We start from the raw sequence: 97,979 nt of genomic DNA, 5'->3' as shown, positions 1-97,979 counted from the left end.
GCATTAAGTCTCTTGGATTCCCTACGAAAGAAAATAGTGCTTTCGGTTGTCGTTTTTGTTTGAGTGCATTAATACGCTGCTTAATACTGGTAAAGTCTGATTTTTCAGGAGTGTTAGATACGCCTGCTCTTATAGGATTTAGGTCTACATACGCCATACAAGCGATAAGTGCAGCCTCGTCTAACAAGGCTTGAGATTTGAACCTTCCTTCCCAAAAATGCCCCGTACAATCATCCTCTTCATTGGCTTTTCTTGCGATAGGCTCGTTCAATTCTTTCATAAACCAACTTAGGTCACAAAGACGATTTCGATAGGTGTTTGCGGTTTCTTCAACTAAAGCTAGAGTATGTTCAGGCAGCGCTTCCCCTTTCACAAATTGCTGGGTAAACGTCGTTCCTTTATGAAGTTTATGCCACCTTCTTAGCACTTCCATGGTGGACCAAGCGTTCACCTTTTGAAGGTTGATGTGCAGTACCAAATGCAAGTGATTACTCATTACGGCATAAGCACAGATATCAATGGAAAACACACTGGCTAGGTACAATATACGCTTCTCAACCCAAGCTCGTCTGTGTTCATAACTTACCCCAGTTAATGGGTCTTCTCCACATAGAAATGCCCGTCTCACACAACGGGAAACACAGTGGTAAAAAGGCGTGTCTTGCACACTCACCAGCTGACTTCTTGCGATCGCCATAGCTCGTTCCTCTTCCTTGAGAACATAGAACTAAAGTGTAGAACAAATTTAGGACGTCGCTCTAAATAAATATGCCTGTCTTAGTTAAGATCCTTAAAAAGCATGATAATTATTTACAAGACTCTTTTCTGAGAAAACATTACCCTTACACTTAAGTAGGAGGAAGTATGGATACAATTCATCATCGCAAAACACCTGAACCAAAAATTAATCTAATTGATGGACATTATCGAACATTCAACTTCAGCCGACACTACCACCTAGATTATCACTTTGGGTTGTTCATTGATGGCAAACAAAGCTTTAACGCTCAAGGAACGAAGCATAAAGCAGGTAAAGGTGACATAGTTATCATGCCTCCTGATGTTTTACACGATGGGCGCTCACTAGAAGAGGAAGGCTATAAAAGCTGTGTTTTCTCTGTTGAACCCAGTTGGCTGACTGAGCAAGATTTTGCGGACAAGAGTATTGGCATACACTTCACTACTGAGATAATTCATGACAAACACTTATTTAATAAGCTTTTTTACTCATATCAATTACTTAGTAAAAGTGAACTCAGTCAACTAGAAAAAGACTGTCTTCCATATGAAACCTTCGCAGCAATTATCCAGCGCTATAGTAAAAAGCCAATTTCAGATGAGTTTAAGCTTGGTGACAAGAACATACGTCAACTTAGGGAGTTTCTTATAGCCCACTTATCAGAGCCCATTACTCTTAGAGAGTTAGCCGACTTATGTGGCCTTAGTACAAGCCAATTTCAACGCCACTTTAAGAACAAAATGGGAATCACACCATATGCTTGGTTATCTCGTTTGCGTCTAGAACAATCCCTTTATTTAATAAAAGCTTGCATCCCCTGTGTAGAAGTGGCACTGCAAGTTGGCTTCTTTGACCAAGCTCATTTCAGTAAAGCATTTAAAAGAGCATTTGGTATTCCACCCTCGAAAATAAGCTAATTTGTACGTTTTTTACAAGTTTCCTTTCAACTATTTTGCGATAATACTTTGATCAAAAAGGAGGAAATTATGAATGAAATCGCAATGTTAGCGACTCTTGCTACAGTGCACTTTATTGCTCTCATTAGTCCTGGTCCTGATTTCGCATTAGTAGTGCAAAATGCCAGTCGTTATGGTCGACAAACAGGTAGCTTCGTTGCTCTTGGCCTTTCACTCGGCATCCTTACGCATGCCATATTGAGTATTGTAGGGGTAAGCTTAGTAGTACAACAAAACCCTCTCTTATTTCAGATGCTACAAATAGCAGGGGGATTATACCTACTTTATCTAGGTTTCAATGCTCTGCTTGCTACTTATAAGAATTGGAGCCAGCAACATACTTTAACGCTTCCAAGCGAAATGCTTATTAGTCATAGGCGTCAAGCTTTTTCTAAGGGGTTTATAACCAATATTTTAAACCCTAAAGCGTTGGTTTTTTTTGTAAGCTTAATGTCGAGTTTGATCCCTGTGACGACCTCTTGGGAAATCAAAGTAAGTGCTTTAATACTGATATGGGGGCTATCAATCACTTGGTTTTCTGCATTAGCTTGGCTCCTAACAAAACCGTCAAGTCAAAAAATACTAGGTAATGCTAGCCGCTATATAGATCTTATATGCGGTATGCTGTTTTGCTCTATTGGGCTTGGTATTTTATGGAAAGTCGCCTTTACTTAGATAGAATAAGGTTAACTAATAGCTAACCTTTTGACGCAAGTTTTTTATGTGACCCTTTTGTTTCTTCCGGTCTATACGCTTGCGTTGAGAGGACTTGGTAGGCTTAGTCACAATCCTCTTTTTCTGAATTTGTACAGCATCAAGAATTACGGCCTTTAAACGAAGAAGGGCATCTTCCCTATTCATTTCCTGAGTTCTGTACTGCTGAGCTTTTATAACAATATCACCTTCTTTATTGATTCTAGAATCGTTAAGCTGTAGCAATTGCTGCTTATAAAATTCCGGCAGACTAGACTTCTGGATGTTGAATCTCAGGTGAATCGCCGAAGAAACTTTATTTACATTCTGACCACCAGCTCCTTGGGCCCTGATTGCCGTAAGCTCTATCTCACTTTCTGGAATAGTTACCTTATTCGATAGTATTAACATTTCTTTTTCCGACTTTCATTCGGACTAAGTAAAGCACATTAACCATGCCTGTCCCAGCTAGGCTCCAAATTAATTATGCCTGTCCTAGTTAGATTCTATAGATTGGTTGACGATTTCATAGAATCTCGATTTCACACGACCACCTATCATATCTACTCGTCTGCTTGCAGTACGAATAAATTCGCTATCTTCAAGCACACTCGAGTCAAGTTTGTAGTTTGGTTGAATGCTCCCAAGATAAAGCATGGCGTCAAATAGTTCATGCGCTCTTGCGTCTGTTGCCTGTAGAGCCATCAGGGCCGGTTTTGCTTTCGCAAAGTAGTCTACAAAAGGATCGTCGTTTCTAAATACACCATTCTCTACACTCATAAGGCCAGGAATAGCTGCATGATTATGCCTTAACCCGGCCATGATTTTAGGTTGAATAACAGGCCAAACAGTATAGATATCATAGCCATTATGCTTCAAGCGACTAACTAGCGGCTGTTGTTCAACAGGTGAATTCCTAGAAAATCGTTCAGCGAGGTTTATGGTATGAAATGCGCCAAATATCAAAAGCGCCTTTTCGTTTTTTCTAAGGCTCCCATTAATAGTGTTAACGTAACCAGTTACCTTACTCTTCGCTAACATCTGCCATTCTTTGCTCGATTCAATTTCACGCCAATCGAAAGAGGCTTCAGCAAGCGTGACTCTGATTTTATCTGCTTTTTTTTGATGTTGATTAAAGGACCGTATTTGCTTAAAAAAATCCGAGTAAACCTTTGGAGCCCAGGCCGTAAAATACAACGCGTCTTGCCATACCTGTTTTATGTCTTGATCTGATACAGGCTTTCCTAACAGGTAATCGTCAAGCAAAGATTGGTAGCGGCTATTACCGAATTCAACAATGATGTGCTGTATTTGCTCGTGAAAGCTTTTGCGAATGACTAGCGAGGTAACAAAGCTCATAAGCTCGTCATGAAAATGCGCATCACCAATTGCGACCAACTGATGCTGGCTTGCTTTCTCTATTAACGCGTCGTACGCAGGCTCAACAGTTAAACTAAGTTCACGCATTCTTTGCTCCAAAACCTCTCCTTCAATTGCGTTCACATATGGAATGATTGAACACGTGAATAGTAAGTACAATAAACTTTGTCTGAACGAAATCATCTGGACTCAAGAAATAATGAATTTGATTCTCAAATAATATCAATTATCAATAAACTTTTCTTTTTTCTTTTATAGTTTCCATCCCACAATTTATCGTTAAAACTGTCTAAATCGGTTAAACTTCTCGTTTTGGACTAACCGTTGGAGCTTATTTGTGACCTTGTTTCGCCCTTGTATAGATTTACACCAAGGAAAAGTTAAACAAATTGTTGGTGGCAGCCTGAACGACAAAGGCGCTAAAGAAAACTTTATCAGCGAATATGATGCTACGCATTATGCGAATCTATATCGAGAACAAGAGCTAACAGGAGGCCATGTTATTGCTTTGGGTAAAGGCAATGACCAGGAAGCTCTAAATGCCTTACGAGCCTACCCAAATGGGCTACAGTTTGGCGGCGGAGTTAATGAAAGCAACGCAGAAAAATACCTCAACGCTGGCGCTTCACATGTCATTGTTACCTCCTACTTATTCCAAAATGGGGAATTTTCTTGGGATCGTCTTGATAAAATCAAGCGTGAAACAGGCATCGAGAGGCTTGTACTAGACCTAAGCTGTCGCAAAACAGAGGATGGCTGGAGCATCGCTACTGACCGCTGGCAAACAATTACCTCCACCAAGGTCAATCGAGAGAATTTAATTGAACTAGCCAACCATTGCGATGAGTTTTTAATTCATGCAGCAGATGTAGAAGGCTTACAGGCAGGGATAGATAAAGACCTTGTTAGCCTCTTAGGAGAAGCTTGCCCTATTCCGGTAACATACGCAGGCGGAGCGCGTTCAATAGAAGATTTGCGAGAAGTAAAAACCCTCTCGAATGGAAAGGTAGACCTTACCATAGGCAGTGCGCTAGACATATTTGGCGGCCAAGGCATTACACTAGAAGAATGCATAGTGTTTAATCACGTGGCGCGTTCTTAGTCTTTATTCATAGGTAAAATAATCATTATCTTATTTTACCTATGAAATTCATCGACCAAATAACGATCACCTCGACATCCGGCTAGCCATCCATCATACTTGCCATTCTTTTGAGCATACTTTTATCAGGATTTGTACATGCCTTTTCATCGCCTAGGGCTTTTATTATTTACCCTTTTTCTATCTGGTTGTAGCCTAATCACCTCTGAGCCACACACTGCCCATAAACCTAACCAAGAAGATGCTCAACCTATCGTTGCAACGGAAATCAGCAAGAACACAAACCATAATGACGCTGTCACTGAAGATACACCAAAACAACAAACCTCTATACAAGATCCAGTATTTACAGAATCGAGCCTAACCAGTTCACAAAGCGAACAACTACAGGAGCTCCGTGAAAAAGCGCAAGAGAGTCATTTCATACTTACTCAAATACTCGGAAGTGATTATGCTCAAGCTCCGCCATCAGCTTCGATTTTTATTAATCAGGACAACTTCCAAACCCAGTTAGAAGCACTACAAAATTACCAAGATAACGTCGAAGGTGATTTAAAGGCGCTTGAATTAAGAACAGAGTTACGAAAAAACAAACCTATTCTTGGTGACAAAATACAGCTTTTCATTGAAAACGCTGAGGTGGAGCATCCCGATAACCTTTTTCAAGCTCAATCAATCATTGGCCAATGGATACGGGGTGCAAGTCGTGAAATACGTTTGACCAATAACTTTTTGATTGAAGACCCCAAGTCGGAAATCATTCACATTAGTTTTAACGAAGCTTACCAAATAGTCTTAAATGGCCAAGCTGTATCAGTGGTCGACCCTAACAAAGAAGAAGGGCAGGGGCTATTTCGCATTAACACTATCGATAATATTGGACACATTAGCGGCCAATTTACTTACCGTCTTATAAATAAATAAGTGCAAGGCCATACTAATGGGATAGTATGCCCCCTTTTTCATACTATCCTAATCTTAATGAACGAGTTCATTGCTATATCCTAACAAGTTTTCTTCCTTTAAGCATGCCTGTCCTAGTTAATTATAGGCTTATAAGTATGCCTGTCTTGTTTGATGGGCTTGAGAGATGAAGTCAGACAGCCAAGTGATGACCTGTGGGGAGTCTAGTTCTAAAGAGTTAAGGGTTCTCAATCCTTGGTCAGCAACATCACTTTCAAAGCTCTCCCCTTTTAACGCATGAATCAGTTCAGCTTCATAGGCTTTGCTAAACTCAGGGTGGCCTTGTAATGTCACTATATGTTGGCCGTAGACTAATCCAGCATTTTGGCAAAAGTTGGATTGAGCAAACACTTTTGCACCTGAAGGCTTTTTGACAACCTGATATTGGTGCATAGCACAGATAGAAAACTCAGGTAGTTGCTGTGTCCATTTATCCGCAACCTTGGTTACAGCAACGGATTGGTAACGATGTACACCGACACCCCAACCGCCTATGAATTTTTCTACTTCGCCACCTAACGCATCAGCAATAATTTGATGCCCAAAGCAGATACCCACTAAAGCACGCTTATCTGCATCGACCTCTCGAATGAAATCACTCAATTTATTCATCCAAGGCGTCCGTTCATCTACATTAGAAGGAGAACCCGTAATAAGCCAAGCGTCACATTCCATTATGCTATTAGGAAAAGTGCCACTATGCACGTCGTAGATTTGAAAACTATAGGAGGCGTTTTGAGCGGCTAAAGAATCTACAAACATGCCCGCATAAGAACCATATTGAGGTAATAAAGAGTCCGGGGTAGTTCCTGCTGCTAGAATTCCAATTTTCATAAAACACCTTACTAAATAACAACTTAAAGGTTTGATCTAATAGCAGTTTATACTATTACCGACAGTTGATGGAGTAAATAACCGTCCTACAAGAAAAACGAAAGGAGGCGAATAAAGTACACCGCAAGTGTTAAAGTTCACACCTAAAAGAGAGCTCCAAAGCTTGCTTAGAGCCTCCTCACAATCAAAGTACCTCCCCTGCCTGAAATGGTTCAGAGACTATTGACCAGTACCATTCTCTAACCTTGAATATAAATGGCCCTAAAGTCATTCACATTGGTTCTAGTAGGGGCAGTAAAAACCAACCCTTCAAGCTGTTCAAAAAAGCCATAACCATTATTGTCTTCAAGGTAATCTCTAGGGTTTAAATGAAGAGCTAGGGCATTTTCATAACTACTCTCCAGCATAACCGCTCCCGCATTATCCTCAGAGCCATCAATGCCGTCTGTGTCACAAGCAATAGCAGATACTCCAGCTTGCCCCTTAAGGTCTAGCGTTAAAGCCAACAAGAACTCGGCGTTGCGTCCGCCTCTCCCTTGGCCTTTCACCGTAACGGTAGTTTCGCCGCCTGAAAGGATCACACATGGTGGACTAATAGGCTGCTGGTAATGAATAATTTGCCTTGTGATGCCTGCATGAACTTTGGCAACATCCCGTGACTCTCCTTCAAGATCCCCAAGGATAATGGGGGTCACTCCTTGAGCACGGGCATAGTCAGCAGCAGCATCTAATGACATCTGAGGAGTGCTAATAATGTTGTAATAACTCTCTTGCGGTAGGCTTGAGGGATCAACACCTTGGTAATTTTCCAGAATGTTCATTACTTCACCAGACACCTCAATGCCGTAGCGTTTTACTACATCTAGAGCGTCCTCAGAACTTGTGTTATCGATCACAGTTGGGCCTGAGGCTATCACACTTGGCTCATCACCAGGCACATCTGAAATAGCAAAACTAAAGACTGGTGCTGGCGCGCAGGCAACGGCTAATTTACCGCCTTTTATTTTCGACAATTTTTTACGAACGCAGTTTATTTCATCAATGCTGGCACCAGAGCGCAACAGCTGCTTATTGATGCTCTTCTTCTCGGTCAGGGTCACACCTTCAACAGGCAATGCTAATAGTGCTGACCCGCCTCCAGACACTAGAAAGATGAGTCGATCGCTTTCCCCCAAACTTGCCGCCATAGACAACATTCGCTGGGCAACTTCTTGACCCGCTTTGTCAGGCACAGGATGGGCTGCTTCCACTACCTCTATAAGTTTTGTCGGCTCTCCATGGTTATAAGGCGTAACGACCAAACCTTCTACCTGACCTTGAAAATACTGCTCAGCAATAAGCGCCATAGCAGCTGCAGCCTTACCTGCTCCAAGTATTAAAGTTTTACCCTCACAAGCAGGTGGTAATTCATTGAGAGCCGATAAAAGGCCATTATCAGGATGTGCTTGATTCACCGCGACACGAAATAACTCTCTTAGAAATGCTTCCTGTTTCATAGATGTACGCCCATTGAATGTATTGAAAGAAAACGCTGCCTAAAGAACGCTTAGGCAGCTCTCAACGCCTAACTACACTAACCAGTGAAGAGTAATTGCTGCGGTCCAAGAGAAGTCAGGCCCGCCACACCCCTCACCAGTGATAGGATCAAAGTACTCCCAGTAGCCTGATTGGTCAATAATGTTGCGAGATGCTTGTTTTAGCCGTTGCGCTACCTCATGGTGACCATATTGCTCAAAGCCATCTGCAATCATCCAGTTTACATGCAACCATGAAGGACCTCGCCAGTAACGCTTGGCGTCAAACTTATCCTCATCAGGAAAGGTTGAGGCTAAGCCTTTCGGTCCTTTATCTAGCCATAAACCTACTCCTTGCGCCATTACATTAGCTTGCTCTTGATTCGCGAAACCAGCGTAAAGAGACATAAAACCCGCAGAGGTTTTCACCTTTATCGTCTGCTTGGCTTTATGATCACGGTTTAAAAACAACCCCAACTTATCATCCCAAAGGGTTTTGAAAGCCTCCTCTGATTGAAGCAGTGCCTGACTCAATCCAGATACATCAACCGGATTCGAGACTACAGAGTTTAAATGAATCAGGTCTTTTGTCGCTCTATGCAGTACCGCATTCAAACTAATGTCTTGCACATGAAACGGACAATGTTCATAAATAGCCTGATAATCGAAATTATTTTCTTTATAAAAGTCCACCAAATAGACATAGCGATCATACTGTTCTTTTAGTGGTCTTTGATCGCTATCAACATGGTTCAGATCTCGGCGCTGATACGCTCTAGTCGCCTGAGGGACTCGAGCTAAAACATCGTCCCAAGCCGGGCTGTTATCCATACCGGACTCCCAAGGATGGAAGCTTGAGATCAAACCAGTCCCATGAGGGTCACGTTCTCTGTACCACCACTCATGATAACGGACAAGTTTTGGGAATAATTCATCTAATTTTTCTTGGGCAAGGAGTTTATCTTGGCTTTGTTCAAAAATCATTCTCACCATAGTAGCGAGCAATGGTGGCTGAGAAATAGAAGTACTAGGCGGGTTACCGGCCACTCCCCATTGATCAGGCCCAGGAAAGTAATCATCTGACTCTTGATGAAATACGACATGAGGCACCATGCCATTTTCCCACTGCCCTAAAAACAATGTTTCAAACTCGCGCCATGCCCGCGCTTCATTGATGTGTAGCCAACCTAAAGCTGTGATCCCTGCATCCCAATTCCACTGAAAGGGGTATAAACCTTTTGTAGGTACTGTATACCCCCCTAAATCATTTACGGTTAAGACACGCTTTGCTTCTGTAATTAATGCTTGTGTGTTATTCATAGAATAATATTTCCGTTTTCTGCGTACCAACGTGTTTTATTACTTTTAGGCTTTAAATAGAGAGTTGAGCCTTGTTCAATCTCAACTTCATTTTCAATATTAACTCTAAAGAGTTCACCATTAAGCTCTGCCGAAAGCTGTTGATGCGAACCAAGCCTTTCTCTAGTCAGGACTTGTATCGGCCAAAAACCTTCTTGATTTTCTAACGAGACCTCAAAATCTTCAGGACGAATCCCCAGTTCATAAGCTCCATTCGGTACATCGCCCGATTGAAGGCCAGGAGAAATAAAGTTCATCGGTGGGTTACCAATAAAGCTACCAACATATTTAGTCGCAGGGTTAGCGTATATTTCATCGGGGACATCATACTGGTCAATGCGTCCGGCGTTCATCACGGCAATACGATCGGCCAAACTCATAGCCTCTACTTGATCATGAGTTACATATACCGTGGTTGTTTTAGAAGCAGCCAATACTGACTTGAGTTCGGCCCGCATTTGCAAACGCAAAAGTGCATCGAGGTTTGATAGAGGTTCATCCATAAGTAACACATCAGGCTCTACTGCTAGCGCTCTCGCAACCGCCACCCGTTGACGTTGCCCACCAGAAAGTTGCCCCGAGTATCGAGTTAACAAATGGTCTATATGCATCAGCTTAGCGAATCGCTCAACATTATCCTTAATCTTTTCTTCACTAGCTTTCTTCATACGTAAACCAAATGCTATGTTTTCAAACACGGTCATATGAGGGAAAACCGCATAGTTTTGAAATACCATAGCGACATTACGCGCTTTGGGCGGCAAATGAGATACCACTCTGTCTCCAATGCGTATCTCGCCAGAGTCTTGATTCTCAAGCCCTGCAATGATCCTCAATAGGGTCGATTTTCCGCAGCCTGAAGGGCCTAACAACACCGTAAATTCTTGATCTCTTATGTCCAGAGAAACCGACTTTAGTATGTGGGCATCGCCGAATGATTTCTTCACATTTTCAATTGCAATAGTAGTCATATTTAATTCCTAGTAGTTCTTTTAATCCGTCGCTTTAAACGGTTCTAGCGGTTAGCAATTCCCCACATACTGAAGAGATACTTTCTCACTACAAATAAGAAAAGTAAGGCTGGTACAATTAAAATAAGCCCGCCGGCAAACTTCACCTCAGCCGGTGATGAAGACAAACTCTGCACGAGAAATGCCGTTAATGTTTGGTTGTTAATTGTTAGCACGGCTGCAGCAAACACTTCATTCCAAGAAATCACAAACGCAAATACAGCGGATGCGGTCAAACCAGGTAATGCCAAAGGTAGAACCACTTTCATAAAAGCCTGCCAGCGATTACAGCCTAATACCCAAGCCGCTTCTTCAAGCTCAACAGGTATCCCCATAAACAAGCTTGACGTTATTAGAACGGCGAATGGCAACGCTAAAGAGGCATGCACTAAAGACAAACCAAATAATGTGTCATCAAGTCCTACATTGATAAATATCACAGCCAAAGGTAATGCTAACAGAGGCATTGGAAAGGCCCTGGTTAGCAATATCAGCATTCTAAAAAGATCTTTCCCACGAAACTCAAATCGCGCTAATGCATAACCCGCTGGCGTACCAAGCCCAATAGAGATTACCATTGTGAACAGCGCGGCAATCAAAGAGTTAGTCAGTGCATCTAATACGCCGTAGTAGTTCATGAAGAAACTGAGGGTTTCTAAATCGAACTCAGGAATAAAAGATTTCGGCCACCCATTTACCACTTGCGCAGAGCTAAATGCACTCACGGATAAGAGGTAAATTGGGAAAGCAATCCAAGCGACAATAAAAGCAGTGCCACTGATAAATAGCCACTTCCAAACTTTTTTACGGGTATGCTCGGCCTTAATTTCTTGTTCAACTAAGGCATCTATTGACTCACTCATACCTGCGCCTCCTTAGGAACACGTAACACTTTCAAATAAAACAAAGTAAAAATGGCAGATAGCACGAGTATCACAACAGCGTAAGCTGCCGCCGCTCCTGAGTCTTGATACTCAAACGCCCAATTGAATGCTTCCCCCATTAGAACTGGCATATTGGTACCACCAAGCAACATAACAACGGCAAACACTTCAAATGCTAATAGTGTCCGTAAGATCAAAGCGGTTTGTAGACTAGGCCGAAGCAAAGGCAGAGTGACCTTCCATAAGCGCGTCCAAGCGTTGGCTCCAAAAATTTCCGCTGCTTCATAATATTCCTTTGGTATTAAACCAATACCTGACACAATTATGACTAACAAAATCGCTGTCGCACGCCATATTTCTGCAAACACAATCGCCACAAAAATAGCCACGGGATTGTTATAATTTAGCCAGCTTTCCGGGCCATCGATCACACCTATTGAGAATAAAAAGCTATTTAAAAAGCCATTTTGATCAAGCAGTGCCAACCAAATAATTCCTGCGGCCAAATCGGAAATACCTAGTGGAATAGTCCAAATATATAAGACAGTATCTCTACCCTTTTTCATTTTCGTGATCATCAGCGACATCCCAACTGCCATACACAATTGAGTAGGAACAACGACTAACGTTAGCAACAAGGTGTTCTTCAATGACGGGAGAAAGTTAAAATCATTAACGATCGTGTCAAAGTTAATTAGACTCAATTCATTATTTGTGTCAGTAAAAGCTTGCACAAAAACTTCGACAAAGGGGTAAATAAAAAACACCAACAAAAACAATATACTTGGTGCAATTAATAGATAAGGATAAGATTTTTTATTCATAAATATTCCGCGGGCCTGTTAGAGTAAACGAGTGTGATCTACTGACGCCTCAGTAGATCACGGTCTGTTCTTCTATTAGTTAACAGGACATACCCCTTCACTCGGCGCATCTGGCGCCCAACACGGTGCATCTGCTTTTTTCATAATAGAAGCCAGCTGCTTAGCTTGACGATCTAGAATCTGATCAATGTTGGCATTGCGTAATACAATTTGTTGGAACGTATCTTTGTAGACTTTACTAAAACGCCCACTTAGATCTCCTAAGCCAACAGGCAGCATGGAAGGTAAAGCATCAGCGGAACTTGCTTGGGTTGAAATCGCTTTACCAGCAATTTTGACATTGGAAGGAAGGTCATCAGGTAATGAGACCTGCGCTATAGGGTAAAAACCTGTTGCTTTTAAGGTTTTAATTTGCACCTCTGGCTCAGAGAGATACTTGATTAGCTCTGCGGATTGAGCACGGTCAGGTGTTCCTTTAGGAATCGCCAAACCAGCAATCACAGGCATAAAACCTCGACCCGCTTTCGCCGCTGGAGCAGGGAAAGCGACAAAGTCATCTGGGCGTTGATCAAAAGCGTCTTTAAGACGAGCCGTGTGATCAAATGCCACCCATACTTCCTCTGTCAGCAAAGGCTCTTGCATTAAGCTATAGGCTGTTGACCTTGGGTTAACATTTTGCCAAGTGTCTCGAAACCATTTCCACATGGCTTTTGCATCGTCACTACGAAACTCTGTCACAACAGAGTTAGTGAATGAGGGGTATAGGTAACCCTGTAAAAATCGATGAATTAGGCCCTTATCACCTGCTGGGAAGCCTAATTTAGCACTCCCGGTTTCTGCCTTTAATGTTGCAGCCCACTGGGCTAACTCATCATAGCTTAAGGCATTAATGTCAGCACCCTCTGGTAAGTAAGGCAAGGCTTTCTTATTCGCAGCCATAATGTACGTTGCTTGCATCCAAGGAATGTACTTTTGCTCACCAGTACTTAACTCTCCAAGTTGCGACATTGTTTTATTAGCAGCAATCTCAGGCACATCAGCCAGTACATCATCAATAGAATCTAGTGAATCTTTAATTTGTGGAAACTGCCCGTGTAGTGCACCTAAAACGCCTAGAGAGATCGAGTTCGCTCTGGTTTCAGCCTGAATACGGGAAAAGAATGGTCCTGCTTCTTGCGGCAGAAATTTGACTTCACCATCGAAATTTATCAATACATCATTTCTCATAGCATCCGCTTCTTTCAAAGGGTTTGCTTGAGTAGAGTAAAAAATCAAATCGCTAGCTGACGCTACGGAAGATCCTAATAGAATTGGCAAAATTAATTTTTTTATCATTTTCAGGGTCCTATTTTTTATCATTGTTATAAGGTTCAATCTTGTCCATCTAGAGAGATGAACGCTTGCTACAGCAAGTTGCTTGACACAAAGTCCAAACAACTGGTGTCTCTTTCGACCAACTTGTACTTAATAAGCTTGTGCCGCGGTACAACCACATGGCCATTCAACTCAGTTTGTAAAATACTAATAATGGACTGACTATGATCATCCATAGAGGTTTTAAGTGTGGAGATGCTTGGCTCGCCGATTTGCGACAAAGGCAAATCATCGCAACCAATTACTTGAATATCTTTGGATGGGTCTAGCCCTAACTTTTTCGCTGCCTTCACTACTTGAAATGCAATTACGTCCGAGGCACACACAAAACCAGTAGGAGGTGTGGCACTTTTCAATAAGCTAGTCGCTAGGTTAAAAGCGTCTTTTTCGACAATTTCCATAGTGTGAATATCAGAACTTAGCCCAGCTTTACTCATTGCCTCTTCATACCCTGCTACTCTTAATTTCGCGGTATAAAAACGTTCTGGCAGATTAAGCAAAGAGATTTTTTTATGACCTTTATTAATTAGGCTTTGTGTTGCCTCTCCAAACCCCGCACTGGCATCAGTATCAATCCAATTATGAGTATCCGCATCTTGCGTGCGTCCATGAGTGACAAAGGGAACACCTCTTGATTTCAGTAGCTCAACACGTGGATCAAATTTTCGAGTTCTTAACACGACAAAAGCATCTACTCGCTGGCTGTCAATGAATCGCTTATAGGTAACCAGTTCTTCTTCACCTTCAGGTGCATAGGAAATAATTAGATCAAGTGCTGGGTTATGAGCATATAAAGCTTGCCCAAAATGCATTAAGAAGTGACTTAGAAAGTGGTCGCGCATATCACCGTAAGGAACAGGTAACAGAATGCCTATCGCATTACTTTTGCCTGTAACCAAGCGACGAGCGGCTAAATTTGGAACGTATCCAAGCTCATCTGCTGCCTGTTGAATACGTTCACGGGTCTGAGGATTAACATCATTGTATCCTGCCAAGGCACGAGACACCGTGGTTACAGAGATATTTAAATGCTCAGAGATCGACTTTAAAGTGACTTTATTTTTCTTATTCATATCGGTTTTCTTTTATCCGAAACGTTTCGGATAAATATAGACCAAAACGTTTCGGATCACCAATAAAAACATATACTTTTTTGTTAATAAACAACACTGTAATGTTCTAAGGAAAAAGAGTGGGAATTAACTTATTGTTTTTATTAAAAAACAAAACACTGTCTAAACCAATTATTAAACAAAAAAAGCTCAGCGCCTTTTAAAGCGCTGAGCTTTTTCTTTCAATTTTTCGCTTCAGGTTCTACTCAAGACTCTTGAGAAGCAGCCTCTACTGTATCATCTACCGCTTTAACCAATAACAGGCCAACTGTAAGCACAATGGCACCACAAAGCAGGAAGACGCAACGCCCCCAGAATGGGTTTGGAATAATGAACATTCCCATTACCCCAACCCCAGCAACGGCAATCAAGGTACCAAGCATCTTACGCTGCTTGTTATCTAGCGCTTTTTGAACACTACCTTCTGAGACCAGCGGAGTGGCCAGGTTGTTAAAGAATAGATCAACATCTTTCTGACGCTCTGCCGTCAATGGCTTATAGAACAAGGTTGATAGCATGAAGAAACCACCCGTGAAGACAATGTGCCCTAGCAAGCCAATCGCAACCTTAATATCTGACCACTCACGTTTTGTTAGTTCCTCTAAACCTAATACGTTTTGTACAAGCTCAGGAGTAATCACGAAACCAACATAGTAAGAAACAAAGCCACCCATTACCAAGGTACCCCAACCCGCCCAGTCAGGAGTCTTCTTGATAAAGAAGCCTAAGAACGCTGGAATGGTCATTGGGAAGCCAATCAAGGCACCAACATACATCATGGTGTCAAATAAGCTTAGCCCTTTCAAAGAGTTGATAAAGAGTGCGATTAAGATAATGGCAATACCAAATATGGTCGACATTAGCTTGGATACAAACACCAACTCTTTCTCTGAAGAATCAGGGCGTACAATTGTTTGGTAGAAGTTCTTAACGAAAATACCAGAGTTTCGGTTAAGACCTGAGTCCATAGAAGACATGGTTGCTGCAAACATAGCTGCAATCAATAAACCTACCATACCGGCAGGCATGTACTGCTCTACAAAGTATAAGTAAGAGAAGTCAGCGGCTTTCTTACCAGCATCTGGATAGATAGCGGCAAGATCAACACCTTGACCCGCAACAAACCAGCTTGGCATGAACCAGATTAAAGGCCCCATAGTCATTAAGACACAAGCCAATAATGCGGCTTTTTTAGCATTTTTAGAGTCTTTTGCAGCTAAGTAGCGGTACGAATTCAGCATGTTATTGGTAATACTGAATTGCTTGAAGAAGATAAATACAGCCCAGATACCAAAAATACTCATGTAATTTAGGTTATTACCAGCTAGGAAAGTACCGCCTTCTTGAAGAGGGAAGTTATTGATAATCTCACCAACACCGCCACCTTTAACAATTGCCACGGCCGCACAGGTAATGGTAACCGCCATGATGATGACCATCTGCATAAAGTCAGATGCAATAACCGCCCATGATCCACCGGTTACCGACATAACCAATACAACCAAACCCGTAATGATGATGGTTGTTGTCATGTCTACACCAAAGATACTTGAGGCAATGATCGCCAAAGCATTCAGCCAAACCCCTGCTGAGACGATACTGTTTGGCATGCTTGACCAGGTAAACACCTGCTCATTTTTAGAACCAAAACGCATCCGGATCGCTTCAATAACGGTAATAACACGTAGCTGTCTGAATTTAGGGGCAAAATACAGGTAGTTCATAAGATAACCAAACGCATTGGCAACAAAAATTACTGCCACTGCAAAGCCATCGTTGTAAGCTTTACCTGCCGCACCCGTAAAGGTCCAAGCACTGAATTGAGTCATAAAGGCGGTCGCCCCTACCATCCACCACAACATATTACCGCCACCGCGGAAATAATCACTTGTAGTACTTGTAAAGGTACGGAACATCCAGCCAATCGTGATTAAGAATAGAAAGTATATTCCTACAATGAGAGTATCCATCGCGTTTCCTATATTATTTTTGTAATCGTTAAGTCATATCTGCAATTAAGTAATTTAATAATACAAATATAAAAATCCCATTCTACCCCCCCGGATAGAATGGGCACAGCCAATTAACCTGCCAACATCAGTTTCTGGCTGTTAATGTCTACTAGAGTAGACGATAAAGAATGAACAAAATGTCACAAGATAACGGATCGTCTAGCAAGTGTCATTTTGTAGTAAAATAATACAAATAAAAAAGGATATATTTCAAGCTTTTTTATGTTATTAATTTGTTGGCTTTCACATTAAACTGCGCCCAAATTCACTCGAGCGCAGCTACTCTTTATAAAATCGCCATCGCACCTTGCCAAGAAAACTCTCCGCGAGTCGTCTTAACCGTATGCGACTGTTTCTGATCCACATCCGTCAGATTAGAAACACCAAAACGATAGTAGTTGCCAGTAACTGTAGCTATCTCAATCACTGTGCCTTGCTCACTTTCGCCAATAACGTCAATGGTTTCAACCTTACCACGGGCGTTGTCAGACGCTTCAATAGACTCATTAAAATAGCCATGAGTTTCCAGCACTGAAGCAAAGCAATGATTAGCTCCTTTCTGGCGCAGTATGAAGGCTGGTTCTGTCCGTAAGTTGAAATCAGGGTCATTGGCACCAATACGAGTAAAAATCACTTCACTGCCCGCAGGTGCGCTGGCAACCAAACTATAGTAACTGGTATCGTGCAACCAACTTACCAAGCTGCTGCCAGTTACAGCCCCACTCGCCACCTTCCAAAGGTGTTGATAACCGTAATCTGAACCTAGCGGTTTCAATTTTTGCTCAATCTGGCAATCAAAGTCAGTGCGGATAACCTGACCAAGAAAGTGGAAAGGTAAATCGTATTGATGCTCTTGGTCACTTAAAATTCTGTAAACATCAATAACCAATGGCTTTTCAAATTCTTCTAGGTCAGCCAGCAACACACTTCGCTGCATTACGACGCCCGGATAGTAGTCCTCGATAACCGCACTGGCTCCTTGAAAGTTTGGGTTGTCTGTCTCGAAGAAGTGCTTACGACCAAACTTAGTTTCCGCTAAAGCAGTGTTAAAATCATTTTGCGTTTTACCATCCACCGTTACTGTATTATGTGCAACAGTTTGTTTGCAGTAGCTTTTGTTCTCAGGAATGTATCTCCCACCAAATTTTGGTTCGACATTGACCCAGCGCCCAAAGCCATAATCTTGTAAAACTTCGTGACCACGGTTAAAAACACTCAGATGTAAGCCGTCATAATGACCATGATCTAATGCAGAATGATATTGATGATCTGAACCATGCTGACCAAACCACAGCAATACCATGGTGTCATCATCTTGTTTGTCTCGGTGACGCAGTATACTCACACCGCCTTTTTCCCCTTTAGGGCCGTCACTCAGTAACACACTTCCCCACGAAAATGGCTTGATCTCTTGCGCACTGGATACAGCATCAGATAAAGCTGCACCTGAGCTATGAACCCAAACATTCTGCTGATGGTTTGCCATACTCACGAGTGTCTCAGTTTGCTCATAACGGGCAAAACACACACTAGTCGCGATAATAACCCCCTCATCATTAATGCTGATGGTTTTGGATGAGTCATTAAGAGCCGGCAATCGACCATCAGGGAAAGCTGTGGCCATAACAGCATAGGACGTCGTTTTAATAATAGAATTGTTGTAACGATAAATGCCTAATTCAGGCTGGCGGCGTTCAATCGATTCTGCAAAAAGGAAAATAGGTCGCAGGGAGAATCTATGGTAATAAGGCCCTTCCATGTAATAACCATCGGGTGAAAAAAGGTTATCTAATTGAGCGAGGAAGCCCCCTGATTTACTGTCTAACTTTAAGCCATATAAAGCTTTATCCACTGATGACTGATCGTTTATCGCATAGCCACATATCCCAACCGCAGCCACAGCCCACAAACCATGGTTATGAACAATGTCGAAATCATGACCATAGGTCACTACGAACATATGAATCATAGGTTTAAACAAGTCTTCTGTGATCTTATTTTTCTGCTCTTCAGATAAAGTATGGTATACACAGCTGTAGGCACAAGAAGCGTACAGCATCCACATATTTTCATTGAGTGTTTGATGAAACAACTTACCCGGCGGATTCGTATCTCGGCTGGTGTTATCTTCAAGGCTCGGATACACCTCAGCATATTTCAATAATAAGGTAACAACAAAGTCGCGATAGCTGTCTTTTTTCGTGATCAGAAAAAGCCGTGCAGCTGTATCCATGATGATGTAATTTTGCTTATGGCGGTTATGTTCATAACCACCTGCTTCACCGTGCCCAGGCACTTCAATACCAACTTGCTCAATATACTTTTCTACTTTGGCAATATCACGACTTAGCCCTTGACCTAACAAGGTGTCTTGTCCCAGTTGTGTAGCTAACTGTGCAGCCTCTTCAAAGCTTAGTAGTAATGGCTGATAACTCATAATTCGTTCCCTTGGCATTTTGCCTCATTAATCAATTTGTAAGGACCTTCCCAGCTATATTGCGTGCCATCACAAGTCAGAGTATGGCGGGTTTGAGAGTCAACATTCGGCACGTTACTTACTAACAGAGTGTAAAGAGCGTTTTGTGAGGATATTTCAATGGCTGAAGCCTCCTTGTTATACCCCAAAACACGAACACTAAGGACTTGCCCACGCGCCTGTGTAGACTCTTCAAATTCTTCGTTAAAGTAGCCGTGAGTTTCCAATACAGAAGCAAATAAGGTGGTCTGACCTTGGCTTCTTAAGCTAAACGCATTTTCTTTGCGCAGGTTAAAGCTTGGATCGTTCGCGCCAAGCTGAGTAAAGACTATTTCATCCTTATTATTAGCATTAGAATTGGAGCTGGTACCATGCCAAGTATAATAGCTGTTACCTTGTAACCAGCTGACCAAGCTACTTTCTGGTGCCTCACCCGAGGCTAATTTCCAAAGATGTTGGTAGCCTTGATCTTCTCCCCATGGGGTAAGCTCGTCTTCCGCAACATAACTAAAATTGGTACGTACAATTTGCCCTTCATATTGATGGCTATAGTCATAAGTGTGCTCTTCATCGCTGGTTAATCGAAATAAATCCACTAGCAAAGGAGCAGTAAACTCATCGCTTTTCAGCATAAAAACACTACGCTGCATAGGTACTTTATCGTAATGTTCATTAGCAAAAGCGCTCATGGCAACCAATTCAGAGCTTTCAATAAAAAAGTGAGGCGTTCCATGCACAGCGTCCGCTTTCTGCACGTCAAAACCATTTTGACTGAGCTGATCAATAGTGACTAGGTTGTGAGCAATAGTATGGCGAGCATAAGACACATTCTCGGGTAAATAGCGTCCACCAAATTTTGGCTCAACGTTAACCCAGCGGGCAAAACCGTATTCACGCAGTACTTCTTGGCCAGAGCTGAAGAAACTAATGCCTAACGTATCAAAATGGCCATGCCCCATCCCATGCTGTCCATAGGACATAAGCAGCTGACTGATGTTCCCCTTGCCATCGTCGGCACGTAGAATACCTATTGCCCCTTTATCACCATTCTCACCTTCTTTTAGTTCAACACTGGGCCAGTGAGGCGTTGAAATTTTACCAGAATGTTTGGCAACCGCGTGCTGTTTTGAGAGTGACAAGCCTGTACCATGTAGCCATACACCGCCCTGAAGTTCAGCCATGCCAATGACGTTTTCATCGCAAGCATAGTGATCACTCAAGACACTCAGAGCAACTTGTACTCCCGCATCGGTTACGCCCATGGTTCTAGAAGCGTCATTGAGTGCTGGAAAAGCCCCGTTAGGGTAAGCCGTGGTTAATAAAGCATTCACTGTGCGCCCTATGACCCCACCTTTATATTGATAGATTTCCACCTCAGGAAAGTGACGATGAATTACTTCGGCAAAAAGACAGGTCGGATAAATGGCATACCTGTGATAGTAAGGCCCTTCAAGATAGTAACCAGCAGGCGAAAACAATTTAGATAACTGGGCCAAGAAACCGCCTGAGCCGTTATTTTCTTTGCCGTACACAGACATTTTTAAATAATCCGGCTTACCTATCGCAACACCACATATACCTACGGCAGCCACCGCCCAAATACCGTGATTATGAATACGGTCGAAATCATGGCCATATTTAACGGTAAACATGTCCAGCATAGGCTCAAACAAGTTTTCTATAATATGGTTTTGCTGCTGAGCCGTCATAAGGTGAGCAACATTGGAATAAGCAAGACTACTAAACAGCAACCAACAATGCTCATTTAAAATTTGATGAAAAAGACGACCTGTTGGATTAGTGTTTTTTTGGACGTGAAAACCAAAAGAGAGATACTTATCGGCATACTCCGATAACAGTGAAACGACAAAATCTGCGTATTTTTTTTGCTCTGTCACTAAAAATAAGCAACTCGCCATATGCAGGTATTTGTAATTTTGCTTATGTCTATTGTGTTCATAACCACCCGCCTCACCGTGCCCAAGCACTTCTTGTGGTAAAGCTATAAAAGCATCTACTTCTTTTATATGCTCTGAAATAGTGTTCCCCATTAGTGTATCTGAACCGAGTTCAGCGCGAAGTTGTAGCACTTCATCCTTAGTAAACAGCATTCAAAAGCCCCTTTACTGGTTGGTATTTTTAATATTTATTAATGCTATTGTAATACAAATATTAAAAAACCAACACTACGCCCCCATTTGTTACCTTAATACGCACTATAACGAGTCATAAATGGTTTATAAAAATGAACTAGTTAAGCCAGAAATTACGTTTAGCGCCTTTTACTCACAGATAACTTACCCTAGTATCTGAGCTTTCTTAGAGGTAAAATTGAACACTTGCTCAACCTCAATCAGGTATTAACAAATGAGATCACAAACAAAGTTTGACCGAGAAGACGTCATCCAGAAAGCCACCCACTTATATTGGGAAAAAGGGTTTCATGGCACTTCCATGCGCACGCTTCAGGATGTGATTGACATGCGGCCTGGCAGTATTTATGCAGCCTTTGGTAGTAAAGAAGGGCTCTTCAAAGAGAGCTTGAATTATTACTTACAGCAGGGCATCAAGGAGTTGCATCGCAGCTTAGCCAATGCAAAATCTCCTCTGCGGGGGGTAAAACAATTTGTTCGCCAACTTGTCATTTGCGATGACGGTTCCCAGCCCAATAATATTTGTATGCTAACGAAAACCATTGGGGAGCTTACCGAAGAAAATGCAGAGCTGTTAGAGGTGGCCAAAGCCGCCTTAAAGAAAATGGAAAACGAGTTTGCCAACGCCTTAGCTAAAGCCCAGCAACAAGGTGAACTTGAGCCCTCACAAGATTGCGATGAACTAGCACGATTTCTTCAAATACAGATCGCAGGAATGCGAATGTATGCAAGGCTGAATAATGACCCTACCCCTCTCGCTAAAATGATAGAAGAGATATTCGCCCAGTTTTCCATCAGCAAACCGAGTTAAGCCCAACGGTTAAAGTGCTTAAGACATGGTTGATAGTAGAATGCTTGTTTCGCTGTTTAAAATACCGTCTACTTCACGAACTCTACGCAGCACCTGATCAAACTCTGCTAGGCTGGTCGTCTGCAATTCCGCAACTAGATCCCAAGCTCCATTAGTGGTGTGTAAGCGAACTAATTCCGAGATACCTCGCAGCTTTTTGATGACCTGAGACGTTGAATGCCCTGCGACTTCTATCATCATAATGGCTCGCACGGCTTCTTTTTCTACTTCTTGATGAACTTTAACAGTAAAGCCTGATATTGCTCCGTTAGACAACAAGCGATCTAAACGATTTTGGACAGTTGCTCGCGAGACTTTAAGTGTCTGCGATAAATAAGAAATTGAAGCCCGACCATCCTTACGAAGCTCAGAAATCAAGGCACTATCTAGTGTGTCGTAAATGTATGGCATGCATCAACCTATCGAAATGATAAAAACACCTTATCAAAGTGTATAAAATTAGATTATTTTATATAAAAAAGTGACATTTTAATCAACATTTGTCTGCAATAACATAGAGCCTTAATTTAATAGGAAGGTTACTATGTCTCATTCTAAAGTTGTTAACTCTCATCTCTATAATCAGGCACCTGAAGCGATCGTGATGGTACGCCCTCATCATTTTCAATCTAACACTCAGACTATGCAGGACAACGCCTTTCAAAAAACCTGCCTGTCTCTGGATAGTGCCCGAGACGCTTACCAAGAAGTGACCAGAGCCGTCAGTAAACTTAGACAGTCAGGTGTGCAAGTACATTTATTTGAAGACAAAAAAACCCTTACTCCAGACTCAGTATTCCCAAATAATTGGTTTAGTACTCACCATCAGGGCAGTTTGATCAGCTATCCAATGTACGCAGAAAACCGCCGTAATGAATACCGACAAGACATTATTGATTTCATCAAGAAAGAGTACAATTTCACAGACCTCGTGGACTATCGAGGCTACGCTGAACAAGGGCTGTTTTTAGAAGGAACAGGCGCCGTTGTTTTTGACCATGTTAATAGAGTTGCTTATGCCGCACGATCTAAGCGTTGTGACCAAGTATTGCTTGATAAATTATGTGCTCATATCGGCTACGATGGAGTACTTTTTGATGCTGCAGATGAGAACGGTGTCGCTGTTTATCACACCAACGTATTAATGTGCATGACTCGACATTTTGTCATGATATGCATGGACATGGTCAGTGAGGAAGACAAGCCAAAATTGCAACAGCATTTTCAACAGGCAGGTTTATCCATTATTGAACTTTCTATGGAACAGATTAGCCAATTTTGCGGTAATGCCATCGAACTAGAAGGAGATACTCTTTTATTGGCCCTATCACAAACAGCTTATGAGGCTTTAACTAGCGAGCAGAAAGGTAAAATAGAACAAACTCATGCTTTATTACCTTTAGCGGTTCCGACAATTGAGTCTGCTGGCGGGTCAGTACGTTGTATGATTGCCGGGGTTCACATTTAACGAAGAGCCATTTTCAACTGAACACTTCCTTGTGTAATTATCAGGCTAGGTTGTTTACACTAAGAGCACCCTAGCTAGGAATAAATTTCATTGATACCGAGTTCACACAGTGACGAAGGTTTTTTGAGGTTAAACCTTCCCCTTCAAACACATGTCCAAGGTGGCCATCGCATTGCGCGCATAGGATCTCAGTTCGGCAGCCATCTGCGTCGACCTCTCGTTTTACTGCTCCCGTTATTTCATCATCAAAGCTGGGCCAGCCACAATGAGACACGAACTTATGTTCTGACGTATAAAGCGGTGCCTCACACTGTCGGCAAACATACACCCCCCCTTCCATAGTATCTGTATATTCACCGCTAAACGGTGGTTCCGTTCCTTTATTGAGAATGACATGGGCTTCAAAGTCCGTCAGATCATTATAAGATTTCGTCATGTTCTTCTCTCTGCCTGTCTGAAAAAATATTCCTTAATCTACCCTGTTGTTAAGAAGGTTGACAAGTTTTTGAGTACTCTCTCTTCTAGCTTGCACAAAAAAACCGCACTTGAGCATTGTTTACAACAAACTCTCGTGCGGTTTTTATGCTGTTTGCTGAATTAGCCTTTAACAACCATCACAGGCATACTCGCTTGGCTTACTACTTTGGTCGCTATCGACCCTATCATAACGCTACCAACACGAGATTGCTTATGGCTAGCCATGACAATAGCTTCAACCTTATACTCATTGGCAACCTTTAATATGGATTCAGCAGGCTTACCTTCAACGACTTTGATCGTGCAGTTTTCAGCATCTACTGGTAAGTCTTCATTAACAAACTCAGTAAGCTTTTGATGAACAGTGCGAACCGCTTTATCAAAGCTGCCTGGTTTAAAATAGCTGCCCACAATAGGCATTTGATAGCCTGCTAAAGCCGTCAGCAAGATCAAGTTCCCACCAGGCTTTAGAACATGCAAAGCATGCTCTATTACCTTGTCGGTATAGCCTTGTTCAGCCAAGTCCACAGGAACAAGTACCGAGTTATACATGATATTGCTCCTTATACCGCCGCTCTATGAGAAGGGCTCGCCATCCGTGCCTGCTGAAGCTTACGAATCACCAGCAGTAACAAGATCGCAGGAATAAAGACAAGTTCTTTCGGTGGTCGATCCGACTCAACTTCAAGCCCTCGAATTTCCCAACCAAAGTCGATTCCCGCTTTCGCTGCTGGGCTATCGAAGTCCACATAATCCACGGTCCAGATATCATCGACTTGACTCATATTTAAACCTAGAGATTGCAATCGAGCCATACCATCACCCGCAGCATTAGTAAGCTGTAGCGGTACGGTTTTGCTGATTTCATCCCCTTCTAATGTCACACCTTCCACTTGCAACTGAATAAAGCCACCATTTTCCAGACCTTCCATTTGCTCAATCAAAGCGGAGCTAGGTAGGTGTGTTTTTGGCTCGTAGACCATGTCCCACCAAAAACCAGGACGGAATAATGAGAAGGCAATCAGCACAAGCACCATAGACTCCCAAAACTTGCTCTTCACTAGCCAGTACCCTTGAGTACCTGCCGAGAAAACAAGGATGGCAACAATCGCACTCACGACGGTCAGAACTAAGTCAAAGAATGACCCAATGCCAATCAACAATAACTGAGTATTATAGATAAACATAAATGGTAGAATGGCGGTTCGGATATCGTAAATAAAACCTTGAATACCGGTCTTAATTGGATCATCACCACTGATTGCGGCCGCGGCAAATGCCGCCAGACCAACGGGAGGCGTATCATCAGCAAGGATACCGAAGTAGAACACAAATAAGTGAACTGCAATCAAAGGGACGACCAAACCATTTTCGGCACCTAATGACACGATAACAGGCGCCATCAAAGTAGATACCACAATATAGTTGGCCGTTGTTGGTAGCCCCATCCCTAACACGATACATATAATAGCCGTGAAGATAAGGATTAGAATCAGGTTACCACCCGAGATAAACTCGACAAACTCAGTCATCATTTGACCTAAGCCTGTTAAGGTAACCGTACCAACAATAATGCCTGCTGCTGCGGTAGCAATACCTATCCCGACCATATTACGAGAGCTGGTAATCATGCCATCAACAAATTCATTCCAACAAACTTTAAATTGCGACGCCCAATTTTCCTCTTTACGGAACCAAGACTTTATAGGTCGGTGGGTCAGTACCACCGCTATTAAGAAGGCCACCGAATAAAAAGCCGATTGCTGAGGGGAATACTGTTTCACCGCTAGAGCCCATAGCAATACCACGATAGGCAATGAGAAATACAAACCAGAATATACAGTCGGTTTGGTTTCCGGCAATTTGTCTAGCGTAATACTGGATTCGTCATCGGCCAAATCAGGGTATACAGCAGAGAGCTTAACTAAGGCAAAGTAAGCCGCAATGATAGCCGCTAACATCACAATAGTAGCGGCACTACCTAGCATGGCTTCAAGCATGGTTGAACCATAGTACACCACGATACCTAACACCATTAGAATGGCGGTGATGCTCACCCAAGACAGCATACGCTGAGCAAAGGTAGGCTTATGCAAGCGCTCTATGCCCTGCATATTGAGCTTTAAGGCTTCTAGGTGAACGATGTAAACCAAGGCTATGTAAGAAATAATAGACGGTAAAATCGCATGTTTGATTACTTCAATATATGGAATCCCCACGTATTCCACCATTAAAAAAGCTGCCGCCCCCATAATGGGTGGAGTAAGCTGGCCATTAGTTGAAGCCGCTACTTCAATCGCCCCCGCTTTCGTTCCTGGGAAGCCCACTCGCTTCATCAAAGGAATAGTAAACGTACCGGTTGTCACAACATTGGCAATGGATGAGCCTGAAATGATACCACTTAACCCGGAGGCTACCACTGCGGCTTTGGCCGGACCGCCACGCATGTGCCCTAACAAGGAAAAAGACACCTTAATTAGGTAATTACCTGCGCCAGCTTTATCTAGCAATGAACCTAGCAATACAAATAGAAATACAAAAGCAGTGGATACCCCAATAGCCACCCCGAATACACCTTCTGTGGTAATCCACTGGTGAGAAGCGACTTTATTTAAACTTGCGCCTTTGTGCGAGATCACATCTGGCATGTATTGCCCAGCGAAAGTAAAAGTTAAAAACACCAAGGCAACGACCACTAATGGTGGCCCTAAAGAGCGTCTTGTTGCTTCTAATAAGGTAAGTATGCCCACTACAGCAACGGCCACATCGGCAAAAATGGGCGCTCCCATTCGGTTCGCAAGATCGGCACGGAAAACTAGTAGGTACAAACAGCAGCCAGAGGCGGCTAACGCTAATAAAATATCAATTACAGAGGCAGAGTCTTTACTTGAGCTTTTTGCGGCCGGAAATAAGAAAAAGGCTAGAAACGTCGCAAAAGCCAAGTGAATGTATTTTGCTTGGTCTTCGTTAAAAGCCGCAAAATCAAGCATAAATGGCAATGGTGATGCATACCAAAGTTGGAACGCAGCCCAGGCGATCAAAACTGTAGTAACGATGGTGGCCATTTTGCCGTGGAACTGTCGGCTGCCGGTTTCTGAGCTTAAAAACTCATCAGCAACGCTAGTCGCTTGCTCATTATTTGAGTCGGATAAATGTTTTGAAGTCATAGAAGCTATCCTAAAGCGATTCAAAAAAACACAGGGGCATTTCTGCCCCTGATATCTTGATGTAATAAACGAGGTTTATTTAATTACATCAAGCCTGCTTCTTTGTAGTACTTAACCGCACCTGGGTGCAATGGTGCACTAAGACCATCTTTTACCATTTCTTCTTTCTTCAAGTTAGCAAAAGCTGGGTGTAACTTTTTGAAAGTATCGAAGTTTTCAAACACCGCTTTAACAATGTTGTAAATCACTTCATCAGAAACATTAGTTGAGCTTACGAAAGTCGCACCTACACCAAAAGTATCAACGTCGTCAGCGGAACCTGAGTACATGCCACCAGGGATAGTAGCAGTACGGTAGAAAGAGTTATCTGCCACTAGCTTATCAACTTGCTTGCCAGATACTTCTACTAATACGCTGTCACAAGAAGTCGTTGCTTCTTTAATTGAACCACTTGGGTGACCTACAACGTAAACCATGGCGTCGATTTTGTTATCACACAATGCTTTAGACTGCTCTGACGCTTTCAATTCAGACGCCAGTTTAAAGTCATCCATCGTCCAACCGTATTCTTTCATTAGCACTTCGATTGTACCGCGCTGACCAGAACCTGGGTTACCTACGTTGACACGCTTACCTTTTAAGTCTTCAAAAGACTTGATACCAGAATCAGCGCGAGCTACTACAGTGAATGGTTCTGGGTGAACAGAAAATACCGCACGAAGATCTTTAAATGCGCCCTTGTCGCTGAACTTGCTAGTACCATTGTATGCATGATATTGCCAGTCTGACTGTGCAACACCCATTTCTAATTCGCCTTCACGAATCGTATTGATGTTGTAAATAGAACCACCCGTACTTTCTACACTACAACGAATGCCATGCTCTTTACGAGAAGCGTTCACTAGACGACAAATAGAACCACCTGTTGGGTAGTAAACACCTGTTACGCCACCGGTACCGATGGATACATATTGCTGAGCTTGTACAGGAACAGCAGTAAATAACGTGGCAATACCAGCACCTAACAATGCCGACTTAAGCTTTTTCATAGGTCATCCCCTTAGTTATAATTTGAAGCTTGTTTTGCTTACTTTTTATTACACTTTTTCGTGTTTATGCAAAGGACAAGGCTTTCCTTGCGGCCTTAACATTCATAATTGCCCTACCACTTTTCTCTAGCGCATAAGACAAATCTTTTACTTGCTCAGCATTTGACTCAGCAAGTTGTGCATTTGCTTTGTGCAGATTATTTTCAAATCCGACTCTGACATCTCCCCCGTAGGAAGCTGCTTTTAGCAAACACTCTTGTTCTTTTACTCCGAAAGCGCACACTGCCCAACGGACATCATCTAATTGATCTATATAGTCTAAAAATGGGTCTAAGTCACTCGGCTCGGAAAGTTGTTGTTTATGATAACGCCCAAGCACAAACAATAAATGATGATGAGTATCCGGTAAAACACCTCGTTCCTTAAGGTCAAGATAGTACGATAATTGTTCTGGTGAATATACAATATATTGTGAAGTTATATGTTGCAATGTAAGCCAATGAAAAAATTCGCTTGCTGCTTGTTCATGACTTTCATCTGGAATCAGCTCAACTAAAGCAAATGAAGCGGCTTCAGGTCGAACGTTCCGTATCAGCGCCATTTGCTGATCAGGCGAATACACACCTACTGCTTCCGTTGTTAATTGAACAATAACCTGATCACCCAGTGCAGATTTTACCGCTTGGTAGACCTGCAAGTTATCCTCAATCTCTAAAGAGTGGCTACCATCACCTTTACGAGCATGGAGGTGCACCATACTGGCTCCGGCTCCCACACACTGACGAACTTCGTCCACTAACTCATTGACACTAATTGGTAAATTAGGATGATCTTGTTTAGTTTTACGAGCCCCATTTGGGGCGACGATTATAATACTTTCGCCTTTTATGTCACCCATTTTATTCATTACTCCTGTCATACTAGATATTCCTTCTGACAAACAGCTTCGATGCTGGTGGCCAATGTTTCAGCTAAATACATAATTTCATCTGGCTTAATAATGAAGGGGGGAGCAAGTAATACATGATGACCTTGCTCGCCATCAATGGTGCCAGACATGGGATAACACATTAACCCTAAAGACATGGCATGAGCTTTTATTTTTGCCTCTAGTCGGCTGGCTTTTGGAAAAGGCGTATTTTTACCTCGGTCTTGCATTAGCTCTATTGCTTGAAATAAGCCGCGGCCTCGAATGTCCGCAACAAACTCGCTGCCAGACAAGCAACTAGATAAGGCTTTTTGCAACAACTGCCCCGACTCCTGAACAAGCTGCATGGTTTGGGGTTGCTGTAAAATATCCAATACTGCCACTGAGCCTGCCGCCGCGACAGCATGCCCCATGTAGGTATGACCATGCTGAAAAAAGCCAGACCCATGCTCAATAGTTTGATGAATTTGGCTGCTGGCAATCATGGCCCCGATAGGTTGATAACCTGCGCCTAAGCCTTTGGCAATGGTAACGATATCCGCCACAATACCTTCTTGTTGTTGAGCGAAAATACTTCCAGTTCGGCCCATTCCACACATCACTTCGTCTAGTATTAATAACACCCCATATTGATCACAAATTTCTCGCACGCGCTTAAAATAGCCGGCCTCAGCAGTTACTGCACCTGCCGTCGCACCGACAACAGGCTCAGCAATAAACCCAATAACGCTTTCAGGTCCCACTTTTAGCAAGCGTTGCTCAAGTTCATTGGCCATTCTTTGTCCGTATTCAAAATGGCTTTCACCTTGCTCTAAACCATGAAAGGCAAAACATGGGCTAATATGCTCCACTGGCATTAATAAAGGGTCAAATGGCGCGCGTCTTAGAGCATTGCCGCCAACGGCTAATGCGCCTAAAGTGTTGCCATGGTAGCTTTGCCGCCGTGAAATAAAGGTTTTTCGCTCTAACTCACCTCGTTCAACAAAATATTGCCGTGCTAATTTCAAAGCAGACTCAACCGCTTCTGATCCACCAGATACAAGGTATACATGGTTCAAATCACCTGGAGCTAATTCTGCAAGCTTATTCGCTAACTGCTCTGAAGCTTCTGTATGAAAAAAGCCACTGTGAGCGTAACTCAGTTGATCTATTTGCTTATGTAATGCCTGCTGAATTTGCGGATGGTTGTGTCCTAGGCAAGATACGGCAGCCCCTCCACTCGCATCCAAATAAGACTTTCCAGTTTGATCGTATATAAAACTGCCTTCACCTCTTATTGCTGTTGGCAGGTTTGCATGGCAGTGGCGTTGAAAAATATGAGTCATGTTGCACTTCGTTTATTGGTTATTAAGTAAGCTAATCTAAGACCTATTTACCTAACCAAACAAACGATATATTCTCTGACCTCATGAGAAAAAGTAATGAGACCTAAAATGTCGAGCAAGCTACCGCCTTTAAATGCAATAAAAGCATTTGAATCTGCCGCGCGCAAATTGAGTTTTTCTCAAGCAGCATTAGAATTGAATGTGACTCAAGGGGCGATTAGTAAGCAAATAAAATTATTAGAAGCGCACCTACAAACAGCTTTGTTTGATCGTAATGCCAATGGCATTAGCCTCACCCAAGCTGGAAAACAGTTTCTACCTGGTATAATGCAGGCTCTACAGACCATACAAAGCTCCAGTGCACAATTACAGCAACAACACAGCCATGCCCAGCAGTTAAAAATAAACCTGATCCCTTCTTTGGCTACACTCTGGTTTATTCCTAGGTTAAGACAGTTAGCGGAGCGTTTCCCTGAGCTAACACTACAATTGGAAGTAGGAGATGGAGCCTTTCAGTTTCATCAACAAAGTGCGGATATAGCCGTTCGATGCTTGCCTTTATCCCTTACTCATGAACACGCTGTTCTACTGTGTAAAGAGAAATTAATTCCAGTTATTCATCCTGAACTAGCTCAACAGCACCCGCTTCAAAAACCAGAAGACCTATATGAGTATCCGTTAATTACTCACACTACGCGACCACAGCTCTGGCCGCAGTTCATGAGCCATGCAGTGCAAGACCTTTCCCATAATATTCAAGCTAAAGCTCAATACAGTCATGGTTTTGAACATTTTTTCTTATCATTGGAAGCGGCCAAGAACCAGCAAGGCGTTGCTCTTGTGCCTGATATTTTCGCGCATAAGGACATACAAGAAGGAAAGCTAATATCGCCACTGTCGCTGAGAATTAACAGTGGCTATGGATATTATTTTTTAAGCCCAAACCACCACCAGCTGGCTCCTGTTGTACAAGGCTTTAAAAACTGGCTGGTAAATGAGCTTAATTAATTGTTAACTCTAGGTAAGTTTTGCCCTCAGCAATCAGTTGGTTGTGCCCAGTACAAATGTTTAGATCCAGCACCCCATTCAAACTTCCTGTCATGAAATAGTATTCTTGCTCAGTATACCCACGACGCACGCATTCCATCATGCCTTCACGTAAGAGGGCCTGTTTGGATGGATAAAAGTCCGCATCAAGTGTGCTGTAGTCAAAGCGCTCTTTATTTCCTGCTTGTAACGAAAAATGAGCGTCTTGCAGCGTTTCTTCCGCAACAACAATGCCATAGTTGTAATAAAAATCGCAGGATTGATAGTTAGCCGAATTAATTTTAGGGCGCATTACTTCAACAGCCACCCTAGGCTCTGCCAACTTAACTTGTTCTTCTATTCGTTGTTCTACATCAGGGACACGGCATAAATAGGCAATTTCGATCTCAATACCGTCAAGGGGCTGACTTGCTAGCTCTTCACCTGCCGAGCTAAACAGTTGAAAATCAAAAATAGGAGAGATAATAATGAGTCCACTATCCTCCACCACTTTCCAACCCTTAATGCTAGCACCCGCTTCCACCAGCTGACGAATTAACAAATCTTGAGCTGCACAAATTTCGTCATAGCTTTGTGCAATTGACTCAAACTGCCCATTTTCAAATGCAGCTAGATGCGCTTGATAATCCTCATATTTCATAGTAAATCCTATTTAGTAACTCGATGACCTTGAGTATTTAGCTCAATGCGATAAATAGATGTGGAAGCAGTAATATAGAGAACCTCGCCTCCAAACTTAGCTCTGTTATCACGAGCAAAAGTACAATTAGACACCACTTCAGGCACAAAAATCTTCCCGAGTAAGGTGCCATCAGGGTGGTAAATTTGAATACTGTCTGCAGACGAAGTATATAACCAACCTTGAGTGTCAAGTCGAAAGCCGTCAGCCAGTCCAGGGGAAACCTCAGCAAAGCATCGTGGGTTTTCTAGCACCTTGTCCTGCGTTACATCAAATACCATAATGTGGTGATGCCCTGTGCCGTCTTTTCTTAACGCAGCAGAAGTATCCGCAATATAAAGCAAGCTTTCGTCAGGAGAAAATGCCAACCCATTTGGTTCTTCCATCACATCGCAGACAACCTCTAATTGCTGTGAAATGGGATCAAACCGATAAACGTAGTTACCAGCTTGTTCTGATTCGGCCTGATAGCCTTCATGGTTAGAAACAATCCCATAAGGTGGGTCTGTAAACCAAATGCTGCCATCAGATTTAACCACTAAATCATTCGGTGAATTTAAGCGTTTCTGATCATAGTGACTCACTAAGGTGGTACTGGACTTCGTCACCAAGTCGGTTTTAATAATTGCTCTAGCACCATGACTACAATGTAGTAAGTTGCCGTCTAAGTCTAAGTAATGACCATTCGTAAAGTTAGACGGAGCACGCCATTCACTCATTTTTTCATTGGCGCACCAAGTAAGAATTCGGTTGTTTGGAATATCGCTCCATAAAAGTCTTTGCTCGCTCTCCAACCAGACTGGACCTTCACTCCAAGCGGCCCCAGTACACACAGCCTCAAGCTCAGCCCCTGAAAAAAGAATGGACGACAAACGCTCATCATAGACTTCAATCGCACTCATCATAAAACTCTCTCTGCAAACCCAACAAACCATTTTAAGGAGGGTCAGAACAACCCTCCTTAAAATGCGCTAACAATCTGCTATTTCCAGATTGCTTTATAGTGCTCTCGATAATTATTATCCGGGTCAAAAATGTCGCTATCTCCCCCATCAAAAGCAATATTGTCAGGTGTCACAAGATGTACCGCCGTGGCATAGCCGCTATCTTTTTGACCTGCAAAGGCACGATTTAATTCATCTACCACTTGCCAACCATGCAAATTTAAAGGCTCAGGAACCGTACCCACTTGGTTATAATTTGCGCGTATACGTGCGTAAGCAGATTGACTACCATCACCCGCAGATAGGTTCTTAGGTAACTCATCAGCCGGCAACCCAGATGAGCTTAAAGAGGCTCCGATGTAATCAAAATACAGATCGTTAATGCCCAACGAGTGGGTCCATTTACCATAGTTTCTTTGTAGCAAAGACGTCGTTAATTGCGGCATGCGAGTAGAAGTATCAGATAAAGGTGTGTCCTCTACCGAAATCAGCGTACAACCACTACATTGTTTAATCACTTCCGCCATGGCATCAGACTTGGCGATAGCAACAGCATAAGCAGAATCCGTAAAGATCACGACGCCAGCTTTACCGTCTGACTCAGCCACCGCTGCTAACGCAGCAATCTCTGCCACATCATCAGCATCCGTTGTAATGTTTGAAAAGATGTTCTTTTCTGGAATGGGTCCTGGCTTGGCAGCCGAGTGCCAACCAACTACTTTAATGCCTTGAGCTGTAGCAGACTCTAACGCTGCCGCTTGTTCATTGACATCAAAGCCACCTAAGACAATACCATCTGGATTTAGGGCAATGGCCTGATTAAAGGCAGCCGTACGACCTGATACAGTACCTTGACCGTCTAGCACTCGAACTGTCCAACCTGTCCAACCTGCGGCCTCCTGTACGCCATTGCTTACCCCCAAGACTCCGCCATTTCGCATATCAGAAGCAAGAAACACTATGGTCTTATCTGCTAGAGCTTTCGGCCCAGTGGTTGGCCCATCCCAAGTGGTATAAGGCGCTGTTGCCGATTCCACTTTCGCTTTTGCCATCTCTAAAAAATTGTCTGCATGCACGGCGCCTGCCGAAGCCGCCAATACAACTGAAAGTGATAAAGCAGTTCGTTTAATCATTGCTTGATGCTTTTTCATATTAACCTCAATAGTGTTATTTTTTTTATTTACTAAGTGTCTAAAGCAGAATCATTGAATTTCTTAGTTCGTGTCTTTCACCTTGCGTTTAATTCGACCTCCTCGGCGTTGGGCATACCCTGCGATACCAATTGATATCAATAGAGTGGCTCCATTGAATAAGGGCTCGATATAAAAAGCCCCCCCTAATTGTTGAATACCTGAAATACCGACGGCGAGAATCGCTACCCCGATAATAGTACCCAGAACATTCACTCGACCTGGACGTATTGTCGTCGAGCCTAAAAAGGCCCCCACTAAAGCGGGCAATAAAAACTCCAGACCTACATTTGCCTGACCAATACGTAGCTTCGCAGCCAAAATGACACCCGCAAGAGCGGTCAACAGACCAGAGGTGACAAACGCACTGATGACATATTTACGAGAAGGAATACCGTTTAGATCCGCTGCACGAGGGTTAGCGCCAATAGCGTATAAACAGCGCCCGATAGGAAGTCTTTCGGTTATAACCCAAAGTAAAATTGCGATACCTAAGACATAAAAGGCTGGGGCAGGAAGACCAAGAAAGAAAGAGTTGGATATAGCATAAAAACTAGGGTCTAAAGCACCAATAACTTGACGACCGCCTGTGTACCAAAGCGCCACGGCATAAATCACAGTGCCCGTACCTAGGGTAGCAATAAAGGAATCGATTTTAGCCATTTCCACTAATAGGCCATTGAGTAAGCCAAAGATCATGCCGCAAACCAGTACAATCAATACCGCCGCTTGCCAACTCAGGCCAAGCTTGGTTTGCAGACTAATGGCTAAGATGTGCCAAAGTACAATTCCATACCCTACAGTCAGATCTATTTTTCCTGTTAGCATGGGCACCATAGCGGCCAAGGCTAAAATAGCGATTATGGATTTATCACTTAAAATAGACCGTAAATTCAACATGGTCGGAAAGGTGTCGGGTAACAACACGGAAAAGAAAACGATCAGCAACAGGGTTAACACTGGCAAACCATAAACAGGTAAGAAGCGCCCTATTTTAGCAAACAAGTTTTCATTCTCTGGCTTATCGTTATGATCAGGTTCTAACGCCGTAGATTTTATTGAAGTACTCATAAACTGTTCTCTTTCATTATTATTTTTTTAAGGAAGGATCACTGTCCATCCGCCGAGGCCAAATTAAGCATATTGGCAAAGGATATTTCACTTGCCGTTAACTCCTTATGTATCTGTCCCTTGCTGAACACATAACAGCGGTTACAGATCTTCTCTACTTCTTCAAAATCTGTAGAGACCACAATAACGGTTAAACCTTGTTTTACCGCCAGTTGTAGCAATTCGTATATTTCCGATTTGGCGCCTACATCGACCCCCGCCGTGGGCTCATCAAGAATCAAAACTTTCTTTTTTAAATTCAGCCAACGAGCAATGATAACTTTCTGCTGATTTCCGCCACTTAAATTTTCAATAGTTTGACTAGCGTCGTTCGGACGCACATCAAATTGATCAATTAAGGCTTTAGCTTGCGAAGATTCTTGCTGAAAATGCGATATTGAAAGCGGAGAAGAAGCTTGCAAAAGAGGGTTAATGAAAAGGTTGTCTTGAACAGACATAGACATGGCGAGGTTTTCACTACGTTCACCAGCGACATAGCCCATACCTTGCTTAATAGCATTTGATGTAGAAGATAGATCTAATGCTTTACCTGCTAACGACACCTCTCCAGAAAAAATCGGATAATCACCAAATAAAGCGCGCCCTATTTCACCTTGACCACCACCTCGCAAGCCAACTAAACCGAGGATTTCACCTTGATTAACATGGAAGCTCACCGGACCAATAAGACCAGCCTCTAACTCATTTATTGACATTAGCTGGTTAGCGTTAGAGTCTACTGGTAGAGCCTCAAACTCTTTTTGTTCAGACCCAACAATCAAAGCAACCAACTCTTTGCTGCTGACCCCTTGAGTTGGGCATTGAGCGACTAGATTACCGTCACGCATGATGACCATTTTATCGGATATTTCCATCACCTCATCGAGTCGGTGAGAAACATAAATCATACCGACCCCTTTATGGCGCAGGTCACGAATCACTTCAAAGAGCCTTTCTACATCTGCAGCGGGCAAACTTGCAGTGGGTTCATCTAGAATAAGAAGCTTTGCTTTACAATAAACCGCGCGGGCAATAGCGATCAGAGACTGCTCCGCACGAGTTAAGCGAAACACTCGGGTTTGCGGATCAATATCGGCATTTACCATGGCGAGGGCGTCAGCAGCACGCTGATTGGTTTTCTCCCAATCAATCATGCCAAAACGCTTCACATATCCCATAGAAAGCGCCATATTTTCTGCCACTGTCATCCAATCAACTAACCCTAAATCTTGATGAATAAAGGCAATTTCATCGTGGCTGGTTTCTTTTGGGTTAAAGGCTTTTTTCCGATACAGAATTTCTCCCCCATCGGCTTGATGTATGCCCGCTAACGTTTTAATGAGAGTTGACTTACCTGCGCCATTTTCTCCTAAAAGAGCAACAACACTGTGGCTATCTACATCAAAAGACACATCATTGACAGCAAGGTTACCGCCAAATTTTTTAGTGACATTTCGAAACGTCAATAACGTTTCGTTAATCATTTGAGTTGTCATCTTAAAACCATCCTAAACTTGTTATTTTTATTGTTAGGGAGTCTGTCTGAGCGTTTTACTCTGCTAGGGCCTGTATTTGCTGCCAGATCTCATCATGAATCTCAATGCCGCCTGCCGCTTCATGCTGATCGATGTAACGCTGAATTTTCGACCCAGCAATAGACACCTCGCCGCTTTCGGCAGGTTCAGAAGCCATTACGTAGTCTCGAATACGCTGCATTTCAGAGGCGAACTGAGAAGCTTCCATGGTTTTGCTTAAGTCGATCGCGATTAAGAACTGTGAAACACCAAATTCGCCCTCTTGGTCTTCTGTAATGGCTGGAACAGAACGTCCTCCAGAGATTGCAGTAATCATCATGTCGAGCACTATCGACATAGACGACCCTTTCCAGAACCCCATAGGCAAAATACGCTTGTTCTCCCACAACACATGGGGATCTTGAGTCAAATTGCCTTCATCATCATAACCACCGACAACCGGTAAAGGTTTATCTGCAAGTACGTGATTTTGCAGCTGACCGTAGGAGAATTGCGACATAGAGCAGTCCACTAAAACCGGAGGATCACCAGCAATGGCCATAATCAAAGGGTTGGTTCCAATACGGTGATCTTTGCCACCCCAAGCGGGCATAACGGCAATGGAATTGGTGGCTGCGATGCCGGCGAAACCTTGTCGAGCCATTTCAAGAACATAGGCTCCACCACGCATCCAATGATTCGAATTCTTCATCCCAACCATGCCAATGCCATGTTCGCGCGCAAGCTCCATTGCACGATCTGCACATACAAGACCATTTAGCACACCAGGACCATAATGGCAGTCCCACTGTTCAAGGGCCCCCATACTATTCACACACTCCGGCGTTGCTTTCAGATCAATCTGACCTTTATCAACCTGACTAATAAAAACCGGAAAACGATTAATGCCGTGTGAATACACGCCTTCATTTCCCATGTCGGCAAAGCCTTTTGCTAAGCGTTTAGCTGACTCTGGAGACATATCACGAGCAAGAAGAACTTTCTCGTAGGTATTCTGAAGGGTTTCAACGGATACGATAGGCATTTTTACTCTCCTTATTAAATTCCGCATTACGGAATTATTTATTATTCTATTCCCGTATAATGACACATTTAAAATTAAAGTGAAGCTTTTTTGAACAATTTCTATACTTTTAAAAACTTACTTCTCTTTCTTCTCAAAAACGCTAGAACCGCCTTTCCAAAAAATAAGACGTAAAGCATCCTCTTCTTTTAGAAGTGTCATAAAACGGAAGGATTAAAAAGGTCTACTAACTACCCAGTAGAACACCAGGTAGTAGTAGACAATCACTTACTCAACGTGAGTTAGAGGAAAACTAAAGAGGTAACCCGACTTCGTTCGCAATGGCAGTAAGTCGAGCTTTGGCAGCCTTGATATCAGCTAGCCAATTCTCATTCTGAGCCCACATTTCAATAACAAAAGGCGCGGCATAATCAATTTCAACGAGGGTTTGAAAAATACTGTGGAAATCAACTTCGCCTTCACCAATAACAAGATCTCTAAATTGACCTTTACTGGTCGGCGATACCCGCAGAGTGTCTTTCAAATGTATTTGTACGATATGATCTTGGCCTAACTTCAATTCAGTTGGAACATGATGATTCCAACCGGAAATATTACCAACATCAGGATAGGCCATAAAAAATGGCGAGGGAATTTCACGCTTTAGGACTTCAAATTTAGCGAGAGAGTTTAAATACGGTGTATCCATTATTTCCACCCCAAGCAATACTCCTGCACGCTCTGCCATTTTAGTGGCTTTACGCATCCCTTCTATAAAACGTTGATGGGTTTGCTCCGACTGCGGCTCATAATAAACATCGTAGCCAGCCATCTGAATACAGCGAATCCCAAGTTTGTATGCGAGAGCGATGGCCTTTTCCATAATCTCAAATGCTCTTTCGCGCACACTGTCGTCCATTGAACCGAAAGGATACTTACGATGAGCACTCAAGCACATAGACTGTAGTGGCATATCATGGTCGATACTCAGCTGGCGCAGGGCATATATCTCTTCATCAGACCAATCTAACCTAGCTTGACGGTGCTCTGTTTCATCTACAGAGATTTCTATAAAGTCAAAGCCTAACTGCTTCGCATGAACAAAACGCTCTTGCCAACTCAATTCAACTGGAAAAGCTTTTTCATAAATGCCGATACGAAACGGTTTGTTAAAATGGATCATACTGTTACCTTAAAATAACTTGCCTTGTATTTTTTGCGCAGTATCCGCAAGTTGCCCTGCTAATGCCTCCACACCCAAGCGCGTAATTCTTGGAGTAAGAGACGACACACTAATCGCATAAATTGGCATATTGTCTTGATTAAAAACAGGAATAGCGACGCAAGAAATTCCTGCTTCATTTTCTTCATCATCTATGGCGTAACCGCGTTCTTTCACCCGTTCTAACTCGTCAAAAAATGCCGATTTTTCTAATATCGTATTTTCTGTCAACTGCTTCATCATATGATTATTACGCTGCCAGTAGGCTTCTTTGATTTGCATAGAAGCATGAGCTAAAAAGCACTTTCCTGCTGCGGAGCAGTAAGCTGGGGCATGTAACCCCACATAAGTTCGAGTACGAAAAGAGGCGTTACTTGGTTCAACTTTGTCTTTAAAAACAATGTTATCCCCATCAAAAGAAATGAAATTAATGGTTTCATTAATTTCATGCTGAAGAGCATTCAAATAAGGTTTTACCAACCCTGTCACATCGGAATTAAGTGCTACCTGACCCACATGTAAAAGCTTCATCGTTAAACGGTAATCCCGTCCACTCGCCAGCTGTGTAACATAGCCAGCACTTTCAAAGGTCGAGAGTATTCGATGAGCAGACGATTTCGTCATCCCTGTTTGCTGAGCTATGGTTTGCAGCCCAGCGCCATTCGGATATTGCCCAAGAAACTCTAGAACACTCAACGATTTTAGAAGTGACTTTATTTGCTCACTCATTTTTACCTACCAATATTTTGAGATTTCAGTATGGAAGGATTCAGCAATCTGTTGACCTTGCTCACTTGCCAATGCACGACCGGCAATAAAAGCTTTGACTTTGAGCTCTCGAAACAACCCGAGATCTTCTGGTACTATTCCACCAGTAATAGATAATTCAATCCCTAAGTCAGACAAGGCTTTCATCAGCGTTAAATCTTCTTCCGTCCATGTCACACCAGCCAGTTCAGCATCCCTTGATCTATGATAAATTGCTTGCTTAATTCCCATATCAACCCAAGCTTTTGCGTCTTCTAGCGTCCAATGACCATATAGTTCTATTTGGACTTCTCCGCCAAGTTCTTGAGTCACCTTATGGGCAGCTCTTATGGTCTCAATATGCGCAGCGGCGCTTACCGTGACCCAGTTGGCTCCTGCTTGCAAAGCCATTCGAGTAAGAATTGCACTTGCATCGGTGATTTTCATATCACATACAATAACATGTTCAGGATGCTGATTGCGTAACAAACGAACACTTTCAACCCCATTGGCAAACGCTAAAATCGTCCCTACCTCAATCACGTCCACATAATTAGCAATTTTTTGCGCCGTTTGCAGAGCAGTGTTTATATCCGTTGAATCAAGAGCAATTTGTAATAATGGCTTAGTCATTTGGACTCCTCAAAGGCATTAAATAAGTTAACTAACTGCAAATATCGCTGATATTTTTTCTGGTACTTTTGGTAATTCTCTGAGTTAGGCTCAATCTTCTTTGACTGTATCGACATAGACTCTAGGCCTTGTTCAATACTGTCATACTGGCCTGCTCCTACCATGGCAATTAGAGCGGCACCAAGGGATCCTGTTTCATCCAGTTCTGGAATTTCAAGCACCATACCGGTTAGGTCGGCAAGCATCTGCATCCATACACTTGATGAGGTTGAACCGCCGGTGACCGTTAACGACTTAGCACCCGGAAAACGCAATCTCATACGCTCTAAATGCAAGTTGTGGCAGAATAAAATACCTTCCCAAATAGCTTGAATCAGGTGCCCTTTAGTGTGGTGTGCTTGCAAACCATAAAAGCCTGATTTAATCCCTAACCCCATGTTGGAGCCGTATAAAAAAGGTACAAAAAACAACTCACTTTCCGCTACTGGAAGAGCGCTAACTAAAGTTTGATTCCCTTCATGATCAAACTCTCCATCTTCTCCTAAGTAATCAACAAACCACTCATAATTACTGGCCGAAGTCGGGCTCGCTTCGTGAACAATATATTGCTTGTCCGTAACATAATGACCGTAAACATAACGGTGGTTATCCTGCGGTTTGGCAACAGTGGCAATGCCTGAGGTGACCGCCCAAGTCCCCATTACATAGTTCAGACTGTGTTGATTAGAATTGATCCCTGAGCAAATGGCCGTTGAAACCACATCAAATAGGCCGCCAAATACCGGAGTACCAGACATTAGCCCTGTTTCCTCTGCTACATCGTCGAGCACATAACCCGCTAGTTGATCGGGTTTAATCACCTTAGGTAAAGCATCCCAACATTCTTCAATCTCAAAGATTTTTAAAAGTTCGGCATCGTATTGACCCGTATGTGCGTTAAAGAAGTTACTCTCAGAAATATTGGTCAATTCAGCGGATATATCTCCAGTTAGCCGATAACGCAGGTAGTCATGAGACATCAAAATGGCCCCAATACGCTGATAGTTATCTGGCTCATTATCCTTTAACCAGCGCACGATAGAGACAGGGTGACCAGTCCATAAGGTCTGCAGTGTTAGTGGATAAATTTTTTCTGGTATCCCTTGCGCCTGCCATTGCTTGACCTGCTCAATCGACCGAGAATCTGAAGACAAAATACCATTTCTTAAATCATTGCCATCTTTATCTAATAAATAAGCGCCTTTACCCTGAGCAGAAATACTAATTCCCTTAATGTCCGACGGGGCTATTGCCACTTTTTCTAACAGCTTCGCAATGGCAGACTTCGCATCCTGCCAAAGAGCATCAAGCTCCCTTTCAACCCACCCTTGCTGACCATTAATGATTTGAGCAGATACTTTTGCAATCGCAAGCTGACGGCCAAAACTATCAATCAATGCCGCTTTCATGAAAGTGCCACCTGAATCTAGCCCTATGAAGTAATTCATGTGTACACCTCATTAAGCTCAAACACTTCTATTAGCGTGCTAGATAAGCCTTGCTCTTCATCGTTATGCCCAACCGCAACACGGTCTGCAATGGCTTTAATTTCTGAGCCTGCGTTGCCCATAGCCACCCCTAAGCCTGCTAACTTCAGCATACTAATATCATTATGATGATCTCCAATCGCCACCATATGAATTGGATCGATGCCTAAGGAGTCTAAGTAAGAGCGCAATGCCCTCCCTTTGGTATTGCCTTTGTAAGCGAAATCGAACCGGTCTCGCCAAGATTGTTCAGCACTAAAGTGCTCTTCTATGAAGCTCTGGCTCGCGAAAGCGGCTACTCCTTCACCTTCTAATACAAATTTCCAAATGTATTCATTAGCGTCGAGTTCTTGCTGCAAATCTGCCACTTTATAAACCTGCGGTTTGACATTTTCTGGGTACTGCTCGGCCCAGTCAGCCAAAGCATCGATGTAAGGAATCGGGTGAGATACTGAATGCATCATAGCGTGCGTAGCATAAAGCACAGCGGCCATATTTTGGTCTTGGGCCAGCCGCAAAAAATCTTTTGCTAGCGGTTTAGGAATAGCATTATGTTGAATGACCTTTTCTTGCTGGTAATTGTATACATAGGCACCATTGCAACAAATAATCGGCCCAGTTAGTCCAAGTTCATGGTAGTAAGGACGAGCCGTCGTATGATGCCTTCCTGTGGCAATTACTACTGGTATTTTTTGAGCCAAATGCTGCACAGTACGAATTAGATCAGCAGAAATAGTTCGGTCTGACTTTAGCACGGTGCCATCTAAGTCAAGGGCTAAGAACTGATACTTCATAATTACTTCTGACCGTAATAGGCATTTGCGCCGTGCTTGCGCAAGTAATGTTTATCCAACAGTTCGTTCTGTACCTTAATACCTGTATTCAGCGAGCGTGTGCCGATTGCCATGGCTGACACCTCTTCAAGTACAACCGCATTATGAACTGCGTCAAAACCATCTTTTCCCCATGAAAATGGCGCATGACCAGATATAATGGCACCAGGCACAGCACTTTCATCGAGCTTGCGTTGACGAAACTCTTCAACAATCACCAAACCGGTGTTCTTTTCATAGTCTTTTTCTATTTCGTCAGCAGATAGCTTACGAGTACAAGGGATATCCCCATAAAAATAATCGGCGTGAGTAGTACCCAGAGCAGGAATATCCAAACCTGCTTGAGCCCATATAGTGGCGTGTCTTGAGTGAGTGTGAACAATGCCGCCAATCGTGGGGAATGCTTTGTAAAGCTCAATATGTGTCGCTGTATCGCTCGATGGGTATAACTCTCCTTCAAGGCGCTTACCTTCAAGGTCGACAACCACCATATCGTCAGCAGTCATATTTTCATATTTAACTCCTGATGGCTTGATTGCAATAACCCCTAAATCGCGATCAATTTCTGACACATTGCCCCATGTAAAGGTTACCAATCCATATTGTGGAAGTTGTAAATTTGCTTCCAGCACTCTTTGTTTTAATTCTTGATACATAGTTGCCTCACGAGCCTGAATTCAATTGTGATAGGTTGGCACTCTTATTAGCGTGCCAACCTAGACACTGGGTTATTTAGATGCGGCTAAGATATCGTTAACCATTTTGTCCCCATGCTCTTCGATAAAAGCACGCCAAACAGGCTTCACGGCTGCTTGGAAAGCAGCTCCATCCACATCGCGGTTTACTTGCATGCCACCCGCTTCCAGTTCCGCAATCATTTTGTCTTCTTTTGCGATACTTAATTCACGCTGCATATCAACCGCTTCTTTGGCCACTTGCTCAACCACTTTTTGCTCTTCCGCTGATAGCTTATTGAAAGATTTCAAGTTCATAGTAAAAGCCAGTGGAGAATAGGCGTGCTGAGTCAAGCTCAAGTATTTCTGCACTTCGTAGAATTTAAACGAGAGAGTTACACCAATAGGATGGTCCTGGGCATCCACTACTCCAGTTTCAAGGGCGGTATAGAGTTCAGCCACTGGGATCTGAGCAGGGTTTGCTCCTAGCGTATTGAACATGTCATTGAGTGCTTTTGAACCGTTCACTCGCATACGTAACCCATCAACATCAGCAGGAGTACGGATTGGACCACGATTATTTGTCATATTGCGGTAACCATTCTCAGGGTAGCCCATACCCTTTAAGCCAAATTGCTCGAAGTCTTTAGAAACCGCCTGTCCTACAGGCCCATCTAATACCTTGTATGCTGCATCGCGTGTTGGAAACATGAACGGCAGGGTGAAAGCGGCAGACTCAGGCAACAAGCCTGAATAATTATTCAAGCCAACAATAGAGAAATCCACCAAACCAAAACGTGTACTTTGGATCATCTGCGCATCATTACCAAGCTGACCATGGGGAAAGATATTGACCTTCACTTCACCATTAGTACGTGCTTCAACTTCTTTTTTGAAGAACACCGACATATCTTGCTGTAGATCGGACTCAGGTGCTGCATGGGCAAGCTTTAACGTTGTTGCAGCTTGAGCCGTATTTGACAACATAGCCATAGACAACACGGATACAAGACCCACACCCTTAAATAACGTAGTTATTGTTTTCATTATTTTCTCCTCGGGTTAGCCGATAATAAATTTCATCGGAACAGTAATGATGTCGGGGAACACTATAAACAGTGCTAACAACACGACATAAGCGCCAATAAAGGGCAGGATGCCTTTTATTGAAGTTGACATGGGTACACGAGACACCCCACATACCACATTTAGAACCGTACCCACTGGTGGGGTGATTAGGCCGATGGAAGTATTAATTACAAACATCAAACCGAAATAAACAGGGTCAATGCCAGCCATTTTAATGACAGGCATTAGCAGAGGCACAAGAATCAAGATTGTTGGGCTTAGATCCATAACCATGCCGACTAAGAACACCAGTAGCATAATGACGGCCATTAATATTCTTGGACTATCAATCAACGGCTCTAAAAACTCCGCTAGTTGCTGAGGCAATTGAGCTACTGTAATTAACCAAGCAGCGACCATGGCACAGCCCACTAAAAACATCACCATAGCGGTAGAGCGCGCTGCTCTTTTTAATACGTAAAACAGTCGCTTAAAGCTAAGTTCTTTATAAATAAAGGCGGAAATCAAAATGGCATAAACAGCTGCAACGACCGCAGCTTCTGTTGGCGTGAATACACCAAAGCGAATACCACCTAAGATGATAATGGGAAGAAATAAAGCCCAAACCCCCTCTTTGAGAGCCATCAGTTTTTCCTTCCCAGTGGCTTTACGCTCTACTGCGAGCTCTTCTTTTCGCACAATAAAGCCCCACAAAAGAACCAAGGTCATCCCCATAAGAAGGCCTGGAACAATGCCACCGATAAACAGATTCTTAATAGAAATACCACCAGCAACACCAATAAGAATCAGAGGAATAGAAGGAGGAATCACAGGTGCGATAATCCCCCCCGATGCTAATAACCCCATGGAGGAGCCTTCAGGATATTTTGCTTTTCGCATCATAGGATAAAGAATACTGACTAGGGCTGCTGCGTCCGCTACCGCAGAACCTGATAAGCCTGCTAACAAGATAGAAGTAAATATCGCCACATAACCCAAACCGCCTTTGCGGTGGCCGACAAAAGTATTCGCTAGACGGACAATGCGCTCAGAAAGCCCTCCTGTCGCCATCACCTCCCCTGCAATTAAAAAGAAGGGGATAGCTAATAACGTAAAACTGTCTACCCCATTAATTAAGGCTTGCGAAAGAATGTCTGCGCTAAACAGTCCCATGTGCAACATAAGCGCCATAGAAGACAACAACAGAGCAAAAGAAACAGGCAATCCCAATAGGATTGAAACCAGCAACACCCCTAGAAAGATAGCCAAAGTCATTCTTCATCCTCCTTTTCAAGCAACCAAGTGGGATTAAAGATACGAACTAAAGCAATAAGCCCAATCAGGAAGCCAGATATCACACCGGCAAGAGCAAATAAGGCAGAAGGAAGGCCTGTTAGCGGAGAAATATTATTCCAGTTAGCAATGGTTTGATTCACTGCTCCAATGAAAAGCATACCTGCCGCCACCAGAATAACTAACCAAATAAGCCTATTTAAAATTGGAACAGCAGAAGGAAAGAAGCGTTCAGAAAATTCAGAAACAGCTAAATGCTCACCGCGGCGCAGCACTACCGCAGCACCTAACAAAACAATCCAGACTAAACCTAGTCGAGAAAGTTCAACCGAAGAACGAATGCCAGATGAGAATCCGTAACGTAGAACCACATTGGTAAATACCAGCACAACCATAATTGCAAGGATGGCGGTTATTAAAATATCAATGCACTCCCACAACCACTTTATTATTTTTTTCATGGTGCAAAACCTTTATTGACAATATAAGCCCAACAATTAACTGCTAAGCGATACTTGCATGAGAAACTGAGGAACCATTCCCTTTAACCAAACTCTATTCCGCATTACGGAATATCAACAAACAATATTTCCGTATAATGGCACATTTTAGGATTAAGGGAAGCATTTTTTTATAACTTTTTCCGCTTTTGAGAGTGATTAAAAAACCTAGAAGCCATTCTTAGCCCGATGTAACTGGACTGAAAACGGTTACATTGTTCGCCATTAATGAAGTAAAAAAAGCGAACTAAGAAAGCGAAAGCTCGTAATTAGAATTGGTTTAAAGAAGAAAAAAGCAGTTTTTTTGTGAAAAGTGAAAAATAATAATGCGCATAATTAAGTTAGTAATAGAAAGGCTTCTACGAACACCGACATTGCTCTGTTAGAAAGACCTGCTCTCTAAACAACTTATCTGCAAAAAAACGTAATTTAGGACAAAAAATAGTACTCTAAGATATCTCAACAAGCTGATATTTTGCTTGTCTTCATTTCCCTTAGATTTACTTGAATTAACATTTCACTATACTCAGCCTCATAACAAGATCGATAAATGTAATCGATTACAAAACATAATTTACCGCTCAAATAAAAATAAATATGAGGTCAATATTATGAAGTCTATACAAGGCCCTGCGCTTTTTTTAGCGCAATTTGCTAGTGATGAAGCGCCATTTAACAACTTTGAAAGCATTGTTAAATGGGCCGCTCAAATTGGCTTTAAAGGGGTTCAAATCCCCACTTGGGACAGCCGCATTTTCGATTTAGACAAAGCGGCAAGTGATCTAGCCTACTGCGATTATATTAAGAGCTTTCTCGCCGAACATGGCATGGTCGTCACGGAGCTTTCCACCCACTTACAAGGCCAACTTGTCGCAGTTCACCCGGCTTACGATGAAATGTTTGATGGTTTTGCTCCTGAGTCTGTTCGAGGCAACCCAGAAGCACGACAAAAATGGGCCGTTGAGCAATTAATGAAATCAGCCCAAGCATCAAAAAACCTTGGCCTTACCAATCATGTTACCTTCTCAGGCGCTTTACTATGGCCATACCTTTACCCATGGCCGCAACGTCCCGCAGGTCTGGTGGAAGCTGGATTCGAAGAGCTGGCAGCCCGTTGGCTACCCATTTTGAATGAGTTTGACCGATGCGGTGTCAATGTTTGTTATGAGATTCACCCAGGAGAAGACCTACACGATGGGGTCACTTTTGAAATGTTCTTAGAGGCCACTGAACACCACCCTAGGGCCAACATTCTCTTTGACCCTTCGCATTTTGTGTTACAGCAACTGGATTACCTTGCCTTCATTGATATTTACCATGATCGCATAAAAATGTTTCACGTTAAGGATGCTGAGTTTAATCCTTCAGGTCGCCAAGGTGTATACGGTGGCTACCAGAGCTGGATAGAGAGAGCAGGACGCTTTCGTTCACTAGGCGATGGTCAAGTGGATTTTAAAAGCATTTTCTCAAAATTAACTCAATACGACTTTGATGGTTGGGCAGTGATCGAATGGGAATGCTGTATGAAACACCCTGAAGCAGGTGCTCGTGAAGGGGTGAAATTCGTCAATGATCATATCATTCAGATTACCGAACGAGCGTTCGATGACTTTGCCAGCAGCGGCATTGACACAGCAATGAATCGCCGCATCTTGGGATTGAAATAAGGAGCATTGACATGACACTTCAACGAATTCGTATTGGTATGGTAGGTGGCGGAGATGGTGCCTTTATTGGTGCTATACATCGTATTGCGACCCGTTTAGATGATCGCTTCGAGCTGGTTGCAGGCGCATTATCTTCTGATCCACAGCGAGCTCTCACTTCAGCCTTGAAGCTTGGTATTAGTGAAGAGCGTAGTTACGCAAACTTTGACGATATGGCGCGCCAAGAAAAACAAAGGCCTGACGGTATTCAAGCGGTCATTATCGTGACTCCTAATCACATGCATTATCCGGTCGCCAAAAGCTTTATTGAGCAAGGCATCCACGTCATCTGTGACAAACCCGTTACAAAGGACCTTGCACAAGCAATCGACTTACAAAAAGCGTTAGATCGTAGCGATACCTTCTTTGCCCTAACCCATAACTACACAGCCTATCCTATGGTTCGTCAAGCTAAGTATTTAGTTGACAGTGGCGTATTGGGTGCGATCAGGGTAATACAGGTTGAATACGCTCAAGACTGGCTAACCGATAAAACAGAAGAGACTGATAACAAACAAGCTCAATGGCGCACTGATCCCGAAAAATCTGGCCAAGCAGGCTGCTTAGGAGACATAGGCACTCATGCCTTTAATCTTGCCTGTTTTATCAGTGGCGATAGAGTTAAAGAAGTTTCATCTGATCTGAATGCGTTCGTTCCGGGTCGGCGTTTGGATGACAATGTTCATACCATGTTGCGTTTTAATAAAGGCGCTAAAGGAATGTTATGGGCCAGTCAGGTTGCACCAGGCAATGAAAATGGCCTGAAAATTCGAGTCTACGGTCAGTATGCAGGCCTAGAGTGGAGCCAAGAATCCCCCAATGAGCTATGGCTGTCTAAACTCGGCCAGCCCAAACAGCTGATCACACGTTCAGGCCATGGTATGAGCGAACACTTAGGCCAGTTAACTCGTATTCCAGCAGGACATCCAGAAGGTTACCTAGAAGGTTTCGCAAACTTATATTTAGAAATCGCAGACGCCCTATCCTCTCTATCTGAAGGAAAAACTAGAGACTCAGTGCAAGGCTATATTCCAAGCATTCAAGATGGTGTTGATGGTATGGCCTTTATATCCGCGGTCCTATCTTCTTCACAGCAAAATGGCGCTTGGTGCTCTTTAGAGAGCCAGTTAGCCCAGCATGAAAACACATAAGGTGTCCTTTATGAACGACCCAATCATGCAAATAAATAATGTGGTGAAAGAGTTTTCAGGTGTTCGCGTGCTTCACAAAATCACGTTAGATATTTACCAAAGTGAGGTGCTTGGCGTACTAGGGGAAAACGGCGCGGGTAAATCCACTTTACTTAAAATTATCAGCGGCATTTACCGAAAAACCTCCGGCTCTATCAAGGTTGACGGTGAAGAAGTACAGATCGAGTCTGCCAGTGATGCCAAACAACTAGGCATCGCCATGATTCCGCAGGAATTTAACTTAATCAGCAGCCTAAATGTATTTGAAAACATTTTTTTGGGGAACGAGATCAAACAGCGAGGCTGGCTAAATAAAAAAGCCATGCGTCAAAAAGCCCAGCAATTGCTTGAGGAACTCCAAACAGACCTTAATCCCGACGCTTTAATAGAAACCCTTAGCGTGGCGGAAAAGCAAATGGTAGAAATCGCCAAAGCGTTAGTAAATGATTCGCGCATTCTAATTATGGACGAACCAACAACCGTTCTGACCGACCACGAGGTAGAGATCTTTTTTGCCCTTGTTGAAAGACTAAAACAACGCAAAGTCACTATTATTTTTATTTCCCACAAACTGAAGGAAGTAAAATATCTATGTGACCGCCTCGCTATTCTGAGAGATGGACACCTAGTCAGTGTCGACGAAGTGGAGCACATCAACGAAGAAGACATGGCTAGGAAAATGGTCGGCAGAGAGCTAAACCAAATCTACCCTCCACGGTCAGAACCTCAGAATGAAACGGTTCTTAAAGTAAGTAACTTATCCATCAAGGGGTTACTGCACAATATTAATTTCGAACTTAAAAAGGGCGAAGTTCTAGGTTTCGCAGGTTTGATTGGCGCTGGGCGGACTGAAACAGCAGAAGCCGTTATGGGGCTGCGCAAAAAAGATACTGGAGAGATTGAAATAGATAATCAACCGGTATCGATTCATCACATTTCAGATGCGTTAGAGCATAAATTGGCCTATTTATCAGAAGACCGCCAAGGTAAAGGCCTAATCATGAATTTCGATATCCCTAAGAACATTACGCTTATTTCGCTAAAAGCGTATGTCAACGGACTGATTCAACAGAAAAAAGAGCGGCAGGTGGCGCAAAGCTATGTTGAACGTTTTGACATTAAAGCCGCTTCTCTAAAGTCCAACCTTATCAACCTAAGCGGCGGCAACCAGCAAAAAGTCTACCTATCTAAATGGATGGATACCTCTCCTAATATTTTGATTCTTGACGAGCCCACGCGGGGCATAGATGTGAATACCAAAAAAGAGATTTACCACTTTATACATAGTCTGACGAAACAGGGAGTTTCTGTCATTGTGATTTCTTCTGAATTAGAAGAGGTCATGGGGCTGTCCAATCGTGTACTTGTTATGCGCAGTGGTGAGATTACCGGAGAGTTAAGCGGCGAAGACATAAATGAAAAAGAAATTATGCTGTATGCCGCAGGGTTGAAAAAAATGACTGCAACCTAGCCCCAGCTTATGTTTTCGAACTCCCAATTAAAAACAAAAAGAACACAAGAGGTTTTCTCATGACTCCTATGATCACACGAATTAGGCGGTTAGATCTTGCCACCTATGCTCCTTTTATCGCGCTTATTTTGCTGGTGCTATTTTCATCCATGGCAAGTGAGCACTTTTTAATGCCGCGCAACATCACCAATGTACTTCGCCAAGTGTCCTACACGGGAATCATCGCTTTAGGTATGACCTTTGTGATTATCGCTGGGGGCATTGACTTATCAGTCGGCTCAATGGTCGCTTTAGTCGGTGTTCTTACCATCATGATAATTAACGGTGTGGGAGATGGCTGGTGGGCTGTTGCTATGGCGGTCTCATCCGCCATTGCCTTAGGTGCAATGTTTGGCGCCATTAATGGCCTTATTATCACCAAGGGCAAAGTCGCTTCCTTTATCGCCACATTAGCCACTATGTCCATTTTCCGCTCCATGACCCTATACATTTCAGATGCAGGAGAAATGGTATCTGAGAATCCGCACTTTTCTGATATTGGTGGCGGTTATTTATGGATCATCCCTTACCCTGTATGGATCTTTCTGCTACTCGCTATTGCTTACCATATCTTACTAAAACACAGCGCCTTTGGGCGTCATGTATGCGCTGTTGGCTCTAATGCCAAAGTCGCTTCTTACTCAGCAATAAAAGTACGCTGGGTATATTTCTTAACATTCTTAATTGCCGGCCTATCAGTAGGAATTTCAGCGGTTCTTCTTGCCTCCCGTTTAAACTCCGTCAGCCCTGGAGATGCAGGATTATTCTACGAATTGGATGCAATTGCGGCGGTTGTGATCGGTGGAACCGCCTTATCTGGAGGCAAAGGCACAATCTGGGGCACGGTTATTGGCGCCATTATTCTCGGCATTATCAATAACATGATGAACCTAATGGGCATTTCACCTTACCTTCAGGGCATGGTGAAAGGCTTAGTTATTTTGATTGCCGTTCTTGTGCAATTCAAAGGAGATAGATAACGAACTTTTCTCAATGGAAAGCAAAAACCGAGGTGTAATTAAACGCCTCAACAATCAATCTTAATAAAATGGAGATACACCATGAAATATAAAAATAAAATCATGAGAGTCATCGCTATATTTACCATGCTACTGACCTTCTCGGGGGTGAGCTACGCTGCTAAATATAAAGTTGGTGTGAGTGTCCCGTCTGCCGATCATGGCTGGACTGCTGGACTTTTATGGTGGGCAAACAAAACGGTAAAAGACCTGCAAGCTGAAGAAAAAGACGTAGAGTTTTTTGTAGTTGCAGCTAGCTCAGGCTCTAAGCAAGTAGGTGATGTTGAAGATCTCATGATCAAGGGCATTGATGCCTTGGTAATTCTTCCTCATAACCCGGCAACCCTACAAAAAATCATTGAAGAAGCTTATAGCGAAGGCATTTACACTGTGGTTGTTGATAGAGAGCTTGCGACACCAGCACAAGATGTATTTATTGCAGGGGATAACACAGGCCTAGGCCGTGTTGGTGGGCAATGGCTAGCTGAAGAAATGGACGGTAAAGGCAATGTTGTAGTCATTGAAGGCTTACAAATACCTATTAACAAACAACGAGTTGACGCATTTAACGAAGTTATGGCGAACTACCCTAAAATTAACATTTTAGATTCACAGCCTGGTGATTGGTCTACACAAAAGGCTCTATCTGTCATGGAGAACTTCTTACAGAAGCACCCTAAGATTGACGCTGTTTGGTGCCAAGATGATGACATGCTCAAAGGTGTTATGAAAGCCATTGAAGAGTCTGGCCGTACCGATATTAAAACGGTTTTAGGGGGCGCTGGTTCTAAAGATATCATTAAGATGATTCAGGACGGAAACGACGTCGTACGAGCAACCGTAACCTACAGCCCATCAATGATAGCATCAGGTATCGCTCTAGCTGTACACGGAGTGAAAGGAGAGCAACTTGGTCACCTATATCATCAACCTTCTCGAGTTATCTTAGGTGCTGATCTAGTAACAGCCGATAATGCTGCTGAGTACTATTTTGAGGACGCCGCTTACTAGTCGCTTTATCACTGACAGTGTATTAATTGAAGTGACTGGCCATTACTATTGGTAGTGGCCTTTTACTCTATTTCAAACGAGCTTATCTTTTATTTAGTAATGAGCATTTAAGATTATGGCTACAGTGAAAGACGTTGCGAAACTAGCAGGCGTATCTACAGCAACTGTATCAAGAGCGTTAGCCAAACCCGATCTGGTTTCTGAAGAAACTCGCTTAAAGGTAGAAAAAGCGGTCAAAATAGTGGACTACTCCCCTAACCTTCTCGCTAGAAACTTACGCAAAAATGAATCCCGCACCATTGTTGTTATTTTGCCAAATATCGACAGCACATTCTTCGCAGAAGTCGTTAATGGCGTGGAAGCCCTAGCTCACAAACATAATTACAAACTCATCATAGGAGACATAGGTAACGATTTAAGCCGTTTAGTGAGCTATTTAGACTTATACGACACAAAACAAATTGATGGCATACTGTCCTTAACGGCCGACCTACCGTTAGATATGATTACCAACGATGTTGGCGAGATTAAATTACCCTTAGTGATTGCCGCTGAATACTTTTCTGAGCTAACGGTTCCTACCGTACATATAGACAACCACTTCAGTGCTCAGAAGAGCATTGAGTATTTGGCTATGATGGGGCATTACAAGATTGCCTGTATTGCAGGGAAGAGTGATAACAACATTTTTAATGCTCGCATTATTGGCCACTTAGAAGCTCTAAAGAAATGGAAGCTACCAAAACAAGCCAACTACTTACTGGAAAGTGACTTGTCTTTCTTAGCCGGCTACCATTGTGCAAAGCAATTGCTGACCCTTGATAATCGCCCTTCAGCAATTGTTTGTCATAGCGATGAAGCGGCTATAGGCACATTAAAAGCGGCCCGAGAGCTGGCGATTGACGTTCCTAAAGCGCTTTCAGTCATTGGTTTTGATAACCTAGCTCTAAGCGAATATTGTTACCCCGAGCTAACCACTATCCACCAACCCAAAAAGCTGATTGGCGAAACCTCTATTAAGCTTTTACTCGATATGTTAGCCGGTAAAAAACCTAACCCTGAGATGACATTACCAACACAGCTTATTGTCAGAGCCAGTGCCTGTCCGCCACCGCTTGAGCAACGATTACAAGTTGACCTTTAGCCTTCCCTTTAAAGAACCTGCAATACATCAGATAGGGCTAAACGAGATTTAGGCAGTGCTAGGTTATAGTCTTCCTCTTCTTTTTTGTAGCCTATCGCAAGTGCAACGTCACACTGGTAGCCTGCTAGCTCCTCAGCGAACTCTTTTGCTACTAACTCAGTATCAATACCTTCCATTGGCGTAGAGTCTATGCCGAGCCGTGCTATGGCATGCATTGCATTACCTAGTGCTAAATACGTTTGAGCTTTTGTCCAAGGTGACGTCACCCCTTGCCCATCAGTATTAAGTTGAGCAAACGCAAACGCACCAAAAGCATGCTCTTTATTTTCTGCCAAAGTACGGCCATTGCGGATATCTGCATCTATGACTTTCTCATAATCTGCTCGGTCATAGTGGGTTTTATGAGCAAATAAAATAGTATGCGAAGCAGACTTAATATGAGGTTGATTGAACTGAAACTTGTTAGCAAAAGTACTATGAAGGCGCTCTTTTGCTGCTTCGCTTTCTATGACAACAAACTTCCAAGGTTGGGAGTTAATTGAGGAAGCAGAAAGTCTAATTGCTTCGTAGATTACTTCTAAATCTTCTTTTGAAACGCGTTTCGTTTCATCATAACGTTTTGTCGTATAGCGATTCTTCAAATCTGAAATAATTGCATGAGTCATGTAAATTCTGTGCCCTATTTTGTTTGATTAAAAGCCACTTACTTTATGGCCATTCCTTAAGCCCATCTTACAAAACAAATTAGCAGAGAATATGGAGAAAACATGCCATATAAAGGTTTAGTGACAGCCCCTTAAAACCAATGCGAAGCCAGTATTATTTTGCTCACTAAAAAAGATATAATATTACGAAATAACAACTATGCTAGATGGGTAACAGCTGCATGATAGAGACTCTATTTCACATTGATTTTGAGCCCGATAGAACACTTCAAGATCAAATTAGAGAACACTTTGTGGAGTTGATTTTATCGGCACGCTTACCTCTTGATCAGCCTTTACCCTCTTCTCGCAGCTTGTCACAAACCCTAGGGGTTTCTCGTAACACCATAGTGTTGATATACGAAAGCCTAGTAGACAGTGGTTACCTTGAATCACGAGCTCGACGTGGCTTTTTTATTAGTGAGCGGTTTCATCAACCAGAAACCATTGATACTCAACTCATCAAAAAAACAGAAACTGCACCCAACTGGGGTAATCGGTTCCAGTATTTACCCAGCCACGAACAGAACATTGTTAAGCCGAACAACTGGCAGGAATTCGAATATCCTTTTATATATGGGCAGATCGAAAAGGATTTTTTCCCTCTAGAGCAATGGCGTGACTCTGTACGAAAAAGCATGAATAGCCGATGGAATAAGCACTGGATCAACGACATGGTTGATTCAGATGACCCTCTGTTAATCGAGCAAATTCGAAGCAGGATCCTGCCTCGCCGAGGCGTTTATGGGGAACCTAACGAAGTACTGTTTACCATGGGAACTCAAAATTCTCTGTATTTACTTGCTAACCTCTTGTTTGGCGCTAATGTCACTGTAGCCATGGAAAACCCCGGCTTTCGTGACGCCTATAACATTTTTTCTATGTTTGGCAGCAAAATACAACATCATGATGTCGATCAAGACGGTATTCAGATTAATGAGTCATTAAAAAACTGTGATTACCTGTATATTACGCCGAGTAGCCAGGTGCCAACTGGAGCAGAATTAAGCCATGAAAGACGACTTGAGCTGCTACGCCTGGCTGACCAGTATGATTTCATCATAATTGAAGACGACTACGATTCAGAAATTAACATTAACCCGAATCCTCTGCCCGCTCTCAAAGCATTAGATAATAACAATCGCGTTATATATATTGGCAGTATGTCTAAATCCATTTCTCCTGGGCTGAGAATGGGCTTCATGATGGCAGATGAAGAACTGATTAACGAAATACGTTCTCTACGTCGGCTCATGTATCGCCACCCACCTATGAACAACCAAAGGCATTTAGCTCTGTTCTTATCCTTGGGTCATTACGACACCTATGTAAAAAAATTGCGTAACGCCAATTCCGCTAAACTGGATTGCATGTTACACGCTATTCAAGAGCATATGCCCGAGATGCTTACCTTTGTTCCTAATAGCCAAGGAGCGACCTCTGTTTGGCTAAAGGCACCAGCACATATCAACACTGAAGAGTTAGCCTGGCGAGCAGCTCAACAAGGCATTTTGCTAGAGCCCGGTGCGATTCACTTTATGGTTGAGCCAACACCGAAAAACTTCTTTAGACTCGGCTTTTCTGCCATTGAAAAAGAGAAGATAGCGCCAGGCATTAAGGCGCTAAAAGAAGTATTAAACAAATTAATCTAAATTCAACTGGCATCATTCACGGCAGGAGAAACATGTACCGATTTTTTGCTGTCATACAAGAAAAAGAAAGCAACAAAACCAGCTGCTCCCCATAAGACCGTATAAGCAAAATGCTCAAGCATGGGAACCCACTCAACAAAAGATGTTAGAAATTGTCCTGAAAAAACAGCCATAGCAAAATACGACATATTCTTCCCCCTATCATCCTCTGTACTTTTTTCTAAAGTCATGTGGTTTAGCAAAGGAATACTAAAACCAAAACCCACGCCGCAAAATATGCCGGCTACCATTAAACCAAGCCACTGAGCACCATATATAACAATCAATCCATAGCATATTGCGTAAGAAACAAACGCAAGAGCTAGCATTTTATGCTCTTTTAACCTTGTTACTAATTTAGGCATAAAAAAGGCAGCAATGACCGCAACGAGAGAAATAAACGCTAAAAGATTACCCGTATCACTTTCCGCGAAGCCTTGTTGAGCCATTGTTTTTGGTAGTAAAACAATGACACAGAAAAACACCAACATTGAGAGTAAGGCTGTTATAAATACCTTATTTAGAGAAAAGGCAATTTGAGTGCTTGAGGCATTAACAGATTGATCAGATAACTGAGGTGCTTTACTAGGCACAAACAGCCATAAACTGATTAAGAACAACAGGGCCAAAAGATACAAGAGTAAGGGTAACCCCCAGTGTGATGACGCTAGATGCCCACCTAAAAACAAAAATACAACCCCACCAATTTCAATGGCCATGCCTTGCTTCGCGATCATACCTAAACGAGCTTTCCCCACATACCATAAAGAGATTAATACCGAGCCACCCGCCATAACTGCTGAAGCGACGCCACCTAATAGAATACGGTTGCCAAACACCATCCAAGCCCCATTTAAAAAATACAGGGAAACTCCTAACAGAGCATACAAAATTAGGCCAATAGACAAGACTCGATAAGAGCCAAACCGATCAATCAAATGGCCAGCCAGTGGAGCAAAAAGTATGGCCCCCAACGCTGGCAAAGTAATAAGCAACGCTGGACTATCTGCGACATTCAGCGCAGTTGCCATTCCTAACATGCCAGGAGCAACAACGGCTCCCACCATAATAGTGAGGCTAGCAATACATAAAAGGGTGAGCCCAGCAAATGGGGAAAGAGAATTAGACTGTTTCATTATTTATCCTGACGAACTGTTAACCTGACTCATGTATCCATGAGCACCAAATGATGCAGAATAAAGACAAACAAACTATAATAAAAATACTCTTATTTCATAGAATATATTCATATTTGGTATTTATGGACATTAAACGACTCAAAAGTTTTGTAGCTGTAGCAAGGCACCAAAATTTTTCTAGCGCAGCCCAAGAACTGCATACTGTACAACCCGCTATTAGCAGACATGTGTCTGCTCTTGAAGAAGAGCTCGGTGTGCCTTTATTCCAGCGCAACTCAAGACATGTAGAAATTACACGGGCGGGACAACAGTTATTAGTCGACGCTGAACGAATTATTCACTTAAGCCAAACAGCAAAAAGCAATGCTTTAGAGGCCCATAAAGGGACCATTGGTGAACTGCGCATCGGTTATTTAAGCTCTGCATGTCTAACCTTTATGCCCCTATTAGTACAAAAGTTCCGGCAAAAATGCCCAAACGTTCGTATACACCTTATTGAAATGACAGTCAGTGAACAGCTTGAAGCATTCGAACGAAAACAGATTGATGTGGGGTTTTCTCGCCCCATGCCCGAGACGTTAGCGATGGAGTTTAGCTACGAAAACATATATGAAGACAAACTGGTTGCCGTGCTGAATGAGCATCATGCTATGGCAAATCAGCCAAGCCTTTCTATTACCGACCTGAAAAACGAGTCTTTTATTTTATTCAATAGAGAGCAAGCGGTAGGACTGTTTGATGAGATCATTCACCTTTGTAAACAAGCTGACTTTTCACCCAGGATCAGCAGCCAACCCTTGCTAATGCAAACTTTATTAACCGAAGTCGCGGCAGGGTTAGGTATTGCCATTGCTCCTTATTGTATTCGTAAGCAATTTAGTGAAGGTTGCTCTTTCGTCAGTATCCGGGAAACTCAAAAACCCATTTTTACACAACTGCACTACCAACACAGAGCGAATGACCCGATCGTTGCAACCTTTGTCGACGTCTGCTTAGCAGCTAAATCGACCATTGCAGGCCAAATGCAAAAAGCTTAAACAAAGATCAAACACAACAAACCTAACGCGAACCGGCTGGGTTGTCGCTGTCGAATAACGCGAAGTAAACGATGATAGGTCTGCTGCAAAGGCACTGTCCATTGGCCAATCAAACCAGCTTCGTCTATGGCTTGGCCAGTTCCATATGGCAGTGATTGATTGTCACTGCCGGCTCGCCAGCAGCCGAAAACTCGGTCCCAAAAAGCAAAAATAACACCGAAGTTAATATCATAATCTTGAGGACGAGAAGAATGATGCAACTGGTGCTGAGCAGGTGATATAAGCCACTTCTCAATACCTTTTCCATAACTTAAAGACACGCCAGAATGCCTGAGATTTGCCCCTAATAAATTAAACATAAAGGTTGAAATTAGAACACCAAAGACTTGCCACAGGCTCACTTGATGAGGAAATAACACCAAAAACAAACTCACCACACAGGCTTGAACACTCAATGAACGTAACAAGAACAATACGCCTTCAATAGGGTGAGTACGAAAAACCGTAAAAGGAGTTAATACTTTTGCGCTGTGGTGGACTTGATGAAAAGCCCATAAAAACGGTATTTTGTGCATCGCCCAATGCACAAAAAATCGTGAAAAATCATCGAGCAACAGGTAACAAAGGGTGAATAAAAGCATGACTGAGCCATTAGACCAGCCGAGGTTTAACGAACTGACGCCCTGCTCTTGCCAAAAGAAAAACAGCCAACTTATCCAAACCGCTTGCGATAGCGACTTAGGTATTAACAGTGACAGCAGTAAGCGATTAACAATCCAAATTACATAGTCTTGTCGAGCAGATGGGTGCCACCAAACCCGCCAAGATAACAATGGCGTGAGCCGCTTCAATCCGGCTCGACCGTAGCGCCAGTAGAAAACAAAAAAAGCGATCAAGCCGCCAGAAAATAAATAAGCAAGAGACACTCTCTTGCTTATATCAATTAAGGATGAGCCAGCCAACGCAAGCTCATCCACTAGCCATTGAATAAACAGCTCAAACATGACTATTGAGCAGTATTAGTCATTTTCAGCGCTGCTACCTGCGGCGTTGATTTGTTCTAATACAGCACTCATGCCCGCTGTTTTATCATTTAGCTTGCCCTTAAGATCAAAGGCTTGAGCAAGCAAGTTCTGAGTCTTAATCATACTAAGTTTGTATTCTTGCATCGACACTGAGCTTGATTGAATGAAGCCACCTTTTCCATCTTGAGCAACAACTTGTGTGTTACCAAACAAAACTGGGCTAAAGCCAATTAAGCGATCCAACCCAGCTTGGCTATTGCCAAGATCACGACCAGCGGCTTCAAGTGCTAATGCAAACCCCTTTAGCTCTCCCCAGTGTTTAACGTAATTGCGGTAAGCTTTAGTCACATCACCATTTGATTCTTCAATAATGGCAATTTTTTCTATATCTGCATACACACTACCAGCATACTTGTAAGCTGCTTCTGCAATCACTTGTTGCCAAGCTGTCGCAATCACATCTGCGTACGCATAAAGTTTGCTACGTTGTGCATCCGTTAACTTTTCACCTTTAGCATCACTGATTAGCTGACGTCCATCAACAAAGGCTTGCATGATGGTATGGAAATAATTAGTGCCCGCACTCGCATCAACACTAGCAGCGTAGTAGGCATGCGCATAAGCCATTTCAGACTTAAGATCGATCACGCCATCACCGTTTGTATCCGCTTTTTTGAATACGGAAGGATCACGCTTAGTAATTTTAACCACTTCAGCAGCACTTAGGTTTAGGCCATTTGCAGGGGCACCAAAGTAACCAAAAGCTTCATCCCAAACATGCTCTTTACCTGTGTAAGCCGTCCCTTTTTTGTAAGGCTTATCATTTGGATGTTGGTCTGCACCCAATTTTTCTTCTAGGTAATGGTTAACGGCCTTATTATAAAATACGGCTCCCATTGCAAATTTAGAAACCAGCTGAATGTAGTCGTATCCGTTTACAGGGTCATAACCATTTTTGGTTTTTCCTGCCTGTTGAACCAACTGCTCTAACAGTTCTTGCGCTGTTGGGTTGCCTGGCCAGCCTGTGATGACACCATCGTAAGCACTAGACAGAAGGTCTTTCCCTTTCGAAAGCTCATCTATCTGAGTTTGTTTGATTTTAAATCCGTCCTTTGAAACAGGATCTAAAATAGCCAAGCCACTCTCTTTGCTAGACAAGTATTGCAGCATGGCTGCCTCATCACCTTTGCCTACCACTTTCTTAAGGGAGTTATGTAAAGCATGACGCGCAATTTGCCCGCCATAAGAAACCGAAGAGGTTGCCTTTCCTTCATAGCCTTTTAACGTAACACCAAATTCATATTGGTCTGCAGCTAAGGCATGGGTCGAAAAAGCCACACAAAGGGTCAGTAGAGTTTTCTTCACGATATTTTTCCTATTTTAATGAACAAAAAATGGTAGACCTTGGGTAAGGAATAAAGTTCTAAATAAAATAGCAATAATGAGAATAGGTATCAATAATACTATTGAATTTATTACAGTGAAATACAATCTGCAATAAAATAAAACATTGGTACTAGTGATTGTTAGTGTTTTAGGGTAGAAATAGGGGGTAAGCGCTTTACAACATCAGCTATGGTTACTGGGTAAATGCAGCTGCCAATAGCCGACATCTAACCACTGCCCAAACTTGTAGCCTACTGACTCAAAGTGGGCCACTTTGCTCATGCCCATTTTTTCATGCAGGCCAACACTTGCTGGGTTCGGTAGAGTAATGCCTCCTATAATATTATGGATATCACGTTCTTTTAATTTCTCAAAAAGAACGGTGTAAAGCTGACTCCCCATTCCTTTGCCGTGGTAGCCGTTTGACAGATATACCGTCGCCTCTACCGAAAAACGATAGGCACTACGCTCTTTCCATTTTGTTGCGTAAGCATAGCCAATTACCTTCTCGTTAAGCTCTGCAACGAGCCAAGGAAAGTCGTCATCTTGAACGGATTGTATACGTGCTTCCATTATGGCTGGAGTGACTATTTGTTCTTCAAAGGTCACGCACGTATTTGTGACATAGTAATTATAGATTTCAGCTATTTCAGGAGCATCTTTTAACTGTACGCTTCTAATCATTCTTCTCTCTAACGACTTAGATTAACTGGCTTCATTGAGCTTTAGCGTCTTTGAAGGGGTCTCATTAAACAAGAGTTTATAATCTTTTGAAAATTGACTTAAATGCCAGAACCCCCACTGTTCGGCAACTTGTCCGACACTTTTTCTTGTTTTCTCATGACTCGCTTTCATTAGGTCGCGGCGCACGCCATTTAAGCGAGTTAATCTCAAGTATTGAATAGGGCTCACGCCCAAAATACTCTCAAAACTGTACTGTAAGCTCCTGCGGCTCACATTCGCGATTTGGCATAACTGCGTTACTGTCACTGCCGCGTCAGTATGTTGCTGCAAATACTGGCTAACGCAATCAACTACTTTTTTTCTATGGTGATAGCTTTGTGTTTTCGCAGGTACTGGGGTTTCTGCTTTTAGCAGCTCAAGCAGTACCATCATAACAACTTCTTTTTGCAACCTAGAAGGCACCTCATTTTTCTCGACCGATAATAACCGTTGTAAAATATAGCGCGCTTTATTAAGAATCTCTGAAGGCAGCTTTAATCGACCAAACTCGGTAAAGTCTTGCCAATGTATTGTTAAGCCATGTATTGCTGCGACTTCCTGTAATTCATATTGGCTCACCACTAAGCCAAATAGGCGGTACTCTTGGGGAGTAGATAACTGAAACTCCGCTCCCCCTTGACGACACATAATGGCATTAGACTGAATATTCAAGCCATTAATTTTACCTTCCGCCTGATTGCTAACCGGTATGCCTAGCCACACAGAATCAGGCCACACCACGCAACGTTGTTGTAACGACTGGCTAGTGTACTCGCTAAACACTTGCAGACCATCAAAGGACAACTCGGTAATACGACCATAAAAATCACCGCAGCTGGTTTGATCGTATTCTTGCTGCCAGTTGGTTAAGTTATTCGCATGTAAATCTGCATCATAAGCTTCTGTTTGCTGAACCACCCCGCTCCAAGCTGGTGCACTCCTATGCTCCTTCATTACCTACACCTCTTAAAAAGACGCTTCACAAAAACATAAGAAATTGAAATATAAGGATTTTTTGATTTTGCCATTATTTGATAACGCCACGCTTTTAATTTAACTACAGTTAATAGCAGCAAAAGTTATGCCTTATAAGTATTTTTTAAAGGCCAAGAACAACACATAAGAGTTCCATTTATGAGTATTTTTCGTAACACAGCGCAGTTTCGGCATGTACTGGGAAGCAAAACATTTACCTTTAAAAACTTAGCTGAGTTGATGGCTAAAGCAACACCTGCACGTTCGGGTGACCGCCTTGCAGGAGTATCAGCAGCTAACGCAGAAGAAAGAGCCATCGCCCAAATCACTCTAGCAGATGTGCCCTTAGCATTATTTCTTGAAGAGTTATTGATTCCTTATGAAGAAGACGAAATTACCCGCTTAATTGTTGACGAGCATGACAAAAAGGCTTTCTCTGCTATTTCTCACTTAACGGTTGGGGGATTTAGAGACTGGTTATTGAGTGATCTTGCTACGCCAGAAAAGCTCAAAGAAATTAGAACAGGTATCACGCCTGAAATGGTAGCCGCGGTCAGTAAAATCATGCGTAATCAGGATCTGATTTTGGTCGCGCAGAAGTGCCATATCACCACGGCTTTTCGTAATACGATCGGCTTACCTGGGCATTTATCGACCCGTTTACAACCCAACCACCCGACCGACGATCTAACCGGTATTGCCGCCAGCATGCTCGATGGATTGCTCTATGCCAATGGTGATGCGGTTATTGGTATCAACCCTGCGACAGACAACGTTCAACAAGCGAGTCGTCTGATTAAGATGATGGACGAAGTGATCCAGCATTATCAGATCCCTACTCAATCATGTGTACTGACTCATGTGACCAATACGCTTGAGTGCATTGAACAAGGAGCACCTGTAGACCTTGTCTTTCAGTCTATTGGAGGAACCCAAGCGACCAACGACAGTTTCGGTTTTAACCTAGCGAATTTAGCTGAGGCTCAAGATGCAGCTCTATCACTAAAGCGAGGCAGTGTGGGCAACAATGTTATGTATTTTGAAACGGGCCAAGGCAGTTCACTTTCTGCCAATGCTCATCATGGCTTAGACCAGCAAACCTGTGAAGTTCGTGCATACGCTGTGGCACGTAAGTTCAACCCTCTTCTGGTGAATACGGTTGTAGGATTTATTGGCCCTGAGTACTTATACGATGGCAAAGAAATCATTCGCGCAGGATTAGAAGACCATTTTTGCGGAAAACTTCTTGGCGTACCTATGGGTTGCGATGTTTGTTATACCAACCACGCTCAAGCGGATCAAAACGATATGGACAACCTACTGACGCTTCTGGGCGTAGCAGGTTGTACGTTTATTATGGGCATACCTGGTTCCGATGACATTATGTTGAATTATCAAACCACATCTTTTCACGATGCGCTCTATGCTAGGCGAGCCCTAAATCTGAAACCGGCGCCTGAGTTTGATGCATGGTTAAAGAACATGGAGATCTTTACCAATACCGACACCTTCACGCTTAACCAAGGTTTGCCCTCTTCTTTCCAAGCCTCTTTACAAGGACTTTTAGGAGACCTCACATGAGCCATTATGAAGGTGAACCAGCAAACTCGGTAACAGCAAACCCATGGCATAAACTCAATGCCTATACGGACGCGAGAATTGGCCTTGGCCGCTCTGGGGTAAGTACCCCAACTAAACACCTGCTCGACTTTCAATTAGCTCATGCTCAGGCTATAGATGCCGTTCATGCTGAACTCAATGTTGAGCAACTCAAAGAACAATTTAGCCAAACACACTGGGCACCAGAGCACCCGCCATTCTGCTTACAAAGCCAAGCGCAGAGCCGAGCAATATATTTACAAAGGCCCGACTTGGGGCGCCTTCTAAAAGAGGATTCTGCTCTTGAGCTCAGCCACTTTCAGCAAGCGCATCAAGCAAAGTACGACTTAGCCATTGCCATTGTTGATGGACTCTCTTCGCTTGCGGTGGAACAAAACGCCTTGCCTCTTATGAATGCTCTTATAGGAAAATTATCCGCAACCTCTTTAACTCAACAATCGCCGTGGACAATCGCGCCCATTTGTTTTGTAAGGCAGGGGCGTGTGGCCATTGGTGACGATATTTGCGAAAGGCTGAATGCTAGCTGTGTCTTAGTATTAATTGGCGAACGCCCAGGTTTAAGCTCCCCTGATAGTTTAGGGCTGTACTTAACTTGGGGGGGCAAAGTGGGCCTTACCGATGCCTTTCGAAATTGCATCTCGAACATCCGTCCGGCTGGGTTGAACTACCCTGAAGCCGCCCATAAAGCCGCTTATTTACTGAATGAAGCACGCCAACTCAAGTTATCTGGCGTAAAGCTAAAAGACCGATCAGATGATGCCGCGATAGAAAGCCATACAGCGTCTACGCAAAACTTTCTCATTCCCTGAGAAGACCTAAAAGATACCAACAAAATAACAACGCAGGTTTAAAGCCTCAAACAAACGGCCTAAAAGATAACTCAGGCCATCCAATTGAAGCCATTAGAAACTTAAGGAACCACTATGTCTGAACACATGAATCATGAGTATCTGGCCAAGCGCCAATTAAAAAGAGGCTCCGCCGGCTGGTTATTACTGGCTGGATTAGGAGTGTCGTATGTTATTTCTGGCGATTTTGCTGGTTGGAATTTTGGTATCGCCGAAGCCGGTTGGGGCGGCTTTGCTATCGCAGCCACACTGATGGCGGTCATGTATTTGACACTTGTACTATCGCTTGCCGAAATGTCTGCGGCTATCCCTGCTGCAGGAGGCGGCTATAGTTTTGCGCGTCAAGCAATGGGGCCGACTGGTGGTTACTTAACCGGTTTAGCCGTTTTGATAGAATATGCCCTTGCTCCTGCCGCTATTGTAATATTTATCGGTTCTGCCGTGGAGGCATTATTAGGGTTTAACGGACCATGGGTTTATGCTGCTTTTTATATCGTTTTTATTGCGATACACCTTGCTGGCGCGGGTGAAGCATTAAAAGTCATGATGGTGATAAGTGGCTTAGCGGTATTAGCCATTCTTGCTACAGCTGTAGCCCTTATCGGAGAATTTGATGCTAGCCGCTTGTTTGATATTCCCGTCGCAGCAGAAGGTCATTCAGAATTCTTACCTATGGGGTGGTATGGCGTGTGGGCGGCACTACCATTTGGAATGTGGTTGTTTCTTGCCGTTGAAGGTGTGCCTTTAGCAGCTGAAGAAGCTAAAAACCCAGCAAAAGATGTGCCTCGTGGCATCATTGGCGCCATGATTTTTTTACTGTTTACTGCGTTATTAGTTGTCTTTTTGTTAGCAGGTGCAGCAGGCGCTGATGCTATGGGTAAAAGTGCTGTTCCCTTAGTGGATGCACTAAACTTTGCGGGCTATGAAACATTAGGAACTGCCGTCAACGTTTTAGGCTTAGCAGGCCTTATTGCCTCTTTCTTCTCAATCATTTACGGGTATAGCCGTTTGGTGTTTGCTTTATCCCGCGCTGGCTATTTACCTAGCAGTTTATCTGTAACCGATAAACGCAAGGTACCTTCTCGTGCGTTAATTGTTCCGGGAGTACTTGGTTTTTGCGCATCATTAACAGGAGAAGGAGATCTAATGTTGGCAATGGCGGTAGTTGGTGCAACCGTTTCGTACGCTCTAATGTCTCTTAGTCACATATTATTACGTATCAAACAGCCTAGCTTAGAGCGCCCTTATAAAACACCAGGTGGCATTATTACCTCATCGATAGCCTTTGCTCTGTCACTATTAGCACTTACTGGAGTATATGCTTATGACCCTCGCGCTTTCTTTTATACTCTAATACTGTTCATTCTTGGAACCGCTTATTATGCTTTTTACAGTAAGAAGCGTTTAGTGGCAAAAACACCTGAAGAGGAATTTAACATGCTTGCTGCGGCGGAAGCCGACTTGAGTGCTTCTAGCTAGATGGTATAGGGTTGCGAACCTTGTTGCGACAAGGTTCGCCGAGCAGCTAAAAGGCTTACCTAAAACAAGCGAGGTTACTGTGCAAGCGCTCGATCTTACTAGTCATCGTTAACGGCAACACGCCAGATTCTGATATCTTTTTTAATACTAAAGCAGAAGGCGACACACCATGTGTTAGAGCTTCATATTGGAGCTCTAATACTGTTTGACGATTTAGTTTTGAGTCATAACTAGATGGTAATTCCTGATTCAATTCAAAGGCCCCATCAAGCAAAGGTGAAAAAGCGACTAATTGAATATCTGGATTGAATTTCAATAAAGTTTCAGCCAATTCCTCACTCAAACAAACCTGTACCCCAAAATCTGCTTGTGCATTTGGGGCAATTACCGAATGCCGATATTGAGCATAATCCAGTGGCGCCAAATTATTCTCTTCAATTAGCGTAAGTAACTCTTTCACACGGGAGACAGAGAAGTTTGAAATACCTAACTTTTTCACTACACCTTGATTAACGTACTCACTCAAGGTTGACCAAGTTTCATATAAAGGTGTTTTTTGATCATCAATATGAGCATAAAGCACATCCAGATAGTTTGTTGATAAACGCTTAAGGGAGGCTTCAATTGCTTTATGAATGGCTGCTGCACTTAGCCCTTCTGCGGTTTCAAAGTTAATACCGTCTGTTGGTTGGGCACCTATTTTCGTGTGGATTTCAAGGCGTTCTCGAACTTGCCTGTTTAACCAAGTACCAATAACGGCTTCACTCTCACCACCTTTGCCTGCCCAAAACGCGTAGTTATTAGCAGTGTCTATGATTTTTCCGCCTAGTGCGACATAAGCGTCTAAAATAGCATGCGCTTGAGATTCAGGGATGGAGGTACCAAAGCTTGCTGTACCTAGGCCGACATTCATAAGAGCTCCTAGCTGACATTTATTTTAACTCATTAACGCACTTGCTTAACAAAAGCGCAAATTCCCTTTAACGCTTTCTTAGAAAATTATTTCATCGTGCTCAAATATGTGGTCTCTTCTCCTTCCCTTAACCTTCAGAAACATAAATTTGCATGCTACTGAAGCCTCTATCCCGCATCGGAAGAAGCGCTTGATATTCAGCACTTTCTAAAAAATTTCGCACACTCTCTGCGGATTGAAATGCAACCTGTAGCATAACCGACGCTCGGTGTTCCCCTACTAACTGATCAGTAATAGGGTAACGCGCTTGAGGTGTACCACCATATTGTTGCAGCACACTTTTAACGCCTTCTGAATAAGCAGATGCCTGCTCACTCTCTTTTGAGTTAACACTTGCCAATACAATCATTAATGCCGTCATGATTTATTCTCCAAAAATTTCAGGTGTGAAGCGATAAGCGGCAACACGGTTCGTTATGAAATAAGGAACTAACAGCAGGTTTTCGACCTCATCAAACCAGAAATCTGCCGATGTTTGTGCCAACGATAAGCTAGACAGAACTCTTCCTTGAGACGATAAATTCAGTAGCTCTCCTTTCATAAAATCGGTTGCAAGCCAACCATTCGTATAAGGGTGTAAGCCATCTAAATTCATCCAAGTTTTCTCACCACGAAAATCTTCAATTTTTTTCGTCGTAAGTGAAATACGCTTTAATAAACCACTGCTAAGCGTTGAGAAATCTGCTTGTAATTCGCCTCCCCATGAGGCGACATACAAGCTTCCCTCTTTGACCACTAGCCCGTTAGGTGATTCCAGTTGTGGTGTTTCCAGCCACACAGAGAGTTCTTGGTCTTTCAGTTTATAAATGCGATTTTCCAACCAATCAGAAACGTACAAGACACCATTTTCATCAAAAGCTAAACCATTCAATACACCAGCTTCTGGAACTGGATACCGAGCTGATACTTTTGCGGTATCGACATTAATCACTACCAGCTCTTTTACATCCGCTACGTATAAATATTTTCCCCGTTGCGCTAAACCTTTTGGAGAGTCTAACCCCAAAACCCATTCAACCTGATGCGAAGAGCCATCAGCTGAGATCAAACCAATGCTACCGTTGCCATCTTCCTTTAAAGGCTCTCCATTAATGTTCGAGACATAAATTTGCTGCCTGTCTCTATCTAGCAATACCGATTCTGGCATTTTAAAGTCGTTGAACTCCCACAACACATTGGGTTCTGCAAACGCCATTTGCGCTGACAACAACCCAGCTGTCAATGTTATCCACTTCATGATTTAGTCCTTACATATCTATTGTTTACAAACAAAAGATATGTAATATAAAACCCTAAAGAAACATTAAATAAAAAAGGTACAATTTACGTACCTTTTAATTAAATGAAGTATCATTAACTTAATTCACCCAACTTTGACTGAGGCCACCGATGCAACAAGCGGCACAACATGAAATTACTCATGCTCTAAAATTAGCGCTCAAAGCAAGAGGCTTAACCTATCAAGATGTTGCGACACATATTGGTGTTTCTGAACAAACGATTAAGCGTTTGTTCAGAGAGAAGGACTGTTCTCTAAGCCGCCTAACAGATGTGTGTAGTGCGATTAACATTTCCTTGTACGATTTGCTCACAGTGGCAAAAGAGTTCTCAGAGCCCATGGTAAGTTTGTCCTATGAGCAAGAGGTTTGGTTGGCATCACATCCTTCCCATTTTCACTTTCTTTTTTTCCTAACCTCGGGCTATAACACCGAGGAAATTAAAAGCAAATATCAACTCGATGACCTACAGCTATTTAAATATTTAAAAGACTTAGACCAGCAAAACTTACTGACTCTTGGTGCTAATAATGAACTGAAATTGAAAGTAGAAGGCAGACTGCTCATGCGCTTGAATGGCAAGCTTGCTAAATTAGTGAGAGAAAGAAACCACGACTTTCTGAACCAAGTATTCAAACATCACGATGAAGAGCACACTTGGTTTTCTAGCTCCTTTCGTTTTATGTCGGCCGACACACTCAGCGCAATGCAAAACGACATGGAGGAACTCATGCGACGCTATCGAAAAGCAGCCTATCAAGATGAAGCAATACTGCCGAGAAATAAGCTCCTTCCAGTCAAATGGTCAACGATCGCTTCCGAATTTGATATTTGTGGCATGTGGCCTTTAGATACCGATAAAAAATAGCGCTAACTTCTCATGGCTATGAAATTAACGATTGGAAATTGGGAATAGATGATTTTGAAGCTCGTCAGAAGACACTCTGTCATTTTGGTAATCCTCCCATCAAACTCGGGCATTTGAGAATCCATGAATAAACCTCATCAAGTGTTCCAATATTAATGCTTAGTTTATTTATATAAATAAACTAAGGCCTATTAATAATAGGCCTTATTTGTAGTGGTATTAGCTTATATCTTCATCAAAAAACATCTTCATCTTTTGCGAAAAATTTAGGCCTCCGTGCGTCTTTTTCCGCCTGCCTAATTTTCACAATATCATTTAGATACCAGTTTTTATTCATGATAGAGAAATCAGCAATCTGCTTATTGGCGACATAAATAATACCACCACGGTGCTTATCAAATGCCCGTTTCCCATCAGGCAACTTAAGCTTTTCAGGAAACGTTCGAACTGTAAACATGATATTTTGCCTACCAAAGTCTTCCCCAATTACAGAGAAGTCATACCCAGATAATACGTACCTTGTCTGTCCTAAATAACATAGGAAAATACTATGATAACTCTGCTCTTTAAGCTCTGCTGCAGCCTGCAAGAAAATGCGAAAGACATCATTTTGACTCGACAGCTTATCTACATGATTGATACAAAACCCTAAATTATCTCCTTCTTCGACTAACCTAAAATCAATACCAACATTTCTTGGATCTGCTTGTACGAGCTTTTCATGTACCACTGACAAATTGATAGATGAGCTTCCGTACAAGGAAAAACTGGCGCTAAGAAAGAAACATATAAAAAATGTTTTCATATCAATTCCCCCTTAAAACGCATCAACATCTGTTTGACTATGTGCTTCTTCAATCTCTTTCTTAGCATTATAAAAAGCAGGGCTTTCATATACTATTTTGACATACCCTTTCCCTCTACCTCTTCCTTCTATCGTAGCTTGTATTACTCCTCCACTTACAGTATAGGACGAGAAGTACGTACCGCAGCCAGAATACTCAAGGCACTGATAGAATTCATCTGAGTCTTTGTATAAATTCAGACCTGTTCGCTCATAGCTAGAAGATGGCTCACCATATTTTTTAGTAAGAAGTGCAGTTACTTGCTTGTACAGCTCTTTTCCCTTAGAACCATATGCATCGCCAGTAATATCTTTAGAACTGACTATGGCTTTCACCAATTTATCTTTGTACGTTAATACTAAATATTCATCTCCCTGAGACCAAGGTTTAGGGGCACTAACAGAAGACAAAAAGCTAAATTCTTCATATTTTTCTGGAGCAGAAAACCCAATAGCCTGTAGCTCAGCATGGTTCATCCCCCATTCTAAACCAAAGGGAGAAGGGAACTTTTCCGCGGCAGATACAGAGAAGGCTGAAGACAACAACAAAGCAGGGGCAACACAGCGTAAAGACAATTTATTCATAACATATCCTCAATAGATTAATAATCGAATTAACCTATAGCAGAAGGCGTGTCAACAAAAATATCCATATTTATCAGTGACTTATAAAAAAACCATCACTAGTTATAATAAAATTTCTTATTTTTACAAAACTTTCCTTACCCTCAAAAAATAAAAAAGCCAAACATCAACATGTTTGGCTTGGTGAAAGAATTAGCCTAATTAGAACTCTATTCTACTCGAACACCTGAATTTTCCACTAATAGCTATGCTAAAGTTGGATGCTAATTGTACAGATAGCATCTTCACTAAGTTGTTCAAAGGGAAAAACAAGAGATTGTTTTGCGCTATGAGTCCCCTATTTCTATACCTACCGTAATAAATGTATCCCAATCACAGTCATCTCTATGAGAAATCTGTGCATTGTCTCTTGCATCTCCGAGCCTAGTAACTTGATCAGGAATACTCCGACGGAAATCGAAGTTATGAAGCCCTCGTCCCACCTTTAATCGCCAATACCCCAACCCCTGATCAAAAATAATCTGTGCTTTAGAACCTGATTCAAATTCTAAATTTAAACTACGTCGATGAGGTATATCTGATTTTTTGGCTAATTGGATTGATGTATTTGGACCACAAATTTGCTTTATCCACCCTTTAAAGATCACTTCATAGTCATCCTCGTATCTCCAGTCATGATGTATCACATGACCTGGGTAATCTCCTTTTTCATCAAAGCAAGTCGTCACCGTTACATAGTTATCTTGATTAGAAATAGAGCTTAGAAGCTCACCCAGCATCAAAAGGCTTGATGGGCTTTGTAAATAGCGGTCAGTATAGTTAATCGAGATAAGCTTCTCGTTATCAAATAAGTTTGCGAGCCTGCTATCCTTTTTACTCAATAACTCCAAAATTCTTAACCCAAAACCCTTTAAGGATCCGTTTAACTCATTCTTAACAGCTATATCAACCGCACCTTGTACAGTCAAAGGTTCCGTGAACGATAGCACCTTGCCTGTGATTTCGGGTATGGCATCCGTTGTAACAGAAATATCAGAGGAATTAAGCCAATTTTCACCTAACGTTCTTGATTGATCGTCAAGACACCCAATCGTCTTACAGGAATGCTCGTAACATACCTGTACTACCGCGGGAACCTTAACGTCTGCTTCCACTATATCTACCTTCATAGCAGATAACTGAGCAAGAAAGTCTCTAACTTCTCCTTCCCACTTAATCTCAGGTACAACAACTTGTACATTTAAACTTTCACCTAACAACCGATGGAAGTACGATGTTAAAAAACCAAGAGAGGTATCCCAATCTTCAATATTCCTAGACAAAATAAACTTAACAGAGAAAGGCTTATTACGAAGCTGCTCAGCAAGTTTCTCCTTTATGGGCATTGAGTTGTAAATTGCATCTACAGAACCCAACATATTCTGATATTCGGCTGGAAGATCAAGATGATTGTCAAAATCAGCTTCATTTAACCAAGTAAGTGCTGTCTTACGATCTAGACGATCAATATCATGCCGTGAATCTGACTCTAAGAGACAAGAATGACAGTAACGGTCACATTGATCTTTGCACTCAAGGACATTTTTCATGCCTTTTAAGAGCTCTTTAATCTTGGCAGCCGCAGATATGGAAAAGCCTGCACCGCCACTGACTGTATCAAACAGCTGAATGACTTGTGCTTTATTACCTTGTCCTACAATTGCCGGTCTTGTTCCATAACCAACTTCATTAGATGAAATACCAAGTTGATCAACTAAGGTTTCTCTAAGAGCAACAGCGATTGTAATCGCAATACTTTTATTATTAAGATACTCAGCTGTTACAGGGTTACGAAGAACTAACTCGAATACATCCGTAGTGGTATTAAACCCAAGATGGATACTTTCCATGATCTTTCCTGATGCACCACATTCAGGCTTACCATTCTCATCGCGTTGAAATTTATTTGGCATAGGCGGCCTATGCGTCCCTTCTGGATTAAGGGATTTAGGGTACTCTTCTGTTGCAGTCATAGACTCTGCTCGACCACAACCAAGACAAAGAGCATAGCCCGTACCATATAGGCCTGAGCTGTGATGAAATACATGCCCAGAAGTATCAACTACCATATAGCCAAGTTCGGAATTAGGAAGTGTAACTTTATCGCCTTTCCCCATCACCCATGGTTCTTGAACAGGAATGTAAGCAGTCTGTGATATGTTGTTGCTTGGCGGCAGGTAAAAATCAGCCACAAAACCAGTTGGTTGTATTACTTTACGCTGATCTTTTATTTTAATTGGCTTGGCACAAGCCGAGTTGCTACACATAATATTATTTTGTTGGCTGAGATCTGGTTCATATCCTGTTTGGCCACAATGAGAACAGTGCCATGCAACATCAAACTTTTGAGTTTCTTTCAGCCCTTCAACATGAGCTTTTTGCCAACCTAATGATATACCAGCAGTTTTGTGTACACGGCCATCAAGTACAATTTCAGTACCAGGAGCGTATTCACGAATAGCTACGGCTAGATTTCGACTTGGTAGACCTCGATTGATCGCAACATTATCTTCACGTTCATCTTGTTTATTCTTCCTACCTTCCTTCTCGCGGAGATAATCTTCTAGGTTACCCACATTCAAATTAACGACATCTGTAGGAAAGCCATAGCCTGGAAGAAAACCCCTGCATGCAAGATCACGTAGCAAATACTCATTGCAAAGGCGATTTAAATCACCATTCAGTTTATAAGCGTAAGGGCCATCTTTATCAGCAGAAGCAAGCTCAGACTGAATAAACTGATATTCTTTTAGCCACTTTTCACTTAAGAGCTTGATCGTTTCAGATGTCGTTGTGACTAGACTATCTACGCTTGAGTTTTCCAACTTAGTTTGTGATGTAAGTGTTTTAATTTCATTTTGCAGTTTAAATTGATTACCTTCAAGCCAATTGATAAATCGAGTACAAGGCACATTACTAGAAGCTTCAGGTGTATAGAACCACTCCAAATTTAAGAAAAACTTTTCTTTAGAAGTCTCTCCAATTACATTTCGAAGGAACGTCCCAAGCAAGAAAGCATTAATGTGACGTTGTACAATTTTGGCAGAACTAAAGGCTACATGAGGCGCAGGAATATTCGTTTCAAATGGCCATTTTGGGTTGTTAAACACATACTGGTCATGAGGGTTATTCTTACAAAGCGTAAAGCCAACAGCACGAGCCTCTTTTGAGCGCCCTGCTCGACCAGCACGCTGTAGATAATTCGCAGGATGTGGTGGAACGTTGTTCATAACAACAGCAGAGATACCACCAATATCTACCCCCATTTCCATTGTAGTGGAGCAGTTTAAGACGTTTTTTTGACCATGTTTAAATCGTTCTTCATATTTCTCTAACTTCTCGGATGATTGCTGTGCAGAGTGTTCTGCGGTAGTGTAATAAACCCCACCCTCAACCACTCTATCGTTAATATCCGTCCATAGATTTTGCTGACGCAGTTGCTTAATAATGTCGTTAGAAGCCACATTATCTCGAATAGCTGAGATATAGCGACTGTTATCCGTTGATGTATCAAGCTGCCAAATTTTTGGTAAATCAACCTGCTTACATAGGTACTTATCAGGCTCTTTATATGGATCTTTATTCCAAGGAATATAAGGTGTAATCCCTTTAAATACAGTGTCGATTAGTTTATTTGTAACTGGACAAATGTATGCCTTAGTCATTAAGGAGAAACTGATGGTATCCAATCTCAGCTGGTATTGTTTACCCGTAAACTCACTAAGAGTTTTAGATTGACCGCTAACCAGACAATTCCATGCAGCTTGTAACCAACCATTAATTATGACTTTAGTTCTTTCCTCTGTAGGGTCTAACTTGCTGCCTTTAGCCAACAGTGAAATTAGTCGAGACTGCTGTTTGGCTTTTGACCTCACTTGTGGCCAAGGTTTCACCCTAATCCCTTGATCATCTTTTGACTCAGGACTGATTAAATGCTTCTCATAGAAACGCATGCCAATCCATTTAGTCCAGCTTTTATTAAGTTGAACAAAAGTGTTTTCTCGAACGTGGAAGTTCATACACACCACAAGAAAATCCTTCCAGTCTTTAAGAGTGTGACCATGTTCCGACCAATTTTCTGGTATAGAGGTAATTGCCTCAATCCCGGAGTAAACAATACGCACTAACCCCTGAGTCTCTACGTTATTGCGGTATTTAGGCCGGCGAGCTATCTCTCGCGTTAAAATCATTTCAGAAAGTGTTGTTGCATCACTTACATCAAAGGCGTCTGGGTCTAAGTATCGATTCTCCCAAGTCATTGAGTGAGAAACGTTTTGATCTAATTTTAACTCACGAACTAGTTCATGCCATGTTATAGGGGTTGGATTAGTTACTTTTTCAGCGCTCAATGATTCTAAGTATTGCTCTAAAGCCTTAGCTAATTCAGGGTCTTTGTCTTTTTGCAATAATATAAAGTCTTGAATTACATCAGGAGCGAGCCCCATATACATTTTTACTTTTTCAAAAACTGCATCATCTAGATCACTTTTTTCTTCCAAATGATTTTTAAGCTCTCGAACCATTATACCTCGTAACAAGGAGCGTTCTGCTTCTTGCTGCATACTAACCGACATTTTTGCCGTGCCTTGACGGCTATCGGTAAAGGTAATAAGACGACGCCCCCGAGCCGGTAGTTCAGCTGGCGTTCGTTTGACTTCAGCATCATCCTCCGGCTCAAAGTCTGGGCAATACTCTAATATGGTGGGTACAACATTAGTGGAGTAAAACGGAGCTCCCAGCATACAACGTCTTAATGCTTGGCCATGAACACCTCTACCTGAATGCCCACAATCTGAGCAGACAGGCTTTTCTTGCTCGTCTCTCAACGCCAAAGAAAAATCACCGTCTCCAAAAGATTCTATTCCATCTTTTGAAAACACTCTTAGGTGGTAGTCATTTTCACTTGATTCATTTGCACCAATAACAACAAGCCCTGAAGACCTTGAACCTTGATATTGCTCATTCTCACTTCCATCCGAATTATCAGAGTTATCACTCTCTTCATCAGAATCACCTTCCGTTAAGCTAAATTCATCGTGAGAGCGATCAATCCAAGGCACTAGCTTGCTGTTATTTGTATCAAAAGAACCTAATAAATGAGGTTCACTACACACATTACAAAAAGCTATCTCTAAGACAGGAGAACCACATTCACAATGTGGACGTTGCTTGGTGTAGACATATCCATATGGCCAATCCTGCTGTAGTTTTGTGTGTTGTTTATGGGAACAAGTTGGGTTCACACAAGACCAAAGACCACTTAAAGTCCGCTGGTAATAGTGTGAACGGACTTTTAAAAAGGCTTCAGAGCTCGAAGTTTCTTTAGTATTCGTACAGAGGTCTATCCAGCGAAAAATCTCACTTTCTTTTAACTTGAAGTCAGACATATCTGAAACTAAGTCATAAATTGACTTAGGCACTGAACCCTCAGCTGTTAATATATTTCGAAGAGATACAGCAATTCTAGACTCTTCTAAAGCTCTAAAGCGCTTGCTAGAAACCTCTTTTTTCTGCTCTTCTTTAGGCTTTAATGGCAGCTGGCCTTCCGGATCGATGGATTCAATTTCATCGATTGTACGGTTCACACTATCGACTTTGTTTAGCTTGGGTACGATTCGCTTGCCACCGATTACCGCTACCTGATCGACCGATATGTTTGCTAAATTAGCCAAGTAACGTCTTAAACTATCTTCAGCTTCTTTTCCCGCAATGGTTGCTGAAGTTGCTACAAAGCGAATGTCCTCCGCTTTAACTTCAAAGGCTTGCATAACACGGCGTAATTGCAATGCTAATTCCGCTGCTTGAGAACCAATGTAAGTGTGAGCTTCGTCTAGAACAATCCAGCGTAATTTCCCTTTAGATTTTTTGATAATTGGAGCATCTGCTTGACGAATCAGCATATACTCCAACATAGTACCATTAGTAACAAGAATGGGAGCTGGGTCGTCGCGCAACCCTTGGCGACTCATCACATCTTGCGGGTTCGCTGTTTGTTTTTGGCTTTCTTTACTTTTAAGTTTTTCCGGCGTTTTACCGTTGTAGAGACAAAAACGAATATCCCCTTCAAAGTGCTTTGTCCAAGCATTCAAGCGCTCACGTTGGGAGTTAATTAAGGCATTCAATGGGTATAGAAAAATCGCTCTTACACCAGTAAGGGCTTGACCTGTCTGAACTGTTTCACGGTAAAGATCTTCTAGCACAGGAACCATAAAACATTCTGTTTTACCAGAGCCCGTACCACTGGTAATAATCCGAGACTTGGGAGTTTCATCAAGTAAATCTGTCCACGCCTGGTATTGATGTTTGAAAGGGCTCCAGTCCTTTTTAAAGGAATATCGCCCATTATTTTCGTGATCCAATGCATCAATAATTTTCGGGGATAAAATGTTATTCAGTTCACCAACCTTCTCGGTGTGAGGCTCCCATCCAAACATTTGTTCAAAAACTGGTCCGTGAACAAATGGCTCATCACTTTCAAATAGATCGTTTAGATGATTACGCAAGTTAGGCTTGTTAATACCTAGCACACTCAGTGTTGCTTCTTTAGCACGAGAGTTCGCTTGTTGTTTAAGTGTTGAAAAGTAACCGGCCATACCTTACTCCGTGGCAAAAATAGATAAACAGCATTGAAAAACAGAATTGAACCAATCTCGATCGAAGTCCATTAGCTGTCTCAGTAATAAGTAATTTACGCCTGTTGCCCCTAAAACATCTGACCATGTGGTTTTTCCCGAAACAACAGCCGCCGCAATAATAGGAAATAAAGCCACTGCTGTTTGAAATTTGTGTGGTATTTCGAAACAAAGCAGTTCCGGCTTATGGGTCAAGAGCCATTGATTAAAAAAGAAGTCATAGTGTGAAGGCCAATTTTCATTGTCTGCATTCACCCTTAGTAAATCTCCCTTCCAAATATTCACCAAAGCGGGATAAACGGCTCCATTTGACTCAGATGCCTTAAACAACTCAGGTGAACCTAAAAAGTTCATCAATTTATCTAATTCTCGCATTTCAAAAAGCTTAACAAGCTCATCTGGGTATGCCTGCGCTTGCAAGGATTCTTTATAATTACTGAGTGCTTTGCTCCAACTGTACAAAGAATTCAGTTCCCATATGATATTAAACTCTGTCTGAAATGCCTGCAAAACGTCTTCAGTATTGTGCCGGCTAACCAATGGATAAGAAGTTAAGCAAAGCGGATGTTTAGCCAAAGCTTTCCAGACTTCAAATGTTGACATTGGCAAGTGAGAAAAATTTTCAAATAGAGCATCGAGGTATAGCCAGCCTGAATGAGATAAATTGCCAGCCATATCATCAAAAATGCTCTTAAATGGATTCGAATTATGAAGAGGGTGGAACTCCGATACCGCTTTATTAAGTGTTTTAGCTTTTTCTGAATTTAACACGGTATGATCCGGTGCCAAATAAGAAGCACGAAATGACACTCTAGAAGTTTTGCTTGGTACCGCTAATTTCGGTGCCCCCACTTGAGGAGGTAGCTCAAACTTTCCAATCGGTGAACCATTCGAAGTTCTTTGCATCAGCTTGATAGGCTTTTCTTCAGGGTTTTCTAAGTTAATTAATTCAACCTGTATTTTCCCAAAATCGTCCACTTCTTTCTCATCAAAAGCCAGCAAGTCCCCTTCTTTCGTTGGACTGGTTGTATAGCGACCAATTTGATACTGAACTGGATCAGTAGTAGCACTACTGATAATAAGCCTTACTGTTTCATCTAAACCGTCAGATGTAGAGAGCAACTCTTTTATTTTATGTCTAAATTCGTACAGACTTATCTCTGCAAATGAGTCGCTGACTAAATAGGTATAGTTAAAACTTACTTTATCTTTTGAACGCGTAGGTGCTTTTAACTCAATATCGAATTTAGTCTTGCCTTTTTCTGGCTCAGAGAATAAAAGTACTCGAGCTCCTAGCAAATCTTCAACAATGACTCTTCTGCTTAATTTTTGCCCATCCGCATCAAATAACAGTGCCCCCTTAGAAGGGAATGGAATTCTCAGAGCAATTGGGTCAGCTAATAAATTAGCTCTAATCTCAAGTTTAACTTCAGAAGGCGGAGTATCATCACCAGCATTAAGCTCTATGCCCTTGCCAGCATCGGTTTTAATTATCTTAGTAGCAATATCTGTTGTGACCTTAGAGGTTAGGTTTTGCTCGCAGTCTAAGTGAATCGTTCCAGTCGTTGGCGACAAACCCGCTTCAATTTTTATTTGCAAGCTATCTGGTAAAATCGCTATTTTACGACGATACAGTGTTTTACCCTCTACTTTCACACGCAATACTTGGCGTCCATATATTGCAGCAAGGTATTCCCCTTTACCGTAAATAGAGTCACCAATGTAGATATCAGCATTTGGCAGCTGACAAGAGATTTTTGGCACACCCTTGAAAACAGGAAAACCTTGCACAGATTCATATGCTAGTTCTGCCCCGGTAATACTTAGCAACTCTTTAGTAAATGCGTCCGCTTTACTAGAAATAACATACTGATCATTTACATCATCGGATTGTGTCGAAAGTGTCAGCTCGCCACTGAAATGAATGAGCTGGTAACCACCATCTAGTTCTTCATGGCTATAAATGTTGGCCGAATTTTCTTGCTTTAACGTTTCAAGATAACTGGATGTTAAAACATAAAGGCTCTCGGCTTTTTTACTTACACTTCCTAGACCTACTAGTTGATTACGACCATCAACCTGCTCAAGCACTACAGGCATATCCGACAGCAAAATTGACGACTCAGGGATGACCTCTTGATAACGTATCGTGCCTGACTGCATCACCACAAGACTTAAAGGCGCTTCCCATCGCTGACGAGAAAATTCAAATTTTGTAGACCTAAGGTGCAAAGTAGTCACGTCTTGATCGCACTCTAAACGCACACGCCCTAAGCTCTTAATCTGCTGTTTACCTTCATAGAGAAAAAACTCGGCATTAGGGTGAGAAAATTCACTTTTACCTATAGGTACTTGAATGCGCTTCTCGCATTCTATTTGACCTTTGAAACCAAAGTTATCTGAATGGGACAGCCATTGCAGTAAAGCTAAACGCTTTTGCCGTTGCTTAATATCTTTTCGCTGTGACGCAGCCGAAGTCAGTAGGCCAGCCAAGAACTCATTTCCTGTTGAATCTTCTAAAGGAATAGGAAAGCTACCTCTCCACGAAGGAAGTGAGTTATCAAGGTGTGCAACTGGGTCTGTCTGATTATCCAAGTCGTAACAATCGATGAAGGCATATAACCTAGCAACCATTTCATCAAGTAGAGCTACCGTCGTTTCTTTTTGAAAAGCATCGGGAAAGCCCTCTAATTGCTTTTGGATAAGTGGTACTGGAGAAACGCCAAATGATTTTGCTTTATCAAACTCATTAAGTAAACGTTTGAAAAGTTGCTGATATCGACTACCTTGACTCGCTAACAAACCAAAAGGTAAACCACCCTCACTGAACACAGTGCCTAGAAAATCATTCCGGTCACTTTCATAACGATTAACTTTTCGCCCCCAGTAACTCAAACCTTTTTCAATCAATTGAGGCCTTTGACTCGCTTCGATTTTAAAGTCTAACGCACTCCAAATTCCATCCCAGGACCAGCCCTCTTGATATTCACGGCGATACCATTCCGAACAAAATAGGCAAAATGCCGCGCACCATTCAGCGTTTCTAAACCTTTCTTTTGAAGCTACCAGCCTTCTGAGAACGACTTTTAATTCTTGATACTCGTCGTTCGTTAGCTGATAGGTAAACAATGGCTTTTGTTTGGCATTTTCAAATCCACGTTTTTGAAACATAGCAGAAAGCCAACTACTACAAGAAACAGGGATAACTGATGTAAGATCCATTTCGACTTGTCCTTATATTGAATCGTTAATTTGTTCTACTTTTAATCTATTCTCTTCAATCCGATTTTTCGCTTTCTTTATCCCGCCGGCATATTTATTAATATCACCAACATTTTTACCCCACTCTTTTAGGTCTTGTATGCGTCGCTCGTCCATCATGATCAATGTGTTAAGCGCTGTTACTTTAGCTGTTGAAGCCTGTTCATCTATCGCTTTTTTCAGTAGGTTAAGCGCTTCAAACTGCCCTTCAAGTGATTTCAAAGTTGCTTGCTCAAATTGGTCGTTTTGCTGTTGCTGTAGCACAAACGAATAAATTGCTAATCCCAAAGCAGCGCCAGAGAATAAGCTTGCACCAATACCAAAAGTGGTTGAAAAGTATGACGCCTCTTCAAGGTTTGGATAAAACTCCATAACACCAAATCCAAGAAATGGGATGATGGCAGCAAACATAAGCACGACTGAACACATTTTCTTCATACATATCTCCTTAATAATAGTTAATATGCATACAGCAGATAGTGTGCCAACTTTTTTATCCTTAAAAATCAACAATTTAAAACAATTTCAAAATTACAGATGATAAATAATTTTACTTTTTTTATAATTTAATTTATTTTTTAGATTGTTTTCTCTTGGTGCCAGTAGCCTTTTCACTCAATTTTGAAGAGCTTCGATAAGGTACTTTTGCAGAAGGCACTAGCTTGGATGCAGCATCTAAGTGAACATCTTGATCATCAAAGAAAATATGAGGATTAAAGGCTTTTAACACCTTGTCTTTACCAACGCCACCTAGAAAAAATGCTTCATCAACGTAAACTCCCCAATCACGCAGTGTTTTAATAACTCGCATTTCTGAGGGGCTATTTCTAGCAGTGACAATAGCGATACGAACAGGTGAGGATTCAACACGAATGGGTAGACGATCTTGCAATTTGGATAATTTTTTCAGCAAGCTTGCGTAAGGTCCTTCTTCCATAGGGATATCTTGCATTTCATCCTCTTGAGCATGAAATGCGTCCATTCCCAGAGTTTTATAAACCAACTCGCTTTCATCGGAAAACAGAACTGCATCACCATCAAATGCAATACGCACTTGACCATCGGGAATCTTAGGCGCATCTTTAGGTGGTTCTCTTAAAATGGCGGCTGCACATTGGCGAGAGTCTATGACTTTTTGAGCATCGTCTACATTGGTAGTTAGAAACAAATCTACGTCAAATGCCTCAAGGTAATCTGACACTGATTCACCTGCGGTGAATGCCGAGCGTGTGATATTCAATTTATCGTTTCGTATCGTTTGTAAGACACGTAGTCCCGTATCAGGGCTGTTACGGGACATAACAACCACTTCAACCAAAGGTGATTTGTCACCTTCAGCTTTGAACTCGTTTAGAGACAGTAATGCTTTGGCCAGATGGTAACCAGTTCCTGGTGCCAAAGGCTCGTTTTCACGCTCAAGCATATATTTTTGATAAACCTCAACAGCTGTTGACGGGTCTTTCAGACGTGCCTCATTAAAAATTCGGTCAGACTCACTCATATCAAACAAGGCAGTGGCAGAAATGCCGACAACCAAGGTGTTACTTAAATCAAATGCCATTTAACTACCTATAGTGTTTATAATTTCCCAGACTTAAGATATTGCCCAAAGCTCTTTCAACCGCTTAACGGTGTAATCCCATTTAGAAGCCCGGGGCCTTGCGATGGAGTTTTGGTTGCCAAATAATCCAACTTCATTCGCTGCATAGATATAGGCCCCAAAGCTTATGTAAAACTCTCCGCTACAGCTTCCTTTTTGATTGGTATTGTCGAAAAATAAATATTTGCTTTTTTCTTTGTGGATAGCTTTGACAGTTATTTATACTCCATAAAATGATGCACCAGCACCAAACAGAAAATTAAGATTCTGCCCATAAACATCGTACAAATTAAACTTACCTGACATATCAACGTCCTTGTTATTCTTTTTTTAAAGTAATAGCTACAATTCGCCAGCAAAAGCTTTTTGGCTTAACGAGCTAAAACTGTGAGTCAACTCAATAAATGAAACAGATTGCTTATTCAATTGTTTATTCACTGTACTTTGAATATTGACAAATTTGTTTTGCAAATCAATAGGCGGAACAATGAACTCCAAAGACTCTATTCCTCCTTGGCTAATGGTGTGTTGTCCTGCCGATGTTTTAGTCTTGCTTGATATTATTTTTTTGCCACCCGGTAGGTTTAGCATATAAGACAAAAATCTAGAGTTAAATGAGTCTTTAACCTTTATTCTAATTAGGTGATCGTTATGAAACACTTCTTCATTAAATCCTTCAAAAACCGCTGAACGCCCCACATATTCTGGATTACCGTTTACACGGATAAATAGCAAGTCTCCTATATCTAAGCGATATCTACTTTTCTCTTTGTCTTCAAGTTCAATCCTATTGAGTTCCTTTCCAAACCTAATGCTCTCATAATGAACATCTTGAAGTCTCAACACGATATCACCGATGTTTTCCTCAATTTTTCTCCGCCTTGAAAGACCATTGTTTGCATGTTGAATATGTTCGCCTAACAATTCTACATCCCATCCCTTGGGATTGGTCACTGGATCACCAAACATGTCCAAAAATACAGAGCGGAGGAATTCGTCGGCGAGGTCGATGGCTTGCTGGCGTTTGCGGCGGATGGCGTCGGCTTTGTCGAGGATGGCGGCGATGCGTTTTTGTTCTTCAAGCGGTGGGAGTGGTACATCCAAGTCCTTCAGAACATCTAATGTGATGCCTTTAACTGTTGCGCCTTTTGCAAATTTAAGTATTTGATTGGCACTAGACTCTAAAAATCTCAATAGAAATCGTTTGTCTGCTTTCTCATCGTTTTTAATTATCAAAGCTTTTAAATCTTGGTTAATTGCCATCTCAGCACCAAGAAGAGCAACTTTGCCTACTGCCATTCGAGTAGGTACAACAATTGTTTCTCTTGGTATCAAATTGGTAGCAGATTTCTCCAAGCCCTGGGCTGTGATATAATCAGAAGCGGTATCAATCAAACTAGATTTAAAGTCTTTAACTGACACCCAAGGAATATCGCCTCCCCAATACTCAGGCATATCCTTGCTGGGTGTCCCCCCCCCCTTGATATCAACAATATCCCCCAACTTTACCATCGGCCATTTCATAGCAACCCCTCCAGTTCTTTTAGGTCTGCCATGATTTCATTTTCTAGGGCCATAAGTTTTCCAAGGATGACTTTCGGGTCTTCATAGACTTCTTCTTCGTACACCACTTCTTTGTAGCGGTTGATGGAGAGGTCGTATTTATTGCTGGCGATGTCAGTGGCATCCACCACAAAGGCTTTTTGTGTTTTGTCCTGAAAATATGCAGCTGCATTTTCTGGATTGACGTATCCCTGCACGTCATCTCCAAATTGAGAAAAATCAAAGTTACTCTCAACTAGCTGTCGGTAAGCTTTCCATTGTGCAATGGCGTCTGGTAAGTCGTTACTGCCTTCGCCTTTTAATGGCGTGCGTTTATCGTCTAGTGAGTAACCATCGGCTTGCAGGTCATAGAACCAAACTCGCTCTGTAGAGCCGCCTTTGGTGAAGAGCAAAATAGCTGTACTCACACCTGCGTAGGGTTTAAACACGCCGCTTGGTAAACTGATGATGCCTTCCAACTGGTTATTTTCGACCAGCTCTTTACGTAATTGTTGATGGGCTTTAGAGGAACCAAATAGCACGCCGTCTGGCACGATTACAGCGGCACGGCCACCTAGCTTTAAAGATCGTAAGATATGCGCCACAAACAGCAGCTCGGTCTTTTTGGTTTTGACCATGCTGAGCAGTTCTGGGTTGGTGTTAGTCTCGTCCAAGCTCCCCTTGAATGGTGGGTTCGCAAGCACCACGTCGAAGAAGTTTTCTTCTTGTTTAGGGAAGTTTTCACGAATGGATTTATTTAGTGTGTCTTGGTATACCACATTCGAGCCATTCACCCCGTGTAGCATCATGTTCATACTGGACACGCGTAACATGGTGGTATCAAAATCAAAGCCCCAGAACATGTCGTCACTGATGTGCTCACGGTAGCTTTCTAGCTTGTCTCCTGGGTAATGTTTATTGCCTTCTTCGTCTTCCCAAATGTTTTCTGGGCTGGTGTGCTGACGATTCAGGTATTCCATTGTCCGCGCTAAAAAACCTGCTGTACCACAAGATGGATCACAAATGGTATCAAAGGGTTGTGGATCAATAATTTCGATCATGGCATCAATAATGTGCCGTGGCGTACGAAACTGACCGTTGATGCCAGCTGTTGTTAATTTGCTTAACAGATATTCGTAGATATCCCCTTTTACATCGCTTTGGTTCAGCGGTAATGAATCGACCATTTCTAACGCAGCTACTAAAACCGATTCGTTTTTGATTTCTAAATCCGCGTCTTCCATGTAGTAACTGATGTGACCAAGCGCTTTGGTAGGCGTATTTTCATCCGCTTCATCTATATCCGCCACTTGCCCTAGTTTAGAAAAGTACGGATACACTTCGCTTTTAAGGTGTTTATGAAGCTCTTTTCCAGATAAGTTTTTGAAGTTTTTCCAGCGTAGTAATTGCCCTTCTTTGGTCTCTGGAAAAAGGCGAACAAAAGCTTTACCAGTACGATTTGCCTTACGTTCTTCGGCTTCTTCTTGCATGTCGAGCATACGGGCAAACATGAGGTAACTGATCTGCTCAATCACGGTTAGTGGGTTGGTAATTCCCCCAGTCCAGAATTTTTCCCATAGTTTGTCAATGTCGTTACGGATTGGTCCGGTTAGCATAAATTCTCTCTTTAATTAGGGTGCCGATTGATCTGGGCCAGTCGATTTTACGAAAGGTTTTAGTACAGCCACTAGGTCTTCTACATCTGCTTCTTTAAACACGCCGTCAATGCCTTTTGGGTTAACACTGGTAAAAGGTGCTTCGTAGAGCTTGGCAATGTCTATAAAGCCGTAGTTGGCAATATAGGTTTTCAACATTTCCATAAAACGCACTTGCTGAGCAGTTAGGTTTGGGTGTCGGTGAACAAAGCCGGTGAAATGTTCATTCACTTTAGAAGGTTCTAATCCTATCAATTCCTGTAAAGTAATGTGCAGCTGATCCGCCGTGCGGCCATAAAATTCATTCAACGCATCTAGGCTCACTGTTGGATATGTTGTTAAGATGGTCGAGGTGAGATTTTTAAGATCTTCTTCCGATACCCTTTCGTTGTTCCTGATTTTCTGCAATATGGGGTTACTACTTACTAATTCATCTAATAGTTCTTTCACTCGGCGGCGATACACGCTCACTTCATCTTTACTAAACAAGTTGTGTTTTCGCTCATCTGAACGCACTTCGCCATCTTGTGTACGTGTTTTAAGCACATCATAATTCCCGCTTGTATTGTTCTGACGGAACTTCATAATGCCTCGCAACTGAGACCTCGCAGTTTCCAGTTTTTCAATACTTGAATCTACCCAGAACTCTGCACTGTTCACTTGATCAATAATTGCTTGCTTCTGACGAACCGCTTGAATGTTTACCGCTAGGGTAGAAAGCTGCTCGATGAGAGTGTCACGACCATCTTCAAAACAACTGGCTTTTTCAACCATGCAGGTTTCAATCGCTGCGATTAAGCGATCCAGCTGAGTTGCATGCTTATCTTGCAATGCACGAGAAGACATCAAGGGAGCTATCGTCTCAAGCAACAGATGTTGAGTGGTCGCATCAAGGGATCGTAAACGTTCAGTCTGGATTAAACTGTCCACTTGTCGTAACTCTTTGCGTACAGCAACACTGTCTCTTGGTAAATCGCTCAAATCTGCTTTGATAAGTTCTATAGCGGTATCAAAGGCGTCTTTGTGATTATGTTTTAACGCTTGAATCGCAAGGTTGACTCGTGCCTCAAAACAAGTTTGTAATAAAGGCTTACCACCAATATCATTGGCTTCTTTGTATTCTTGCTCAAAGTATTCAAAGTTGCCGTAGTGGTCGAAAATCAAGAACTCGCTCTTATCTATACCTGGCCCAAAAAGATCCTTACAAAGACGCGTACCGCGACCGATCATCTGCCAGAATTTCACTGACGACTTCACAGTCTTAGCAAACACTAAGTTAACCACTTCTGGTACGTCTATCCCTGTGTCCATCATGTCCACCGATATGGCAATACGGAAATCGTTGTCGCCTTTTTTGAACTCTTTAATCAAGCTTGCAACGTGAGGCACTTTGTTGTGAATGACTTTGCAGACTTTATTGCCGTGCTGTGGGTATAGTTTGCAGAATAATTTTTCCAAATGCTCAGCGTGCTTTTGGTTATTGGCAAAGACTATGGTTTTACCCACTAAGGAATTGGTTTCATCTTTGATGCCGTTATTCATCAAGTTCTCAAGGATTTCTTGATCGGTCTTTTCACTGAAGATACGACGACCAATATCTTTGCCTGCATAACTAGCGTTCTGCGCTTGATCAAAACCTAGATCGTCTTCAAGCTGCTGCTTTTGCTCATCCGTTAAATCTTTGTAGTGAATACCTTCACGCAAGAACTCCGTCGTGACATCTTTCACCTTGAAGTCGACCAAGTATGGCGGCTCGTGGTTGATCGCCTGATCTAGGGTAAACTCATAGGTTGGGTCTGTCGTTTCACAGCCAAACATATCAAAGGTATTACGGCTAATGTATTTTACAGGGGTGGCGGTTAAACCTACCTGTAAGGCATCAAAATAATCAAAGATGTCTCGGTAGCGATTGTAAATACTACGATGACTTTCATCGGCGATAATCAGGTCAAAAAAGCCAACATCTAGTTGCGCAAAGCGATTCATCATACTTGGGTAAGTTGACACGTAAATACGGGCGTTCTCGTTGATATTATAGGATTCACCTATCTCACAACGGGGCTCACTGGGTAAGTTCGTTTTAAAAGCATCGCTGGCTTGAGTTTGCAACTCTTTACGATCACACAAAAACAGCACTCTCTTTGCCCAACCTGCATTTAATAGGAGATCTGCCAGTGCAATTGAGACTCGGGTTTTTCCCGTACCTGTCGCTTGGATAATTAGCGCTTTACGACGCTGTTCTTGGAAGTTTTTTGCCACCGACTTAATAGCATCGATCTGATATAGCCGATCAGCAATGTTTAAATTGGGATTGTTTTGCTCAAGTTGGTTGTCTCGATACTGGCGCTGGTAAACCAAATAGTTCAAGCTATCTTGACTGTAAAATCCATACACCATACGTGGTGTATTGTATTGTGCATCATCCCAGATAAAGGTTTCGTAGCCATTGGTATAGAATATCACAGGACGCTGGCCAAACTGTTTTTCTAGGCTGTCAGCGTACAAGCGAGCTTGTTCGCGCCCTGCTTGGTCGGAAGCATTACTAGTACGTTTTGCTTCAACAACAGCTAAGGGCTTTCCATCGTCACCCCATAAAACATAATCTACATAGCCTTTACCAGATGGATTATTAGGAAAAGCGACTTCTACTTCGATACCAACGCTTTCTGGGTTAGAAACATCCCACCCAGCTTGGGCAAGCATAGAGTCAATGAGCAGCTTTCGTGTTTTGGCTTCACTCCATTGCAGGCTTTCGGCTACCGCTTCACTTTCTTGCTTAAGTTTGGCTTGATCTGGCAAAGCAGGAGCGTCTAAATGCTGAAGATTTTTCGTACGCTCTTTTTCAACTCGCTCTAGCAGCTCGTCATTGAGCTTTTTCTGATTTTCTAATTCTTCTTTGTATTTGTTTAATGAGCCTTTTAAGGTAACGGCTTCTTCTCGGTTGTCTTTTACATCAATAAATTCAGGTAGGCTTTCTCTTTTCTTACCGTAGCACTTTACGGCTAAATAACTTGCCAATTGATGAGCGATACCCAGCGCCATATGAGCCGTGCGAAGATCACCTTCTGCCCCGTGGGCTGTTTCATTTCCTTGTGTTCGCAAATAATTAAGTTGATAGATTAGAGGTTTGGTTACACAATTCTGGAATACGTGATTTCGAATGAGGTCATTCAATGTGGCCTCAGGCAGTCGAGGCAGGCGCTGTTCTTTATAAATGGATTTTGTGAGCTCTTCTGCGAACGCTCTAAGTCGCGTCAATGCACTGCCAGGGTCGATAAACAATATCGCTTCAGCCAAACCACCTAGGTTCGCTAAGGTTTCATTTTCTGCGCGTAAAAACTCAAAGTTTTGTGATTTCATAAATAATATTTTTTCCATAACAACGCTATTGCGAGCAACGTGCCAAGTTTTGGTTGTTTCACAGCTTTACGTTGTGTTTTTTCATCCAGTTGTCGAGGGTTTGGTGATTATTAAAGCCCAGCAATTCGGCGGCTCTGGACTTTTTGCCCTGTGCAGCCTGCATGGCTTTGGGAATGTAATCACCCACCACCTCTGAAATAATACTTTGAATATCAATACCTTGAGAGACATCCCTATCAAGCAAGTTGGTGTTATCATCTGGGTATTGGAAGAAGGCTTGCTGTATGTCTTCTGCCGCAATGATGTCACCGCTACTCCATAGCGATGCTCTTAAAATAGTAGATTTTAGTTCTCGTATGTTGCCCGGCCATGTGTGGTGAAGCAATGAATTCTTTGCCTCTACAGAAAATTTCTTACCTTTAAGTAAGGGATCTTGCAAAGAAAGCGCTACTAGCATTTTTTCGATCAGCAATAGCATGTCGCCCTGTCTTTCTCGCAACGGAGGCAATGTAAGCACACCGATGGCGATTCGATAGAACAAGTCTTCACGAAAGCTTCCTTCGCTAATGGCCTGTATTAGGTCTTTATGGGTGGCACATATCACACGCACATCGACCTTTTGGCTTTTGGTTGCACCTACTGGGGTAACCTCCCCTTCTTGTAATGCTCTTAGCAGTCGCACCTGTACGAAAGGTTCTAACTCGCCAAACTCATCCAAAAATAAGGTGCCGCCGTTTGCTTGTTGAAAGAAGCCTTGATGATCGCTGTTTGCTCCTGTAAATGCGCCTTTTTTGTGACCAAAGAGCATGGAATCCACCAGCTCGGAAGGAAAAGCACCGCAATTTACCGCTACGAATGGTTTCGCAGAACGCTCGCTTTGATTGTGAATCGCGCGGGCAAACAGCTCTTTTCCTGTACCGGTTTCGCCTTGAATCAATACAGGGACATCGCGCTTTGCAAGAATGGCGGCTTGTTGCTTTAACCTCAGCATAGCTGGGTTTTGAGTAATAATATTTTCAAACGCAGCATTCGAACTTATCGCGTCATTGGTTAGTTCTTTGAGTTGTGAGTCACTTAACTTGGTGGCGGGAGGTGTGTATTCAGCAGAAATCTCAAAAGGAACATTTATTTCTTGAGCACCTTGCTCTTTACTGGATTGATAATATTTGGCAGCGTACTTTGTTTTGCCAAGCAGTATCCAGATGGCTTGCATAGCAGGCGTTCCGGGGCTTAATAAAATAGCGATGTCGGTGTTTGATTCTTTTAAAACGTTAAGATGTTTGTCAGCAGCATGATATATAGACTCAAAATCTACAGGAGAAAGTAATGTCTCTTGGTAGCACTCAATATTATGATTCGATTGGCTTACCAGCCACTTTATATATGGAGCACTCCTTGTTTCTGAATAAGAACAAAGAAGAACCACTCGATCAAAGGTGTAATTCTCTAAGGTAGCCGATATAGGAGCATCTGATGGCATACCTGAAGTAGCTGCTCTTAAGTCTGTTTCACCAATCCATGAGATAAGTACTTTCTCAGTCACAAATACATCCCTAATAAAAACAAATGTTAACTGTTTGTAAAGACTACTACAGATTTATGTTAAGTACACCATGAGAAAAATAGGGTAAAGGTCACCATTTCTAGCAACCTCAAGTGGAGCGGGACAAAAATGGGCCAAAATCAGAAACAAAAAGTCCATAAATACTTAATATCATTTGCTTTGAATCAAAGTATATTTTTGGACATCTTTGCCGCTTTGATTCGTAGAAAAATAGGCTTTTACAGAAATGAAGGCCAATTCCATCTATAAATGGTCTACAAAAAAATACTAATTAGGTAATATTTTGTAGACCTAAATATTACCAACCCAACCTTTCAAGTCTACACTTTAATACACCTAAGGTAATAATACGTAGACTAACATGAGTAAAAAAGACAAATTACTGTCCGCACTATCTCACGCTACTAAAGCTGGTGGCGGTGTTCATACGGCGACAGAAATAGCATTTATGCTCGGCGAAAAGCACACCCCTGCTTTTACAAAATTCCTCACAGATTGCGTAAAAAGCGGTGTCTTACGAAGGGTCGCAACGGGTATTTTTGAAAGTACAATTACTCCGCCTGATGGATCAACGGCTATTTACAAGATTGCAAATAAGCTTAGAGGAGACGTATTTAACTATATCAGTCTAGAGAGCCAACTTAGTTATACTGGTGATATTTCGCAAATTGTTATAGACAGACTCACTGTGATGACAAAAGGTAGAAGTGGCATTTTTTCTACACCATATGGTGTCATTGAGTTTACACATACAAAAAAAGCAGTCGAGGCAATCGCTCCTAATGTTTATTTCGATTCAGATATCAAAATGTATCGGGCCAAAACACCCCAAGCGCTTATTGACTTAAAAAACTGTAATCGAAACCTTCACATGTTAGAGGCACAACATGCTTAAAGAAGCTATAAAGCAAATTGTAAACGACAAACCTGAGTATGCTGGAATAACACCTGTCATAGAAAAAGAAATATTGCACCATGATGTTATGGCGGTCATGGTAAAACAGGGGGTAATGCAATCACTAACGTTTATAGGCGGCACATCTCTTCGGTTATGCTACAACAGCTCTCGATTGTCTGAAGATTTAGACTTTAATGGCGGCCATGACTTTAAGCCTGGTCATTTTGATGGTTTAGAAATCGAGATTCAAAACTACATACAAAAAAAATATGAAACAGAAGTCTGGGTAAATAAGCCGAACCAAGACAAACAAGGAGACACAGCTTCTTGGAAAATCAGTATCGAAAAAGAAGCCAACCGCCCAGACTTACCGCTCCAGACGTATTAAACCTCGTGAAGTTTGGGATATTCCTTGGATCAAGCAAAGAGGTATTGGCGTATCCACAGAGCTGATCAATCAAAAACTTGCAGCAAGAGAAAAAACAAAAGCTAACTTCATAGAGTCACTTGCCCTTCAAGTCGAAAAATTACTCACCGATGAAGGGGTAAAAGCTGACTTCAACAACGAAATGAGCCGTTTCATCCCAAACCAAATTAAACAGCGAACACTTGATAATCCTGAGTATTGGCAATACGTGCAACTTGAAATTAAAAGGATGGCAGACCCGATACTCAAACCTGATTTACAGATAAAGAAATTTGATATGGGCTTTTAAGCAATAACTAATTAACGATGTTAAGCAACTCGTCTACCTATATACCAAAGCATGGTTTCCATTTGATTCGAAGTAGAATAGAGCCTCCATGGAATGAAAGCCTTCTCAACATCACGAAAGGTGCTATAAAAACAGCCAATAAAGTGTTATTTCTTATAGACTGAACTACGGGAAAATTTGCTGCCCCCTATTCACTCACAACCTCCGCTTATCATATCTTCCGTTTACTTACTCTTTGCAATAACGATGATGTGCTTAATCGTATATTTCCTAACCTTGCCCATTTTAATATATGCTTTATTTCATATATTTTAACCTAATTGTTAGCAACACCATGAAAGCGATATAACTAGCACTACTTGTCTCGTTATGCTCTGTGAGCGCTGCTCATGCTGCATTCACATTAGATAGCCGTTACCTTGATCAAGATAAAGACTTGATTACCGACATCCCAACAGATTAGTCTAAATTAATCGACCCTAGCACGCTTATCTTTGCTTACACGCCTGTTGAAGATCCTGCAGTGTATGCAGATGTTTGGTCCGAGTTCCTTGAACACATGGAAAGCGTGACGGGTAAAAAAGTACGTTTCTTCCCTGTTCAATCTAACGCAGCGCAAATTGAAGCGATGCGTGCAGGCCGTCTTCACATTGCTGGCTTTAACACAGGCTCTAACCCATTAGCGGTTGCTTGTGCAGGTTACCGTCCATTTACCCGGCGCTTCGCGTTTTCAAACCATTAACTATGCCATTATCCCGCAGATTCTTCCGGCATTTTTGAGCATCACCATTTTCCGTTGGGACATAAACATTCGTGAATCCACCATACTAGGATTGGTCGGTGCAGGTGGAATTGGCTTATTCCTATCTTCTGCACTGAATGTTTTGGCATGGCCTCAGGTAACACTCATCATTCTTGTCATCCTACTGACCGTGGTGGTTTCTGAGTTCATCTCAGCAAAAGTTAGAAGCTTGCTAATCTAGCCTCCCATAGAAAAGCAAAAGCCAGCCTGCCAGATGAAAGGCAGACTGGCTAAGGCATGACAAGTGAATCGACAGATTCGTGTTAAGTACACCATGAAAAAACAGGGTAAAGGTCACTATTTTCAAAAACATTAAGCGAAGTTGGATACAAATGGGCCAAAGATGGGGGAGAAATGAACCAAAATCAGATACAAAAAAGCCGAACACTGGGTTCGGCTTTCGTAACTTACACTCTTTAATTCAGGAAGGTAGTAAGTATAAATTTTGGTGGGCGTAGACAGATTCGAACTGTCGACCTCTACCATGTCAAGGTAGCGCTCTAACCAACTGAGCTATACTCCCAAAAAGTGTGGGCTATTATACTCAGAGCTTACCATTTGACAAGCTCTGCACGGGATTTTTTGCTGCTGAAGGCAGATTTAGTCGTCGTTCACTGGTACTAATAGCTCGTGTCCTATCACTTCATCAATTAGGTGATAAGGCACTTTGTATTTTTTCCCTTTGAATTTAACGAGGGCGAAGTCATAGCACATTTCCATGACGGTACAGTTAACGATAACGCCGTTATCAATCACTCTTACAATGTTGTAGTTTCTTAGCGTTATCGCCATTGTATCTCCCTTTTAGCTTTTAAGCCTCACCCACATCTTTTAGTTTCTTTTGTAGTTGGCGTATTTGATCTCGATAGCCTGCCGCCAACTCAAATTTAAGCTCTTCTGACGCCAAGGTCATTTCTTTTTGAAGTTGAACCATGGCTTTACGCACTTGAGCTACGTCTTCCATGCTTTCTACTTGGTAGTCTTTCGCGGTTTCAGCGACCTTCTTCGCTTTGCTACCGCGTTTACCCGCTCCTGGGTTGTATGCTCCTTCCATAATGTCTTCGACAGATTTACTAATACCGGTCGGTGTAATGCCATGTTGCTCATTATACTCTTGCTGTTTAGCACGACGACGCTCAGTCTCTCCCATCGCTCTAGACATAGAGCCTGTAATTCTATCGGCGTATAGAATCGCTTTCCCTTTCACATTACGCGCAGCACGACCTATGGTTTGAATCAGTGAACTTTCTGAACGTAGGAAGCCTTCTTTATCGGCATCCAAAATAGCCACTAGACTCACTTCGGGAATATCCAGACCTTCACGCAAGAGGTTGATACCAACTAAAACATCAAATTCCCCTAAGCGAAGGTCGCGAATAATCTCAACTCGTTCTACTGTATCAATATCTGAATGTAGGTAACGGACTCTCACACCATGCTCGTTTAGATAGTCTGTTAAGTCTTCTGCCATGCGTTTTGTTAAGGTCGTCACTAATACTCGCTCACCAGATGGGATACGCAAGTTAATTTCTGAAAGTAGGTCATCTACCTGTGTGGCCACGGGACGCACTTCTAGTTCTGGGTCCACTAACCCTGTTGGGCGAACAATTTGCTCGACCACCCAGTCTTGGTGTTCTGCTTCGTATTTTCCTGGAGTAGCTGAAACAAAGATCGTTTGCGGCTTAATTTGCTCCCATTCTTCAAATCGCATTGGTCTATTGTCCATCGCGGAAGGCAAACGAAAGCCGTATTCCACTAAGTTTTCTTTTCTGGAGCGATCCCCTTTGTACATAGCGCCAATTTGCGACACGGTAACATGGGACTCATCGATCACCAGTAAGGCATTGTCTGGCAGGTAATCAAATAACGTTGGTGGTGGTGACCCTTCTGGGCGACCTGATAAATAACGTGAGTAGTTCTCTATACCAGAGCAATAACCTAACTCTTGCATCATTTCCAGATCATAACGAGTGCGCTGTTCTAAACGCTGCATTTCCACCAGTTTGTTAAGTGACTTAAGCTGTTCAAGGCGCTGATCCAGCTCCACTTTGATTCGCTCTATGGCGTCTTGCACGGTTTCTTTCGGTGTTACATAGTGAGTTTTCGGATAGATAGTAACCCTAGGCACTTTGCGGATGGTTTTATTAGTTAATGGATCAATAACCGATAAATTTTCCACTTCATCGTCAAATAGCTCTATGCGAACGGCGTAATCCTCTGAATCGGCTGGAAACACTTCAATAATGTCACCACGAACCCTAAAGTTACCACGCTCTAATACTAGGTCGTTACGGGTATACTGAAGTTCGGCTAAGCGTCGCAGTACCGCGCGCTGGTCAATGCGTTCACCGCGGTCTAGGTGTAGCATCATTTTTAAATAGGATTGTGGGTCGCCCAAACCATATATTGCAGAAACTGTTGCGACTATTATCACGTCTTCACGTTCCAACAAGGCCTTGGTTGCCGACAAGCGCATTTGCTCTATGTGTTCGTTTACTGAGGCATCTTTTTCTATGAAGGTGTCAGAAGCAGCAACGTACGCCTCGGGCTGGTAGTAATCATAGTAAGAGACAAAATACTCAACAGCATTGTTAGGAAAAAACTCTTTAAATTCACCATACAACTGAGCTGCTAAGGTTTTGTTATGCGCCATAATAATAGTTGGACGCTTCACTTTAGAGATGACATTGGCAATCGTGTAAGTTTTACCTGAGCCCGTTACACCCAGTAGAGTTTGATGGGCAAGCCCCGACTCAACTCCTTGCGCTAGTTTCTCTATGGCTTTTGGTTGATCTCCGGCGGGAGAGTAAGACGAAACGACCTGAAACTCTTCTGACACAATTTTTTCCTAAGCTAAATAGTCGACAAGGAAGGTTAGCAAATTTTCTTAATAAGGTGTGTATTTTCCTACCTATACTCCAACTTAACTAATAAGAAATACACGCTTTCTGCCTATCTTTTTCCTTTACTCTCAAAAGCACCAGATATACCATTAAGAAATAAGCTTATAACAATATATGCAAATACATTTCTTTCACCCCCCGATTAATTTGGTTTCTGCAATATGAAGAATTGGACTCGATTTTTGCCCGCTCTTAGCTGGCTTAAAAGTTACGACGCAATGGAATTAAAGCAAGATACTGTCGCAAGTATCGTATTTACCATTATGGTGATTCCACAAAGCCTAGCTTATGCCATGCTAGCGGGTTTGCCTGCTATTACTGGACTATACGCTAGTATCTTACCTTCTATTTTATACTCTCTATTCGGCACTAGTCGTTCATTAGCGGTTGGCCCAGTGGCTCTCACCTCAGTGATGACAGCCTCTGCCGTTTTACCCTTTGCTACAACGGGCAGTGAACATTACGCCACCATAGCGATTATGCTTGCCTTTATGTCAGGTGTATTTTTGTTAGTACTTAGCTTATTACGTTTAGGCTTTTTAACAAACTTGTTAAGTCACCCTGTTGTTTCTGGCTTTATCAGTGCCTCGGCCTTATTAATTGTCATTGGTCAGATCAAACATCTCCTGGGCATTCAATCCTCTGGCGACACCTTGATTCCTTTATTAACCAGTTTGTCCGAACACCTTTATGACCTTAACCTAGCCACGACCATTTTAAGTTTTAGTTCCATTGGCGCTTTGCTCATTATCCGTCGTTACTTTTCTACCTGGCTAAAAAAGCTTGGTTTATCTGGAAATGCGGTTCAACTATTTGGTAAATCCGGCCCTGTTCTCGTGGTGATTATTGCGACGGTCGTTGTTTACCTGTTTTCTTTAAACGAGAAAGGCGTCAGTATCATTGGCTCTGTTTCAAGTCACAGTTTAAGCCTTAACTTACAAGAGGTAACTTGGCAAACCGCAAAACAGTTACTACCCAGTGCCATATTAATCAGTATTGTAGGGTTTATTGGTTCGGTTTCCGTGGCCCAGTCTTTTGCGGCAAAACGACGCCAAGACATTAACCCCAATCAAGAGTTAGTGGGTCTAGGCCTAGCAAATTTAGGCTCAGCCTTGTCAGGTGCTTTCCCTGTTACTGGGGGCTTTTCTCGTACAGTACTAAACACAGACTGTGGCGCCAAAAGCCCGATGACGGGAATTTTGTCTGCCCTATTCATTCTTCTGACTTTGCTGTACCTAACACCACTTTTCTATTATTTGCCGACGGCCATTTTGGCTGCCATTATCTCTATTTCCATGATGCAATTAGTAAGTGTAGAAGACCTTAAATTACTCTGGCGTTTTTCTAAAAAAGAGGCTTACTTATTAATTATTACCTTCTGTGTGGTCATGATTGAAGGAATGGAAACCGGCTTAATCTGTGGGGTTATTCTATCTGTCTTATTCTTCTTGTGGCATACCAGTCACCCTCACATCGCCATTGTTGGCCGCCTTCCAGGAACCGAGCATTATCGAAATGTCCAACGCTTTGCGGTTGAAACACACCCCACCATTTTAACGGTGCGTATTGATGAGAACTTGTTCTTTGCCAATGCCAGGGT

At 42.4% G+C, this 97,979-nt stretch carries 80 protein-coding genes, 1 tRNA gene and 1 pseudogene (1 of these 82 only partly in view); 24 read left to right on the top strand and 58 right to left on the bottom strand.

Features of this window, described 5'->3' with window-relative positions; genetic code table 11:
• A partial coding sequence (locus ACYVGZ_RS07650) for a transposase (RefSeq protein WP_460753495.1) occupies positions 1-697 on the bottom strand: 697 nt, incomplete at its 3' end.
• Positions 698-864: 167 nt separating this feature from the next.
• Between ACYVGZ_RS07650 and ACYVGZ_RS07645 the strand changes: the two genes are divergently transcribed.
• Entirely contained in the window at positions 865-1,656 is a 792-nt protein-coding gene (locus ACYVGZ_RS07645; protein WP_460753492.1) for a helix-turn-helix domain-containing protein, read from the top strand.
• Positions 1,657-1,725: 69 nt separating this feature from the next.
• On the top strand, positions 1,726-2,370 hold the full coding sequence (locus ACYVGZ_RS07640) for a LysE family translocator (protein ID WP_460753490.1): 645 nt from the start codon (positions 1,726-1,728) through the stop codon (positions 2,368-2,370).
• 15 nt (positions 2,371-2,385) lie between these two features.
• On the opposite strand, the gene arfB is transcribed toward ACYVGZ_RS07640, so the two are convergent.
• Positions 2,386-2,799, bottom strand: a complete 414-nt coding sequence (gene arfB / locus ACYVGZ_RS07635) for an alternative ribosome rescue aminoacyl-tRNA hydrolase ArfB (RefSeq protein WP_460753486.1) — start codon at positions 2,797-2,799, stop codon at positions 2,386-2,388.
• Positions 2,800-2,883: 84 nt separating this feature from the next.
• The gene (locus ACYVGZ_RS07630) at positions 2,884-3,855 is read right to left on the bottom strand and encodes a hypothetical protein (RefSeq protein ID WP_460753484.1); all 972 of its coding nucleotides are present in this window, start codon (positions 3,853-3,855) and stop codon (positions 2,884-2,886) included.
• Between the two features lie 250 nt (positions 3,856-4,105).
• Between ACYVGZ_RS07630 and hisA the strand changes: the two genes are divergently transcribed.
• Positions 4,106-4,870, top strand: coding sequence for a phosphoribosylformimino-5-aminoimidazole carboxamide ribotide isomerase (hisA, locus tag ACYVGZ_RS07625; protein ID WP_460753481.1), 765 nt, complete (start codon positions 4,106-4,108; stop codon positions 4,868-4,870).
• 138 nt (positions 4,871-5,008) lie between these two features.
• Positions 5,009-5,794 (top strand): hypothetical protein, encoded by a 786-nt coding sequence (locus tag ACYVGZ_RS07620; RefSeq protein ID WP_460753479.1) that lies wholly within the window; start codon positions 5,009-5,011, stop codon positions 5,792-5,794.
• 129 nt (positions 5,795-5,923) lie between these two features.
• Here the strand turns inward: ACYVGZ_RS07620 and ACYVGZ_RS07615 are convergent, their stop codons facing one another.
• From ACYVGZ_RS07615 to ACYVGZ_RS07565, 11 genes are all read right to left on the bottom strand, one after another.
• A complete protein-coding gene (locus ACYVGZ_RS07615; RefSeq protein ID WP_460753476.1) occupies positions 5,924-6,667 on the bottom strand; it encodes a type 1 glutamine amidotransferase in 744 nt (247 codons plus the stop codon).
• 239 nt (positions 6,668-6,906) lie between these two features.
• Positions 6,907-8,163 (bottom strand): glycerate kinase type-2 family protein, encoded by a 1,257-nt coding sequence (locus ACYVGZ_RS07610; protein ID WP_460753473.1) that lies wholly within the window; start codon positions 8,161-8,163, stop codon positions 6,907-6,909.
• A 72-nt stretch (positions 8,164-8,235) separates the two neighbouring features.
• The gene (locus tag ACYVGZ_RS07605; RefSeq protein WP_460753470.1) at positions 8,236-9,501 is read right to left on the bottom strand and encodes an amylo-alpha-1,6-glucosidase; all 1,266 of its coding nucleotides are present in this window, start codon (positions 9,499-9,501) and stop codon (positions 8,236-8,238) included.
• Positions 9,498-10,511, bottom strand: a complete 1,014-nt coding sequence (locus tag ACYVGZ_RS07600) for an ABC transporter ATP-binding protein (RefSeq protein ID WP_460753467.1) — start codon at positions 10,509-10,511, stop codon at positions 9,498-9,500. The genes ACYVGZ_RS07605 and ACYVGZ_RS07600 overlap by 4 nt, the downstream gene beginning before the upstream one ends.
• Before the next feature lie 44 nt (positions 10,512-10,555).
• Positions 10,556-11,413, bottom strand: a complete 858-nt coding sequence (locus ACYVGZ_RS07595; protein WP_460753462.1) for a carbohydrate ABC transporter permease — start codon at positions 11,411-11,413, stop codon at positions 10,556-10,558.
• The gene (locus ACYVGZ_RS07590; protein ID WP_460753459.1) at positions 11,410-12,258 is read right to left on the bottom strand and encodes a carbohydrate ABC transporter permease; all 849 of its coding nucleotides are present in this window, start codon (positions 12,256-12,258) and stop codon (positions 11,410-11,412) included. The genes ACYVGZ_RS07595 and ACYVGZ_RS07590 overlap by 4 nt, the downstream gene beginning before the upstream one ends.
• A 75-nt stretch (positions 12,259-12,333) precedes the next feature.
• A complete protein-coding gene (locus ACYVGZ_RS07585) occupies positions 12,334-13,593 on the bottom strand; it encodes an extracellular solute-binding protein (RefSeq protein ID WP_460753456.1) in 1,260 nt (419 codons plus the stop codon).
• A gap of 68 nt (positions 13,594-13,661) precedes the next feature.
• Positions 13,662-14,705 carry a LacI family DNA-binding transcriptional regulator gene (locus ACYVGZ_RS07580; protein WP_460753453.1) on the bottom strand — a complete coding sequence of 348 codons (1,044 nt, stop codon included), beginning with the start codon at positions 14,703-14,705 and terminating at the stop codon, positions 13,662-13,664.
• 245 nt (positions 14,706-14,950) lie between these two features.
• Positions 14,951-16,714 carry a sodium:solute symporter family transporter gene (locus ACYVGZ_RS07575; protein ID WP_460753451.1) on the bottom strand — a complete coding sequence of 588 codons (1,764 nt, stop codon included), beginning with the start codon at positions 16,712-16,714 and terminating at the stop codon, positions 14,951-14,953.
• Positions 16,715-17,042: 328 nt separating this feature from the next.
• Positions 17,043-19,193 (bottom strand): heparinase II/III domain-containing protein, encoded by a 2,151-nt coding sequence (locus ACYVGZ_RS07570; protein ID WP_460753448.1) that lies wholly within the window; start codon positions 19,191-19,193, stop codon positions 17,043-17,045.
• Entirely contained in the window at positions 19,190-21,343 is a 2,154-nt protein-coding gene (locus ACYVGZ_RS07565) for a heparinase II/III domain-containing protein (RefSeq protein ID WP_460753445.1), read from the bottom strand. The genes ACYVGZ_RS07570 and ACYVGZ_RS07565 overlap by 4 nt, the downstream gene beginning before the upstream one ends.
• A 256-nt stretch (positions 21,344-21,599) precedes the next feature.
• Between ACYVGZ_RS07565 and ACYVGZ_RS07560 the strand changes: the two genes are divergently transcribed.
• On the top strand, positions 21,600-22,196 hold the full coding sequence (locus tag ACYVGZ_RS07560) for a TetR/AcrR family transcriptional regulator (protein ID WP_460753441.1): 597 nt from the start codon (positions 21,600-21,602) through the stop codon (positions 22,194-22,196).
• Between the two features lie 18 nt (positions 22,197-22,214).
• On the opposite strand, the gene ACYVGZ_RS07555 is transcribed toward ACYVGZ_RS07560, so the two are convergent.
• Entirely contained in the window at positions 22,215-22,646 is a 432-nt protein-coding gene (locus tag ACYVGZ_RS07555; protein ID WP_460753438.1) for an Lrp/AsnC family transcriptional regulator, read from the bottom strand.
• A gap of 133 nt (positions 22,647-22,779) precedes the next feature.
• Here ACYVGZ_RS07555 and ctlX point away from each other — a divergent pair, with 133 nt between their 5' ends.
• Positions 22,780-23,703: a citrulline utilization hydrolase CtlX gene (gene ctlX / locus ACYVGZ_RS07550; RefSeq protein WP_460753435.1), complete on the top strand. Its 924-nt coding sequence runs from the start codon at positions 22,780-22,782 to the stop codon at positions 23,701-23,703.
• A 70-nt stretch (positions 23,704-23,773) separates the two neighbouring features.
• Here ctlX and ACYVGZ_RS07545 read toward each other — a convergent pair whose 3' ends face one another.
• The 6 genes from ACYVGZ_RS07545 to ACYVGZ_RS07520 form a co-directional block, all read right to left on the bottom strand.
• Positions 23,774-24,139 (bottom strand): methionine-R-sulfoxide reductase, encoded by a 366-nt coding sequence (locus tag ACYVGZ_RS07545; RefSeq protein WP_460753432.1) that lies wholly within the window; start codon positions 24,137-24,139, stop codon positions 23,774-23,776.
• 161 nt (positions 24,140-24,300) lie between these two features.
• The gene (locus ACYVGZ_RS07540) at positions 24,301-24,732 is read right to left on the bottom strand and encodes a universal stress protein (RefSeq protein ID WP_460753429.1); all 432 of its coding nucleotides are present in this window, start codon (positions 24,730-24,732) and stop codon (positions 24,301-24,303) included.
• 11 nt (positions 24,733-24,743) lie between these two features.
• Positions 24,744-27,347, bottom strand: a complete 2,604-nt coding sequence (locus ACYVGZ_RS07535; protein WP_460753426.1) for a TRAP transporter permease — start codon at positions 27,345-27,347, stop codon at positions 24,744-24,746.
• 83 nt (positions 27,348-27,430) lie between these two features.
• Positions 27,431-28,396, bottom strand: coding sequence for a TAXI family TRAP transporter solute-binding subunit (locus ACYVGZ_RS07530; RefSeq protein WP_460753423.1), 966 nt, complete (start codon positions 28,394-28,396; stop codon positions 27,431-27,433).
• Positions 28,397-28,460: 64 nt separating this feature from the next.
• Positions 28,461-29,315 carry a beta-keto acid cleavage family enzyme gene (locus ACYVGZ_RS07525; protein WP_460753420.1) on the bottom strand — a complete coding sequence of 285 codons (855 nt, stop codon included), beginning with the start codon at positions 29,313-29,315 and terminating at the stop codon, positions 28,461-28,463.
• Positions 29,312-30,649: an aspartate aminotransferase family protein gene (locus ACYVGZ_RS07520; RefSeq protein ID WP_460753417.1), complete on the bottom strand. Its 1,338-nt coding sequence runs from the start codon at positions 30,647-30,649 to the stop codon at positions 29,312-29,314. Before ACYVGZ_RS07520 ends, ACYVGZ_RS07525 begins: the two co-directional genes overlap by 4 nt.
• A gap of 108 nt (positions 30,650-30,757) precedes the next feature.
• Here ACYVGZ_RS07520 and ACYVGZ_RS07515 point away from each other — a divergent pair, with 108 nt between their 5' ends.
• Complete coding sequence (locus ACYVGZ_RS07515) at positions 30,758-31,657, top strand: LysR substrate-binding domain-containing protein (RefSeq protein ID WP_460753414.1); 900 nt, start codon at positions 30,758-30,760, stop codon at positions 31,655-31,657.
• On the opposite strand, the gene ACYVGZ_RS07510 is transcribed toward ACYVGZ_RS07515, so the two are convergent.
• The 15 genes from ACYVGZ_RS07510 to ACYVGZ_RS07440 form a co-directional block, all read right to left on the bottom strand.
• Entirely contained in the window at positions 31,650-32,336 is a 687-nt protein-coding gene (locus ACYVGZ_RS07510) for a hypothetical protein (RefSeq protein WP_460753411.1), read from the bottom strand. The genes ACYVGZ_RS07515 and ACYVGZ_RS07510 overlap by 8 nt on opposite strands.
• Positions 32,337-32,344: 8 nt before the next feature.
• Entirely contained in the window at positions 32,345-33,280 is a 936-nt protein-coding gene (locus tag ACYVGZ_RS07505) for an SMP-30/gluconolactonase/LRE family protein (RefSeq protein ID WP_460753409.1), read from the bottom strand.
• A 77-nt stretch (positions 33,281-33,357) separates the two neighbouring features.
• Positions 33,358-34,470: a substrate-binding domain-containing protein gene (locus ACYVGZ_RS07500; protein ID WP_460753406.1), complete on the bottom strand. Its 1,113-nt coding sequence runs from the start codon at positions 34,468-34,470 to the stop codon at positions 33,358-33,360.
• Between the two features lie 63 nt (positions 34,471-34,533).
• Positions 34,534-35,580 carry an ABC transporter permease gene (locus ACYVGZ_RS07495; protein ID WP_460753404.1) on the bottom strand — a complete coding sequence of 349 codons (1,047 nt, stop codon included), beginning with the start codon at positions 35,578-35,580 and terminating at the stop codon, positions 34,534-34,536.
• Positions 35,581-35,618: 38 nt separating this feature from the next.
• On the bottom strand, positions 35,619-37,115 hold the full coding sequence (locus tag ACYVGZ_RS07490) for a sugar ABC transporter ATP-binding protein (RefSeq protein ID WP_460753401.1): 1,497 nt from the start codon (positions 37,113-37,115) through the stop codon (positions 35,619-35,621).
• 55 nt (positions 37,116-37,170) lie between these two features.
• Positions 37,171-38,178, bottom strand: coding sequence for a 3-dehydro-L-gulonate 2-dehydrogenase (gene yiaK, locus ACYVGZ_RS07485; RefSeq protein ID WP_460753399.1), 1,008 nt, complete (start codon positions 38,176-38,178; stop codon positions 37,171-37,173).
• 292 nt (positions 38,179-38,470) lie between these two features.
• Positions 38,471-39,340, bottom strand: a complete 870-nt coding sequence (locus tag ACYVGZ_RS07480) for an L-ribulose-5-phosphate 3-epimerase (protein ID WP_460753396.1) — start codon at positions 39,338-39,340, stop codon at positions 38,471-38,473.
• Positions 39,341-39,349: 9 nt separating this feature from the next.
• The gene (locus ACYVGZ_RS07475; protein ID WP_460753394.1) at positions 39,350-40,108 is read right to left on the bottom strand and encodes an IclR family transcriptional regulator; all 759 of its coding nucleotides are present in this window, start codon (positions 40,106-40,108) and stop codon (positions 39,350-39,352) included.
• A gap of 6 nt (positions 40,109-40,114) precedes the next feature.
• Positions 40,115-40,759 carry a 3-keto-L-gulonate-6-phosphate decarboxylase UlaD gene (locus ACYVGZ_RS07470; RefSeq protein WP_460753391.1) on the bottom strand — a complete coding sequence of 215 codons (645 nt, stop codon included), beginning with the start codon at positions 40,757-40,759 and terminating at the stop codon, positions 40,115-40,117.
• Positions 40,756-42,246 (bottom strand): FGGY-family carbohydrate kinase, encoded by a 1,491-nt coding sequence (locus ACYVGZ_RS07465; RefSeq protein ID WP_460753388.1) that lies wholly within the window; start codon positions 42,244-42,246, stop codon positions 40,756-40,758. The genes ACYVGZ_RS07470 and ACYVGZ_RS07465 overlap by 4 nt, the downstream gene beginning before the upstream one ends.
• Positions 42,243-43,079 (bottom strand): Cof-type HAD-IIB family hydrolase, encoded by an 837-nt coding sequence (locus ACYVGZ_RS07460; protein WP_460753385.1) that lies wholly within the window; start codon positions 43,077-43,079, stop codon positions 42,243-42,245. Before ACYVGZ_RS07460 ends, ACYVGZ_RS07465 begins: the two co-directional genes overlap by 4 nt.
• A 2-nt stretch (positions 43,080-43,081) precedes the next feature.
• A complete protein-coding gene (locus ACYVGZ_RS07455; protein ID WP_460753383.1) occupies positions 43,082-43,774 on the bottom strand; it encodes an L-ribulose-5-phosphate 4-epimerase in 693 nt (230 codons plus the stop codon).
• Between the two features lie 72 nt (positions 43,775-43,846).
• Positions 43,847-44,839 carry a TRAP transporter substrate-binding protein gene (locus tag ACYVGZ_RS07450; protein ID WP_460753380.1) on the bottom strand — a complete coding sequence of 331 codons (993 nt, stop codon included), beginning with the start codon at positions 44,837-44,839 and terminating at the stop codon, positions 43,847-43,849.
• A gap of 15 nt (positions 44,840-44,854) precedes the next feature.
• A complete protein-coding gene (locus ACYVGZ_RS07445; RefSeq protein WP_460753378.1) occupies positions 44,855-46,135 on the bottom strand; it encodes a TRAP transporter large permease in 1,281 nt (426 codons plus the stop codon).
• A complete protein-coding gene (locus tag ACYVGZ_RS07440; protein WP_460753375.1) occupies positions 46,132-46,614 on the bottom strand; it encodes a TRAP transporter small permease in 483 nt (160 codons plus the stop codon). Before ACYVGZ_RS07440 ends, ACYVGZ_RS07445 begins: the two co-directional genes overlap by 4 nt.
• 650 nt (positions 46,615-47,264) lie before the next feature.
• Between ACYVGZ_RS07440 and ACYVGZ_RS07435 the strand changes: the two genes are divergently transcribed.
• The 6 genes from ACYVGZ_RS07435 (at position 47,265) to ACYVGZ_RS07410 (ending at position 54,233) form a co-directional block, all read left to right on the top strand.
• Positions 47,265-48,320, top strand: a complete 1,056-nt coding sequence (locus ACYVGZ_RS07435; protein ID WP_460753372.1) for a sugar phosphate isomerase/epimerase family protein — start codon at positions 47,265-47,267, stop codon at positions 48,318-48,320.
• A gap of 11 nt (positions 48,321-48,331) precedes the next feature.
• Entirely contained in the window at positions 48,332-49,510 is a 1,179-nt protein-coding gene (locus tag ACYVGZ_RS07430) for a Gfo/Idh/MocA family protein (protein ID WP_460753369.1), read from the top strand.
• A 10-nt stretch (positions 49,511-49,520) separates the two neighbouring features.
• A complete protein-coding gene (locus ACYVGZ_RS07425; RefSeq protein WP_460753367.1) occupies positions 49,521-51,020 on the top strand; it encodes a sugar ABC transporter ATP-binding protein in 1,500 nt (499 codons plus the stop codon).
• Positions 51,021-51,079: 59 nt separating this feature from the next.
• Positions 51,080-52,039, top strand: a complete 960-nt coding sequence (locus ACYVGZ_RS07420) for an ABC transporter permease (protein WP_460753364.1) — start codon at positions 51,080-51,082, stop codon at positions 52,037-52,039.
• Positions 52,040-52,120: 81 nt separating this feature from the next.
• Positions 52,121-53,089, top strand: coding sequence for a substrate-binding domain-containing protein (locus tag ACYVGZ_RS07415; protein WP_460753361.1), 969 nt, complete (start codon positions 52,121-52,123; stop codon positions 53,087-53,089).
• 115 nt (positions 53,090-53,204) lie between these two features.
• Entirely contained in the window at positions 53,205-54,233 is a 1,029-nt protein-coding gene (locus tag ACYVGZ_RS07410) for a LacI family DNA-binding transcriptional regulator (RefSeq protein WP_460753358.1), read from the top strand.
• A gap of 8 nt (positions 54,234-54,241) precedes the next feature.
• Here the strand turns inward: ACYVGZ_RS07410 and ACYVGZ_RS07405 are convergent, their stop codons facing one another.
• A complete protein-coding gene (locus ACYVGZ_RS07405) occupies positions 54,242-54,898 on the bottom strand; it encodes an NAD(P)H-dependent oxidoreductase (RefSeq protein ID WP_460753355.1) in 657 nt (218 codons plus the stop codon).
• A 221-nt stretch (positions 54,899-55,119) separates the two neighbouring features.
• Between ACYVGZ_RS07405 and pdxR the strand changes: the two genes are divergently transcribed.
• Positions 55,120-56,589 (top strand): MocR-like pyridoxine biosynthesis transcription factor PdxR, encoded by a 1,470-nt coding sequence (gene pdxR, locus ACYVGZ_RS07400; RefSeq protein WP_460753353.1) that lies wholly within the window; start codon positions 55,120-55,122, stop codon positions 56,587-56,589.
• Positions 56,590-56,591: 2 nt separating this feature from the next.
• On the opposite strand, the gene ACYVGZ_RS07395 is transcribed toward pdxR, so the two are convergent.
• Positions 56,592-57,764 carry an MFS transporter gene (locus ACYVGZ_RS07395; protein WP_460753350.1) on the bottom strand — a complete coding sequence of 391 codons (1,173 nt, stop codon included), beginning with the start codon at positions 57,762-57,764 and terminating at the stop codon, positions 56,592-56,594.
• A gap of 125 nt (positions 57,765-57,889) precedes the next feature.
• On the opposite strand from ACYVGZ_RS07395, the gene ACYVGZ_RS07390 reads away from it, so the two are divergent.
• Complete coding sequence (locus ACYVGZ_RS07390; protein WP_460753347.1) at positions 57,890-58,804, top strand: LysR family transcriptional regulator; 915 nt, start codon at positions 57,890-57,892, stop codon at positions 58,802-58,804.
• On the opposite strand, the gene ACYVGZ_RS07385 is transcribed toward ACYVGZ_RS07390, so the two are convergent.
• From ACYVGZ_RS07385 to ACYVGZ_RS07370, 4 genes are all read right to left on the bottom strand, one after another.
• Positions 58,801-59,808, bottom strand: a complete 1,008-nt coding sequence (locus tag ACYVGZ_RS07385) for a sterol desaturase family protein (RefSeq protein WP_460753344.1) — start codon at positions 59,806-59,808, stop codon at positions 58,801-58,803. The two genes, ACYVGZ_RS07390 and ACYVGZ_RS07385, sit on opposite strands and share 4 nt — an antisense overlap.
• Positions 59,809-59,823: 15 nt before the next feature.
• A complete protein-coding gene (locus tag ACYVGZ_RS07380) occupies positions 59,824-61,194 on the bottom strand; it encodes a DUF4856 domain-containing protein (protein WP_460753341.1) in 1,371 nt (456 codons plus the stop codon).
• 204 nt (positions 61,195-61,398) lie between these two features.
• Positions 61,399-61,899 carry an arsinothricin resistance N-acetyltransferase ArsN1 family B gene (locus ACYVGZ_RS07375; RefSeq protein WP_460753339.1) on the bottom strand — a complete coding sequence of 167 codons (501 nt, stop codon included), beginning with the start codon at positions 61,897-61,899 and terminating at the stop codon, positions 61,399-61,401.
• A 21-nt stretch (positions 61,900-61,920) separates the two neighbouring features.
• Complete coding sequence (locus ACYVGZ_RS07370; RefSeq protein WP_460753336.1) at positions 61,921-62,892, bottom strand: helix-turn-helix domain-containing protein; 972 nt, start codon at positions 62,890-62,892, stop codon at positions 61,921-61,923.
• Positions 62,893-63,072: 180 nt separating this feature from the next.
• Here ACYVGZ_RS07370 and ACYVGZ_RS07365 point away from each other — a divergent pair, with 180 nt between their 5' ends.
• The 3 genes from ACYVGZ_RS07365 to eat all read left to right on the top strand — a co-directional run bounded on the left by ACYVGZ_RS07365 (position 63,073) and on the right by eat (position 66,860).
• On the top strand, positions 63,073-64,494 hold the full coding sequence (locus ACYVGZ_RS07365) for an ethanolamine ammonia-lyase subunit EutB (protein WP_460753334.1): 1,422 nt from the start codon (positions 63,073-63,075) through the stop codon (positions 64,492-64,494).
• A complete protein-coding gene (gene eutC / locus ACYVGZ_RS07360; protein ID WP_460753331.1) occupies positions 64,491-65,342 on the top strand; it encodes an ethanolamine ammonia-lyase subunit EutC in 852 nt (283 codons plus the stop codon). The genes ACYVGZ_RS07365 and eutC overlap by 4 nt, the downstream gene beginning before the upstream one ends.
• Positions 65,343-65,456: 114 nt before the next feature.
• Positions 65,457-66,860 carry an ethanolamine permease gene (gene eat / locus ACYVGZ_RS07355; protein ID WP_460753328.1) on the top strand — a complete coding sequence of 468 codons (1,404 nt, stop codon included), beginning with the start codon at positions 65,457-65,459 and terminating at the stop codon, positions 66,858-66,860.
• A gap of 55 nt (positions 66,861-66,915) precedes the next feature.
• On the opposite strand, the gene ACYVGZ_RS07350 is transcribed toward eat, so the two are convergent.
• From ACYVGZ_RS07350 to ACYVGZ_RS07340, 3 genes are all read right to left on the bottom strand, one after another.
• A complete protein-coding gene (locus tag ACYVGZ_RS07350) occupies positions 66,916-67,773 on the bottom strand; it encodes an aldo/keto reductase (RefSeq protein ID WP_460753325.1) in 858 nt (285 codons plus the stop codon).
• Between the two features lie 127 nt (positions 67,774-67,900).
• Positions 67,901-68,194, bottom strand: a complete 294-nt coding sequence (locus ACYVGZ_RS07345) for a DUF1330 domain-containing protein (RefSeq protein ID WP_460753323.1) — start codon at positions 68,192-68,194, stop codon at positions 67,901-67,903.
• A gap of 3 nt (positions 68,195-68,197) precedes the next feature.
• Positions 68,198-69,070 (bottom strand): NHL repeat-containing protein, encoded by an 873-nt coding sequence (locus ACYVGZ_RS07340; RefSeq protein WP_460753319.1) that lies wholly within the window; start codon positions 69,068-69,070, stop codon positions 68,198-68,200.
• A gap of 152 nt (positions 69,071-69,222) precedes the next feature.
• Here ACYVGZ_RS07340 and ACYVGZ_RS07335 point away from each other — a divergent pair, with 152 nt between their 5' ends.
• Positions 69,223-69,978, top strand: a complete 756-nt coding sequence (locus tag ACYVGZ_RS07335; protein WP_460753317.1) for a helix-turn-helix domain-containing protein — start codon at positions 69,223-69,225, stop codon at positions 69,976-69,978.
• Positions 69,979-70,213: 235 nt separating this feature from the next.
• Here the strand turns inward: ACYVGZ_RS07335 and ACYVGZ_RS07330 are convergent, their stop codons facing one another.
• The 10 genes from ACYVGZ_RS07330 to ACYVGZ_RS07285 form a co-directional block, all read right to left on the bottom strand.
• On the bottom strand, positions 70,214-70,783 hold the full coding sequence (locus tag ACYVGZ_RS07330) for a hypothetical protein (RefSeq protein ID WP_460753314.1): 570 nt from the start codon (positions 70,781-70,783) through the stop codon (positions 70,214-70,216).
• A 12-nt stretch (positions 70,784-70,795) separates the two neighbouring features.
• Positions 70,796-71,407, bottom strand: a complete 612-nt coding sequence (locus tag ACYVGZ_RS07325) for a hypothetical protein (RefSeq protein WP_460753312.1) — start codon at positions 71,405-71,407, stop codon at positions 70,796-70,798.
• 326 nt (positions 71,408-71,733) lie between these two features.
• Positions 71,734-78,039, bottom strand: a complete 6,306-nt coding sequence (locus ACYVGZ_RS07320; protein WP_460753309.1) for a DEAD/DEAH box helicase — start codon at positions 78,037-78,039, stop codon at positions 71,734-71,736.
• Positions 78,040-78,042: 3 nt separating this feature from the next.
• A complete protein-coding gene (locus tag ACYVGZ_RS07315) occupies positions 78,043-81,300 on the bottom strand; it encodes an STY4851/ECs_5259 family protein (RefSeq protein ID WP_460753307.1) in 3,258 nt (1,085 codons plus the stop codon).
• A gap of 12 nt (positions 81,301-81,312) precedes the next feature.
• Positions 81,313-81,777 (bottom strand): hypothetical protein, encoded by a 465-nt coding sequence (locus ACYVGZ_RS07310; protein WP_460753304.1) that lies wholly within the window; start codon positions 81,775-81,777, stop codon positions 81,313-81,315.
• 133 nt (positions 81,778-81,910) lie between these two features.
• Positions 81,911-82,900: a 5'-nucleotidase gene (locus ACYVGZ_RS07305; RefSeq protein WP_460753302.1), complete on the bottom strand. Its 990-nt coding sequence runs from the start codon at positions 82,898-82,900 to the stop codon at positions 81,911-81,913.
• Positions 82,901-83,281: 381 nt separating this feature from the next.
• A complete protein-coding gene (locus tag ACYVGZ_RS07300) occupies positions 83,282-84,463 on the bottom strand; it encodes a restriction endonuclease subunit S (RefSeq protein WP_460753299.1) in 1,182 nt (393 codons plus the stop codon).
• The gene (locus ACYVGZ_RS07295) at positions 84,460-86,097 is read right to left on the bottom strand and encodes a type I restriction-modification system subunit M (protein WP_460753297.1); all 1,638 of its coding nucleotides are present in this window, start codon (positions 86,095-86,097) and stop codon (positions 84,460-84,462) included. Before ACYVGZ_RS07295 ends, ACYVGZ_RS07300 begins: the two co-directional genes overlap by 4 nt.
• Positions 86,098-86,112: 15 nt before the next feature.
• On the bottom strand, positions 86,113-89,496 hold the full coding sequence (locus tag ACYVGZ_RS07290) for a DEAD/DEAH box helicase family protein (protein ID WP_460753294.1): 3,384 nt from the start codon (positions 89,494-89,496) through the stop codon (positions 86,113-86,115).
• A 58-nt stretch (positions 89,497-89,554) separates the two neighbouring features.
• Complete coding sequence (locus ACYVGZ_RS07285; protein ID WP_460753292.1) at positions 89,555-91,039, bottom strand: sigma-54 interaction domain-containing protein; 1,485 nt, start codon at positions 91,037-91,039, stop codon at positions 89,555-89,557.
• 382 nt (positions 91,040-91,421) lie between these two features.
• Between ACYVGZ_RS07285 and abiEi the strand changes: the two genes are divergently transcribed.
• The 4 genes and pseudogenes from abiEi to ACYVGZ_RS07265 all read left to right on the top strand — a co-directional run bounded on the left by abiEi (position 91,422) and on the right by ACYVGZ_RS07265 (position 93,657).
• The gene (abiEi, locus tag ACYVGZ_RS07280; RefSeq protein WP_460753289.1) at positions 91,422-91,955 is read left to right on the top strand and encodes a type IV toxin-antitoxin system AbiEi family antitoxin; all 534 of its coding nucleotides are present in this window, start codon (positions 91,422-91,424) and stop codon (positions 91,953-91,955) included.
• Positions 91,948-92,346 (top strand): nucleotidyl transferase AbiEii/AbiGii toxin family protein, encoded by a 399-nt coding sequence (locus ACYVGZ_RS07275; protein ID WP_460753287.1) that lies wholly within the window; start codon positions 91,948-91,950, stop codon positions 92,344-92,346. The genes abiEi and ACYVGZ_RS07275 overlap by 8 nt, the downstream gene beginning before the upstream one ends.
• A gap of 704 nt (positions 92,347-93,050) precedes the next feature.
• Positions 93,051-93,386, top strand: a pseudogene (locus ACYVGZ_RS07270) (PhnD/SsuA/transferrin family substrate-binding protein); the annotation flags it as partial.
• Positions 93,367-93,657 carry a PhnE/PtxC family ABC transporter permease gene (locus ACYVGZ_RS07265; RefSeq protein ID WP_460753284.1) on the top strand — a complete coding sequence of 97 codons (291 nt, stop codon included), beginning with the start codon at positions 93,367-93,369 and terminating at the stop codon, positions 93,655-93,657. The pseudogene ACYVGZ_RS07270 and the gene ACYVGZ_RS07265, both read left to right, overlap by 20 nt.
• 265 nt (positions 93,658-93,922) lie before the next feature.
• Here the strand turns inward: ACYVGZ_RS07265 and ACYVGZ_RS07260 are convergent.
• The 3 genes from ACYVGZ_RS07260 to uvrB form a co-directional block, all read right to left on the bottom strand.
• Positions 93,923-93,999, bottom strand: a tRNA-Val gene (locus ACYVGZ_RS07260).
• Between the two features lie 77 nt (positions 94,000-94,076).
• Positions 94,077-94,268, bottom strand: coding sequence for a hypothetical protein (locus tag ACYVGZ_RS07255; protein WP_460753281.1), 192 nt, complete (start codon positions 94,266-94,268; stop codon positions 94,077-94,079).
• 19 nt (positions 94,269-94,287) lie between these two features.
• Positions 94,288-96,315, bottom strand: a complete 2,028-nt coding sequence (uvrB, locus tag ACYVGZ_RS07250; protein WP_460753278.1) for an excinuclease ABC subunit UvrB — start codon at positions 96,313-96,315, stop codon at positions 94,288-94,290.
• A 225-nt stretch (positions 96,316-96,540) separates the two neighbouring features.
• On the opposite strand from uvrB, the gene ACYVGZ_RS07245 reads away from it, so the two are divergent.
• A protein-coding gene (locus ACYVGZ_RS07245; protein ID WP_460753275.1) for a SulP family inorganic anion transporter crosses the window boundary here: on the top strand, positions 96,541-97,979 show its 5' portion. 286 nt of this gene lie beyond the right edge of the window; 1,439 of the gene's 1,725 nt are visible here — the first part of the coding sequence; it begins with the start codon at positions 96,541-96,543; the stop codon falls past the right edge of the window.

The organism is Marinomonas epiphytica (assembly GCF_054780655.1).
This window is presented reverse-complemented; position numbering and strand designations above follow the sequence as displayed.

Bases quoted from the DNA above. Each gene is read 5' to 3' on its own strand.
- ACYVGZ_RS07645 (WP_460753492.1), top strand. From the start codon at position 865: ATGGATACAATTCATCATCGCAAAACACCTGAACCAAAAATTAATCTA.
- ACYVGZ_RS07640 (WP_460753490.1), top strand. From the start codon at position 1,726: ATGAATGAAATCGCAATGTTAGCGACTCTTGCTACAGTGCACTTTATT.
- arfB (WP_460753486.1), bottom strand. From the start codon at position 2,799: ATGTTAATACTATCGAATAAGGTAACTATTCCAGAAAGTGAGATAGAG.
- ACYVGZ_RS07630 (WP_460753484.1), bottom strand. From the start codon at position 3,855: ATGCGTGAACTTAGTTTAACTGTTGAGCCTGCGTACGACGCGTTAATA.
- ACYVGZ_RS07620 (WP_460753479.1), top strand. From the start codon at position 5,009: ATGCCTTTTCATCGCCTAGGGCTTTTATTATTTACCCTTTTTCTATCT.
- ACYVGZ_RS07615 (WP_460753476.1), bottom strand. From the start codon at position 6,667: ATGAAAATTGGAATTCTAGCAGCAGGAACTACCCCGGACTCTTTATTA.
- ACYVGZ_RS07610 (WP_460753473.1), bottom strand. From the start codon at position 8,163: ATGAAACAGGAAGCATTTCTAAGAGAGTTATTTCGTGTCGCGGTGAAT.
- ACYVGZ_RS07605 (WP_460753470.1), bottom strand. From the start codon at position 9,501: ATGAATAACACACAAGCATTAATTACAGAAGCAAAGCGTGTCTTAACC.
- ACYVGZ_RS07600 (WP_460753467.1), bottom strand. From the start codon at position 10,511: ATGACTACTATTGCAATTGAAAATGTGAAGAAATCATTCGGCGATGCC.
- ACYVGZ_RS07595 (WP_460753462.1), bottom strand. From the start codon at position 11,413: ATGAGTGAGTCAATAGATGCCTTAGTTGAACAAGAAATTAAGGCCGAG.
- ACYVGZ_RS07590 (WP_460753459.1), bottom strand. From the start codon at position 12,258: ATGAATAAAAAATCTTATCCTTATCTATTAATTGCACCAAGTATATTG.
- ACYVGZ_RS07585 (WP_460753456.1), bottom strand. From the start codon at position 13,593: ATGATAAAAAAATTAATTTTGCCAATTCTATTAGGATCTTCCGTAGCG.
- ACYVGZ_RS07580 (WP_460753453.1), bottom strand. From the start codon at position 14,705: ATGAATAAGAAAAATAAAGTCACTTTAAAGTCGATCTCTGAGCATTTA.
- ACYVGZ_RS07575 (WP_460753451.1), bottom strand. From the start codon at position 16,714: ATGGATACTCTCATTGTAGGAATATACTTTCTATTCTTAATCACGATT.
- ACYVGZ_RS07570 (WP_460753448.1), bottom strand. From the start codon at position 19,193: ATGAGTTATCAGCCATTACTACTAAGCTTTGAAGAGGCTGCACAGTTA.
- ACYVGZ_RS07565 (WP_460753445.1), bottom strand. From the start codon at position 21,343: ATGCTGTTTACTAAGGATGAAGTGCTACAACTTCGCGCTGAACTCGGT.
- ACYVGZ_RS07560 (WP_460753441.1), top strand. From the start codon at position 21,600: ATGAGATCACAAACAAAGTTTGACCGAGAAGACGTCATCCAGAAAGCC.
- ACYVGZ_RS07555 (WP_460753438.1), bottom strand. From the start codon at position 22,646: ATGCCATACATTTACGACACACTAGATAGTGCCTTGATTTCTGAGCTT.
- ctlX (WP_460753435.1), top strand. From the start codon at position 22,780: ATGTCTCATTCTAAAGTTGTTAACTCTCATCTCTATAATCAGGCACCT.
- ACYVGZ_RS07545 (WP_460753432.1), bottom strand. From the start codon at position 24,139: ATGACGAAATCTTATAATGATCTGACGGACTTTGAAGCCCATGTCATT.
- ACYVGZ_RS07540 (WP_460753429.1), bottom strand. From the start codon at position 24,732: ATGTATAACTCGGTACTTGTTCCTGTGGACTTGGCTGAACAAGGCTAT.
- ACYVGZ_RS07535 (WP_460753426.1), bottom strand. From the start codon at position 27,347: ATGACTTCAAAACATTTATCCGACTCAAATAATGAGCAAGCGACTAGC.
- ACYVGZ_RS07530 (WP_460753423.1), bottom strand. From the start codon at position 28,396: ATGAAAAAGCTTAAGTCGGCATTGTTAGGTGCTGGTATTGCCACGTTA.
- ACYVGZ_RS07525 (WP_460753420.1), bottom strand. From the start codon at position 29,315: ATGACAGGAGTAATGAATAAAATGGGTGACATAAAAGGCGAAAGTATT.
- ACYVGZ_RS07520 (WP_460753417.1), bottom strand. From the start codon at position 30,649: ATGACTCATATTTTTCAACGCCACTGCCATGCAAACCTGCCAACAGCA.
- ACYVGZ_RS07515 (WP_460753414.1), top strand. From the start codon at position 30,758: ATGTCGAGCAAGCTACCGCCTTTAAATGCAATAAAAGCATTTGAATCT.
- ACYVGZ_RS07510 (WP_460753411.1), bottom strand. From the start codon at position 32,336: ATGAAATATGAGGATTATCAAGCGCATCTAGCTGCATTTGAAAATGGG.
- ACYVGZ_RS07505 (WP_460753409.1), bottom strand. From the start codon at position 33,280: ATGATGAGTGCGATTGAAGTCTATGATGAGCGTTTGTCGTCCATTCTT.
- ACYVGZ_RS07500 (WP_460753406.1), bottom strand. From the start codon at position 34,470: ATGAAAAAGCATCAAGCAATGATTAAACGAACTGCTTTATCACTTTCA.
- ACYVGZ_RS07495 (WP_460753404.1), bottom strand. From the start codon at position 35,580: ATGAGTACTTCAATAAAATCTACGGCGTTAGAACCTGATCATAACGAT.
- ACYVGZ_RS07490 (WP_460753401.1), bottom strand. From the start codon at position 37,115: ATGACAACTCAAATGATTAACGAAACGTTATTGACGTTTCGAAATGTC.
- yiaK (WP_460753399.1), bottom strand. From the start codon at position 38,178: ATGCCTATCGTATCCGTTGAAACCCTTCAGAATACCTACGAGAAAGTT.
- ACYVGZ_RS07480 (WP_460753396.1), bottom strand. From the start codon at position 39,340: ATGATCCATTTTAACAAACCGTTTCGTATCGGCATTTATGAAAAAGCT.
- ACYVGZ_RS07475 (WP_460753394.1), bottom strand. From the start codon at position 40,108: ATGAGTGAGCAAATAAAGTCACTTCTAAAATCGTTGAGTGTTCTAGAG.
- ACYVGZ_RS07470 (WP_460753391.1), bottom strand. From the start codon at position 40,759: ATGACTAAGCCATTATTACAAATTGCTCTTGATTCAACGGATATAAAC.
- ACYVGZ_RS07465 (WP_460753388.1), bottom strand. From the start codon at position 42,246: ATGAATTACTTCATAGGGCTAGATTCAGGTGGCACTTTCATGAAAGCG.
- ACYVGZ_RS07460 (WP_460753385.1), bottom strand. From the start codon at position 43,079: ATGAAGTATCAGTTCTTAGCCCTTGACTTAGATGGCACCGTGCTAAAG.
- ACYVGZ_RS07455 (WP_460753383.1), bottom strand. From the start codon at position 43,774: ATGTATCAAGAATTAAAACAAAGAGTGCTGGAAGCAAATTTACAACTT.
- ACYVGZ_RS07450 (WP_460753380.1), bottom strand. From the start codon at position 44,839: ATGAAAACAATAACTACGTTATTTAAGGGTGTGGGTCTTGTATCCGTG.
- ACYVGZ_RS07445 (WP_460753378.1), bottom strand. From the start codon at position 46,135: ATGACTTTGGCTATCTTTCTAGGGGTGTTGCTGGTTTCAATCCTATTG.
- ACYVGZ_RS07440 (WP_460753375.1), bottom strand. From the start codon at position 46,614: ATGAAAAAAATAATAAAGTGGTTGTGGGAGTGCATTGATATTTTAATA.
- ACYVGZ_RS07435 (WP_460753372.1), top strand. From the start codon at position 47,265: ATGAAGTCTATACAAGGCCCTGCGCTTTTTTTAGCGCAATTTGCTAGT.
- ACYVGZ_RS07430 (WP_460753369.1), top strand. From the start codon at position 48,332: ATGACACTTCAACGAATTCGTATTGGTATGGTAGGTGGCGGAGATGGT.
- ACYVGZ_RS07425 (WP_460753367.1), top strand. From the start codon at position 49,521: ATGAACGACCCAATCATGCAAATAAATAATGTGGTGAAAGAGTTTTCA.
- ACYVGZ_RS07420 (WP_460753364.1), top strand. From the start codon at position 51,080: ATGACTCCTATGATCACACGAATTAGGCGGTTAGATCTTGCCACCTAT.
- ACYVGZ_RS07415 (WP_460753361.1), top strand. From the start codon at position 52,121: ATGAAATATAAAAATAAAATCATGAGAGTCATCGCTATATTTACCATG.
- ACYVGZ_RS07410 (WP_460753358.1), top strand. From the start codon at position 53,205: ATGGCTACAGTGAAAGACGTTGCGAAACTAGCAGGCGTATCTACAGCA.
- ACYVGZ_RS07405 (WP_460753355.1), bottom strand. From the start codon at position 54,898: ATGACTCATGCAATTATTTCAGATTTGAAGAATCGCTATACGACAAAA.
- pdxR (WP_460753353.1), top strand. From the start codon at position 55,120: ATGATAGAGACTCTATTTCACATTGATTTTGAGCCCGATAGAACACTT.
- ACYVGZ_RS07395 (WP_460753350.1), bottom strand. From the start codon at position 57,764: ATGAAACAGTCTAATTCTCTTTCCCCATTTGCTGGGCTCACCCTTTTA.
- ACYVGZ_RS07390 (WP_460753347.1), top strand. From the start codon at position 57,890: ATGGACATTAAACGACTCAAAAGTTTTGTAGCTGTAGCAAGGCACCAA.
- ACYVGZ_RS07385 (WP_460753344.1), bottom strand. From the start codon at position 59,808: ATGTTTGAGCTGTTTATTCAATGGCTAGTGGATGAGCTTGCGTTGGCT.
- ACYVGZ_RS07375 (WP_460753339.1), bottom strand. From the start codon at position 61,899: ATGATTAGAAGCGTACAGTTAAAAGATGCTCCTGAAATAGCTGAAATC.
- ACYVGZ_RS07370 (WP_460753336.1), bottom strand. From the start codon at position 62,892: ATGAAGGAGCATAGGAGTGCACCAGCTTGGAGCGGGGTGGTTCAGCAA.
- ACYVGZ_RS07365 (WP_460753334.1), top strand. From the start codon at position 63,073: ATGAGTATTTTTCGTAACACAGCGCAGTTTCGGCATGTACTGGGAAGC.
- eutC (WP_460753331.1), top strand. From the start codon at position 64,491: ATGAGCCATTATGAAGGTGAACCAGCAAACTCGGTAACAGCAAACCCA.
- eat (WP_460753328.1), top strand. From the start codon at position 65,457: ATGTCTGAACACATGAATCATGAGTATCTGGCCAAGCGCCAATTAAAA.
- ACYVGZ_RS07350 (WP_460753325.1), bottom strand. From the start codon at position 67,773: ATGAATGTCGGCCTAGGTACAGCAAGCTTTGGTACCTCCATCCCTGAA.
- ACYVGZ_RS07345 (WP_460753323.1), bottom strand. From the start codon at position 68,194: ATGACGGCATTAATGATTGTATTGGCAAGTGTTAACTCAAAAGAGAGT.
- ACYVGZ_RS07340 (WP_460753319.1), bottom strand. From the start codon at position 69,070: ATGAAGTGGATAACATTGACAGCTGGGTTGTTGTCAGCGCAAATGGCG.
- ACYVGZ_RS07335 (WP_460753317.1), top strand. From the start codon at position 69,223: ATGCAACAAGCGGCACAACATGAAATTACTCATGCTCTAAAATTAGCG.
- ACYVGZ_RS07330 (WP_460753314.1), bottom strand. From the start codon at position 70,783: ATGAAAACATTTTTTATATGTTTCTTTCTTAGCGCCAGTTTTTCCTTG.
- ACYVGZ_RS07325 (WP_460753312.1), bottom strand. From the start codon at position 71,407: ATGAATAAATTGTCTTTACGCTGTGTTGCCCCTGCTTTGTTGTTGTCT.
- ACYVGZ_RS07320 (WP_460753309.1), bottom strand. From the start codon at position 78,039: ATGGCCGGTTACTTTTCAACACTTAAACAACAAGCGAACTCTCGTGCT.
- ACYVGZ_RS07315 (WP_460753307.1), bottom strand. From the start codon at position 81,300: ATGGATCTTACATCAGTTATCCCTGTTTCTTGTAGTAGTTGGCTTTCT.
- ACYVGZ_RS07310 (WP_460753304.1), bottom strand. From the start codon at position 81,777: ATGAAGAAAATGTGTTCAGTCGTGCTTATGTTTGCTGCCATCATCCCA.
- ACYVGZ_RS07305 (WP_460753302.1), bottom strand. From the start codon at position 82,900: ATGGCATTTGATTTAAGTAACACCTTGGTTGTCGGCATTTCTGCCACT.
- ACYVGZ_RS07300 (WP_460753299.1), bottom strand. From the start codon at position 84,463: ATGAAATGGCCGATGGTAAAGTTGGGGGATATTGTTGATATCAAGGGG.
- ACYVGZ_RS07295 (WP_460753297.1), bottom strand. From the start codon at position 86,097: ATGCTAACCGGACCAATCCGTAACGACATTGACAAACTATGGGAAAAA.
- ACYVGZ_RS07290 (WP_460753294.1), bottom strand. From the start codon at position 89,496: ATGAAATCACAAAACTTTGAGTTTTTACGCGCAGAAAATGAAACCTTA.
- abiEi (WP_460753289.1), top strand. From the start codon at position 91,422: ATGAGTAAAAAAGACAAATTACTGTCCGCACTATCTCACGCTACTAAA.
- ACYVGZ_RS07275 (WP_460753287.1), top strand. From the start codon at position 91,948: ATGCTTAAAGAAGCTATAAAGCAAATTGTAAACGACAAACCTGAGTAT.
- ACYVGZ_RS07255 (WP_460753281.1), bottom strand. From the start codon at position 94,268: ATGGCGATAACGCTAAGAAACTACAACATTGTAAGAGTGATTGATAAC.